Below are 113,783 nucleotides of genomic sequence, written 5' to 3' on the forward strand. Positions count from 1 at the left end.
ATCGTCATCGGCATCATCGGGTCGTTCGTCGGCGGATTCCTCGGCTACCTGCTGTTCCACAAGGACGCGTCCGACGGCTTCCTGCAGCCCGCTGGGATCATCGGGTCGATCATCGGCGCCATCATCGTGCTGCTCATCTGGATCCGCGTGGGCGGCCGCCGCTCGATCACCAGCTGACCCACCGACCGCGGGTTCCGGTCTCCACGACGGACCCGCGGTCCTCCGTGGTCGCCCGGACGGGTGAAGAGTGGGCGCCCGCCGCGCCGCCGCCGTCCGGCGCTGCCATCTTCCTGTCAGTGAAGCCGACAATCGCGGACCAGCGCTTCGAGCCTTGGCCGCGAACAGCACGACACACAGAAGCTAGAAGTGATGGCTCTGCGTTGAGGAAGAGGAAAGTCATGAGCGTGGCACAGACCCTCTGGGCCTCCATCCAGGAGGACCCGGTCTTCATGCGGAAGATCAACGGCTGGCTCACAGTCTTCTGGCTACTGAACTTCCCACCCGTGATCGCGGCCTACATCTGGGCACCGGACGCCTGGAAGCAGGCGTCGATCCTCTACCTGGCCCTGGTGTCGATCTACGCCAACGTGGCCGGTCACCTAGCAGCGTGGCAAGCATCTCGGATCGAGGTCATCCAGAACGACGACGCCAACGTGTCGGACGTGCTCGAGAAGGTGGAGGAGATCCACGCGGTCACCACCCACGGAGCGAGCAATGGGTGACGGGCTGTGGTGGGACGTCTACGCAAGCGGATGACTGACGGCAACCCCGGGTGATTCACGCTGGCGTGTCATGTAAGGCTCACTCCAGCTACCGGCGCCGTCAGCTCCGTGGCTCGAGGTAGACGGCAAGGACCGCGACGTCGTCGTCCGCCTCGCTCTCGGGGACCAGCCGCCGCAGCAGCTCGTCGACGAGGCCGTCCAGGTCGCGGCGGGCGCGGCCTGCCCCGTCGTCACGCGTGAGCTCAGCGACCTGGGCGACGAGGCGGTCCAGCCCGACGCGCAGGTGCTCGCCCCGGCGCTCGACGAGGCCATCGGTGTAGAGCAGCACCGTCGAACCGCGGGGCACACGCACGACATGGTCGGTGCGCGGCGTCCCGGGGAGCAGGCCCAGGAGGAGCTCCGCGGGGGCGGCGAGCTCGGTCACCGTGCCGTCGGGCGCGATCAGCAGCGGCGGCAGGTGGCCGGCGTTCGTCCAGCGCAGCGTCATGGCGTCGTCGACCCGGTCGCCGGGCTCCTCGAGCCGGAGAACGACGGCTGTCGCCAACGCGTCGATGCCCAGCGCGCGGGCGGCGTCCTCGAGCGACGTGAGCACCTGCGCGGGCGTCCCGCCGCCCGTGTGCGCGATGCCGCGCAGCAGGGTGCGCAACTGGCTCATCGCGGCGGCCGCGGGGGTGTCGTGCCCCATCACGTCCCCGATGACGACGACCGTCTCGTCCGACGGCTGGGTGAACGCGTCGTACCAGTCGCCGCCCACCTGCGCCGCCTCCGCCGTCGCGACGTAGCGCACGACGACGTGCAGGTCCGCGGACGGCGTCGGTGAGGAGAGCAGCGAGCGCTGCAGCGCGACCGCGATCTCGCGCTGACGCTCGAAGAGCCGCGCGTTGTCCAACGCCATGCCCGCCCGGTCCGCCAGCTGCACCAGGAGCGCGACGTCGTGCGGCGTCAGGCCGGGCTGACCCTCGTCGAGGAACACGGTGATGGCACCGACCGTGCGATCGCGCGCGCGCATCGGGATGGCGTACGCGGTGCTCGGCGCGAGCTCGCGAAGCACGTCGCGGGCGCGGCCCGACAGCACACTGCTGATCGACTCGGTCGCATTGCGGATGACGATCGGCTCGCCCGTGCGCATCGTGCGGAACAGGTACGCATCCGGTGCGAGCGCGTCGATGCGCAGCGCCGCGTACGTGTTCACCGTCTCGCGCATCGCAGGGTCGGTGTGCCAGGCGGCGATGTCGCGAAGCTGGCGGTGGTCCTCGGACATCGTCACCAGGCACCATGTGCCGAACGTCGGGACGAGGTGGGCCGCCAGGCGGCGGACCGCCTCCTCCGTCTCGAGCGTCGAGCTCAGGTCGTCACTCACCTGGGCGAGCAGACCCAGCCGCCGGGAGGAGTCCTCCGCCGCAGCGCTGGCCGTGCGCACCTCGTCCTGCGCGCGACGACGCTCCGAGATGTCGTCGAGGTAGACCGACAGGCCGTCGGGCCCCGGCCACGCCCGCACCTCGCACCAGCGGTCGACCGGCGCGGCGACGAATGCCTCGAAGATGCGCGGCGCCGCGGCCGAGACGGCCTTGCGGCACTCGCGCTCGACGTCGGTGCCGAGCCACTGCGGGTACGCGTCCCAGACGACGACGGACAGCAGCGCGTCCCTCGTGCTGCCGAGCAGGTGCTCCCCGGCGGCGTTGACGTAGGTGAACCGCCACTCGTCGTCGAGCAGGAAGAAGGCGTCCGGCATCGTCTCGAGGATGCGGTCGACCCGCGCCTCGGCATCCCGCTCGACAGTGGTGTCATACGCGGCCCCCATGAGCCGGACGGCGGTCCCGTCCGGACCGGCCAACGCCATGCCCCGCGCCTTGACCCACCGCACCGAGCCGTCGCCCCGGATCACGCGGTACTCGGCGACGTACTGCGAGCACGCGGCGATCGCGGCTTGCAGCGCCTCGCTCACCCGCGGCAGGTCGTCGGGGTCGAGCGCGGCGTTGAACGCCTCGATCGTGGACCCGAAGTCCTCCCGGGCGATGCCGAAGATCTCGAGCAGCTGGTCGTCCCAGTCGAGCCGGCCGGAAGCGAGGTCCCAGTCGAAGCTCCCGACCCCTCCGGCGCTGACGGCGAGCTGCCAGCGCATGCGGTCCGCCTCGTACCGCGCAGCGAGCTCAGCCAGTGCCGCCTCGGGATCCGCGCTCACGGAGGGAGGCAGGTCTCCGGCGTCGACGTCCGTCATCGGCCTGCCTCTCAGAGTGCTGGGATCAGCACGATACGGGCTCGGCCCGTTCCCGACGTGGACACGGCGCTGCGACAGCGGGTGAGCGTCGCGCGAATCTTCGCATCGATTCAGCCCTGAGTGTCGTGACGCAGGACAGATCGACCGACATCAAAGCGTCATACATGACTGTCCGCCGGTCATGGCCGGTACCCGGCGAAGGTATGAAGTACCCGTCGGCGATCGAGTCCCGGCCACCGCGCTGGCGGCCTGGTTGTCGGGTTCCTAGCCCCACGCCACCAGTCGGGCGGGCCCCGCAGGTGGGTCGGGCATTGTCGAGATGCGCGGCAGATGTGACGGTTCCCGTGCGAACCAGCGTGAACGGCGGTCCGCCGGGACGGGCGATCAGTCAGCGTGCCGCGCCTGCCACCCATCGTCGAGGCGGTCCCATCCCTGCTCCTCGGGTGCGGCTGGGGGGTCGGTGAGCCAGTACGTCTCGTCCGGGTTCCAGCCCGCCAGGACGGAGCTGGTGTCTCCTTGGACTGCGACTCGTCGACCGGCAGTGCTGAGGTAGCCGGCTGTGGTCAGGTGGACGGCGTCGAAATGATCGGCGACGCGTACCCAGTCAGGGACCACCCAACGGTCGGTGGCACCGGTGGTGCGGAACCAGTCGTGACGCCGTGATGCGGTCACCTCGAGGGGGAAGCGGCGGCACAGCTCGGCCCACGCCTGCGCCCCGTCCAGCTCGTAGATGTTCGACCCTGCCGGGACGACGATCGCTCGCACCGAGGCCCACTCCCAGTTCCAGGCGTCCTCGACGAACCGCAGACCGACCGGCCCGTGGCCGCCGATGCGGCGCGTGGTTCGCGTCAGATCACGCGGTGGCGTGGACCACCACGTGCCACTGAAAGCGGCTCGGGGATCAGCGGGTCGTTCCCGCTGCGCCCTGGCTTCCTCCGCAAGGGTGCGATCCCGCCAGCGAGACAGGATCACGTCGGCGGCCTGGTCAGACGGCTGCGTCTGCGGGTCGTCGAAGACCACACTCGCCTGCGCGGTTCGCTCGATCGGAGCCACCCACCACGCGGCCCGGTCGGACGACGCGACCGAGGTGGCGATCCGGTCAAGCGGAGCGTGCATCTGTGGGGTGGCCGCGAGCAGGTCCTCACCGTCAGGCTCCTGCCAGTACCGCGCGCTGTCGACAGCTGCCTGCAACGCGACGAGCAGGACGTCGGTGTCGAGGCGGTCGAGCGGCAGGGCATCCAGCAGGCGGGCCACCTCCGCGGGTGTGGGGATCGGCTCGGCATCGTCGTCCGGTCCTGCGACCGAAGCACGCAGCATCGTCCGTGACGTGCCAGCACCCGGATCGAGGTCGTACGCGCAGAGAGAGGCCGCGAACAGGTATTCCTCTCCCTCTGGGGTGCCCGCGGCGCGCGCGAGGGCAGCAGCGATCTCCAGGCACAGACGTCGCCCACGCGGTCCGACCGTCAAGTCGCCCCGTTCGATCACGAACTCACCGTAGAGCCCCCTGTCGCCGACTGGCCGTTCGCAGCGTCGACACCGCGGGAGTCCCGACGGCGAACGGCGGGAACGGGATGACCACCGACCAGTTCGCCGCCATCAACCCGACCATCACCCGCGGGGCGTTCGCGTTCGAGGTCCGGACAAGCCTGACGTCCACTCGATCGACGGTCCGCGAGGCTGCGACGAGCGGAGTCGGCGCGCGCTACTTACGATCGTCGAGGTCAAGCAGCGGCCCTCCGAACCCGCGCATCACCGTGCGTGCGGAAGCAGGCGTCTCCGCGCGACGGCGCCCGTCGGCACCCCGAGGACGTGATCATGCCGAACCGCAATCCCGGACCCAGCGTCAAGGACAAAGAGCTGTACGAGACGCTCCGCGACGAGGGCAACAGCAAGGAGAAGTCGGCGCGGATCGCCAACGCCGCTGCAGCGAAGGGCCGGGGATCGGTCTCGCACACGGGTGGCGCCTCCGGGTCGTACGACGACTGGTCGGTGCACGGCCTGCGCAAGCGCGCGGCCGAGATCGGCATCAGCGGCAGGTCCACGATGAAGAAGGCGGAACTCGTGCGCGCCCTGCGGTCTCATTGAGTGCCGTTGACGGCCGGCCGAGACCCACGAGTGCAGGCGTGACGCCCGTGCGCCTCGGCCTACCGGCCGCGACTGCCCTGTCGTTACGCATCCCTGGTTCGGTCGACGAGGCACTGCGCGACGTCGAGGAGTGGCCCGCTGGCCTGCTCCCAGGTCATGGCGCCACCGTGCAGGTGTGGGAGCTCTTGGCGACGCTCGCGGCGGCGGATCTTGCCGTCGCGCGCGCGGTGGAACCCCATCTCGACGCGCTGGCGATCCTGGACCAGGCACGCCCGGCGGGCATCGACCAGAGCGGCCACCMGTTCTCGACGTGGGGTGTGTTTGCAGCCGAGACGCCGGCGGCCCCGCTCCGTGCCACGCGCGCCCCGGGCGAGTCGTGGCGGCTGGACGGACTCAAACCGTGGTGCTCGTTGGCGGGCCGGCTCGACGGGGCCCTGGTCACCGCGGCCCTGCCCGGGGAAGGGGACGACCACGGCCTGTTCGTCGTCGACCTGCACTCCCCCGGCGTCGAACCCGTGCGTCACGCGTGGATCTCGCGCGGTCTGCGCGAGATCCCCAGCGGGCCGGTGAGGTTCGACGACGTGCCCGCCGACCTCGTCCGCGACGGCGACTGGTACGTCCAGCGCCCCGGCTTCTGGTGGGGCGGGGTCGGCGTCGCGGCCTGCTGGTACGGCGGCGCGGTCGGTATCGCTCGTCGCGTGCTGCTCGAGGCGCGACGCCGACCCGACGACCGGCTGCTCGCGATGCACCTGGGATCGATCGACGCGTGGCTCGCTTCCGCGCGGTACGCGCTCGCCCACGCGGCGGCCGCGGTCGACGCTTCGGGCAGCACCACTGACGGGGGGCGGACGGCCAGTTCGGCCGCTGAGCGCGCCGCCGGCCGCGTGCTGGCGAAGCGGGTGCGATCGGTCGTGGCGCGAACGTGCGAGGCCGTGCTCACGAGTTCCGGTCACGCGCTGGGCCCGGGCCCGCTGACCCAGGAGGAGGACCACGCCAAACGCGTCGCCGACCTCGAGATCTACCTGCGCCAGCATCACGCGGAACGCGACGACGCCTCCCTGGGCAACGCGTTGACCGTGTCCGAGGGCGACCCGTGGTGACCTTCGACGGCAGGGCTGCCGGAACACCGGCGACCGTGTGGTCCACCGACCCGCGGCTCGCCGCGCTCGAGCCGCTGGCCGTGCCCCTCGGCGGCCGGGTGGTCGTGGTGGCTGCCCATCCCGACGACGAGACGCTCGGTGCCGGCGGCCTGCTCGCCGAGCTCGCGGCCGCCGGACGACCCGCGGAGGTCATCGTCGTGACCGACGGCGCCGCATCCCATCCCGGGTCGACGACCCTGCTCCCGGCGGACCTGCGCAGGCTTCGCGTCGACGAGGTCCGCGTGGCCCTCACCGTGCTGTCGCCGGACTCTCCCGTGCGGCTGCTGGGCCAGGAGGACGGCGCCGTCCAGGACCATCGCGACGACGTCACGCGGGACCTGCGAGACCTCCTGACGACCGCGGACCCGCCCCAGGTTCTCGTCGCCCCATGGCGCGGCGACGGGCATCGCGACCACAGGGTCGTCGGCGAGATCTGCGCGGAGCTCGCGCTGGAGCTCGGCGCGCAGCTGCTCGAGTACCCCATCTGGATGTGGCACTGGGCTACACCCGACGAGCCGCTGGTGCCGTGGCCGCGGCTACGCGCGCTGACCTTGTCCGACCGGTCGGTCGTCCGCAAGCACCGGGCGACCGCCGCCCACAGCACGCAGGTGCGGGCCGCCTCGACCGCGCCGCTGGACTCCGCCCCGCTGCACGCTGACTTCCTCGCCTCCTTCGATCGCGACGTCGAGGTCTACGTGGTCGCCGATGAGCAACCGGCGACGGACCTGCCGGCGTCGTACTTCGACGCGAGCTACGCGCGTCGGGCGGACCCCTGGTACCTCGAGTCGCGCTGGTACGAGGAGCGCAAGCGCGCGGTGGCGCTCGCGGCGCTGCCCGAGCGGCGGCTGGGCACGGTCCTGGAGGTCGGGTGCTCGATCGGCACCCTGACCGCCGCGCTCGCACCTCGGTGCGACCGTTTGGTGGCGACCGACGTGTCGCCTGCCGCGCTCGCCCAGGCCAAGGAGCGCATGGCGGACCGGAGCAACGTCGAGCTGCTCCAGCACGACATCGCCGACGGGGTTCCTGGGGGCCCCTTCGACCTCATCGTCCTGTCCGAGGTCGGGTATTACCTCACCGGCACGCACCTGCGCGATCTCGCCGGCGCTCTCCGGGAGTCCCTGACCGACAACGGGAGCGTGGTGGCCTGCCACTGGCGCCACCCGGTCGCGGACTACCCGCTCGGCGGGGACGACGTGCACCGCATCCTGCGCGCCTCGCTCGCGCTGCACCGCCTCGTCGAGCACGTCGAGGACGACTTCGTGCTCGAGGTCTGGAGCCGCGACGACCGTTCGGTCGCCCGTCGGGCCGGTCTCGCGTGACCACGCGCGGACCGGTCGGCCACGTCATCGTCGTGGTGCCGGCGCGGGACGAGGAGGACCTCCTCGGACGGTGCCTCACCTCGGTGGTCGCGGCCGCCTCCCAGCTGAGCGGCCCGACCGCGCACGTCGTGGTGGTGCTGGACGACTGCCTCGACCGGACTCCCCAGATCGCGCGCTCGTTCCCGGTCGACGTCCACGAGATCGCCGCCCGATCCGTCGGCGCAGCACGCGCCTACGGGGTCGCGGTCGGGCTCGCTGCCGGGGCGGCCCCGCTCTCGCGGACCTGGATCGCGTGCACGGACGCCGACTCGGAGGTGCCCCCTCATTGGCTCACGAGTCAGCTGTCGCGCGCCGACGCCGGGGCGGACGTCGTCGTCGGCACGGTGCGGCCCGATCCGCAGGACCTGACCGAGGACCAGCTGGCCACCTGGTCTGCGACGCGCGTCCAGGGCCGGCCGAACGGCCACGTGCACGGCGCGAACCTGGGTGTGCGCGCCGACGCCTATGTGCGTGCCGGCGGATTCCCGCACCGCCCCGAGCACGAAGACGTCGACCTGGTCAGGCTGCTCGCCCAGGACCGGCGACATGTCGTCGTGGCGTCCGACGAGGCCGACGTCCTGACATCGGGCCGTCGGTACGGACGGACCCCGAGCGGCTATGCGGGCTACTTGAGAGCCGCGTTGGGCTGAGATGCGGTGCCGCCGCGACCGACGCACCATGAGTGCCGCGGTGGAGAATCGGCCGCAGGATCCGCTTCGACTACGGAACCCTGTTCTCCAAGGGCAGCACATGGGCACGGGTCAGGCACCGGTCATGCGCTACAACCGGCAACTTCGCGACTTGGTCGTGGCGGGTCGAGCGCGGCCGTCGTTCATCGTGTCCCACGAGCTCGGCCTCGACGAGGCACCTGACGCATAACCCCGTCGAGAGAGCGGGGCGGTGAGCGGGTTTGGCTCGCCCGCACAGGGCGTCCCTCTCCCGGCGGAGGCTCTCGCTGGTTCCCCTCACCGCCCCGCTATCGCGTCAGGACTGGACGGTCTCTCCCGAGGTGATCTGTGTGGTGTCTGCCCCGTGCTGGACCTCGATCCGCCGCGGCTTGGCGTCCTCGGACACGGGGATCGTCAGGGTGAGCACGCCGTCGGCATAGGTGGCCGAGATCGCGTCGAGGGCCAGCCCTCGGCCGACCGTGAGCTGGCGTGCGTAGGTCCCGACCGGGCGCTCCTTGGCCAGCCACTGGACGTCCTGCTCGGTGCTGGCGGTCCGCTGGGCGCGGATGGTCAGCGTCTGGTCTTCCACGTTCACGTCGATCGTCCCCGGGTCGGCACCCGGAAGGTCGACGTGCAGGACGTAATGATCGCCGGACCGGAACAGATCCATCGGCATCGTCGCTGCCGCGCGCTCGGCGGACACCATCTGCCCGAAGAGCCGGTCGAACTCCTGGAAGGGGTCGAATCGCGTAGCCACAGCCCTCACCTCCTCGTCGTCGAGGCGCCGGACCGCCCGGGCCTCGGAGCTCGTCCAGCGCCTCGTCGCTGGACTGGCTACAGCACAAAGAATTAGCACTCGGACGCCGCGAGTGCCAGTCATCTCTGTTCGCCAGAGGCGAACCGGGACCCGCCGTGACCCAGAAGCCGATTCGTCGTGGCGGTCAGTCAACGACAACCGGCTCACGGCGGTCCGTGCGTCGCGGGTTGCACGCCGATCCGGACTCGCTGATGGTGGATACCCCGGTACGCAGCGGCGTTACCTCGACACAAAAGGGCGAGTATGCGGTCAGTCCCCCGGTGGCTTCGCGACCTCGTGGTGCTCTGGCGCTCACAGAGCGTCCGCGCTCTTCGCTGGCGCTCCGCACCGCGACCGGAGGCGCGGCACCGGACATCGAGCCCGTGACCTCCGTGCGGCTCGGCGTCCCTGGCCCGACCGGCCGCGGTCAACGGAGCAACGACCGCACCCAGACCGCCACACCCTCGATCGCCCGCAGCCCTCGCGACGCCACCGTGGGTCCGGCCGCACGCCGTTCGAGCAGCGCAGCCAGCCGACGGGCGACCGATGCCACGATGGGAAGGAGGATCACGACGACGAGGAGGAGGCGGATCCTCCCGAACAGGAATGCCCACACGGTGGTCTCCCGGCGCCGGGGCGCGCACGGACGCCCGGTTCGGCGCCCGCTGCACGACGCCGTGGTCCATGGTGAGCGCCCGCACGCTTCGACGCACCTCAGGACGAAGAAGCGGTCAGGCAGAGTTCAGCGGGCCGTCGCGCACCGGTGGGTCCGCCGGGTCCGCGGGCGCCACCGGCACGTCCTCTCGCGGCGACGAGTCATCGTGGTCGCCGGGCCCGTCCGGCCCGCCCACGATCGGGCTGCTCACGCCTGGATGATCGGGCCGTGGGCGTCGGGGTTGCCCGGGTCCTCGATGGCAGGCGGCGAGTCCGCCGGCTGCTTGTCCGGAAGACCGTCCAGCTCGTCAGGCAGGTCCGGCGTGTCGTCGTTGTCGGGAACCGGGATGCTCATCACTGACCTCCTCGTGCAGATCTGGCCACAGTAGGCACGCCCGGTCCTCCACCGCGCGCCGGGCCGCGGCCCCACGGCCGGACCGGATGCGTCATCGGGCCGTCTGGACAACAGTGGAAGCCGTTGACCACCACGATCGGAGCCCACTGTGAGCGACCAGAACGCGAGCACGACCGGCAAGGGGGACACACCTCCCCTGCCCGACGCGACACCGGCGGAAGGCCAGCCGGACCAGGGCGACAACCAAGATGTCCCCGCACGCAAGATCTATCCGACCGACCCCACCGGGGCAGAGCCGGCGTGAGCACGCGCCGCGAGCGCGAGGACGTCACCGAGCTGATATCGATCCGGCACAGCGCGACCGTGGGCAATGTCGCCACGACCGAGGTGGAGCCACAGCCTGGTGCGGACAGTCAGCGAACGCGGCACTCCCCCACTCGCGACGGGGTTGGCGGCGTGCTGCAGGAGGTAGGACTCGTGGCATCGGCCAGACGGTTGGGCATGGGCAAGCGTCCGTCGCCCGCCTCCTGCGTGCGACCGATCGTCGCGCACCGTCCAAGGCGCGCGCCGCTATCGGCGGCGCTCTCCGTCGCCGGCCGCGACCCCGATACCTTGGCGGTCCGCCCCGAGCGCGACATCGAGATCCATCGGACGCGGCACCGACTCACGGACGGTCTCGCCGAGGAGGTCGAGCTGGCGCTCGAGAACCGGGATGCGGTCCGGCGTGGCGACCTGGGCCAGGTCGCGCAGGGCAGCGGTGAGGCGGCGGGACACCTGGGGTGACGCCGCGCCGGCGATACGGATCTCGTCGAAGGCGAGATGGACGTACGCGTCCCAGTCCATCACCGGTTCCCTCAGCCGAACGGTGCCCGCGCTGTCCCGGTAGAGCCCGTCCGACAGGGGGCGCCGGGCGATCTGTCGAAGGCAGTCGTGGAGACGGTCGATGGCCTGGACAGCGGTGGTCGGGTCCTGGAGCGGCGAGTCCGCGAGCGAACGCTGGGCGATGTCCACCAGGAGCCGCAACCCGTACGCCGCGTCCTTGTCCAACGTGCGCTCGAGGCCCATCACCACCGCCTCGTCGACCTTGCGCTCGTCCAGGCCGACCGGGTCGCCGTGGACCTGGAACAAGGGCGCACCGGCCGGGACGAACTCGCCGAGCGCCGGCAGCAGCTCCAGGACACAGTCGGACCTCGTGGCTTCCTCCACCAGGTGCTGGTAGCCGATCACGGTGACCACTCCGGACCGTGACGCTCGCAGGAGCCGTCGGCCGTCCTCCTCGAGCTCGTCACCGGGGTCGGCGTAGATCTCGTCCAGCAGCTTGCGGGTCTGCTTGCCGACGAGCTCGATGAGGCTGGAGACGCGGAGCGACTGCCCGATGTGGTGCACGTAGATGATCAGCACCGCGATGCTGATGATCACCAGGACGAAGGCCGTCAGGACCGCGGTGCCCGGCACGTTGCCCGTGCCGTCACCGTTCGACGTGACCTCGTGCAGGGCGACGATCGCGAACGCGAACGTGGCCACGAACAACCCGATGGCGCTCTGGCTCGGCTTGTCGCGCAGCAGCCGCTGGACGATGCGAGGAGAGAACTGGCCCATCGCGAGCTGCACCACGACCATCGTGATGGTCAGCACGAGGGCGGCCATGCTCACCATCGAGGCCGCGACCGTCGACAGGATCGCGATCGCCGCCTCGGGGCCGCCGACGATCGCCGTGGGGATCAGCGAATAGTCGAAGTGTCGGTCGATGGTGATGGTGACCAGGGCCAGCGCCACGCCTCCGAGAACGAACACGACCGGCACGAGCCAGAGGCTGTTCCGCACGCTCAACCACGTCTTGTAGAGCCACATGCCGATCCCCGTTTCGGAAGGGCGAGCATCGCGCGCCGAGGCCGGAGGTCGCGTGGTCCAAAGGTGCAGCCGCGACGAGGCATCGACCACGGTCGGCCGCGGTATCGCAGTGGTCGCGACCCCGGCTTGTCAGCGGTCCGGCGACCGAGGAACGGTCCGCTAGCACCCGGGGCGCCTTTGCCCACGCTCGGCGCGCACTGCATGACGTCGTGGACCCATGGTGGGTGTTCGCAGGCGACACCGCACCTCGGAGACGACGGCGACCACGCGCTCCATCGAAGAGCGCGCACCCACGTCCTCGACGCTCGGGCGACGTCCGGACGCTCGCAGCATCAGGAGGCTCACGATCGCGGCGAGGACACCGGCACCCCGACCGCCGGCACCAGCTCGCCGACCACAGCGGTGGTGGATCGAGCACGCAGCGTGGAGCGTGTCAGGGCCTAGCTGTGCGGTACCGATCGACGAGCTCGTCCATGAGCCGGTCGTACCGGGGATCGACCGCCTTTCGGACGGGGTCGGCGTCGTGCCAGGCGACGATCTCTCTGGCGCCGTCCTCGAAGGGGATCGTCGCGACAAACTCGGGCACGACACTCTTGAGCTTCGTCATGTCGAACGTCGACGAGTGTGTCTTGTCGCCGAGCAGAGATGCGCCCCACTCGGCGTCCACGGAGGCGATGGCGTCCGACGGCACGTGCACGATGCGAGCTTCTGTGCCGGCGGCCCGGGCCAGCGTGTGGGCGAGCTGGTCCCACGTGAGGACCTCGTCCGTGGTGATGTGGAACGCCTCCCCTCGGGTCAGCGGGTTGCCCAGGAGTGGGACGAACCCGCGCGCGAAGTCGGCGTGGTGCGTGAGCGTCCACAGCGAGGAGCCGTCACCGTGCACGACGATCTCCTTGCCCTGGCGCATCCGTTCGACGATGGTCCATCCACCGTCGAACGGAACAGACGTGCGGTCGTAGGTGTGCGAGGGACGCACGATCGTGACCGGAAGGTCCCTCTCGCGGTACGCCGCCACCAGCAGGTCCTCGCAGGCGATCTTGTCCCGGCTGTACTGCCAGTACGGGTTGCGCAGGGGGGTCGACTCGCGGATCGGGAGACGCGCAGCCGGAGTCTGGTACGCGGACGCGGAACTGATGAACACGTACTGCCCCGTCCGTCCTTCGAACAGGTCGAGGTCGGTACGCACGTGGTCGGGTGTGAAGGCCACCCAGTCGACGACGACGTCGAACTCCCGATCGCGCAGCACATCGCGGACCGAGCTCGGGTCGCGGATGTCAGCGACCAGCTGTTCGGCCTCGCGCGGCACCTCCCGCGGACCGGTGCCGCGGTTGAGCAGGGTGACGTCGAGTCCGCGCTCGACGGCCACGCGTGTGCTCGCGGAGCTGATGACGCCGCTGCCACCGATGAACAGGACCCGCCGACCACCCATGTTCTCCATCGCCTTCCGGGAGCACCGCCGGCGAGCTCCGGAGGTACGTCACCATCTCATCGGGCCCGCGTGGACGCTCAGTGAGACCCCGCGCGGCGCTCCAGGGCTTCGATGACGGTCTCGGCGATGTCGATGTCGTAGAGCCTCTCGACGCTCTGGAACCCGCCGGGACTCTCCGCGTTGATCTCCACCACCTTGCTGCCGATCACGTCGATGCCCACGAGGAACAAGCCGTCGGCGGCGAGCTTGTCGCCCATCGCCTCGACGACCTCGAGCTCGGCCGCACCGACCTCGAGAGGCACCGACCGACCGCCGGTGCTGATGTTGGCGCGCGGGTCGTTGCCCGTGGGCACGCGTCGGAAGGCGGCCGGCCTGCCGTCGCGCTCGAGGATGCGGCCCTCCAGCAGGAAGATTCGGGCATCGCCGTCCCTGCCTCCGTCGATGAACTCCTGGACGATGGCGTAGCCGTCCTGGAGGACCGCTTCCGTCATCTGCGCGAGGTTGGTCTCTCCCGGGCCCTCGATCATGAAGACGTTGCGGCCCTTGGCCCCGTACAGCGGTTTGACGACGCAGTGGCCGACTTCGGCGACGAACCGCTCGATCGACTCCGGATCTCGTGTCACCAGCGACCGTGGTCGGATCTTCTCGGGGAACTCCTCCAGGTAGAGCTTGCTGGTCGCTCGATGGAGGGTGTTCGGGTCGTTGACCACCGTCACACCTCGGGCCGCGAGCATCCGTCCGAACACCACGCCCATCGGGCTGGCCCACGGGCGCTCCTGCAGGTCGTCGATCGACTCGTTGCGCAGGACGAGCGCATCCAGGTCGTCCATGACGATCCGCTCGGCGTCGCGCTCCTTGATCCCCTCCATGAAGGTCGCGAGGGTGTCGTCGCTCTTCCACCTCGCGGCGCGGGCCCTGGCCGCGAACAGCCCGTCGCTGCTACCGAGCTCGAGGTCCCCGACGCCGACGTACCAGGTCTCGTGCCCGGCCCTGGCTGCGGCCCTGGCGAGTCGGGTGGTCGCGTACTCGTCCACCTCGGTGTCGACGTCGTTGACGAGAAAGGCGAGCCTCATGCCGCCACGTCTCCTTCGTACAGGTCGGTGACCGTCGCGCCCGCGCGCAGCCTCTCGAGACGCTCTTGTGCGCCGGGCACGTCGAGCCAGCGTGGCCGAACCCACGGCGCGTGGAGCACCTCACGGTCGAGCAGGTCCTGCACCAGGGGAATGTGGTCCAACGCGAGCTTGCCGACGAGCAGGACGTCGAGGCGGCTGCCCTCGGCGAGGGCGTCGAGGATGCGCGTGATCCCGCGCAGGTAGATCGCGTCCTTCACCCAACCGCCTCCGACGACGACCMGGATGGCGATGGACCACGCGGTCCGTGCCGGGATGCGGTGGTCGGCCCGCAGCGACTCGAAGATGTCCAGGAAGCCGGCGCCGTCGAGCAGCTGGCCGACCGCGACCACTCGCGCCGCGAGCACGCGCAGCCGCCGCGGGTCCAACCCGCCGGTCAGGTACTCGGCGAGCACGGCGAGCCCCTCCTGGGTCTCGTCGTAGCCGGGCAGGCCGATGGTCAGCAGCGTCAGCGGCTGCCGGGCACCGTTCTGGTAGGTCACCACGTGGGTGCCGACCTCGTGGTGCAGCAACGGCTCGACCCGGTCGGCCCGGATGGCGGCGGACTCCGGGATGAGCAGGCGGCCGAACGACACCATCAGCTCGGAGACGTCGTCCCGTACCTCGACGCGGACGGGGAAGTCCGGGTACACGGCGCGGTAGCGCTCGAACTCCGCACGGGCCGCGTCCGCGAACGCCCCGGCGGTGACGGTCCGGGTACTGGGCGCCTGCGGGGGGATGGTCTCGAGCAGCTCCGCCGCCGCCGCGGCCAGCGGAGAGGCCACCGTTCCGTAGAGCTGGAGCGACCCGTAGAGGAACCGTGACGTGTCGCGGTCCTCCAACGCGGTGATCTGCCGGGCGATCTCGTCTCTCTTCGCCCGGAAGAGCGTGTGCAGCGCCGGGTCGTCCACGTTCTCGACCTCGAGGTCGTACAGCTCACGCTGTGCCAGGTCCGGGTCGAAGTCCAACGGCCGCAGCCGCAGCGTGGGGGCCGTGCCGAAGTCACTGCGTTCGAAGTCGGCCCACGCCTCCGCCGCATTGAGTGGCGTGACGTTGACGAGCAGGTTCACGCGGCGCTCGATCTCCGTGAGCCGGGCGTCGATGTCGAGTGCAGGCGCCAGCTGCGCAGTCGGCGATGACATCTCACGAACATACGTTGTGGGCCCAACCCTCGCACGGGCCGAGCTTCTTCGTCCCGCAAGAGGACGACCGCGCCGCAGGACCGGCCGAACACCAGCGCGGTGACATCGAGCCCGGAGCAGGTTGCCGATCTGCTCGGCACCTCGGGCTGGTGGGTACGTGAGCAGGTCCGCCGCGGTCGATTCGAACATCTGCGCGTGGGCGGCGCGCGCATCAGGTTGACGTCCGAGCAGCTCGAGCAGGTCCTGGAGCACGCCACGGTGGCCCGACGACCCGTTGCCGCCGCTCACATGCCGAGGACGTAGCGAACGTGAGTCCGTCGATCAGGCACCCGACGCGGTGCTTGCCAGTTCTGGTTGTGGGTACCGCCTGGCAAGCTTGCCCGCGATGGGATGCAGCACGGCTAGACCGATGATCAACAGGGCGATGCCCGCGAGGATCTGGAACCCGCGTTCCTCAGCCTCGAACCCGACGTCCCCGGGCGAGGCCAAGAACAGCACCAACGAGAACGTGTACAGGCCGTACATCCGCCAGTACGTCGCCCGCTGCATCACCGCGAGAAGGAACGCGACGACGGCAAGCGCGGTCTGGGCCCACGGCGGCAGGCCGATGACGGCTACGACCACGGCGGCAGCCGCGCCGACAGCCGTGCCGATCGCCTTCTCCCGAATACGCTCGCGGTGTCCCATGAGCAGGTACATGACAAGGACGAGGATCGGCTCCGGTACCCAGTACGGCTCGGTCCACGACAGAGCAACCCCGAGAGCTGCAGCGCCACCCAGGGCCGCGCCGAAGCAGAGCGCGATGACCGCGGTGACCGGCAGCGAGTACCGGTCGCCCTCGACCACCGCCGGTGCACCGAAACGGCGCATGATCACGACGCCGTAGACGGTGCCGACCGCGACGATTGCGCCGAAGGTGACAGCGCTAGTAGCGGTGTGCACGGGCGTCACGAAGGTGGCGGCGTAGGGCACCATCAGCAGCGGGGCGAACCAGCCGAACCGGTACCCGACACCGGCGAGGACGCCGGTCGCCGTCAGCAGAGCAACCCACCACCAGTCGTAGGCGGTGTACGCGCCCAGCCCGGCCGCGACCCCGACCAGGGGTGTCACGTAGACCATCCGGCGTGTGCCCGCGAGCTTGGCCCCCACCGCGCCCCACACCACGCCTGTGAACAACGCCGACACGCCCAGCTCGCCCACCAACGCACCGACCAGCACGGCAGGGAGAACAACCCCGACAATCAGCGCCCCGAGGAGATGGAGCAGCCGGTGGCTACCTGACGGCTCCTGCGGCGACGGCGCCGCGAGGTCGCCCGGCTGCCTGTCTCCGGGGTCGACACCCTCGGCACCGCTCATCCCCACAACCCATCGGAAGAGTCCCCGATGACCACCCTATGCGCCGATCACCCACGCCAACCCGTGTCTTTCTGCCAAAGACGCACACCTGCTGACAGCACAAGGCTGTTGACCAGGACTGAGAGCGACGTCCGGCTGTCCCCCCGCGGGGACAACGCAAATCGATCGAGACCAACGAACGCCAACACGGAGCAACGAAGCCGAGGGACAGCGCGCGACGTCGTCACAGGTCAGACGTGCAACCCGAGTGGGATCTGGTCCTGCACCGGTCCGCTGACCCTGACTGCGCGGGACGTTCTTGCGGAGCCACGCGCGAGCTGCGAGCCCCTCGAACGGTGAAGATCCTCCACCGAGACCCCACCGACATGTGCGCTGTCAGTTGCCGGACGCGTCGAAGCCTGTGGTTCGGATCAGTCGGGCAGGGACGCCGGCCACGATGGCATCGGCCGGCACGTCTTTCGTGACGACCGCGCCGGCGCCGACGATCGCGCCGTCGCCGATCGTCACGCCCGGGAGGATGGTGACGCCCGCGCCGAGCCAGACCTTGCGTCCGATGACGACGGGTGCGGGGACCATGTCGGCACGTCGGGCTGGGTCGACCGCGTGGTTGAGGGTGACGACGGTGCTGCCGTGGCCGATGAGAGTGCCGTCACCGATAGTGATGCCTCCGGCGTCCTGGAAGGTGCAGCCCATGTTGATGAAGACGTCGTCGCCGAGCGTGAGGTTCTTGCCGAACTCGCAGTGGAACGGCGGAAAGACCGTCACCGACTCGGACACCGTTCGGCCGGTCAGCCGGGACAGCAGGGCCCGGACTTCCTGCGGGGGGTGGTAACCGCTGTTGAGCTCCGCGCTGATCCGCAGCGCGTCCTGGCTCGTCTCGTGCATGAAGTCGTGTGCCGCGGAGCCGCCCTCGATGACGGCACCTGTGCGCACGTGGTCGAGGAAGTCGTCGAGGGTCATCTCGTGGTCCTGTCGTCGAGGAGGTGTCGTCACGACGGAGCCTCAGCATGGGCGACGTCCGCCCCCCATGAGGCCAGCAGGCGCAGGCGTTCGGCCGACGGTGAGCCGGGTTCGGCGGTGTAGACCATCAGCACCTGGCCGGGCTCGGCGGTGATGGCGAGCTCCTCGTAGGCCAGGGTGAGCTCGCCGACCACCGGATGATGGAACCGCTTGGTACCCGCGCCGTGGGTGCGCACGTCGTGGGCGCCCCACAGGCGGCGGAAGGTCTCGCTGCGGGTGGAGAGCTCCCCGACGAGGTCCTGCAGGCCCTTGTCGTGCGGGTCGCGGCCGGCCTCGGCGCGCATTATCGCGACGCACATCTGGGCGAACAGGTCCCAGTCGGGGTAGAAGTCGCGGGCCGCGGGATCGAGGAACTGGAAGCGGGCCAGGTTCGGGGTGCGGCCGCCGTCCCCGACCACCGGGGAGTAGAAGGCGCGGCCGAGCGCGTTGGTCGCGAGCAGGTCCTGGCGCTGGTCGCGCACGAACGCGACCCCGTCGGTGATCGCCGACAGCGCCCACTGCAGGCTTTGCCGCGGTGCCGACGAGCGGGCCGTCCGACGACGCGCCCGGCCGGACGACGGGACCCCGTCCGCGGCGCGGGCCAGGTCGAACAGGTGCGCGCGCTCGGTGTCGTCGAGCTGCAAGGCCCGTGCCACGGCCTCCAGGACGGACGCCGAGGCCCCGGCGATCGCGCCCCGCTCGAGCTTGGCGTAGTACTCGACGCTCACCCCGGCGAGCATCGCGACCTCGCTGCGGCGCAGGCCCGGCACACGGCGGTTGGTCCCGCCGATGACACCGGCGGTGTCGGGGCTGAGCTTCGCGCGCCGCGACATGAGGAACTCGCGCACGTCCGCTCGGTTGTCCATGCTCACGACGGTAGGCCCGGTGGCGTCGGCGAGGGAGTCCATGGCGTGGGGTGCACTGCCGGTACACCCCTCGTCAGAGACTCCCCGACGCGCCCACGGTGCGGTTCCGTGGTGGGCACACCGACAGAGAGGCACCACCACCATGCGCGCAGTCGTGATGTACGCCCCGGGCGACGTCCGGGTCGACGAGACCGAGCAGCCGACGATCCTCGAGCCGACCGACGCGATCATCAAGCTGGCTGCGACCTGCATCTGCGGGTCGGACCTGTGGCCCTACCGCGGCGCAGACGACGTCGACCACCAGCCGATGGGCCACGAGTACGTCGGCGTCGTCGACGAGGTCGGCCCGGACGTCGTGAACGTGAAGGTCGGCGACTTCGTCGTGGGCTCGTTCTTCTCCTCGGACAACACCTGCGAGATCTGCCGGGCCGGCTACCAGACCCACTGCGTGCACCGCGGACCCGGTGCGGTTCCCGGGGCCCAGGCGGAGTACGCGCGGATCCCGCACGCCGACGGCACGCTCGTCGCCACCCCCGGGACGCCGGACCCCGACCTCATCCCGTCGTTGCTGGCCGCCTCCGACGTGCTGGGCACCGGCTGGTTCGCCGCCGTCGCGGCCGACGCCGGCCCGGGCAAGACCGTCGCCGTCGTCGGGGACGGCGCGGTCGGCCTGCTCGGCGTTCTCGCCGCCAAGCAGCTCGGCGCCGAGCGGATCATCGCGATGTCGCGTCACGCCGACCGGCAGGCCCTCGCCCGTGACTTCGGCGCCACCGACATCGTCGAGGAGCGCGGGGATGAGGGTGTGGCCCGCATCAAGGAGCTCACCGGCGGGCTCGGCGCGCACTCCACGATCGAGGCCGTCGGCACCCAGGAGTCGATGCTGCAGGCCATCCGCGCGACGCGGGCAGGTGGCCACGTCGGCTACGTCGGCGTCTCCCACGACGTCTCGCTGCCGGGCCAGGAGCTCTTCTTCTCCGGCGTGCACCTGCACGGTGGGCCCGCGCCCGTGCGCCGCTTCCTGCCCGAGCTCATCAAGCTCATCTGGGACCGCGCCATCGACCCGGGCAAGGTCTTCGACCTCACCCTGCCCCTCGAGCAGGCCGCCGAGGGATACCGGGCGATGGACGAGCGACGCGCCACCAAGGTCTTGCTCACCTTCTGACGAACCCCAGTCGGGCCGCCCACACGCACCGCTCCTGTGGGCGGCGTTGTTCCGACTCGCAGGAGGTAGCCAGTGCGAGCACCATCGACCCGAGCAGCCTTGACTGCGGCCGCTGCCCTGCTCGCGCTGGTCCCGACAGCCTGCTCCGGCTCCGGCACGCCGGAGTCGGTCCCGACTCTCGAGAGGACATCGACCGTGGCCCCCTCTCCGAGCACCACACCGGACTCGACCGCAGCCGTGCCAGGCACAGCCGTCACCGTCACGATCGGCGACACCACGCTGCAGGGCCAGCTGTGGGACAGCCCGGCCGCGCGCGACCTGGCCACACGCCTACCGCTGACTCTTACCTTCGTCGACTACAACGCAGTCGAGAAGACCGCCTCCATCGACCCGGCCCTCACCATGGACGGCATGCCCGCGGGCGACGACCCCAACCCTGGCGAGATCGGCTGGTACGCGCCCACCTCGGACCTGGTCCTGTACTACGGCGACGTCGGCTACTGGAACGGCATCGCCCGCCTAGGCACCTTCGACCACGCCGGAATCGACCTCCTCGCGGCAGGCCCGCGGGACGTCACCGTCACCATCACGGCCGCCGACGGCTGAGCGGGCGTCGTCGCGCGCACCTCCGATCCCACCGCGCACCACCGAACGGAAGGAGAGAACCATCATCCTCACGCAGAGCGGCGGGCAGACCGCCCCCGGACCCGACGACTGGTTCACCGGGACCGTGTACATCGACACAATCCGCAACCCCGACGCGAAGACCGCGATCGGCTGTGCCCACGTGCGATTCGCGCCCGGCGCTCGGACCGCCTGGCACACCCACCCCAAGGGCCAGACCCTCTACGTGACCGACGGCATCGGCTACGTCGCCCGGCGAGGCGGCGAGATCCACGAGATCCGTCCCGGCGATGTCGTCTACATCGAGCCCGGCGAAGAACACTGGCACGGCGCCACCACGGACCGGTTCATGGCGCACGTCGCCATGCAGGAGGCGGACCAGCAAGGCCGCGTCGTCACCTGGCTCGAGCACGTCACCGACAACGACTACAACCACGGCTGACCACCCTTGTGCACTCCAGCACACGGCGAGCTGACGATGTGACGTGGCCTGCCAGAGGCAGAGCCTTCGGATCCAGGAGGCGCTTGCCTCTCAGACGAACCCGAACCCGAACCGCGGGTCACGGCCCTGCGAGCATCAAGCGTGCGCGCGGCTGGCTGGTCTGGCGGGGTTCGAATCCCACTCGGGGCGCGCAATTCCGCAGGTGACAGGGGGCCGAACGCCATACGGCGCCGATGAGCACGGACCCGAGGCGATGCCAGGCGGTTCGCGGCTCGGGCCCTGCCGGCGCGTATCTAGCTCGACGGAAGCGGCCAGGGCGCAAACGCGTTGCGCACCCCGCGCACGGCCGGAGCGAGTTCTGGGTAGTGCCGCACGATCACGGACGACATGTCGTTGCCGTCGATCCACCCCATTCCCTCCGGTGTGTAGATCTTCGAGTTGAAGTCGACGCCGAAGAACCTGTCGCTCTTGAGACGCCGAGACGCCATGAGGACGAAGATGCGGAACGCGGTGTCACTGAATCCGAAGCCGCGCGGAAGCTTCTCCCCGAGCATTCCGACAGCGAGGTCGACGTCCTCCAGGTTGTCGTCGTAGATCTCGCGTAGCTGTGCGACGGTCTCGGGGTCGTCGCCGAGCTCGTCGAAGCTGCGCACTGGTGCCATGTGCAGCAGGCGCCGGAAGTCGTTGTAGCGGGGCACGCCACGCTCCCGCGAGCGCAGGACGTCGATCGCGGCCAGGTCGATCTTCTTGCCGTCGGCGCGATCCAGGCTGTGCATGAAGCGGGGGTTGTTGTGCAGGCGCAGGGCCCCGGGGTTGGCGACACCGAGCGAGAAGAACACGTTGGACGCGGAGGCTCGCTGCAATAGCGGCCGGGAGCTCAACCCGTGCAAGTCGGTGAACTGCAGGTTCTCGCTCACGGCGCCCGTGACTGCGTCGCGGATCTCGTAGTCGTCGGGGATCAGGGGGTGCATCCGATACACCGCGACGAACTCCTCGGTCATCGCGTACGGGACGCCGTGATGGTCCGTCGGTGACCCCGGGATGCCGCTGATGAGGTCGCTGGAGCTGAGCCGCCCGACCAGGTCATGCACCCGTTCCTCGGCCAGACCCCACCAGTTGGCGCGCATGGCGATCCGCAGCGCGGGGTGGCCGAGGATCGCGGGCGTCCACTCGACCGTGTGGATCTTGGCTATCAGGGCCGCGTTGATCAGGCGCGCCTTCTCGAACAGCTGGTCGTCGTTCCACCCGGGGTACGACGCCGCGAGCCGGTCGCAGATCGCGTTGTGCTCGCGCATGAAGAGCGTGTGCATGAGCTCCAGGCCCACCCACCACCCGTCCCGGCCGCCCGAGGTGCCCAGCAGCGCCGGGTCCACGTCGATCAGGCCGTCAGCCCCGATCCGCACGCGACCGCCCGTGCCGGTCCGGATCGCCTGCTCGAACTCCGGCACGCTCCCGTAGATCTGGGACGCGTCCCACCAGTGCGTCTCGGTGTTGATAAACGTCGCGGACCCATCAGTGGCGTGGTTGGTGGGGTCCCTGGGCGTGCTCGGCCACTCCATCGGGTCGTCCGGCCAGTCGTCGCCCGAGGGGCGCGGGACGTGGATCGGGTGCTCCATGTCGGTGCCGTGGCTGAACCAGTCGCGCGTCTCGAACTGGAGCCAGGCGGCCGCGAGGACGTTCAACGTCGTCGCGGGCTTGAACTCGTCGCGCCGGAGAAGGACTGTGCTGATGGTCCGGGGATTGGGGGTGAACAGCCTCGGTGCCACCTCTGGCTTGGTCAGCTCCAGCGGGACGTTGCGGCCGAACCGTGTCTTCGCCATGCCCATGGCCGGGTGTGACAGGTCGTTGTAGGAGCCGTCGGTGGTGCGAGCGACGAGGTGGCGTGGCGGAGCCGGGACGGGCGCCGTGACACCCGACCCCTTCGTGGTGCTGAGCAAGTTGCGGGCGCGGAGCGTATCCCGGATGCCGATGAGCGCGAGCACGCCCAGCAGCGTCGGGAACGTGTGCCACTTGTGGCGCTTGTCGAGCCACTCGACGACCTTGCCGAACGTTGATTGCTTCCGCATCGCTCCCCCGAAGTCCGTGTCGTTGACGTACGTGCTACGCAACCGGACCGCGACGCGAGCGGGCTGCGAGATACCGGAGTGCCTTCAGGCCGGGCAGGAAGAAGTAGGCGCCTCCGCGCATCTGGACGAACTGCGGGAGGTCTCGGTACCGACGCCTGACGGGGTGCCCGGGGACCGTGAACGACGACGGCCCGCTCATCCTGGAGCCGACGAGCGGATCGTCCGCGTCGTCCAGCGTCACGAACGCGTTGCCGTTCAACCAGCCGTGCTGCACGAACTCGAACTGACGGGCCAGGTTGGCGTTGAGGCAGACGAAGTACAGGCCGCGCTCGTCCTCGTCGGAGTACGACCGGCCTCGTCGGACCAGTCGGTGCGTCCGCACTCCGCGCAGCGAGGCGTCTGTCCCGGGGTTCGGTGGAAGGGAGTCACGCGGGTTGGCGCGCCGGACGTGGGCACCCACCGGGCAGCGCAGGCCGCCGGCGTCGACGTGGTGGTACCCGAAGTCGTTGGCGTCCGTGAGGGCCGGATCGTCGACCGTGGGCGCCAGGACGACGGGCGCCCCGCTGGGCCACCTGCCGACGATGCGTGCCGCGAGGTGCTCGGCCTGGGCTGCGTCCGCGTCGGCAGCCGCGTTCACGTAGCCCCAGAAACCCTCGACGTCCTGCCGGAGCTGGCGGAACACGAGGTACGTGCCGTTGYGTCCKAGGTCCGGCGCGCCGGAGCGGTCACGGCTCAGCATCCGCTCGGGGTCCGCGGACGACGGGAGAAGGGGCCGCTCAGACCGCTGGCCGTACTCGTTGCCGTACCCGAGCACGAACTCGCCCGGCTTGAGCGCCTCCGCGGGGTCGTGCCCACCGGTCACCGAGGCGATCGTCGGCTGCGAGACGCCGTCCCTGAACCCGAAGTGCTCCCGGTCGCTCAGGTCGTCGGCCCGCAGCACCCGCTGCACCCGGACGCCGTCCTGCACGGCCTGGCCGCTGACCTCCGCGACGAGCGCGGCAAGGGTCGAGGCGTCCTGGGCATACAGGAGGAGCAGGAGGTGGATGGGCTCCGCGCCCGAGCGCCCCCACAGCCAACCGCTGGGGTCGTTCGTCCCCGTGTCGCCCAGGATCCGGCTCCGGTACTCGGTGTCCATGCCCGTGCGGAACGGCTCGGAGAACCCGTCGGGAAGGTCGTCCCACTCAGTCAGGCTGCGGACCCCGTCGTGCGTCAGAGCGGTATTCATCGCCCGATCGGTCGGACTCTCGTCGCCAGTGGTGACCCGCGGCGCGACCCATCGGGCCAGCCGACGGAGCCCGTCAGGCGTCGGCGCATGCAGCAGGACGTAGGCGGCGCACGGGAGCTTTCCATAGCCGCGCACCACCAGACCCTGGACGTCCGGCAGGTCGAGCAGCTCACTCGTCGCCACGCTCACATCGCCTCGAGCCATCGCGGGTCCCGGGCGCGAAGGGCCCGACGAACATCGGCGTTCCGGTCGATGTGGATCGCAGCCAGACTCGGGTACGCCGAGTAGAACACCACGGTCGGCACCAGGTGCCTGCGCAGGTAGTGCTTGTACGCGATCTCGTCCTTGGCGCCACCGAAGAAGAGCCAGCGCGTCCGTGGGAAGCCGACACCGTTGCCGAAGACGAGATTGATGCCCCACGCCAGCCGGGAGATGAAGTCGTCCATGTAGCTCTCGAGGTTGCCGTCGTAGCTGCTGGCAAAGATGAACCGGCGTCCACCGTCGACCGGTTGCCACCGGGCGAAGTGGATCGTCCGTACCCCGGACAGGTTGTCGCGATACATGACGAGACGGAACGCCAGGTCCAGCCCGAGCAGCGCGCCCCGCATGGTGAGGCGTCGCACGACTCCGGGCTTGACGAACCCGACCCCGGTGAACGGGTTCTGGACCCCGTGGTCCTCGTGGCGGCGGACCGCGTCGATGTGCCCGACGTCGACCGCTCCGCTCTCCTGCGTGTCGCGCAGCTCCAGGAACCGCACGACGAGGACCCACGCGACGAGGAACGGTCCGACGACCGGGAGCGCGACGAGCAGGCCGACGACGAGGGCGACGAGCGTCAAGATCCGCAGCACCCCGTAGGTGAGGCCCGGACTCGAGGGTCGGCGGCTCGCCCATGACAGGTCGGGGCGCTGCTTGATCGCCCGGTACACGGCTTGCGCGACCTCGTCGACCGAGGTGTGCTGGCCAGCGACCAGCTCGTCCAGCACGACCTCGACCTGCTCGCGCAGGTACGCCTCACGCCTGATCTGCTCCACCGGGCGGTCGGCGGTGTGCCGGTAGTAGGCGGCGGGCCGCAAGGAGTGGTCGTGCAACCACACGAGGCGCGCTGCTGCGTCGGGCGCGCTCGGGAAGCCCGAGCAGTGCTCGAACAGCGCGTGGATGTCGGACGGCAGTGCCCGGAAGTGCCGGTCGGCCGAACCGTCGACATCGGCCATGTAGACGACGGACGCGGGAATCGGCTGTCCCTCGGTGTCGACCACCCGGTCGAGGACGAAGACGCGGGCGAAGTGCACCGTGCCGATCGCGTCGAAGTCATCGCCCCGGATCTGCTCCAGGAACTCCCGGGCGGCCTGTTCGCGGTCGGCGGCGAGCTCTGCCTGGACGCACACCGCTACCTGCGCCGGCACGCCACCACCCCTGTGACCATGAGCCTTCCTGTCGCGAGCCGAGCCGGTTGGTGGCGCTACCTGGACCCCCGCTGTCGGAGCGTGAACCAGCCGACGCGCCAGTGCCACAACCAGACGACGCCGAGGTAGAGCCCAGGGCCGACGAGACGGATCTCGTCACGGACCATGTGGGCGACGCGCGAGGTGCGGGAGTAGTCGATGAGGACGATCGGGTCGCCGTCGACCCAGCTCTCTGCCGTGGACAACGTCGCCTTGATCAACCGCAGCCGGAACGGGCTCACGAGATTCTTGAGGCTGGCCTGCTCGGCGTCGACGACCTTTCCCTGCCACAACAACGCGCGAGCGAACATCGCGATGGGCCTGACCGCTCGGGTCCCCGGAAACGCCAGGACTGTTCCGCGCAGCTTTCCCTCCGGGATGGGACCCGAAGGGCTGGCGCGGAACAGCTCGTCGAGAAGCACAGTGCCCAGGTGCATGAGGGGGGCCTCAGTTGCAGGCTGGGTGCTCGTCGGCTGACGTGTCGCATTCCTGCCCGACATGGTCGGACCTCCCCCTGCCCGCAGGCCTGAGATCGAGCGCGGCCTGATCGCTCTCCAGACTGCTCCCGCCACCCAGGCTTGTAAAGCACAAACTGGTCGATTCAGGACAGGGGGCGCGGGCGTTGACAGCGATCAGCGCCGGTGCCAACGTGGCAGTGGACTCGATGAGGGGGACGCCATGGCGACATCGATCGCGGCCCGCCGCTCGGGTCAGATCCTGGCCGTCGTCCGGATCGTCAACGGCACGCTCGGCCTCCTGGCTCCTCAGGTGCTCCTGCGCCGGCTGTCCCCGGACGACCAGGCGGCCCGAGCGGGGATGTATCCGTTCCGCATGTTCGGCATCCGGACGATCCTTCTGGGCATCGAGCTGCTCACGGCGGACGACGCCTCACGACGCAGGGTGACCCGCCTGGCCATCCTCATCCATGCGTCGGACACGGTGTCCGCCGCCGTCTCCGGCATCCGCGGGGACCTACCGCCACGAGCCGCGGTCGCCACCACGCTCATCTCCTCGGGCAACACGGCGCTCGCGATCCTCGCCGCCCGCGGCTGAGCGCGGCAGCCCTCGAGAGGCTCTGATGCGATCCGACGGCCCGGGCACGCGCCGGGCGAGCTTGCGAGGCTGCCGATCGTGAGCCCTCCCCACTCGCCGATCACGAGCTCCAATGCCAGCCACCCCCAGCCGCGCGCCAGAACCGGAGTGGCATGGCGTGACGTCGTCGCGGACACCACCATGGCGTTGCTTCGGATGGAGCGCCGCGTCGACCCGTTCGTCCGACCTGCCTTCGATGCGCTGCTGAAGGACCGCCTGGAGCGGCTCACCACCTCCCTCATCAACGTCAAGCGCCACGACGAGCACCTGACGCTCGCCGAAGAGCGACTGATGGTCGATGAGGAGGCCTTCACCGACTCGATCGTGCGCAGCTTCACGCAACAGATGAACGACCTGTGGAAGCCCGGCGGCTTCGAGCGCGGCGGCAACACCAAGACGCAGGGAATCTGCCGGGGCGAGTTCACCGTCCACGGCAACCTGCCCGAGCACATGCGCCGTGGAATCTATGCGAAGCCGCAGACCTTCAAGGCATGGGTGCGCTTCTCGGGGCCCGGTCCGTACATCACGCCTGACATCGACGACGTCGGCTTCATGAGCATCAGCATCAAGCTCATGGGAGTCGAAGGGCCGAAGCTGCTCGATGACGAGCTGCACACGCTCGACATGTTCGGCGTGTCGACCGCCACCTTCGTCACGCCCGACGTGAAGGCCAACACGGCGCTGCAGCTCTGGAGCGTGAAGAACGCGCAGCTGTTCTACTTCGTGAACCTGCACGCCCCGCACGTGCTCGACATGCTCATGCAGGCGCTCTACACCAAGACCCAGAGCAGCCCTTTCGAGGCGCCGTACTTCAGCTGCGTGCCCTACCTGATGGGCCAGGGCCAGGCGATGTCGTACTCCGTCTGGCCGACGTCGAGCACGAAGACACGCATCCCGCGACTGCCGTTCCGCCCGCCGGACGACTACCTGCGCGACGCGATGGTCGCGTCGCTGTCGGAAGGAGACGTGGAGCTGGAGGTGCGCGTGCAGATGCAGACCGACCCGCACCTGATGCCGATCGAGAACGCCGGCGTGCTGTGGCCCGAGAAGCTGTCGCCGCGCGTGCCCGTCGCGACTCTCCGCCTGCCGAGCCAGACTTTCGACTCGCCCGCGCAGATGGAGTTTGCGAAGCGGCTGTCCTACAACCCGTGGCACACGATTGCCGAGCATCGTCCGCTGGGCAACCAGAGCCGGGCGAGGAAGCGGATGTACTGGGAGCTGTCGCAGCTCCGGCACCGGATGAACGCGGTGCCGCACTACGAGCCGACCGGGGACGAGCGCTTTGCGTAAAACACATACCCCCTGATGGCTGACCGACCTGCCGGAGGAGCCGCGCCCGAGCACCGGACACTGTCCCCGCGGGAACGACGGACCCCGACATAGCCCGAAGACACCCGACAAGACCGCAGCTCAGCCCGCCCGGTCGGGCACGTTCCGTGTCCGATACGCCCGTCTGGTGGGGTTCGAATCCCACTCGGGGCACCAGAGAAGTGCACTCTGACCTGGGCGTGCGGACGCAGGACGGCCCTGCTTTCAGTGGGCTCACCATCTGCGACTCGACCCGCGCTGCAGTCCCCTGTTCCGGTGACGCGTCTGAGGGACGGCGGGGTCCGCTTCCTGCGACACTCAGGACAAGCAGAGGCGCGCACGGCCATCGGGACCACTGTGGCGGCGCGCGGGAGCAGGGACTGGCGCAGACGGCGTTGTCTGACCGGACGGCAGTCAGCCTCGGAAGGGTGCTCGTATGTCGTCTGTCACGCCCGGCACGAAGATCGACACGACCAGCCAGTTCAGCTCAAAGATCGCGGCGACGGCAATGATCCTCGGTCTCGTGATCGTGGCCGTCGTCCTGACGCTGGCCATCCGCGACCGGAGAGCGCAAGCCGCCTACGAGGATGCCTTCGCGACCGGTGGCGTGGATGGCGTCGTCGCGCACGCGCACGAGCGCGGCGATGACGTGTCCGAGTTCACGGGCGGGGCCTACGCGAACGGCGGGCACTGCTACCTGGTGGACGGGACGGACTTCACCGATGCGACCCTCGCCACGTGTCAGGAGGCCGCCGGAGCTGCCGTAGCGATCGCGGGAAGCTGACGAGCGGCTGCGACGTCCGCTGACCGTGCGCCCAGAGGGGTACCGACAGCCCCTCCCGGCCACGTGAGATGACGTGTTCCATAGGCCGCATGCAGCAATACGAGGGGACGGGCGCATGAGCGGCTGGACTGCGGACGAGGTGCGCCGGATCGCGCGGGTCGACGAGCTCGAGGTGGCATCCCGACGGACGGACGGCACCCTGCGCCCCTTCGTCACGATCTGGTTCGCCGTGTCCGGCGGCGACCTCTACATCCGCTCGGCTCACGGGCCGAAGAACGGATGGTTCCGTCGGGCCAAGGAGTCGGGAACCGGCCGGGTGCGCATCGGCTCCGTCGAGAAGGACGTGACTTTCGACGACGGCACCGACGCAGCGCACGACGCCATCGACGCCGCGCTGCACGCCAAGTACGACCGCTACGGGCCCGGGCCGGTCGGGGCGATCGTCGGCCCGAGCGCCGCCACAGTCACATTGCGGGTCGTGCCGACGTCCTGATCGCCCGACCGACCAATCGGCCTTGAGCTCGTCGGCGTCGCGGCGTCATCGGGGTGTGAGGACGATCCGGCCGAACACGTTGCCGGCGTCCATCCGACGATGAGCCTCGACGGCCGCGGCAAGCGGAAGGACGTCGTCGACGACGGCCGCGAGCTGTCCGCGCGCGGCCGCGGCGAAGGACTCCGTGCGGACCTGGTCGCGGGCCGCGACCGGGACGGTGTTCAGGCTGAACGTGGAGAACGAGCGCGACTGCTGGAACGCCTCCAGCAGGCGCATGCCGAAGTCCGCCGGCGGGAATCCTGCGACCATGCCGACGGCGACCAGGCGCCCGTTGGGCGCGAGCCGGTCGAGGAAGGGCGGCATCCCCATCCCGCCGACGATGTCGATGATCACGTCGAAGGACGCCGGTGCCGTCGGGTCGCCTTCCCCGGTGCGATTCAGGACGTGTGTGGCGCCGAGCGCCCGCAGCCGCGACCCGCGCTGCTGCGACGACGTCGTGACGGCGACTGCGCCGGCGCCGTCGCGCACGGCGAGCTGAACGGCGGCGATCCCGATGCTGCCCGCCGCCCCTCGGACGAGGACCGACTCACCGGGAGCGAACCGGCTGTGCGCGAGGGCGAAGTGCGCGACCGGCGCCGCGCTCCCGAGCGTGACCGCATCGACCGAGGACAGCCCGTCAGGAAGGGCGACCACATCGGCGACCGCCGCGACGGCCTGCTCGACGTACCCGCCGCCGACCCCGGTGAACGCCCAGACGCGACGCCCGATCCATGCCCGGTCGACACCGTCGCCGACACGCGTCACGGTCCCGGCCACCTCGCTGCCGGGCACCGTGCCCGCGCTGAACCCGTACCCACCGAGCGTCCCCCGGCGGATCATCGCGTCGACGCCGCCGACCCCGATCGCCTCGGTCTCGACCACGACCTGTCCGGCGGCAGCGCGCGGGGTCGGCACGTCGATGACCTGCATGCCGCTCGGGTCGCCGAACTGCTGGATCGCCACTGCTCGCACGGTTGACTGCTCCTCGTCCATCTCCTGGGTTACGGTCGGGACGCTAACGGACGCCTGCGTCCACTTCGGCGAAGTGAGAGACATGACCGAGCAACCACCTCACAAGCTGCGCGCCGACGCGCGGGACAACCGCGACAGGACGCTCGAGGCGGCGCGCGAGCTGCTCGCCGAGGTCGGACTCGGCGTGACCATGCGGGACATCGCGCGGAAGGCCGGGGTCGGGCCCGCGACCGTGTACCGACGGTTCCCCACCAAGCAGCACCTCGTCGTCGAGGTCTTCGCCGACGAGGTGCGGGCGTGCCGCGCGATTGTCGACGACGCCTGCGCCGACCCCGACCCGTGGCGGGGATTCCGCACCGTCGTCGAGGAGATGACCGCGCTGAACGTCGAGAACAGGGCGTTCGTCGAGGTGTTCCTGTCCGCGAATCCCGACCTCGAGATGCTCGCCGACCACCGCACCGATCTCCTCCAGGAGCTGGCCACGCTCGCCGCGCGCGCTCAGGCGGCCGGCGCCCTGCGCCCGGACTTCGTCATCGACGACCTCGTCCTCGTTCTCCTGGCCGCTCGCGCCCTGTCGTCCACGCCCGCGGCCGACCGGACCGCCGCCGGACGTCGACTCGCGGCTCTCGCCATCGACGCCTTTCGCACGTCCGACGCGAACACAGCCCTACCGCGCCCGCCCCGGCTCACCACGCACGTACGCCGGCTCTGAACACGGCCCACTCCGTCGCGCGGCGTGTCCCCCTCGCGAGCTACCGCGACTGTCCACCTGGCGGTGACCCCGAGGACTCCCCCTCTGCAGCGGTGCGGCGCGCGGCCACTCGCCTCGGAGGTCGTCGTCGGCGCACGCAGCGACCGACGCGGTCGGGCCTCGCCAGGACGGCGGACGTCCGGGCCCACTGCACGGCGGCCTACGGCGAGCGGTCGGGTGTCGCCGCTGCGGACGGGGACGCAGCCGTCGCGCGGGGTGCCACGAGCCAGCTGACGGATCTCGCGACGTCACTCGCCCGCAACCACTCGTGACGCTCCGAGTAGGGATCCTTCGGCGAGTCCCGCCAGGCGACCATGACGTGCGTCGATGTCCACCGCACGGCCCGCGCCGGGCGCCACTCCTCCGAACCGTCCGACCAGACGACCCGCGCGATCACCGGCACATCGCCCTGCGGGCGCACCGGCGCCGACTCGGGGACCTCACGGTTCGCCACGGAACGAGGATCTCTGCCACCACTCACAGCCGGAGCGTATCCGAACATGTGTTCGACTCGAGCCATGCGGAGCCGCGTCTCCCTACCGAGCCCTCCACAAGCGAATCGAGAGCGGCGCGGAGGTGCGGTGCATGGTCACGCCCGATGGCGACTCTCGCCGATCGAAGGCCAGCAGCGGATTGTCGCGCCGGATGGCCGGGGCTACCGTCGCGAGATGGGCGATCGAGGCATCGTTGTCGACGGTTATCGGATCGAACCGCTCAGCCCCCTGACCTGGGACGCGTTCGCGGGCCTGGCGGAACGTCACAACGGCGTCTGGGGTGGCTGCTGGTGCACCTACTTCCACCTCTACCCCGACCCCACGGAGGAGCGCCGCGCGCTCGGCCATCGCGAGTTCAAGCGACAGCTCGTCGAGGCCGGCCGCGCGCACGCGGCGTTGGTGTTCGATGGCGACGTCGCGGTGGCCTGGGCCCAGTACGGCACGGTCGACGAGCTGCAGAACATCCACCACCGCAAGGAGTGGGAGCAAGGCGTCCCGCGCAGGCCGGACTTCCGGATCACCTGCCTGTTCGTGGACCGCGACTACCGACGCAAGGGGATGGCATCGGTCGCGGTCCGCGGTGCGCTCGCCCTGATCTCCGCGGCAGGAGGTGGCCTGGTGGAGTCGTACCCGCACGACCTGCCGCCCGGGAAGAAGACCTCGGCGTCGTTCCTCTACAACGCGACGCGGACMATGTACGAGCAGCTCGGCTTCAGCTATCAGCGACCCAAGGGCAAGGGCAACTGCGTGATGACCACCCACGTCCCCGCTGCCACGCACGGCCCATAGGAAGTTGACGAACACGGTCGACCCGATCCCTGCCGATCGTCGCCCGTCAGAGGGCGGCGTGACGGGGCTGGAGGGACACGTTCGACTCCCGCACGACCAGATGAGGCGCGATCATCACGCGGTGCGGCGGCCGCCTGTCCCCCTCGGTCAACCGGGCCACCATGAGCTCGATCGCGAGGCGGCCCACCTCGTGCTTGGGCGGGCGCACTGCGGTGAGTGGCGGATCCCCGAGCTCGGCGACCTCGTCGTCGTACGCCACCAGTGCGATGTCGTCGGGGATCGCCAGCCCGCTGTCCGTCGCGTGCTGCGCCAGGCTCACCGCGAAGGGGTCCGAGTGCACCACGAGAGCGGTCGTCCGCGTGCGGGCACACTCGGCCAGGACCGCGGAGAGGCGTTCGCTGCGCCCCGGCGCGACGGCTCCGTCGCTCGTCCCCAGGAGCTGCTCGGAAGGATCCAGGCCCAGCGCCAGCAGCGCGTCGTTCCATCCGCGACGCAGGTGCGGCGCGGTGGCGCTGCCCCCCAGCACGAGCAGCCCGATCCGGCGGTGCCCGTGCTGGTGCAGGTGCCACACCGCCGTCGCCGCGCCGGACGCATGGTCGGAGGCGACCCATTCCAGGCCCTGAACAGGGCTGATGTCCGGAGGGCGCCGCTCCGCGAGCACGACCGGCAGCGGCAACGAGTCCAGCCAGCGCAGGAGGTCGGGGCCCTGGGGAGCCGTCACCTCGGGCGCGACGATCAGCCCGTCCACCCCGGCCGTCCCCGCGAACCGGCGCGACTGCTTCCAGTCCTCCTGCGGGTCGTAGGAGGTCGTGCGCAGGATGAGCCTGACCCGGGCGGCTGCGGCTGCGGCCCGGGCGCCGGCGATGATCGTCGGCCAGTAGTAGTCGAGCTGGGGGACGACCATCCCCACGGTGAACCGGGACGGCCCCTGCTGCTCGACTCCTGCAGGGGGCGCGAAGACGCCCTCGTGATCCGGGAGCGTGGCACCCCCGTGCACTCGCGTGAGCAAGCCACGTGCGGCGAGGGAGTTGAGGTCCCTGCGCACCGTCATGCGCGAAACGTCGAGCGCCTCCGCCAGAGCGTCGACGGTGACGGTAGCCGCGGTCCGCAGGTCCCGCAGGATCCGCTCCTGACGTGTCCGTGCCAGCGACCCCGCGACCGTGCTCGGCACCGGTCCTCCCGTCCAAGATCCTGTTCGAATGTGTTCGCGAACCTATCGCTGTTCGAACGCGCACCCTGTACTGGGGGACGTACGAACGACGAGAGCGAGAGCGACCGATGAACGACCCGACGACAGCACCGACGACGCCGCTCGCCTTCGACCGGACGGCGCTCGACTACACCCCGTGGGCCTTCTGGGACGACGCCGACCCGGAGGCGCAGCAGAGGCAGCTCGAGGTGCAGGCGCGGTTGTCGCACGAGCGGGGCTACCGGTTCGCCGAGCGGGTGTTCGTCTCGGAACTGGCGTCCATCACCAACGGCACCCTCGAGCTGGGTGACCGCACCTACGTGGCCGCCGGCGCCTACCTGAGCGGCTCGCTCCGGGCCGGCCGCGACTGCACCGTCAACCCGTACGCGGTCGTGCGGGGCGAGGTCGTGCTGGGTGACGCAGTCCGCATCGGTGCGCACTCCTCGGTGCTGGGTTTCAACCACACGATGGACGACCCCGAGGTCGAGGTCTTCCGGCAGCCGGTGCTCTCCCGCGGCATCACGATCGGCGACGACGTCTGGATCGGCTCCCACGTGGTCGTTCTCGACGGCGTGCACATCGGCGACCGGGCCGTGCTCGCCGCGGGTGCGGTCGTCACCAAGGACGTCCCCGCCGGCGCGGTCGTGGGCGGGAACCCTGCCCGGGTGCTCCGGTGGCGCGGGGCGTCGGGAAAGACCCCCAGCCTGGCGCGCGCAGTCGCGAGCTTCGCCGACCGGGCGCGCGACCAGGCAGCGGCTGTGCTCGCCCGGTCCTGGGACGACGAGCGCCGGCTGTTCTCCGACAAGCCGGGCGCCCCGGCGACGGTCCGTGCCCAGTGCGACGCCGTCGAGATCGCGGACCTGCTCCTGGGGACCGCTCCCCCGCAGCTGCCCGGGGACGAGCAGGCGGAGCGGCTGCGGTCCTGGCAGGACCCGTCGACCGGCATGGTCGGTGAGCTGCTGCCCGGGGGCGGGGTGGCGCCGGTGCGGCACGAGCGGTTCGACGACAGCGGGAGCTACCACGTCCTCTGCGTCGGCTACGCGCTCGACCTGCTCGGCGAACGGTTCGACCACCCGGTCGAGGTCGTGGCGGAGGCGACGGCGGCCGAGCTGGTCACCGAGCTCGACGCCCTGCCGTGGCGTGACCAGGCGTGGGCCGCGGGGCACTGGGTCGACGTGCTCGGCACCGCGCAGCTCTGGAACCTGAGGCGCGGGGCGGAGTCGCAGCCCGGCGCGGTCGACGCCGTGCTGGGCTGGCTCCTTCTGCACGTCGACCCGCAGACCGGGATGTGGGGGCGCCCGACCGCGACCGAGGGCCTGCTGCAGATGGTCAACGGCTACTACCGCGCCTCCCGCGGCACGTTCGCGCAGCTCGGGGTGCCCGTCCCCCACCCCGAGGCCGTCATCGACACCGTCCTGACGCACCTGCGGGACGTGCGCTTCTTCCGGCCGGAACGACAGACGGCCTGCAACGTCCTCGACGTGGCGCACCCGCTCTGGCTCACGCGCGCGTCCGGCCATCGCTCCGAGGAGGTCGTCCGCCGGGCCGAGCAGCTGCTCCGCGATGCCCTGCGGTACTGGACCGCTGACGCGGGGTTCGGCTTCCAAGCCCCGCACCCGACCACCGTCGGCACCACCGCGACCACACCCGGGCTGCAGGGCACGGAGATGTGGCTGGCCATCATCTGGCTGCTGGCCGACCTCGTCGGTGTCCCGGACCAGCTGGGCTATCGCCCGCGAGGCGTGCACCGACCCGAGCCTGCGCTCGACCTCGCGGACCTGCGGCGGTGGTCCCGGTGACGCGCGAGCTGCCGACGACGCTCGTCGTGATGGCCCGTGATGCCTGGGAGCTGCAGTTCGACGACCGCCGCCGCGCGCGACTCGGCCGACTGTCGCGCGATGGGCAGGTGACGTGGGCCGGCTCCCTCGACGATCCCGCCGCCGCCGACCGGCTGGCCGCGGTCGAGGTCCTGCTGACTGGCTGGGGCGCCCCGCTCATCGGTGACGCCGAGCTGTCCCGCCTGACCTCCCTGCGCGCCGTGCTGCATTGCGCCGGAACCGTGCGCGGCATCGTCGCCCCGGCGGTGTGGGACCGCGGCGTCCTGGTCTCCAGCAGCGCCGACCTCAACGCCGAACCCGTCGCGGAGTTCACGATGGCAGCGATGGTGATGGCGGGCAAGAAGGCACCATTCCTCGCCGCCGACGCCCGCCGGTACCGACAGGACTGGTCGTACAGGACGGGCCGCGGCCCGCTGAGCAACACCGGCCGGACCATCGGCATCGTCGGGTTCTCCCGGATCGGTCGACGCGTCGTCCGGCTGGCCGTGGACCGGCTCCCGGACGTCACGTGCCTGGTGGTCGACCCGTACGCCGACCACGACGAGGTCGCCGACGCCGGTGCGCAGCTCGTCGGTCTCGCCGAGGCGCTCCCCCGCCTGGACATCCTGTCGATCCACGCCCCGGAGCTGCCCGAGACGCACCACCTGATCGGGGCACCCCAGCTGGCCGCCCTGCCCGACGGTGCGACGCTCATCAACACCGCGCGCGGGTCCTTGGTGGACACGGGCGCGCTCGAGGCCGAATGCGTGGCCGGTCGGCTGCACGCGATCCTCGACGTCACCGACCCCGAACCCCTGCCCGCGTCGAGCCCCCTCTACGACCTGCCCAACGTCATGCTCACGCCGCACGTCGCGGGATCACTGGGCTCCGAGACGTTGGCCATGACGGACGGGGCCCTCGACGAGCTGGAGCGCCTCGTCGACGGTCGGCCGCTCGCACGCCGCCTTCGCGTCGAGGACCTCGCACGCATCGCCTGATGCGTCCTGCCACCGCGACCGCGGGTCCAGCCCGTGCGGCGAAGTCCGGCGTCCTGCGCCGGAGTCGCGGTCATGGCGACCCCGTGCGCTGCAGCCGCGCGGCCCGTTCGTCGGAGCGCATGCCGGTACGGGCGACCGCGCATCACGGCGCGGGTAGTCCCACGACCATCGCTTCGTCCATGCACCCGCGGCAGACGGCTCTAGGTCACCGTGACGGGCGTGGCTACAGTCGGCGCGTGCCACGCAGCGTCGCGAGTCCCCCGCCGTCCGAGACCTCCCGCTCGGCGACCGGCGCCGTGTCCCTCGTGCGGTCGTCCGCGGGCACGCGAACGACCGCACAGATCGATCTGCTCGGTGGCGGCCTGCGGGCACTCGTCGCCGACGACGTCCCACTCGTGGAGACCTACGCGGACGGAGCCGCGGCGCCCTTCGCCGCGGGCGCCGTCCTCTTCCCCTGGCCCAACCGGGTGCGGGGTGCGCGATGGGTCCACCGTGGCGTGGAGCAGCAGCTGGTCGTGAACGAGGCCGAGCTCGGGAACGCGAACCACGGTCTGGTCCGCGACAAGCGCTTCACCGTGGTCGACCAGGGCGCGGACCACGTGACGATCTGCGCCACGGTCGACCGTGAGCCCGGCTACCCGTTCACGGTCACCCTCCAGATCACGTATCGGTTGACCGACAGCGGGATCACGGTCGACTCGCTCGTGTCGAACGGCTCGGCCGAGCCCGCACCGGTCGCGCTGGGCGCTCACCCGTACGTGCGCATCGGGGACGTGCCCGTCGAGGACCTCACGCTGCGCGTCCCGGCGGACGTCTCTCTGCCCGTGGACGCACAACTCATACCCGGCGCTCCCGCCCGAGTCGACGGGACCGCGCTGGACTGGCGGACGGCCCGGCGGATCGGGGATGCCGAGCTCAACACGTGCTTCGCACTCACCGAGGGCGCAGGACCCGCACGACGCGCGGTCTCGGTCGCGGCGCCGGACGGGCGCGTCCTCGACGTATGGGTGGACCACGACTTCGGCTACGCGCAGATCTACACCTGCCCGGCGTACCCCGATCCAGCCGGGACGCGTCGCGCGTTGGCCGTGGAACCGATGTCGGCCCCCGGCGACGCCCTCAACTCCGGCACCGGGCTGCGCTGGCTCTCGCCCGGCGCCGAATGGCGCCTCGCCTGGGGTATCACGGCAATGTGGCTGCCCACCTCGATCGTCGCGGGCCACCCCGGACGCTGACCTCCGGCCCCGGCTCACGACCCGGTCGGGCGTTCCCGGTATGCCCGCGGCGACAACCCGTGGACCCGCGTGAACTGGCGGGAGAAGTAGAGGGGGTCGTCGTAGCCCGCACGTCGCGCGAGAGCGGCGATCGACATCGTGGTGCTGTCGAGCAGCTCGCGTGCCCGCGCCATGCGCAGCTGTGTCTGGTACTCGAGCGGCGACGCGCCGAGCTGCCGGCGGAACAGCGCGTTGAGCTGGGAAGGGCTCAACCCGACCATGCCGGCGAGCACGTCGGTCGAGGTGCGGCGGGGGGACGTCGCACGGAGGTGCTCGACGGCGCGCTCGACCGGGCTGAGCCCTGGCCCGGGGCTGCGTCGGCCGGTCGCCGCGACGAGGGCGAGGGCGTGCCACGCGGGACCCGCGGCTCGGACGAACGCGGTCGAGGTCATGCCGGCGTCCAGCGCGTCGATGACCTGGGAGACGAGGCTGGCGATCGGCGCCGCGTCGCGCAGGTGCGTGACGGGACCACCCGCCGCTGCGTATGCGGTGTCGACCAGGTCGACCGCGTCCGCACCCGTGACGTGGAGCCACCACAGCGTCCACGGGTCGGCGTCCGAGGCCCCGTACGCGTGCGGGCGTCTGGCAGGCAGCACGACCGCGTCGCCACGGTCGATCACGAACGAGCCCTCGGGCGTCCGGCACCACCCGGCGCCGCCGGTGCACACCAGCAGGACGCTCTCGGCGGCGCCGTTGGCACGGGATCGCCCATGCCTGGACGCGTGCGGGAAGAATCCCGCGTCCGTGACGAACAGTTTGCTGCTGACGGGCAGCGTCAGTGCGCGTTCGACAGCAGGCCGCGGGACGACGAGCATGCGCTGGCCGGTGAAGCCCTCGTGGACGAAGTCGCCGGTCGGTGTCGGCGCTTCGTCCATATCGCTCAGTGGATCGTGTATCGGCTCACCATGTCAACCGCCGGTATGTTCATGTCATGCTCAGCGAAGAGTCCAGGCTCGCCCTCCCGGACACACCCCCCGCGTTGTCCGACCGATCCGTTCGCGCATGGCGTGCCGGCGTATCCATCGACACGTATGAGCCCGGCTCCCCCGACCGCTACCCCGCGTACCTCGACCAGCGCGTCTACCAGGGCTCGTCGGGCGCCGTGTACCCGCTGCCGTTCATCGAGAGCGTCGCCCGGACCAAGACGCCGCGCCTGTGGGACGCCATCCACCTCGAGAACGAGTACGTGCGCCTGATGATCCTGCCGGAGCTCGGCGGGCGGATCCACGTCGGTCTCGACAAGACCCGCGGGTACGACTTCTTCTACCGCAACGACGTGATCAAACCCGCTCTCGTCGGCCTCGCCGGTCCGTGGATCTCCGGGGGCGTCGAGTTCAACTGGCCCCAGCACCACCGTCCCGCGACGTACCTCCCGTGCGAGGTGACGATCGAGGAGGAGCCCGACGGCTCGGTGACCGTGTGGTGCTCCGACCACGACCCGTTCGCCCGCATGCAAGGCATGCACGGGATCCGTCTGCGCCCGGGCAGCGCGCTGATCGAGGTGCGCGGGCACCTCGTGAACCGCACCGACGACGTGCAGACGTTCCTGTGGTGGGCCAACGTCGCGGCCGCGGTCAACGACAGCTACCAGTCGTACTTCCCCACCGACGTGCACGTCGTCGCCGATCACGCCAAGCGTGCGATCACGACGTTCCCTGCGTCGCGCGGCCACTACTACGGCGTCGACTACCCGGCGCGTCGGACGCCGGAGAGGCCGGACGGCGACCGGCTCGACTGGTACCGGAACATTCCCGTGCCGACGTCGTACATGTGCCTCGGCACTCAGGACGACTTCTTCGGCGGCTACGACCACGGCGTCGGGGCCGGGTTCGTGCACTGGGCGGATCACCGGACAGCCCCGGGCAAGAAGCAGTGGACCTGGGGCAACGACCAGTTCGGCTGGGCCTGGGACGCGCAGCTCACCGACACCAACGGGCCCTACGTCGAGCTCATGGCCGGCGTCTTCACCGACAACCAGCCCGACTTCGCCTTCCTCAAGCCGGGCGAGACGAGGACGTTCAGCCAGTTCTGGTACCCGATCCAGGACACCGGCCCGGTCCACCAGGCCACCCGCGAGGCTGCGGTGCGGCTCGACGTCACCGTGGTCGACGACCGCACGACGATTCGCGCGGCCGTCGCCGTCACGTCGGCACGCCCCGGAAGCCGGGTCGTCGTGCGTGCGGGGTCGACGGTGGTTCTGGACGAACGGGTCGACATCGCACCGGGCGCTCCGTTCGTGCGCGAGCTCACCGTCGACGGCGCCATCGCCCCGACCGAGTGCGAGCTGGTCGTGGAGCACGACGGAGACCAGCTCGTGACCTGGAGCCCGCGCCCCGCCGAGGAGACCGCACTGGCCCAGGAGGCGACCGAGCCTCCGGGGCCCTCCCAGATCGACTCGGTCGACGAGCTGTACCTGACCGGCGTCCACCTCGCGCAGTATCGGCACGCGACGCGCTCGCCCGAGCCCTACTGGGCCGAGGCGCTGCGACGGGACCCGGGCGACTCACGCTCGCACGTGGCGATGGCGGCCCGCCGTCAGCACGACGGGCGCCTCGACGACGCAGAGCGGCACCTGCGCGCCGCGGTGGATCGCGTCACCCGACGCAACCCGAACCCCCGCGACTGCGAGGCGCACTACCGCCTCGGCGTCGTCCTGGCCCGTCAGGGCCGTGCTGCCGACGCTCGGCGGGCGTTCGGTGTCGCCCTGTGGGACCGCACCTGGCTCGACGCGGCCACCGTGGCATCGGCCCGCCTCGACCTCGCGGAGGGCCGTGACCGGCAGGCGTTGACCGACCTGCTCCCACTGGTCCGGCGGAGCCCGCTGCACGCCCAGGCCCGCAACCTCGCGGCCGTCGCGACCCATCGCACGGGCAACACGGAGGGCGCCCTCGAGCTGCTCCGAGGAACGCTCGCGACCAACCCCCTGGACGCGTGGGCGCGAGACCTGGCGGCCCGACTGGGCGCGGCCACCACGACCACGCCGGACCCGACGATCGCCCTCGACGTCGCTCGGGAGTACCTCAGCATCGGCGATCACGACGCGGCGATCGATGCGCTCGAACGCACCGCGCGCCTGCCGCTCACGCCAGGTCAGACCAACGTCGCACCGCTCGCGCTGCTGTACCGCGCCGACCTCGAGCTGAGGCGGGGCAACAGGGCAGCGGCCATCGCGACCCTGTCCCGGGCGCGCGTCCTGGACCGCACGTGGTGCTTCCCGTCGGCGCACGACAACGACGTGCTCGCGCGGTTGCGTGGCGCGCTGCCCGACGACGACATGCTCGCTGAGCTCCAGGGGCACTGGCTCTACGCCGCCGGTCGCCGCGACGAGGCGATCCGCGCGTGGGAGGTTGCCGCTGCCCACGAACCGGCCAGCCCGGTCGTGCTCCGCAACCTCGGCATCGCCGCCCACAACGTCCTCGCCGAGCCGGCGCTCGCCGCCTCGTTCTACGAGCGCGCGCGCCTTCTCGCCCCCGACGACGAGCGGCTCCTCTTCGAAGCGGACCAGCTCGCCGGACGTCGGGGAGTCGATCCGGCGCAGCGGATCGCGACCCTGCTCGAGCGGCGCGACCTCGTGCACGCGCGCGACGACCTCTCGGTGCAGCTCGCCGAGCTGTTCACGGCCGAGGGTCGGGCACCCGAGGCACTGGAGGTGCTCCTCGACCGTCCGTTCCAGCCGTGGGAGGGCGGCGAGGGCCGTGTCCTGGCGGCCTGGGAGGAGGCGCACCTCAGCGTGGCACGCCTCAGCCTCGCCGCAGGAGACGCCGCCACTGCCGTCGAGCATGCGACCGCGGCGCTTCGTCCCGTCGCCACCCTGGGAGAAGCCCGGCACGCGCTGGCCAACACCGCCGACCTGCACCTCGTCCTCGGCGACGCCCTCGACGCGGCCGGTGAGACTGACGCTGCACGACGCGAGTGGGAGCGTGCTGCCGCTCAGCAGGGCGACTTCCAGGGGATGCAGGTCCAGCTCTACTCCGAGCGGACGGCCGCGGCCATTACGGCCCTGCGGAGGCTCGGCCGACTCGAGGACGCATCGCTGCTCCGCGACGGCCTCGCGGCCTACGTCACCGAGCAGGCGGGGGTCCGTGCGGTGATCGACTACTTCGCGACCTCGCTGCCGACGACCCTCTTGTTCACCCACGACATCCAGCACGCCCACGACCAACGCGTGCGGGTCCTCGTCGCCCAGCTGGCCGTCCTCGACGGGCGCGAACCCGAGGCGGTTGCGGTCGCCCACGAGGTCCTCTCCGACGATCCGCTCAACCCCTTCGCCCGCGCCATCGCCGCCGAGCCCGCGCTTCGCCGGTGACGGCGTCCGCTTCCAGGAGAGACATGACCAACGACGCTCGCCCGACCACGCTCGCCGCACCGCACCACCTCACCGTCACCCCGCCGGCGGCCCCGCGCCGAGGCCACCTCGACGTGGGCGAGTCCCCGAGAGGCGACGACCGGATCGAGGTGACCAGCGCGTGGATCGAGCGCGGGGGCAACCCGTGGTTCCCCATCACGGGCGAGATCCACTACTCGCGGATCCCACGCGACCGTTGGCGTGACGTCCTCGGCCACGCTCGGGCGGGCGGCCTGACGTCCGTCGCGACGTATGTCTTCTGGCAGGCGCACGAGCCCGAGCCTGGACAGTTCCGCTGGGACGGGCAGCTCGAACTGCGCGCATTCATCGAGGAGGCGGCGACGCACGGCCTCGACGTCGTCGTGCGGCTGGGCCCGTGGGCCCACGGCGAAGCACGGTACGGCGGCTTCCCGGACTGGCTCGTCGAGCGGAAGCTCCACACCCGCACCAACGACCCCGAGTACCTCGAGCTGGTGCGCGCCTTCTATGCCGAGACGATCTCGCAGCTCGTGGGCCTGTCGCACGCGGACGGAGGGCCGGTGATCGGCGCCCAGATCGAGAACGAGCTCTACGACCAGCCGCAGCACCTGGCCCACTTGCGCGAGCTCGCCCAAGAGCTCGGGCTCCACGTCCCGATCTGGACGGCCACGGGCTGGGGCGGCGCGGAGGTTCCCGAGTCGCTCCTGCCCGTGTACAGCGCGTACTCGGACGGCTTCTGGGACGACGAGCTGACCGAGTGGCCAGAGTTCTCCGCGTTCCACTTCCGCTACAGCCCCGTCCGCGACGACCTGTCCGTCGGGGCCGACCTGCGCGAGGCGCTCGACGGCATCACCCTCGACCCGCGTGCCGTGCCGCTCAAGGACGACGACGCAGTGCCGTTCGCGACGTGCGAGCTCGGTGGCGGGATGCACGTGGCGTACCACCGCCGGCCGATCGTGGCGCCTGCCGACGTTGCCGCACTCGCCCTCGCGAAGGTCGGCAGCGGATCGATCTGGCAGGGCTACTACATGTACGCCGGCGGGACGCAGCGGACCGGCCCGCACGGGTCGGAGCAGGAGTCGCACGCGACCGGCTACCCCAACGACGTGCCACGGGTGACCTACGACTTCGCAGCCCCGATCGGCGAGCACGGTCAGATCCGCCCCCACCACCACTACCTGCGGGCCCAGCACCTGTGGCTCCAGCAGGACGGGCACCGCATCGCGGCCATGGCCACGACGGTCGGCGGCGGCAGCGCTGACCCGGAGGTCCTGCGGTGGGCCGTGCGGTCCGACGGTCGCAGCGGCTACCTGTTCGCGTCGACGTACCAGCCCGCGAAGGCGGCCCTGCCGGCGCAGCACGACGTGCAGTTCACCGTGACTCTCGACGACGGAGACGTCACCGTCCCGACGCAGCCGCTCACGATCCCCGCCGGCGTCTCGCTGGTGTGGCCACTTCGCTACCCGCTCGCGCCGGGGGTCAGCCTTCGGAGTGCGACCGCCCGGGTGCTCGCTCGCGTGACCGTCGATGACCGCGAGGTCGTCGTACTGGGCGCCTACGACGGCATCCCCGTCGAGCTCGTGCTGGACGGCCACCACGAGGTCGGCGGAGCGGGTGTCGCCGTCCACCGCGACGGTGCGACGGTCGTCTCGCTGTCGGCACCCGCCGGCCCGACCTGCATCGTCGAGCTGACGGATGCGCGGATCATCGTCCTCGACCAGGAGAGCATCGGCCGGCTGTACCTGCTCGAGGTCGACGGCCGGGAGCGTCTGGTGCTCTCGACAGCACCCGTCTACGCGCTGGACGGCGAGCTCGTCGTCCAGACCGAGAGCCMGCACGTCAGCGTTTCCGTGCTCCCTGCGCCCCGCTCGCTCCAGGCCGAGGGCGCCGAGCTGAGCGAACCGTTCGACGACGGCCCCTGGCGGACGTGGCCGATGCGCGCCGAGCACGCGGGCCGTCACACCCTCATCTCCGGGCTCCACCCCGACGCGACGTCGGTGCCACGTCCCGAGCGCGGTGGTCCGCTGAACCGGCTCAGCGCGCCGACGGACTTCTCCGGCGCCGCCCTCGTGCAGGTCGAGGTCACCCCCGACCACATCGGCGGCGCCGACCGCACGCTGCTCCGGATGCGGTGGACCGGCGACGTCGGTCGTGCGTACGTGGGCGACGAGCTGATCAGCGACCACTTCTGGCACGGTCGGGACTGGGACGTCGACCTGACGCCGTGGGCAGCCGCGATCGCTCGTCACGGCGTGCGGTTCGAGCTCTTGCCCTGGAAGCGCAGCACCGGAGTCTGGGTCGACCCGGCCGTGCGGGACGTCCCTGACGGGCTGCACGTCGCTGCAGTGGATGTGGTCAGCGTCGGCCGCATCCGTCTCGCGGTGCGCGAGCGGTGACGAACCAGCGACCTGTTCTAGACAGGAGGCAGATGAGTTCCGGGACACTCCGCGACGTTCCCCTGGAGAACGTCGAGATCCTCGACGAGTACGGGGCCAACGCGTTCGCGCGCACGGTCGACTACCTCCTGCGGCTCGAGCCCGAGCGGTTCCTGCACGGCTTCTACGTCGTCGCGGGGATCGCGCCGACGACGACCGAGGGCTACGGCGGCTGGGAAGGAGCGACCGGCCCCCGCTTCCAGGGCCACTTCTTCGGCCACTACATCTCTGGTCTCGCGCAGGCCTACGCCTCGAGCACGGGCGAGCTCGCAGCGTCGTTGCTTGCTCGCCTCGAGAGCGCGGTGCACGGCCTCCGCGCGTGCCAGGCGGCGTACGCCGCCACGCATCCGGTCGACGCCGGGTACGTCTCTGCCTTCTCGGTCGACGTCCTGCCGGCGGGCGCCGACGACCTGATCGTGCCGTTCTACAACCTGCACAAGGTCCTCGCCGGGCTGCTTCACGCACACCGGTACGCGCCACCGGCGCTGTCGGCCGTGGCGCTCGACGTCGCCGCACGATTCGGGAGCTGGATCGCCGCGTGGGCGGGGCGTCAGGACGATCCCGCCGCCATTCTCGCGACCGAGTACGGCGGCATGAACGATGCCCTCTACGACCTCTACGCCATCACCGGCGACCCGGTTCATCGCCGTGCCGCCGAGTTCTTCGACGAGACGACGCTGTTCGAGCATCTGGCCGCGAACGAGGACGTGCTCGACGGTCTGCACGCCAACACGACGATCCCGAAGCTCATCGGCGCCCTCAAGCGCTACACCGTGCTCACCGATGCGCACAGCGCCGACGAAGGTGCCTACCGCGCCGCGGCGGAGAACTTCTGGTCGATCGTCACGGAGCACCACACGTACGCGAACGGCGGCAACAGCCAGGCGGAGCACTTCCACCAGCCCGGGACCCTGCATGCCTTCGCGACGAACGGCGAGACGCAGGGATACGGCGAGAACTCCACGAGCGAGGGCTGCAACGAGTACAACCTGCTCAAGCTCACGCGCGAGCTCTTCAAGCTGACCGGCGACGTGCGCTACGCCGATTTCTACGAGTCGACGCTCATCAACACGATCCTCGCCTCCCAGAACCCGCAGACCGGGATGGTGACGTATTTCCAGCCGATGGCGGCCGGATACGCCAAGGTCTTCGGCGCGGAGCTCGACGAGTTCTGGTGCGACCAGGGCACGGCGCTGGAGAGCTTCACCAAGCTCGGCGACTCGATCTACTTCGCCGACGCCGACGGGTTGTGGGTCTCCCAGTTCCGGTCGTCGGTCGTCGTCGACCCGGAGCACAACCTCCGGATCACCCAGCACGCGCGCGTGCCGGAAAGCGACAAGGTCACGTTCACCGTCGACGCGATCGACGGTCGGGAGGCCGCCGAGGGACTGCTCCGTCTCCGCGTCCCCAGCTGGGCGACGGGGGCTCCGGGCCTCACCGTGAACGGGAACGTTGCTCCCATCGTGGCGGGCGGCTGGCTCGTCGTTCCCGTCACCGCTGGAGACGTCATCGACTACCGCCTGAGTGCCCGGATCGAGGTCGTCGACGGGACCGAGGACCCGAACTGGGTCGCCTTCCGCTACGGCCCGGTGCTGCTCGCTGCCGAGCTGAGCCGCGAGCAGGTCGACGCGACCTATGAGGCGGGCGTGCTGGTGCGCCTCAGCACCGCGGTCGGACTCGATGCCGACGTCTTGGTCGCGGACCCGGAAGCGTGGAAGGCCGAGGCGTCCGCCCACGTCGTGCGCGTGAGCGACGGTCCGAACGGCAACGGACTGACGACGATGCGGTTCGCCCTTCGGGAGACCGACGAACACTGGGAGCACCGCATCCTCGAGCCGTACTACAGCCTCTTCGGCGCCCGGTACGCGGTCTACGTCAGCCTCCTGGCACGGGACTAGGCGCGACCGACGGTCGGGCGCGGGCCCGGGGACGGTCCTGGAGATCGTCACCTGCCCGTCGTCGCTGGCGCTTTCATGTCCGGTTCCGGGGACTTTCGACCCTGGCCCGGGCCGGTGGGGACCGGTGGACTAGGAGGTAGGGCGGTCGAGTGCGGACACGGTGAGGAGGCCCAGCCCATGGTCATCGACGTAGCTGGCTGTACGGAGCTCTCGGCTCGTGGCGCCTCGGTGGCGACGCGGTGCGACGACGGGCTGCGCGGACGGATGGAGGTCCGCACGCAGGAAGGGCTGCACGCCGCCCACGCCGGTGCCCGACTGGTCCGGCAGGCGGTACTGGACGCCTCGGCGCAAGGGCTCGGCACCGTGGAGATGACGCTCGACGTCGCTTCGCCGCTGAGCGGCGCGGTCTTGAGCCAGCTGCGATCCCTGGTCGACCACGGCGTCTCCCACCTCCAGGTTCGCCGCGCCGGCGGGAGCGTGCTCGTGGACGCCCGACTGGCCGCATTCCCGACGGCGACGGAACGCACCGAGTCGAGTCATCCCGGCACCCACAGCGGACGGCCCGACCTCGAGGCCGTGCGGCAGGCGCACCGCCGGCTTCAGGCAGCGCTCGCGGGTCGAGCCGGGGTGTCCGGCGTGGGACTGGCGCGGTCGGGGGACGGGTACGTGCTGAGGGTCGAGGTCGCCGATGCGGGCGTCGAGGTGCCCAGCCGCGTCGACGGGGTGTGCGTCGAGGTGCACACCGCCGGACCAGTGACCGCCGTGGGATGTTCCCCGCGCTAGATCGCCGACGCTGGAGGGACCTCCTGCCCTGTCGCGACGAAGGCGCGCGCGGGGCTCGACGTGGAGGGACGGATCGGGGCGGTTGCAGCTCAGCGGCCGAGCAGTGGCCGCGGGTTCACTGTCGAGCCGTTCACGTAGACCTCGAAGTGCAGGTGGCAGGCACCGGACAGGCCCGTGTTGCCCGAGTAGCCGATGAGCTGCCCCTTGGCGACGCCCTGTCCCGCCCTCACGATCGAGCGGGTCAGGTGGTTGGAGCTGCTCATCAGAGAGTTTCCGTCGACCGTCCCGTAGTCGAGCATGACCTGGTTGCCGAAGCCGTTGCGCCACTGCGACCAGAGCACAGTCGCGTCGCGCGGTGCGTACAGGGGCGTGTTGCACCCGGTGCGCAGGTCGATGCCGGCGTGCAGGCGGACGTAGCCCAGGATCGGGTGCATCCGCATGCCGTACTCCGAGGTCACGTACATCGGGTTGATCGAGGTCGGGTTGGCGAACAGCGCTCGAGACACCGATCCCGACGGGGGTTGCACAGGGGCCGGCGGGGGCGGAGCTGGTGGGGGTGGTGGCTCCCGACCGGCCGCCTCCGCGGCAGCACGCGCTGCGGCTTCGGCTGCCGCACGCGCAGCCGCTTCGGCCGCCCGAGCTGCCGCCTCCGCGGCCTCGCGGGCAGCTCGTTGCTCGGCGATGATCGCGACGAGCTCGCGCTCGATGGTCGCTCGTTCGGCGTCGATCTCGGCCGCCTCGGCCTCGGCCTGTGCCTTGAGCGAGGCGATCGCGTCCTGCCTGGCGCTCTGCTCAGCAATGAGTCGGGTGATCTCTTCCTCGCGCGACTGGGCGACCCTCCGGGCCTCGTCGGCCGCGACGACGTTGGCTTCGGCCTGCTGCTTGAGCTCGGCGACGCGGTCGGTGACGGCGCTCAGGCGCGCCTCGCTGTTGCGGTTGGTGGCGCCGACCTCGCGCAGTTCGTCCAGGATGCGCGACTGGCTGCGGAGGGCCGTGTCGACGAGCTGAGCGTGGTCGAGGAACTCCGTGGCGTCGTGGGCGTCGAGCATCACGTCCAGGGCGGACACGCCCGGTGCACCCCGGTAGGCCTCCCGCGCCATGACTCCCACGGCGGCCCGGAGCTTCTTCTCGTCGGCACGACCGGTGGTCATCGTCGCGGTGAGGCTGCCTCGCAGGTCGGTCGCGTCCTGGAGCCGGCTGGCGACGATCGCCGCCTCGCGCTGGGTGGCCTCCAGAGCAGCGCGGGCGTCGTCGAGCTCGGCCTGCGCCGCGGGCAGGCGCGCCTGAGTGACCTGGAGGTCCTGGGCGGCCTGGCTCAGCTCCGTGCTGAGACCCTCGATGGAGGACTGCAGCTCCTCGGCGCGTCGGTCGGCCTCGTTGCTGCGGCGCTCCGTCTCGGCGCGGCGGTCGTCGATGCTGTCGGCGTAGCTCGCCACTCCGGTGCCCATCAGCGCTATCGCCGCGGCGACGAGAACAGCGCCCACCCGGCGACGCAGGCGACGGGTGGACACGGCTGACGAGGGCGACGGCCGGAGCCGGGCCCGTGTACCGCGAGAGTCCGTCGACATGTACGTGGTGGCCGGGATCGGGGGTGGGAGGGTACGCGCGGCCGCCCGCAGGCTACGTGCGCGTCGCCGTCCGGGGCGGTCGTGACACGCGACCGCGCCCGCTGAACCGGACGACCGGTCGACCGCTGGCACCGAAACGGGCATGAACCGGACGCCCGTGGCCGCGGTGGCGAGCCCGGTGCCCACGGCAGCTCACGCTGCTCCTGCCGGTCGCGATCACTCGGATCTCGTCGCGCGCTGGTCTGCTCGCCGGTGCTGGGATGGGTCCATGGAACGCGCAACTGTCGTGACCGGCGGGGGCCGCGGTGTCKGGCGGGCCGTCGTAGAGCGCCTGCTCGCCCACGGTGAGGCGGTCGTCGTCCTCGAGGTCGACCCCGACGCGGTGTCATGGCTGCCGGTCGATCTGCCCCTCACGGCGGTCGTGGGCAGCGCCGGTGACCCCAGGGTCGCTGAGGCCGCGGCCGACGCGGCCGAGCGCCTCGGGACGCTCACGGGGTGGGTGAACAACGCCGCCATCTTCCGCGATCCCGACTCCGACGCCGGTCCCGACGAGCTGCTCGCGCTCGTCATGGCGAACCTCGCGCCCGCACTCGTCGGCACGGCCGTGGCAGCAAGGCGGTTCCGCGGTCCGGGCTCCGTGGTCAACGTGTCGTCCCACCAGGCGCAGCGGCCCGTGCGCGGATCGCTGCCCTACGCGACCGCGAAGGCGGCGATCGAAGGTCTCACCCGCGCCGCCGCCGTCGAGCACGGAGCGCGGCAGATCCGGGTGAACGCCGTCGCGCTCGGCTCGATCTCGACGGCCCGGTACGACGCGTTCCTCTCAGCGCAGGATCCCGGGCAGGCACGCCGCGTCGAGGACGAGATGCGTCGCCTCCATCCCCTCGGTCGGGTCGGGCGCGTGGAGGAGGTCGCGGCGACCGTGGCCTACCTGCTCTCCGACGCCGCGTCGTTCGTGACCGGCGCGATCCTCCCCGTCGACGGCGGGCGCGCCGCACTCGGCCTGGACCCCGAGGCCACCTGAAGCATTCTCGGGACCGAGGGTGCTAGAAGCGGAACGGGATCGGGATCGGCCCGCAGCAACACACGCCGCGCACGTCCGTGGTGCTCAGGAGCTGCGCGGCCTGGTAGCAGGCGAGGAACCGGGCCATCGTCGGGACCGCACCCCTGACGAGCCCCGATCGCGTGAGGATCTCCCGTACTGCGGCGGAGCACGACGCACCGCCATGGGCGACGCGGTGGGCACACGCCCATCCCTTGCGCGGCGAGAGATGCCGCTGATAGAGCCCGATCAGCGTGCCGGCCAGGCGTGCACCAGGTGTCATCAGGTCACAGTACGTAGGCCTTTCTGAACCTGCTGCCCGGCGGTAGCGGCAGCGCAACTCGTCGAATCCGCGACGGTCGACGCGCGCCCCTGCGCCGGTCGTGGAAGCGCCCGGCCGCCGGCGCTGATCAAGGGGGCCCGTGGCCGCCCTGCGGCTCGAGCGCTCCCTGATCACCGGCGGACTCCTCGTTCTTGCGCGGTGAACCCGAGAGCAGCCCGATCCCGACCAGCGCGAGCACGGTGATGACGCCGGGGATCGCCACGCTCGGCTGGTCCGCCAGACGGATCACCTGCCCGGCCCGGGGAATCGTGACCATCGGCACCAGCGCCGTCCGCACCTCATAGGACCGCGCGTCCTCCGCCTTGTTGGCATCGCCCTTCATCCGGACCACCATCGTGCCCGGGGCTCCGGCCGGTGCCGGCTCGACCGAGACGACGCGGTGGGTGACCACGACACCGTCCCCGCGCGGCAGGCTCGCGACATCACCGACCTCGAGCGTGGACGCGGGCACCGACCGGGCGAGGACCACGTCGTCCACCTGGTAGAGCGGCACCATCGACCCGGAGATGACCACCAGGCTCTGCACCTTGCCCGTCCGCGCTCCGACGAACAGCACGAGGCCGAGGACGCCGATCAACGCCGCCACCGTCAGCAGCGCGTCCCCGGCCACGCCCAGCGCCCGGCGCATCCGGGAGTGGCGTGGTTCCCCGCCTGCGCGACCTGATCGCGTCATCCTGTCCACGTATCCGTCATGGGGATCTGTGGGCGGAGCACGCTCGTCGGATTCGTTCCCGTGGCCTGCTCGCCCGAGAATCCGGAGCCCCAGCAGTAGACCTTCCTGTCGGAGCCGCGCGCGCACACGTGGGTGGTCCCGGCGTCGATGTCGGCGAACCTGACGCCGGCCGGGAGCTGGGTCATGTCGACCGCGACAGGGACCAGGGAGTTGGTCGTGGCGTTGTTGCCGAGCTGCCCGTTCGAGTTCCGGCCCCAGCAATAGGCTCGTCCCGCGGTCGAGAGCGCGCACGAGAAGTGGTCGCCGGCGACGACCTGGCTGAGGGTCACACCCGCGAGTACCCCGGTGGCGGTGACCGCGACCGGCTGGTCGGCGGTGCCGGCCTGCGATCCGTCACCCAGTGCACCTTCGGAACGGAGGCCTGAGCAGTACGCCGCGCCACCGGACAGGAAGCACAGATGGAACCTGCCCATCGCCGCAAAGGTGATCGGACCGGTTCCACTGCTCGCACCTCGAGGCAGAGCCCTGGGCGACATCACAGGCGTGGCAGCCGGCGGGCCCAGCTGTCCCTGGGTGTTCTGCCCCCAGCAGTACAGCGCGCCGATCGCGCTTAGCGCGCACGTGTTCTGGAACTCGGAGGTCATGCTCTCGATGACTGTCCCCGCCGGCATCTGGCTGGCCGGGTCCTCGACGATGGTCGGAACGAGGATGGGGGCTGACGCCCACTGCCGGGGATCGCCGCCGCCGCGCTGGGGTCTGGCGAGATACGTGTACAGGCCCCAGCACGCGGCACGTCCGGTGTCCATCACCGCGCAGCCGACCTGTTCGCCGGTGAACACGTCCCTGACCACCTGGTGGTAGAGCGGCGAGAGGTACCCCCAGAACGAACCGTCGTCGGCACCCGCGTAGACGGCGACGGGGTCGACCGAGGAAGGTGCGTCCCACGGCGCGGCAGAGTTGTAGTTGCCCAGCGCTCCCCCGCCGACCCCCCAGCAGTAGGCGGCCCCACCTGCCACGACACAGGTTTGGTTGAGTCCGGTGTCGAGCTGCGTGATCGCGGTCGTGCCCCGGGCGCCGGGCTGCACGAGCGTCATCGTGTTGATGTTCCCGGTCTGCCCCGTCTTCGGAGCGTCACTGGTGGCCTCCCCGGAGCACCAGGCCTGGCCGTCGATCCGCAGGCACGTGTAGTGGCCGCCCGCCGAGACCGCGTCCACGGGCGTCGACCACGTACCGATCAGGACATCTCCGCGAGCGTAGACCGGGTCCGTCCATTCCGCGGACGTCGGGCGCAGCGCGCTGAGCGCCGTCGTGGTGCCGGCGACGAGGCAGAGCAGCGCCACGACGGCGGCGCACCACCGCCACCGCGCCTGAGTGGCCCGCGCCGTCATGTGGCCTCCCTCCGTCGCCGGACGCTTGCCCGGGCAGCGGCCCCGAGGCCGATCAACGACAGCGCGGCGATCAGCAGGGCCAGACTGTCGGCCCCGGTGCTCGACAAGCCCCCGGGAGGGGTCGCCCCGCCCGAGGATGGCGGTGCCGTCGGCGACGGAGGAACCTCATCGGCCCCCTCCAGGGACACCACATAGGTCAGCTGCCCGCTCGCGCCCTGGGGGACGTCGTCCGAGACCCCCACCGCCACCTCGAGGTAGAGCGTGTCCCGCGCCCCGACCGGCACAGTTAGACCCTGCGAGGCGGGCACCGCCCCGAACGGCAGCAACGTCTGCTCGCCCGAGGGACACTCGCCCGCCTGCCACGCCACGTCGCACGACCGCAACCCGGTCAGCACGAACGGGAGCAGCCCCGCCGACCCGTCGACCTCGGCCCGGACCACCTTGCCCGGGCCTGGTTCGGCCACGGACAGCACCAGGTAGCGCTTGACCGTCTCGCCGGGCAGCAGACCGGTGAAGCTCAGCACCTCCTGGTCCACGCTGGACGCCGTCCCGGGAACGACCGTCTCCCGCGCCGCGGCGCCGGCGGGCGCGACGATGCCGGCGCTGCCGAACACGGCGAGCAGCAGCACCAGCAACCATCGCGCGGCACCGGGACCCACGCGGGAGCCTTGGGTCATCGACCGAGGATCATCTCGACCGGGTCAGGGGATGTCCGTCGCTCTGCTCACGGTGTCGTCACGGGAGAACCGACAACCTCGATCACGACCGTGCCGGACTCTCCCATCAACGTCGTGGGGGCATCGTCGGCCAGCCTCACCGTCACCGTGAACGGGACCTCAGCCGCCGGCGCGACGTTCGTGGCGTTCGCGGGCGTGTCGTAGGCGACCGTGACGGTCAACTCGGCGGCCAGCGCCGCAGGCAGCAGGGACGTGTCCGCGGTGATGGCCGAGACGTCCGCGTTCACCGTGCTGGTCGGGTCGTTGCGGATGATTCCCTGCCACGTGTCCGACTGGCCGGCCACCAGCGGGCCAAGGTCCGCGAAAGCCAGCTCGATCGTTGGCAGACCCGCCGCCGTCTCGTCCCAGGTATCGGACTCCAACCAGGTGGTCGGCGCCTCCGAGGTCGCGCCTTGGATGTTGAACTTCGCGACCGAGACGTCGCCCTGGAAGAACACCTGGTCGCTCCAGAGCGCGCTGGTTGCGACCGCCCCGACGCCGAGAACCGCCACGGCAGCCAAGACGATCTTTGCCTTCCTGCGTGCGATCGCATCCATCCGAGTTCCCCCGTCTGCTTGGGCGTGCACGGATCGCGCTCGCCGATGAACGCCATTCAAGCCTGAATTCGCAATCCGGCATAGGGCGCAGATCGCCCGTGGACGAAGTTCATCAGTCGCATGCATCTGAGATGCCATGACCAGTGCCTCGCGAGACGCCAGGATCAGGGATGGCCTCGGTAGTGTCGTTGACCTGCCGAAAGGCGAGCCTCGCGGCGGCTTCGCTCGCTCGCACGTGCGCTTGGTGGTTAGCGCTGGCGAGTTCGGTTCGTGATTCCGCTGGTGCAAACAGCGCGAACAGGCGCATTTTTACGCCGTTCTCGGCAGCCATTTTGCGAAGTGATCTCACGTCATGGTGCTCGCAACCACGATCCTGATACAGACCGCTGTCCCGGCAGCAAAAGGTCAGGGTCTCCGACGTTTCTTCGCGACGAGGGCGATACCGCGCGCTCGCTCTGGCGAGCGGGCCGTCGTCTGGTCGGGCTCCCGCGCTCTCGAGCGCTCCAGGTCGAGGATGCCGCCCCACGCTCGGCCCGGTGACCTCCCGCAATGCCGAGCGAAGGCGACTGGCGCAGTGCGTCGCCATCGCTGTTGCCGCCGCCCCGTGCGCGACGGCGTGCGCTTCGAGGCCGACGTCGGCCGCGGCGGAGACCACAGCCGCGGACTTCTGCGACGCCATCGCGCGGTCCGACGGTGCCGCCGCGTGCGACCTCCTGGCGCCGGTCGGCGTCGCGCTCTTCAACCAGGAGCAGCTCGCCGCCGGGTTCGGCCTGATCACCCTCGGGGAGTACGTGACGACCTCGGCGTTCGCCGTCGACGTCACCGAGAACTGGCAGTCGGAGTTCCTGCAGTTCCTGCTCTACATCGTCGCGACCGTGTTCTTCCTGCAACGGGGGTCACCCGAGTCCAAGCCGCTGGACCAGGCGGGGCGGGAGAGCGACACGGACCAGACGGTCGCCGAGTTCTCGACGCCCGACTCCCCAGGCTGGGCGAGGGTTCGTGGGTGGCGCCTGCGCGTCTACTCGCGGTCCTTGAGCCTCGTGATGGGCACGATCTTCTTCCTGTCGTGGCTGAGCCAGTCCATCACCGGGGCTGTGGCCTACAGCGAGGAGCAGATGCGGGACCTGCAGGACCCGGTCACGTGGACCGAGTACCTGCGTCTACCCGACTTCTGGAGCCGCACCGCGGAGGCCGGGCGCTCATGCGAGCGCCCGGAGCCCCGGCCTACTCGGGCTTGTACTTGAACGACAGCTGGATGCGCGTGCGGAAGAGCAGCTCCCCGGCGTCGCCGACGACGACGTCCTGCTTGGTCACCTCGGCCACCCGAAGGTCGTGCAACGACCCGCCGGCCGTGCTGATCGCCTCCTTGGCCGCGTCCTCCCAGGACGACGTGCTCGTCCCGATGACGTCGATCACTCGATACACGCTCATGGTCATGGCCCTCTCGTAGCCCGGAACGGACGACTCCATAGTGGCCGCGGCCGCGCGCCACCACCACGGTCTTGGGCGGACGGGATCGAGGTCGCCGTCGCCTTTGTCGTGGGGGGCACGAGCGCCGAGGCGAGCAGCCCGGTCCGCGGCGGCATCTCACGCCACCGCGGACCGGCCGACCTCATTCCTCGGTGCCGGTCACGGCGATGAAGACCTTCGCGTTGCCGCGGGGGTTGAGCATCACCACCGGGGCGATGCACCGCTGCGGCAGGGTGACCGTGGCGCGGATCTTGGCGTCACCCGTCGACGAGAACGGCACGACGGCCGTCGTCGCGACCACGGCCCCGTTGCACGCCACGCTCGCCGCGAGCTCCGTGATGGGGTTCGCGAGTGTCGACGTCAGGACGAGGCCCTCGACCCGGACGTCCAGCCGACCGTCGCGGCGCAGGCGGGCCTCGCCGTTCCCGATCACCCAGTCGGCGCCGCCGGGAGCCGCCCCGAACACCGGCAGATCCTTGACCAGGCTGCCCGCCAGCTCCGCACTCAGGATGGTCCGCCCGCCACCGCCGCCGTGGTCGTCGCCACTGGCGAAAGCCGCCGGAGAACCGACCAACCCAGCGGTCGCCACGACCGCCGCCGCCACTGCCACGCGCCTCAGGATCGTCTTCATCGTCAACCCTTTCCTCCGCGAGCCCACGACGGGCCCGACACGAGTTGATACGAGACGGCGGTACGGCGGGTTCACCAGGACGGTGGCCACGTCGCGGGCTTCCTGCGATCACCTGCGTGCGCCGACCCGGCTGAGCGGGCGACCCGTCGGGTCCGAATCGCCGGCGTCATTTCCCTTGGCAGACCCACGCGGGAGCCGGAAGAGTCGTGACATGCCTACGGCCGGAGCGCTGCCCGCCAGGTTCAAGGGTGAGGTCCTCGTCCCGGACTCACCCGGGTACGACGCCGCGCGTGCCGTCTGGAACGGCGCCGTCGACCGCCGCCCGGCGTACGTCGTCCGCTGCGCCGGCACCGGCGACGTGCGCTCGGCGGTCCGGGTCGCGCGCGAGCTGGGCCTGCCGCTCGGCGTGCGAGGCGGCGGGCACAGCGCGGCGGGATGGGCGGTRCCCGAGGGCGGACTGATGATCGACCTCTCCCCGATGCGGGGCGTCGCCGTCGACCCGGGCGCCCGCACGGCGCAGGTCCAGGGCGGTGCGCTGCTCGGGTCGCTCGATGCCGCCACGCAGCCGCACGGGCTCGCGACGACGGCGGGGATCGTGTCGCACACCGGCATCGGCGGGCTGGCACTCGGTGGTGGCGTCGGCTGGCTGGGCCGGCAGCACGGCCTGACCTGCGACAACGCGCTCGGGTACGAGATCGTGACCGCTGACGGCGAGCTCGTCCAGGCGACGGCCGACGAGCACCCCGACCTCTTCTGGGGTCTGCGCGGCGGCGGCGGGAACTTCGGCGTCGTCCCACGTTTCGACCTCGCGTTGCACGACGTCGGCACGCAGGCGTTCGTCGCCGAGGTGGACCTCGACCCGGCGAGTGGCCTTGACGCGCTCCGGTCGTGGCTGGCGATGGCGGACGACGCACCGAGGCGCGCGACCCTGTTCGCGCAGGTGCGCGCCGGGGCTTCGCTCACGCTCGGGTTCGTCTGGGTCGGCGCGCCCGACGACGCCGCACCGACGGTCGCGCGGCTCGACGGCCTCGGCACCCCGCTGGCCAGACGCGTGGCGCCGATCAGCTACCTCGACCTGCAGCGGCAGTCCGACGTCGGCTCCGCGCATGGTTTCCGGCGCTACGCGAAGAGCCACTACGTCCGCGACCTGCCCGACGCGGCGCTCGAGGCGTTCCTCGCCCACACCGAGTCGGACGTGGGGGCGGCGAGCCTCGTCTCCTACGGGGGCGCCATCGCCGACGTCGACCCGGGGGCGACCGCCTTCGCGCACCGCGACACGCGGTTCGAGTACGACGTCGGCGCCAAGTGGGCGGACCCCGCCGACGACGAGCGGCACGCGGCGGCGTGCCGACGCCTCGCCGCGACGATCGAGCCGTGGAGCGTCGGCGTGTACGTCAACGCGCTGGGCGCCGAGGGTGTCGCGGGCGTGCACCGGGCGTACGGAGCCGCCACGTACGCGAGGCTCCAGGAGCTCAAGTCGGCCTGGGACCCAGACAACGTCTTCCGGCTCAACCAGAACATCCCCCCGGCCTGACGCACCCGCCGCGGGCGGAGCCGACGGCGTCGGACCGGGCGCTGTCGGCCCGCGTTCGTCTGCGGGGACATCGACGGGCAATCGACCACTGCCGTTTGACGCGCGGCCACCGCACCGTCACTCTCGTCGGGTGACTGAGGGCGCACCCGGGGCGGTCGACGCGGTCGTCGACTCCGAGGACGGAGCGGACCACCATGCCTAAGGATCGCTACCGCGTCATCTCCGACTCCGGGGACCAGCTCGGCGAGGTCTTCAAGAGCCGCGAGTACTCCGACGCGATCCTGGAGCTCGCCGCCCGGATCAAGGAGCAGCCGTCCGAGGGCGTGAAGGCCGGCCTCGAGCGGCTCCAGGACGACGGGTCCTGGCTCGACGTCGGACCGTGGATCGCCAAGCGCGAGCTCCTCTGACACAAGGCTCGTGGGCGGGCGCGTCGCTCCCCGGTGAACGTTGTCCCACCTCAGGGCCCCGGCCCCAGTAGCCTCGTCTGCGACCGTCCACCCGGCGGCGCGCTGCGCGCGCGGCGCCGTCGATGTGCCCAGGAGGCTCGATGGCCGTGAGGCCGGTTCGGTCAGGCTCGAACGCGGGCGGTTTCGTCCGCGTCTGGTCGTCGGCGGCCGATGCCCCGCGGCTGCGCCGGCCGACGGACGTCCTCCTGCTGGTGGTCTCGGTCGTCGTCCTCGGGCTGCTGGCCCTGGCCGCGCCGGGGCCGACCGGCGCCGACCGGGCGCTCGACACGCTGCTGGCGTGGCTCGAGCCCGTGCTCGGCTGGCTCTGGAACATCGCTTACGCCGTCCTGACGCTGTGGGCCGTCGGCGTCGTGCTGCTCGCCCTGGCCAGTCGGGGTCGGCGGCGGCTCCTCGTCGACCAGGTGACCGCGTCGGCCGTGGCCTTCGGTGCGGCGTTGGGCGTCGGAGCCCTCGCCGGGACCGACCCCTCCACCACCGTCGCCGCGCTCGTGTCGTCCGGTCCCCCGGTGGTCTACGTCGCCACCCGGGTTGCAGTCCTCACGGCCGTCGTCGTCACGGCCTCGCCGCACCTCGCCCGGCCCTGGAGGTACGCGAGCCGGTTCGTCATCGCACTCGGTGCCGTGGCCGCGATCGGCCTCCACGCCACGAACCTGATCGGCGCGGCCGGCGCGATCGCCGTCGGGATCGCGGCCGCCGCGATCGCGCACCTGGTGTTCGGGTCACCCCCCGGACGCCTGACCGATGTGCAGGTACGGGTCGCGCTCCAGGACCTCGGCGTGCCGACGACGCTGGGGGTGTCGACGGCCACGCGGGAGGGCGCGGACAACGTGCTCGTCGCACGCGGAGGCGACGGCTCGTCCCTGCTGGTCACGGTCTACGGTCGCGACGCGTGGGACAGCCAGGTCGTCGGATCGCTGTGGACCGCGCTGACCCGACGGGGCGAGCGGGCGCACGTGTGGGGCACCCGGCGGTCGCGGGTCGAGCACGAGGCCCTCTACACCCTGCTGGCGGCGCAGGCGGGCGTGCCGACGCTCGACGTCGTCGCGGTGGGCATCGCGGAGCAGGGGGACGCCCTGCTGGTGACCAGCGCCCCGCGCGCGCCGCTGGGCGAGCTCGAGGCCGAGGCGTTGAGCGACGAGCTGCTCGGCGACATGTGGCGCGCGGTGGTCGCGCTGAACGAGGCGGGTGTCGCGCACGGACGGATCGACGGCAGCCGGGTCGTCGTGCGGGCCGACGGCGTCGCCGCGCTGGCGGACTTCGACGCCGCGTCGCACACCGCGGACGAGAGCGACCTGCACACGGACCGCGCCCGGCTCCTCGTCGCGACGGCCATCGCCGTCGGTCCCGACCGTGCGCTCGCGGCAGCGGTCGCCGCCATCGGCACCGAGGGTCTCGCGGAGGTGCTGCCCTACCTGCAACCGGCCGCGCTCGGGCGCAGCACGCGTGCCGACGTGCGCGCCGCGAGCTGGACGCTCGACGACCTGCGCGCAGCCGCCGTCGAGGCTGCCGGCGTCGAGGAGCCGCCGCTGGAGCGCCTGCGACGAGTGACGCCGAGGTCGATCGGCACCCTGCTCGTCGTCGGCTTCCTCGCGTACGTGCTGATCACGCTGCTGGCCGGCATCGACCTGGCGAGCGTGGCGGCCGCGCTGGCCTCCGCCGACGCGGCGTGGCTCCTCGCCGCGCTCGTGGTCTCCCCCTGGATCCAGGCGTCGCTCGCCGGGGCGACCCTGGGCGCGGCAACCGCGCGGGTGCGGTACATCCCGGTCCTGATGCTGCAATACGCGATCCAGTTCATCTCGCTCGTGCTTCCGGCGACCGCCGCCCGGCTCGCGCTCGAGGTCCGGTTCTTCCAGAAGTTCGGGATCCCCGCCGCGACCGCGCTCTCGTTCGGACTGATCGACAGCGTCAGCGGGTTCGTCGTCCAGATCACGCTGATCCTGGTGATCTTCGTGAGCGGGTTGCCCGGCTTCACCTCGGCCCTCCTGACCGGGTCGAGCACGACGAGCGACGACTCCTCGAGCCTCTCGCTCGTCGCCCTGCTCGTGGCCCTCATCGTGATCGGCGCCGCCATCACGCTGGTGGTTCCTCGGCTGCGCCACCGCCTCACCGCCCTGATCCCGCGGGTTCGCACCGCGCTGGCCGGGCAGGCACGCTCGGCACACTCCGCGCTCAGCGTCCTGAAGCGGCCGGGGAAGGTGGCCGCCATGCTCGGCGGCAACCTCGGCGCCCAGCTCCTCCAGGCCACCGTCCTCGCCCTGTGCCTGCACGCGTTCGGGCAGACCGCGCACTTCTCGCAGCTCATCCTCATCAACACCGCGGTGAGCCTGTTCGCCGGCCTGATGCCCGTCCCCGGCGGCATGGGAGTGGCCGAGGCCGGGCTCACGGTGGGCCTGCAGGCCATCGGGGTGCCCAGCGCGATCGCGGTCTCGACGGCCATCACGTTCCGCCTGGTGACCTTCTACCTGCCGCCGATCTGGGGGGCCGCCGCGATGCGCTGGCTGCGCCGCAACGAGTACGTGTGAGGTCGTAGGAGCGACGAGCCGCGGGAAGGGCTGATGCCCCGCTCTCAGGCGATCGCAAGGTTCCGGCGACGAGCATGTCGGTCGTGACGACCCGTGAGCCCACCGCCACCCCCGCGACCGACGCGCCCGTCGAGGCAGCCAGCAAGGTCCCGGAGGTCGCGGCGATCTTCTGGGTGACCAAGCTGCTGACGACCGCGATGGGCGAGTCCAGCTCCGACTTCCTCGTCCGGGCCATGCCGCCCGAGCTCGCCGTCCTGCTGGGCGCCGCGGGCCTGACCGTGGCGCTGGTGATCCAGCTGAGGGCGCCGCGGTACGTGCCGTGGCGGTACTGGCTGGCCGTGGCGATGGTGGGCGTGTTCGGCACGATGGCCGCCGACGTGGTCCACGTCGGGCTCGGCATCCCGTACACGGTCTCGACGGTCGCGTTCGCCGTCGCGCTCGGCGCGACGCTGTGGCTGTGGCACCGCACCGAGGGGACGCTGTCGATCCACAGCATCCGCACCCCGCGGCGCGAGTGGTTCTACTGGGCGACGGTGATGGCGACGTTCGCGCTGGGCACGGCGGCCGGTGACCTCGTGGCGGTGCGGCTGCACCTGGGCTACCTGGCTGCCGGCCTGTTCTTCACGGCGCTGCTGCTGATCCCGGCGATCGGCTACCGCTGGTTCGGTCTTGGCGCGATCACGGCGTTCTGGTCCGCCTACATCCTGACCCGACCGGTCGGCGCGTCGTTCGCCGACTGGCTCGGCGTCTCCCCGGCGAGAGGCGGGCTGGGCCTGGGTTCCGGCCCGGTCGCGCTCGTCCTGACCGCGGGGATCGTGGCGCTCGTCGTGCGGATGACGGCCACCGACCGCACCAGCAGGGAACCCGTCCGCTGACGGCTACGGTGACCGACATGACGGGGCACCGGCGGCTCTCGGTCCGCGCGCGCTCGGCGCTCGCGGCGATGGGGGCCGTGACCATCGCGCTCGTCCTGGCCTCGCTGGCGCTGCTCGTCGTCCTGCACGACTCGGTCGAGCGCAACGCCGCCGCGACCGCGAGCACCCGCGCCCACGACGTCGCCGCCGAGCTGACTACGGACGGCCAGGTCACCTCCGGCATCAACCTGACTCCCGGGCCCGGTGACGACGCCTACATCCAGATCCTCGACGCCGGCGCCGTGGTCGCCTCCAGCCCCGAGGTGGCGGGGCAGCCGGCGTTGGCGAGCGCTCCCGCGGCACCAGACATTGCCGAGGTCGTGCCGCCCGACGCCGTCGGCCCCGGTGAAGGCCCGTTCGTCACCGTCGTGCTGGGGGTCAGCGGCGTCGAGGGTGCCGACACCGTCGTCGTCCAGCAGTCCTACGCCGAGGGCAACGACACGGTGACGGACGCGGCCCAGGCGCTGCTCGTGGCCGTCCCCGCGCTCGTCCTCGTCGTCGGTGCGATGACGTACGTTCTGACGGGGCGCGCGCTGCGCCCGGTCGAGCAGATCCGGCGACGGACCTCCCAGATCAGCGACGCGGACCTGGACACCCGGATCGACGTCCCGCCGACCGGCGACGAGGTCGCCGAGCTGGCCCGCACGCTCAACGGAATGCTGGACCGCTTGCACGCCGCGTCGCAGGCGCAAGCCCGGTTCGTCGCCGACGCGAGCCACGAGCTGCGCACGCCGCTGGCCGCCGTGCGCGCCGAGCTCGACATCACCGCCCGCCAGGGGGCGTCCGCCGACTGGGCACGCGCTGCCGCCCTCATCGGTGCGTCGAACGACCGGATGCAGCACCTGGTGGACGACCTGCTGGTCCTGGCACGGACCTCGGAGCCGTCCGTCGACCGACGGGACGGGGAGGTCGACGTGGACGACGTCGTCGAGGGGGTCGGCTTCCGGCTGCGCCCGCCACCGGCGATCACGGTCCGGGTGAGCACGACGCCGGCACGGGTGCGGGGCAACCGGCACGACCTGGAACGGGCGGTGCAGAACCTCGCGGACAACGCGCTGCGCCACGCGACCGGCGAGGTGCGGCTCTCCGTCGGCCTCCGGGGCGACACCGCCGAGATCAGCGTCGACGACGACGGCACCGGGATCCCCGAGTCGGCTCGGGAGATCGTGTTCGACAGGTTCGTCCGGCTCGACGAGGGCCGGGCGCGGGCCGAGGGCGGCAGCGGCCTGGGCCTGGCGATCGTGCGCGGCATCGTGGTGTCCCACGGCGGCAGCGTCGTCGCGACCACCTCCCAGCTCGGTGGCGCGCGGTTTGTCGTGCGCCTGCCCGTCTCGCAGGCTCAGTCCTCGGCCGCGACCCGGTAGCCCATCCCGCGGACCGTCAGGATGGACGCCCGACCGAACGGGGCGTCGACCTTGCGTCGCAGATAGCTGATGTACACCTCGACGACGTTCGGGTCCCCCTCGAAGGCCGAGTCCCAGACGTTGTCCAGGATCTCCCGCTTCGTGACCACGTCGCCGCCGCGCCGCAGGAGCAGCTCGAGCACGCCGTACTCGCGCGGGGTCAGCGCGATCTCGACGCCCCCGCGGGTCACCCGCCGCCGCGACGGCTCCAGGCGCAGGTCTCCCGACGCCAGCACCACGGGGCGCTCGGGCGCGCCGCGCCGGACCAGCGCGCGCAGCCGCGCCAGCAGCACGTCGAACGAGAACGGCTTGGCCAGGAAGTCGTCCGCCCCCCGGTCGAACAGGCTCACCTGCACGTCGTCCCCGTCCCGCGCCGTGAGGACGAGCACCGGCGTCCAGATCTCGCGCTCGCGCAGACTGACCAGGACCTCACGACCGCTCAGGCCCGGAAGCATGAGGTCGAGGACGATGACGTCGTACGTCCCCTCGGTGGCCGCCCACAACCCGTCGACGCCGTCGCCCATGACGTCGACGGCGATCCCCTCGGCCTCGAGCCCGCGCCGCACGACGTCGGCGAGCTGAGGCTCGTCCTCGACCACGAGCACCTTCACGCGCACCCCTTCCGTGGATCCCTATCGAACACTGGATCGTCAGTGCGCTCGAACGGTCGGTCGCACGGAGCCGACCCGACCCGCGAGCGACCACGCACTGACCACGGACGCGACCGACTCCGCCGCGAGGAGCCCGACCAGGACGAGCAGCTGCACCTGCGCCGCCTCGTACGGTGACGCCCCGCCGAGCAGGAGGCCGACGAAGGCGCCCGGCAGGACCACGAGCCCGGCGTTGCGCGTCTGGTCGATGGCCGGCACCAGCGACCGGGCCACGGCACGCCGCACCTGCGCGGTCACCGCGGCGCGCGGGGATGCCCCCAGGGACAACCACCCCTCGACGGTCTCCCACTCCGTCGCCACGTCGTCGCGCAGCCTCCCGCCGGTCAACGACACGGCCGTCATCGAGCCGCCGATGATCTGCGCGACGAACGGCAGCACCGTCTGCGCGCGCAGGGGCAGGGCACCGCTGAGCAGGACGGGCACCGTCGCGGCGACGGCGCCGGCGGCGATAGCGAGGCCAAGGTGCGGAAACGTCGCGCGGCCCAGCCCGACGCGCGCCGTCGACGTCCAGGTCGCCGCCGCGAGCATCACCGCCAGGTACAGCACCACCGCGCCGGGATGCGCAAACACCCAGGCGATGAGCAGCGCGACGACGGTGAGCTGCCCGGCGGCGCGCGCGACGGCGATGGCTGTGTCGCGCCGGACGTGGACGCGGGCGATCGACAGCGTGACCAGGGTGATCGCGAGGAGCGCAGCCACCGCGACGGCCACCGGCACGAGGGATCCGGGGCTCACGGGCGGCTCCGGTCGGCAGGCGTGTGCATCGCTGAACCGTACGGCCCGCGCGACCTCCTCAGGGGTTCTTCAGGGTCCACCCCGGAGGCTTCGGGCATGAGCAACCAGCTACCGACCACCGGCACCGCGCGGCGCGTGCTGAACAAGGTCCCCGAGATCACGATCTACTTCTGGGTGATCAAGGTCCTCGCGACCACCGTGGGCGAGACCTTCGCCGACTGGCTCACCGAGACGCTCGGCATGACCCTGACGACCGCGACGCTCGTGGTCGGAGCGATCCTCGTGGCGACGCTGGTCGCGCAGTTCCGGGCGACCCGGTACGTCGCGCCGATCTACTGGCTCGCGGTCGTGCTCATCAGCGTGGTCGGCACCCTCATCACCGACAACCTCGTGGACGTCATGGGCGTCCCGCTGTGGGTGACCACCGTCGTGTTCGCCGTCGCCCTCGGCATCACGTTCGCCGTCTGGTACCGGGTCGAGCACACGCTGTCGATCCACTCGATCACGAGCACCCGCCGCGAGGCGTTCTACTGGCTCGCGATCCTGTTCACGTTCGCTCTCGGCACCGCCGCCGGCGACCTGCTCGCGGAAGGCCTGGCGCTCGGCTACCTCGCCTCGGCGCTGCTGTTCGCCGCCGCCATCGGCGTGGTCGCCGCCGCGCACCGCTGGTTCGGGCTGGGCGCCGTGCTCTCGTTCTGGATCGCGTACATCCTCACGCGCCCGCTCGGAGCGTCCATCGGTGACCTGCTCTCGCAGAGCACGGCCGACGGCGGGCTCGGCCTCGGCACGACGACCACGAGCATCATCTTCCTGGCCGCGATCGCGATCACCGTCGCCTTCCTCACCATCACCCAGCGCGACGTCGAGACCGCACCGGCCGACGACCTTGACGAGCTGGACGAGCTCGCCGACGAGTCCGCCCGATGAGCGTGCTCGCCGCGGCGTCCGACCCGAGCACCCTGACCGGCGTCGCCGGCTGGGCGGTCCACCTGATGGAGACGCTCGGCGTGGTCGGAGCGGCCATCGCCATCGCGCTGGAGAACGTGTTCCCGCCCCTGCCCAGCGAGATCATCCTGCCGCTGGCCGGGTTCACCGCGAGCCAGGGGTCGTTCGGCCTGATCGAGGCCATCGTCTGGACGACGGTCGGGTCCGTCGTCGGCGCCGCCGTGCTCTACCTCGTCGGCGCCCTCATCGGGCGGGAGCGCACCCGTGCGCTGGTCTCCCGGATCCCCCTGGTGAACCTGTCCGACGTCGACCGCTCCGAGGCGTTCTTCAACCGGCACGCGCGCACCGCGGTGTTCGTCGGCCGCATGGTGCCGGTGTTCCGCAGCCTGATCTCGATCCCCGCGGGCGTCKAGCGGATGCCCGTCGGGACCTTCCTGCTGCTCACCGCCGCGGGCAGCGCGATCTGGAACTCGATCTTCGTCTGCGCCGGCTACCTGCTGGGCGAGAACTGGGACCTCGTCGACCAGTACGCCGGGATCTTCCAGTGGATCGTCGTCGCCGTCGTCGCCGGGCTGATCCTGTGGTTCGTGATCACGCGCACCCGGGCACGGGCGCGGCCGGCCACCGAGAGCAGCTGAGCGGACACTCAGGCGATCCTCAGGCGGGGTGAGCACGCTGGCCCCATGGGACAGCGCAGCGGGCGCGAGCCCGCACCGGCCGGCCGCGAGCGCGCCATCGGCTGGGCCGTCGCCTGCGCTGCCGGGCTCCTCGCGCTCGCCGTCCGCTGGCACCTCGTCGGCGGGTTCGCGGGGCTGCGCGGCTACCACGGCTACGACGACGGCGTGTACTACTCGTCGGCGGTCGCCTTCGTGCACGGCAGGATGCCCTACCGGGACTTCCTGCTGCTCCACCCGCCCGGGATCATGCTGGCGCTGACACCGTTCGCGGCCCTCGCGCGGTGGACCGGCGACTCCACGGCGCTCGCGGCCGCGCGGCTCGGCTTCATCGTCGTCGGGGCCCTGAACACCGTGCTCGTCGCACGTCTGGCGCGACGCTGGGGCATCGCCGCGGCGGTCGTCGCCGGCACCCTCTACGCCGTCTCCTCCGCGGCGGCCTACGCCGAGCGGCTCACGTTGCTCGAACCGGTGGGCACGCTCACCCTGCTGGCCGCCGTGTCCCTGCTGCTCCGAGCACGCACGTCGGACTCACCTCGCTGGTGGCTCTACGCGGGAGGAGCCGTGCTCGGGCTCGGCCCGGTCGTGAAGATCTGGAACGTCGTCCCGGCCCTCGTCGTCATCGCGTGGCAGGCCTACCCGCACCGGCTCCGGTCGGCGCTGCACGTCGCCGGCGCGGCGACGGCGTCCGCGCTCCTCGTGGTGCTGCCCTTCGGTCTGCGCGCACCGACCACCATGTTCCRTCTGGTCGTCCTCGACCAGCTGGGCCGAGCCCGCACGCCCGGCACGATCGCCACCCGGCTCGAGGGCATCATGGGCGTGGCGGCGACCCTGCCGACGGTCTCGGCGACGGCGCGCGGCGCGCTGATGGCGAGCGTCTGCGCGACGGTCGCCGCGGCCGCGGTCGTGGCCTGGCGGCGGGACCGCGGGCGGCTGTGGGTGGTCCTGCTCGCGGTGGAGACGGCCGTCATCCTCGCCTCGCCGTCGTACTACCAGCACTACGCGGAGTACTCGGCGGCGGCCGTGCCCCTCGTCCTGGCCGCGGCGGTGTCGCTGATCCCCGCCCGGCAGCGGGCGTGGAGCGCCGCGCTGGTGTGCCTCGCGCTCGGGTTCGTCACCGGCGCCGCCCGTGCGCCCACGCTGCCGGCCTTCCCCGTGGCGCAGGTGCGCGAGCTGCTCCCGGTCTCGGGCTGCATCGAGTCGGACTCCCCCGGCGCGTTGGCGGTCCTCGGCGTCCTGTCGAGGGACGAGTCGCGCGGCTGCGACACGCGCGTCGACGTCTCGGGGCAGACCTACGACATCGGGAACCGCGACCGTCGCGGCCGACCCGTGCCCCGGATCCGCAACGAGCGCTGGCAGCACGACGCCGCGGCGTACCTGACCTCGGGATCGGCGGCCGTCATCGCCCGGACCACCGGTGACGCCTTCGACGCCGCGACCCTCGAGCGCCTGCGCACGCGGTCGACGCTCGTGCAGGTGCACGGCGTGGAGGTGCTGCTCCCGAAGTTCGTTCCTGTGCCGCCGCCGCAGTGAGCTCAGCCGACGGCCGCCCTGGCAAGGAAGCGGTGGGTCCCGCCGTCGACGTGGCGCGTCGTGCCGTCGGGGAGGACGACGTCCGTCGGCACGCCGGCGGGAACCGTGAGGTCGAGGGTGAACCCGTCGGCGTCCGTGCGCCAGGCGACCGCGATGCGGCCCACCGGGGAGTCGTGGGCGGCGGTCACGTGGGAGATGCCGGGGCCGGGGACGGCCTGGATCAGGATGCGGCGGTAGCCCGGTTCGGCGGGCCGGATGCCGGCGACGACCTGGTAGACCCAGTCGACGACGGCCCCCAGGGCGTAGTGGTTGAAGCTCGTCATCTCGCCGGGGTTGATCGAGCCGTCGGGGAGCATGGAGTCCCAGCGCTCCCAGATCGTCGTCGCGCCCATCGTCACGGGGTACAGCCACGACGGGCACTCGCGCTCGAGCAGCAGCCGGTAGGCGGCCTCGACGTGCCCGGTCTCCGAGAGCGCCCACGTGACGAACGGCGTGCCGGCGAACCCGGTGGTGACGCGGTACCCGGCCGCGCGGACGATCTCCTCGAGCCGGTTGCCGGCGAGCTCGCGATCGGCGTCGTCGAGCAGGCCGAAGCAGATCGCGAGCGCGTAGACCGTGGCGCAGTCGGAGCGGATCCGTCCTCCGTCGACGTAGTGCTTCTGGAAGGCCGCACGGGTGCGTCGGGCGAGCTCCGACCACCGGTGCGCGTCGTCGGACCTGCCGAGCAACCCCGCCGCGTCCGACGCGAAGGATGCGCTGCGGTACAGGCAGGCCGTCGCGACGACTTCCGGGTCGGCCTTGGCGCGCGCGGGGTCGTCCGGCGGGGCGTCGGGATCGAGCCAGTCGCCGAACTGGAAGCCCCGGTCCCACAGGCCGGTCGGCGACAGCGCGCGCTCGACGGACTCCAGGTGCATGACCATCCCCGGGTAGTGCTCGGCCAGCCGCCCGAGGTCGCCGTAGGCGTTCCACAGGGCCTGCGGGACCCAGACCGCCGCGTCGCCCCAGACGGCCGTCGCGCCGGCGGCCGGGAACCCGACGCCGTCGGGGAACGTCGCGTACTTCAGCACGTCCGGGACGATGGTGGGGACGACGCCGTCGGCCCGGTGGCGGGTCTCCTCCGCCAGGTCGAGCAGCCACTTGTGCAAGACGTCGGCGACGTCGAGCTGGAAGCACGCCGACGCGGCGAACGCGGCGAGGTCGCCGGTCCAGCCGAGCCGTTCGTCCCGCTGCGGGCAGTCCGTCGGGACGTCCAGGAAGTTCCCCTTCTGCGACCGGACGGCGTTGCGCACGAGCTGGTCGACCAGCGGCTCGGAACAGGTGAACTCGCTGGTGGGCCGCAGGGCGGAATGGACGACGACGGCGACGACGGAGTCGTCGGTGAGCACGCCCGGCCACCCGGTGATCTCGGCGTACCGGAAGCCGTGGAACGTGAACGTCGGCTCGAACGCGTCGGTCCCGCCGGAGAGCACGAAGGTGTCGGTCGCCCGCGCGGCGCGCAGCGGTCGCGTGCCCAGCTCGCCGTCCTCGAGCACCTCGGCGTGCCGGACGACGATCTCCTGGCCCGCCGTGCCGCGGACCTCGAACCGCAGCCAGCCGACCACGTTCTCGCCGAAGTCGACGAGGGTTCGCCCCGACGGGGAGGTCCAGATGCGCTGCGGTCGCAGGACCTCGTGGCGCACGACCGGCGGCCCGACCTGCGCGACCAGCCGGCTCCGGTCGAAGGCGAGCTCGCGGACCGCGAGCCGGTCCCCGCCCGAGCGGAGGCGGGCATCGATCCGCTGGCCGTCGTACAGCGAGTTCTCGGTCGTGTCCGAGGTGAGCCCGACCCAGTCGGCCGACGTGCCGACGCGCTGCACGGTCCCGTCGCGGTAGGTGATCACCACCAGCGCGCAGAGCCCGACGTCCTCACCGTAGTTCGCGTGTGCGCCCTCGAAGCCGAGGTCGCCGCGGTACCACCCGTTGCCGACGCGCGCCTCGACCCGGAGCTCGTCGGCGCCCGCGGGCACGAGGTGCGTGATGTCGAGCTCCTGGTACTGCAGCCGCCACTCGTACGACGTCCACCCGGGGGTCAGCACGGAGCTGGACGCCGGGCGGCCGTCGACGCTCAGCTCGTAGACGCCGTGCGCCGTCGCGACCAGGCGGGCCGCGGCCACCGGGCCGGCGAGCCGGATCGTCGTGCCCAGCCTCATCACGGCGCCGCGCGGGGCGTCCGCCGTGATCAGGGCGGCGCCGTGCAGCGGGTCGGTGCTCGCTCCCGTCATCGGGCGGCGCCCTCCAGCAGGTCGCTCATCGCCTGGATCGTCGTCAGCGCCGCGGGCAGTCCGGGGACGTTGAGGTGCCCGTGCGGTGCGCCGACGACGACGTCCTCGACGACGGCGACGCCCTGCGCGCGCAGGTCGGTCACCAGCCGCTCCCCCGACGGCAGCAGGTCGTCGTACTCGCAGAGGGACACGAGGGTCGGCGGCAGGCCCCCGAGGCGACCCAGCCCCGGGAAGGCGTACGGGACGGTCGGCGGGTTCGGGCCGAGGTAGTTGGCGTTGAGGAACCTCGTCGACTCCGCGGTGAACCGCAGGACGGGCGGCAGGCCCGCCATCCGCTCCACCTGCTCCGGCGATCCGGTCGGGACCGGGTCGTGGGCCACCGGGTACGCGAGCAGCACGGCGCTCGCCGTCGGACCGTCCTCGTCGCGGAGCCGTTGGGCCACCCCCAGCGCCAGGTTCGCGCCCGCGCTGGCGCCGCCGATCGCCCACGGCGCACCGTCGGGGAGGAGGGCGCCGCTCGCCGCCCACACGAACGCGGCGTGCACGTCGTCGTGCGGCACGGGGAAGTGGACGCCGCCGTGGCAGAGGCGGTAGTCGACGGAGACCACCGTCGCACCCGTCCGGGAGGCCAGCTCGCGCGCGACGACGTCGGCCTCCGGCATGTCCAGGTGCCCCGAGACGAACGCACCGCCGTGCATCCAGACGAGGCCGCGGGGCTCGGCGGGCCGGCCGACGGGCCGGTAGACGCGCACGGGCACCGGACCGTGCGGACCGGGCGCCTCGCGGTCCTCGACGGCGGCCTCCGGCGCGCGGTAGCCGCCGACCGCCGCGAAGAACCTGTCGAAGGTGGCGATGTCCTCCGGCGTCGGCGGCGCGGCGCCCAGGTCGGGCACCCCGTCGAGGAGAGGGAGCCGGTCGGCGAGCTCGGTGACCAGCGCCATCAGACCTCCAGGGCGTTCGCGCGTGCGATCGTCGAGTAGACGCCGGCGCTGGGCTTCGGGGTGCGGACGAACGTCTCGCGGTCGACGGAGTGCAGGCCCAGCTGCTGGCCGTAGCCGAAGATCCACTCGAAGTTGTCCATGAGCGTCCAGTGCGTGTAGCCCAGGACGGGGACGCCGTCGTCGATGGCGTCGAGCAGCCCGGCGAGCGACGGGGCGACGAACGCCGCGCGGTAGGCGTCGTCGCGGGTGGACATGCCGTGCTCGGTGACCAGCACCGGCACGCCCGCGACCTCGTGGGCGTACCGGACGGCGCCGGCCAGGGACAGCGGCTCGACGGCGGAGCCCATGTCGTTGGTGGGCGTGCCCTCGGGGACGGGCGCGGCTCCCGTGCCGTCGTACGCGACGCGCTCGTAGTTCTGCACGCCGACGAAGTCGTCCTCGCGCGCGAGCTCGAGCCACCGCGTGTACACCTCGGCCCGCTTGCGATCGCGGACCGACGCGTCGTCGCCGACGACGATGTCGTCGACGATCGCGAGGCTCAACCCCACCGGCAGGTCCGCGCGGGCGGTCTTGATGGCATCCCGGGCCGCCCGGTGGCCGGCGGTCATGGCGTCGGCCATCGCGTCCATCTCCTCGGCGAGCATGACGTTGCCCAACCGGTAGCGCGGAACACCCGCGGCCGCGCTCGCGGCCTCGAGCGTGGCGCGCTCCTTCTGGCGGATGCTCTCCGGGAACCCGATCCACGTGAGCAGGCGGGCGAGGTTCGGCTCGTTCATGGTCACCGCGTACGCGATGCGGTCGCCAAACGCCTCCATCACGCGCGAGCAGTACCGCGCGAACACGGCAGGCGCCTCCGGGTCGAGCCACCCTCCGCGCGCGGCGAACCAGTGGGGCGACGTGAAGTGGTTGAACGTCACCACCGGCTCGAGGCCGAGCTCGAGGCAGCGGTCGACGATGTCCTCGTAGTGCGCCAGCGCTTTCTCGTCGAACTCGCCCTCGACAGGCTCGACGCGCGCCCACTCGACGGAGAACCGGTAGGCGTTGAGGCCCATCGCGGCGACGAGGTCGAGGTCCTCGCGCCACAGCTCGTAGGCGTTGCACGCCTTGCCCGACGGCTCGCGGAAGACCGTGGGGCTCACGTTCTCGGCGAACCACGTGTCGCTGGTCGTGTTGTCGCCCTCGTTCTGGTGGCCGGCCGTGGCCACCGCCCAGACGAAGCCGGCCGGGAACTCGCGCGTGGTCATGGGGTTCTCCTCGTGTCGGACGGGTGGGGATCGAGTCGCTCGGGCGCGGGGCGCCGGAGCAGGTGCAGGAGCAGGGGGCCGGCCAGCGCGCTGACGGCGACGACGGCGACCAGCGACCACGGCGAGCCGCCCACGCCGGCCAACGGGGCGGCGACGGCGCCGACGGTGAACTGGCAGATGCCGAGGACGCCCGACGCGGAGCCGGCGCGGCCGGTGGCCGCCGCCATGCCGAGCGTCGTGGCGCCCGGGATCACCAGACCGAGGCTGGCGACGGCGAGGAACAGGCCGATCATGACGAGCGGCAGGCTGTGCAGGCCGACGCCCACGCCGAGCACGACCGCGCCCGCGCCGGAGGTGAGGTGCCCGCTAGCGAGCAGGCGGGCGGAGCCCGACCGGCCGACCAGGTGCCGGCTGAGGTTGGACGCGACGAAGATGCCGACGGCGTTCAGGGCGAACACCAGGCTGTACTGCTGCGGGGACAGCCCGAACGAGTCCTGCAGCACGAACGACGACGCGCCGATGTAGCCGAACAGGATCCCGCCGAACGCCGCGGTCGCCGCGAGGTAGGCGAGGAACGTGCGGATCCGCAGCACGGACCCGAGCCCGGCGACGACGGCACCGAGGTGCGGCGGGATCCGGCGCTCGCGGGGCAGCGTCTCCGGCAGGGCGCGCCAGCTGACCGCCGTGAGGACGGTGGCCGCGACGGCCAGCACGACGAACATGCCCCGCCAGGTCATCACGTGCGCGAGGAGACCGCCCGCGACCGGCGCGACCACCGGCGCGATCGCCGTGACCGCGCTCAGCGTGGCGAAGGCCCTGGCAGCGGCGGCCCCGGGGTACGCGTCCGCGACGACTGCGCGCGTGACCACGAGGCAGGCGGCCGTCGCCAGGCCCGCGACCACCCGCAGCCCGAGCAGCACGCCGATCGACGGCGCGAGCGCGCTGAGCAGGTGCGCGACGGCGTACCCCACGCCGCCGAGCAGCAGCGGGACCCGGCGGCCGACCGCGTCGCTCAGGGGGCCGATGACGACCTGCCCGACGGCGATCCCGACCAGGACGGCCGAGACCGTCGCCGCGGCGGCCGCGCTGGTGGTGCCCAGGTCCGTCCCCAGCTGCGGCAGGACGGGCAGGTACACGTCGGTGGTGAAGACGACCAGCGACGTGAACGCTGCCAGCAGCGGGACCAGGTGTTTCGGCACGGCCACCGTCTCGGACGTCACTCGGTCCCGCCCGACCGGTCGAGCAGCTCGACCAGGTTCCCCTCGKGGTCGGCGACGAACGCCATGCGGACCCCGGGCTCCGGCGACGGCTGCGGGGCCATCACCGGGCGACCCCCGAGGGCCACCAGCCGGTCGAACGTGACGTCGAGCCCGACGACGTCGAACGCGACGTGACCGAAGCCCTCGGTCAGCGCCGCCTCGCCCGGGTCGGCGGCGCGCAGCCCGGGACGCGACCCCGCGCGGTGCAGCAGCTCGAGGCGGTCGCCGTGCTCGGGGTGGACGAGCATGACGATGTCGAGGTCGACCGTGTCCACGCGTGCCGCGACCTCCGTGTCGTAGCCGAAGGCCGCGCAGTACCAGGCTTGCGCCGCGGGCAGGTCCGCGACATTGAGTCCGACGTGGTCGAGGCGCTCAGGCACGGACGTTCAGCCCCGCGTGGTCGGCCGTGAGGTAGGACGCGATGCGCCCGGTCGGGTCGCGCTCGGCGCGGACGGCCTCGAGCCGCGCGAGGTTCTCGGGCGCGAGGAACCGGTCCTGCCGCCGCGTGAAGTCGGTGTCGCCGAGGTACACGCCGACGCCGCCCTGACTGGCGATCGCGGCCGTCTGCTCGTGCACCCGCGTGCGGTACAGCTCGTCGTCGGCCTCGTCCGTGTAGATCAGATAGGTCGCCACGTACACCTGGCCCTCGACGGAGAACGCCATGTCCGGCAGTGCGCGCGTCGGGGCCCAGCCGTACCAGATCGAGAACGAGTGCTCCGTGTCGAGCCCGCGCCAGATGTCCTGCAGCAGCGGGGCGAGCACATCGGCGGGCGCGTCGGTCCAGGCGCAGTCGACCGCGTACCGGTGGCCCTCCGGGTTCTGGCCCGTCTGCCCGATGCTCTCGTCGGCGACCGAGGTGGGTCCGGTGACGTGGCCGAGCTCGCGGCCGAGCACCGGGCAGTCCCCCAGCGCCGACAGCAGCGCGAGCGCCTCGTCGTCGGAGTCCGCCATGCAGGTCGTGTGCAGGAGCAGCAGCGTCCCGCCGGGGTGCGTCACGCCGTCGTACAGCGGCACGTCGGGCAGCCGGGTCGCCGCCATCACCGGTTCGACGCGCCGGTCGAGGCCCGGCAGGACGGCGTGCAGCCAGTGCACCACCGCCTCCGCGTCGTCGAGCCGGAAGGTCCAGGTGTCCTGCCACATCACCGGAGGCTCGGGGTAGGTCTGCAGGTGGAAGCGGGTGACGATGCCGGGGAAGCCCGGCCCGGCGCCGCGCGCGGCCCAGTACAGGTCGGTGTTCTGGTCGGCGTCGGCGCGGACCAGCGACCCGTCGGCGATGACGACCTCGACGGCGACGATGCCTTCGCACGCCCAGCCGCGGGCCCGACCGTTCCAGCCCTGGCCGCCCTGGAGCAGGAAGCCGCCGATGCCCACGGTCGCGCAGTGGCCCACCGGGAACGCGCGCCCACGCTCGGCGAGGAACGGCGCCAGCTCGAGCGCCCCGGTGGTCGCCGGGCCGGCCGCGACGACACCCGTCGCCTCGTCGTACTCGATGGACCGCAGCGCGCCGAGGTCGAGCAGCAGGACGTCGTCGCGCACGCTCCACGCGGCCCACGAGTGGCCGCCCGAGCGGATGCTGATCCCCCAGCCGCGTTCGATCGCGAGCCGCACGCCGGCCACCACGTCGTCCTCGTCGGCCGCCTCGAGGACCGCCGCCGGGTACCGGTCGGGCCGCCGCGCGTTGAACACCCGACCGACGCGCGCCTCCTCGTACCCCTCCTGACCCCGCAGGAGGAGCCGGCCCCTCATCCGACGACCGCCGCACCGCCGTCGACCGGGATGTTCGCCCCGGACACGTGCGACGACTCGTCGCTGGCGAGGAAGAGCACCGCGTTCGCGACGTCCTCGGGCTGCCCCCACTTGCGCAGCGGCACGCGGGACAGGATCTGCTCCGCCGGGCCGTCCGGGTCCCGCAGCATCGCGTCGGTCTGCGGCGTCTGCGTCATGGCGGGGCTGACGGCATTCACGCGGATGCCGTGCGGGCCGCCCTCGACCACGAGCTGGGAGGTCAGGGCCAGCACCCCTCCCTTGGCGGCGCCGTGCGCGTTCTGCGGCTCGAACCACGCGCCGCGCGACCCGCTGATCGAGCCGATGTTGACGATCGAGCCGCCGCCGCGGGCGACGAGGTGCGGCCACGCCGCCCGGGTCACCAGGAAGACGATGTCGAGCTCATTGCGCATGGTGAACGACCAGTCGGCGTAGGACAGCTGGTCGATCGCGCCGAACCGGATCGCCGACGCGTTGTTCACCAGCACGTCGATGCCCCCGGCCAGCGCGACGGCTGCCTCGATCCACGCCTGCGCGCCGTCCTCGGTGGCCAGGTCGACGGGCGCGACCGCGTCCATCCGCCCGCCGGCCGCCCGGACGAGGTCCACGGTCTCCTGCGACGGCCCCGGGTGCAGGTCGCAGCCGACCACGTGGGCACCCTCCCGGGCGCACAGCAGCGCCGTGGCGCGGCCGATCCCGCCGCCCGTGCCGGTGACGAGGACCGACCGGCCGGCGAGCCGCCCGGTCACCCCGCCTGCCGATCCCCGGTCGCCTCGGCCAGCGCGCCGCCGCCGAAGTTCTTGTCGTGGTCCACGGTCATGCGCAGGATCGGGTACGCCGTCGCGCGCATCGTCGCCTCGTAGTCGCCGACCGCCTCGGTCAGCGACGCCTCGCCGCGTGCGACGCGGTCGAGCTGCTCGACGAGGACCGCGGCGTCGTTCAGCGCGAGGTTCGCCCCCATGCCGAGCGTCGGGAGCATGCCGTGCGCCGCGTCGCCGATGATCGTCACCCGCGACGGCTCCCAGCTCTCCGCCGGCTCGAGGAACCCGAACGGGATCGCGAACATCGACCCCGGGTCCATCCCCGCAACCAGCGCCGCGGCCGCGGGGTGCCAGCCGTCGATCGCGGCCAGCATGGAGTCGCGCAGGTCGAGCGCCGTCTGCTCGGTCCACTCGCCGGCAGGCGGGACGTCCGTGCCCGGGGTGAGGCTGCAGCTCACCATGGCGTAGGAGGGCACCGGGTCGAGCGTGATGTCCGGGGCGAGCTCGGCGGCCGCCTCGTCGGCTGCGCGCCGGGGCCGGAAGTTGGCGACGAGCAGGCGGGAGCCCTTGCGGTCCACGGCGATGAGGACGCCCTGGTCGAGGATGGTCGGCAGGGCCGCGTCGAGCTCCGGGGTGAGGAGCGTCCGGCCGTAGACCCCGATGCCCCGGATGCCCGTCGGGATGACCGGGACCTCGGGCAGGAGCTGGCGGCGGACCGCGGAGCGGATGCCGTCGGCGCCGATGAGGACGTCGCCGCGCGCGGTGCTGCCGTCGGCGAGCGTCACCGTGACGCCGTCGGCGTCCTCGACGTAGGACACCACGGGGGAACCCGTGCGCATCGAGTCGCCGAGGCGGCCCGACAGGATCTGCCGGAGCGTCCGACGGTGCACCCCGGTGTGCGGGACAGGACCGTCGTTCGGGGGGCCCATGTGCGGCTGGGAGCTCAGCTCGTTCAGCTGGTTGTCGAGCACGATCGACTCGGGCCGGTCGTAGCTGCGGCGCGAGGTCTGCTGGTAGAGCGCGAACAGGTCGTCGGGCAGGCACCGGCGCAGCGCCTCGCCGCCGATCGCGTTGAAGTGCAGGTAGTAGCCCTGCTTACGGTCGAGGTCGGCATCCCGCTCGAACACCTCGACGGTGTGGCCGGACTTGAGCAGACCCTGAGCGGTGGCGAGGCCCGCGAGGCCTCCACCGGCGATCAGGACGTGCAACGGTCGGGGATCGGTCACGGCGGCACTCCCTTGTGCAAGCGAAACTTTCGTCCTGTGAAAGCGACTTTCGCGTCAAGGATATAGCGCCGACCGCCAGGAATCCAGCACCGTCACCCCTGGATCGGGCGACGGGTGTCGCGGCCGTCCCAGCCGTCGGCCAGGGCCGTCAGGCGAGCATGCATGCCGAGGATCGGCGGGCCGGCGCGGTGCACCTCGATCGGGTGCGGGAAGAGCGGTCCCCCGTCATGCCATGCGACGGCGACCGCCCCGGAGCTCGCCGTGTGGATCAGCCGGCAGCCCTCGTTCTCCAGCCGTGCCGACTCCACCTCGAGGTCGTCGACCACCCAGCTGACGTGCCCGAGCCCCGGCGACCCGAGCCCGTAGGCGGTCGCCAGCCACGGGTCGACCGAGTGCACCACGGCGAGCTCCAGGACGACGGAGCCCCACGAGGCGAACGCCGCGGAGTGGTCGAAGTACGCGGGATCGTCCACCGCCGTGCCGTCTGCCAGGGTGAACGCCTCGAACCGGACGTGCTCGTGCACCAAGAAGGGTCCGACGCCGAGGGTCCGGATCGCGCGGTCGATGCCCTCGTCGAGGTCGTCGACCCAGTAGCCGAGATGATGCAGCGGACGCACGGTCTCTCCCGTTCTGTGGAAGTGATGTTCTGACAGTGAGAGTATTGGCTCATGCAGCTCACTCACCTCGGCCACGCCTGCCTCCTCGTCGAGACCGACGGAGCGCGGCTCCTGATCGACCCGGGCACGATGTCGACCTTCGAGGACCTGCGCGACCTGGATGCCGTGCTGGTCACGCACCAGCACCCGGACCACGTCGACACCGCCCGACTGGGCGCGCTGCTCGCGGCTAACCCGGGCGCCACGCTCGCCGTCGACGCCGACACGGAGGGCGCCGTGTCCGAGCTCGGGGCGACGGTCGTCGTCGCCCGGCCCGGCGACCGCCTGACGTTCGGCGGCTCCACGGTCGACGTGCTGGGCGACCTGCACGCGCCCGTGTACGCGGACGTGCCCGGCTGCACCAACGCGGCGTACCTCGTCGACGACGGCGCCCTCCTGCACCCCGGCGACTCGTTCACGCTGCCGGGCCGCGCCGTCGACGTGCTCGCCGTCGCGATCGACGGGCCGTGGCTCAAGCTCGCCGAGGCCGTCGAGTACGTCCGCGCGGTCGGCCCGCGGGTGGCCGTGCCGATCCACGAGGGCGAGACGACCGACCCTGGCAAGTACGCCGGCATGCTCGCCGCGTTCAGCCCCGAGGGCGTCGTGCGCCGGCTCGTCACGGGCGAGGCCACGACCCTGTGACCCGCCGGTGGTGCGTGCCGGGGCCGACCTGCTCGGCCGTCCCGTCGGGCAGCACCACCTCGGCAACCGTCCCCGGCGGCACCTGCACGTCGAGCGCGAAGGCCCCGCCGTCGTCGACCCGCCAGGCCACCTCGATCGGGCCGAACGGGCTGTCGTGCCGCAGCGTCGCCCACGTCAGCCCGCCGCCCGGCGCCGGCCGGACCCGGAACGTGCGGTAGCCGGGCGCGGTCGGTTGCAGGCCGGCCACGTGGCGGTGCAGGAACGACGCCACCGCGCCCTTGCTGTAGTGGTTGAGCGACGCGTGGGCGTCACCGCGCGCATCGACGCCGTCCCACCGCTCCCAGACGGTCGTCGCGCCGCGGTCGATCATCGTCAGCCAGGACGGCTCGGTGTCCTGGAGCAGCAGCTGGTACGCGGTGTCGGCGTGCCCCGACTCGGCGAGGGTCGGCAGCAGCAGGCCGGTCGACAGGAAGCCGGTGGCCAGGTGACCGCCCGCCTCCGCGACGAGCCGCACGAGCCGGTCGGCCACGACGGGGCGCAGGCGTTCCGGCACCAGGTCGAACGCGAGCGCGCGGACGTGCGACGCCTGGGTCTGCACCCGCAGCGTCCCGTCACGCTCGAGGAACTCGGCCTGCCAGGCCTCGCGTGCGCCGTCGGCGACCACCCGGTACCGGGTGACGTCCTCGCCGAGCAGCTCCCCGACACGCACCATCGTCGCGGCGGAGCGGTGCAGGTACGCCGTTGCCACCTCGGACTTGTCGGCGCCGACGAACGCCCGGAAGTCGCCGACCTCGACGCCCGGCTCGAGCCACTCGCCCCAGTGGAACCCCGTGTCCCAGAGGAACTCCTCGTGCGCAGCGGCGACAGGTCGTCGGGCGGCGCGGTCCGGGTGCCACCCACCCGCCGCGCCCCGGATCGCGAAGTCCAGCCAGCGCGCGGCCGTGGTCCACGACTCGCGGAGCAGCGAGGCGTCGCCGTAGGCCTGGTAGAGGTCCCACGGCGTCGCGACGACGACGTCGCCCCAGCCGGTCGAGCCGTTGAGGAACCCGATCGGTCCGTCGAAGCCCTCGGCCGGCGGGCACGGCGACATGTTCGCCACGCACCCGTCGGCGCGCTGGTCGAGCGCCACGTCCCGTAGCCACTTCCGGCTGAAGCCGAGCACGTCGTAGAGGGCGGCGGCGGTCGGTGCGAAGACCTGCCAGTCCCCCGTCCACCCCGCGCGCTCGCGCTGCGGGCAGTCGGTCGGGATGTCGCACACGTTCCCGCGCAGCGACCAGACGACCGCGTCGTGCAGGCGTTGCACCCGCTCGTCGCTGCACGCGAACCAGCCCGTGCGGCGCAGGTCGGAGTGCACGACCACGCCGGTCACGTCGTCGGGGCCGAGCGGTCCGGGGTGGCCCTCGACGCGGACGTACCGGAACCCGTGGGTGGTGAAGCGCGGCTCGAACGCGTCGCCGGGCGTCCCGGCCGACGTCACGACGTCCACCTGCCCGAGCGGCAGCGGCTCCGGGACGACCGGCAGCTCGACGTCGAGGTGCGCGGTGGTCAGGTCGCCGTCCGCGTCGAGGTGCTCGCCGTGCCGCAGGACCAGCGTGGTGCCGGCGGGCCCGAGGTCGGTGACCCGGGTCCAGCCGTTGATGTTCTGCCCGAGGTCGACGATCGACGCGCCGTCCTGCAGTCGGGTCACGGACACCGGCCGGATCTCCTCGACGCGGCGGACCGGCGGGGCGACCATGCCCACGATCGCGACGTCGACGTCCCGGACCGCCGCGAAGGCCCAGCCCGGCAGCGCCTCGTCGGCGCGGTGGACCGCGGGGTCCAGCAGCCGCCGGTCCTCCTGCTGGCCGCCGATCAGGTCGGCGGCGAGCACGTGGGAGGCGGCAGTCCGCCAGCGCTCCCCCGTCGCCAGCGCGACGGTCCATCCCTCGCCCCCGCGCACCTCGAGCTGCAGGCGCAGCGCGGGGTCGGTGCCGAACTGGTCCGCGGCGCGGGGCATCCCGACCTGACCGCGGTACCAGCCGTCGGCGAGCAGCACCGCCACGACGTTCGGCCCCGGGCGCAGCAGCGCGGTCACGTCGAACGACTGGCGCTGCACACGCAGCGCGTACTGCGTGTACCCGGGGGCCAGCTCGACGTCCCCGACGCGGGTGCCGTTGACGAACACCTCGTAGACGCCGAGCGCAGTGACGTGCAGGCGCGCGTCGAGCGAGGCGGGCACGTCGGCGACGGCGCGGAACCACCGGGCCGGTCGGTGCCCCTTCGCTGGTCGCTCCGCCTCGGTCGCGCCGATCCAGTCGGCCGACCAGTCGGCCTCGTCGAGCAGGCCGCTCTCCAGCAGCACGGGCTCGCTCCAGCCGCTCTCGCCGAGGTCCGTCCACACCGCGACCCGCGCCCGACAGCTGCGGCGCGAGCCCGTGACGGGGACCTGGACGAACGACTGCCGCTCGCCCTCGACGCGGCCCGAGTCGTAGCCGTCGTCCGTGACGATGCGGTACGCCGACTGCCGTGCCGAGCCCTCGGGCAGCCACCACGACAGCGCGGGCCGGTCGCCGCGCCCGAACGCGTCGCCGCCGACGAGGTCGACGCGGACCGCTCGCGGTGCCGCGGGCACGTCAGACGAACATCGAGGCGCGAGCCCCGGTGATCCACCCGACGAGCTGGTCGTTGTCCGTCTCGGCCGTCGGCAGGTCCGCCACCTTGCGCCCGCGGTTGAGCACCGCGATCCGGTCGCAGACCGACGTCGCGAGCGGCAGGTTGTGCGTGACCAGGACGATCGCGATCCCCTGCTTGGCCATGCGCCGGATGAGCGCCTCGACCACCTGCGTCTGCTCGTAGCCGAGGGCGGCCGTCGGCTCGTCGAGCAGCAGGATGCCGTTCTGCTCGCCGGACACGCGCGTGGCGCTGCGGGCGAGGGCGACGACCTGGCGCTGACCGCCGGAAAGCATCTCGACCGGTCGCGTCATCGCGGCCGTCCGCACGCCCAGGCGGTCGAGCTCGGCCTCCGACCGACGCCGCTGCGCCTTGTGGTCCACGAAGCCGATCTTGCCGAGCAGACCCTTGCGCAGGATCTCGCGGCCGATGTTGAGGTTGGTCGCGATGTCCAGCGGTTCCACCAGGGCGAGGTCCTGGTAGACCATCTGGATCCCGGCCTGCGTCGCGTCGCTCGGGGCATGGAACTCGACCTCCGCGCCGTGCACCCGGAGCGTGCCGCCCGAGGGCCGGTGCGCACCCGACATCACCTTGAGCAGCGACGACTTGCCGGCTCCGTTGTCGCCGAGCAGGCCGACGACCTCACCCTGTCCGACGCGGAAGTCGATCGAGTCGAGGGCCCGGACGTAGCCGTAGTGCATGTCGACGCCCTCGAGCTCGAGGGCGGGGGTCTGGTCCGACCGGTTGTTCATCGCAGTCACCGAGTTCCCGTGTGGACGGATGCCTGCGCCGTGGCCATGAGTCGGCGCGAGACCGTCATGGAGATCCAGCGCTCAAGGCCGAGCGAGCCGAGCAGCAGCAGGCCGGTGACCCCCGTCGCCCAGTACGGCTGGACGCCCTTGATGGTCAGGCCGTTGGAGATCGTCGCGAGCACCAGGGCGCCGACGAGGACGCGGGGCAGGCTGCCCCGGCCGCCGACGAGCGAGACGCCGGCCAGGGCGACGGCGGTCAGCGCCGTGAAGATGATGCCGGGGCTGGCCGACGGGTTGGCCTCGGTGACCGTGGCCGCGGTGACGAGGCCGCCGAGCGCGGCGCACCCGCTGCTGATCATGAAAGCCAGGACGCGGTACCGGTTGCTGTGGATGCCCGACCGGCGCACGGCCTCGGCGCTGCCACCGACCGCCATGAGGCGGATGCCGTCCCGGGTCCGGGTCAGGAAGACGGTGCCGACGAGGAAGAGCACGGCGACGATCCAGACCGGCGCGGGCACGCCCAGGTAGCGCTGAGTGCCCATGAAGTCGAGGGCGTTCAGGCCAGGGATCGTGTAGCCACCGGCGATGATCGCGGCCGCGGCCGACGTCAACGAGAGCGTCGCGATGGTGACGATGATCGGGTTGAATCCGCGCAGCGAGACGAGCCCGTTGGCCAGGCCCACCAGCGGCCCGACCACCAGACCGGCCACGAGCGCGAGCCACACCGGCGCCCCGTTGACCAGCAGCCAGCCGGTCAGGCAGCTCGCCAGCGCGGCGACCCCGGGGATCGACAGGTCGAGCGCCCCGCAGATGATCCCGACGGCGACGCCCGCCGCGAAGATCGCGCTGATCGCGGCCGCGTTGGCGACGAGGATCGCGTTGTTCCAGCTGGCGAAGTAGGGGCTGCACCAGATGCTGAACGCCACGATCAGCAGGCCCCAGAGCACGAAGATGCCCCGGTCGCGCAGGAAGATCAGGCCGCGCACGCCGGCGCTGTCGCGCACCGGCGCCGGTCCGGCGAGCGGTGGGGTGGTTTCTGTCACGGGCTCGGTGGCCCCCGAGGTCTCGGGGGCCACCTGACCGTGCGCCTCTGCAGGCAGGCTCATCGTCACGCTTCTCTCCTCGACGTCCGGTCAGCTGCCGGCCGTGATGACCTTCTGCGGCACCGTGAGCAGGGGGCCCTCGGCCGTCGGGTCTGCCTGCATCGCGACGAGGGTGTCGAACGACTGCGTCATGTCGTCACCGAACTGCAGCGCGACGGACGCGAAGATGGTGCCGTCCTTGACCAGGGCGAGGACCTCGTCGTTGCCGCCGAACTCGGCGATGCACGGCAGCTCCTTGCCGGCCGCCTTGAACGCGCCGATCGCACCGAGCGCTCCCTCGTCGTTGGCCGACGCGACGGCATTGACGTCCGGGTTGCCCTGCAGGATGTTGCCGACGTCGGTCTGCGAGGCCGCACGGTCGGAGATCGTCCAGTTCTGCACGATCTTCGCGTCGGGCGCGGCCTTCTTCAGGGCCGCGACGAAGGAGTCGTCAGACTCCTTCTTGCCCGCGGTGCCGGCGGCCGACTCGCCGTAGATGACGTTGGCCGTGCCGCCCATCTTCTCGTTGATGCACTTACCCAGCTGCTCGCCGAGCGCGGTACCGCCGGCGGCGTAGTCGATGGTGTCGAACGAGATGCCGGGCTGCGCGCCGTCGAACCCGTAGTCGGCGGGCACGCCGTTGATGAGCACCGGGATGCCCTTGTCCTGCGCCTTGCGCAGGACGTCGCTCATCGACGGCGGGGCGATCGCGATGATCCACGCCGCGCCGGCGCGCCCGGAGTCGAGCACCTCGGTGACCTGCTGGACCTGCTTGGTCGGGTCGAGGCTCGGGTCCTGGACGATGACCTCCCAGCCCTGCGACCCGCCGTAGCCCTGGACTCCCTCGGAGAGGCCCTTCATGGCTGGGACCTGCAGGCCGATGGGCGAGAACACCAGAGTCTTGGCGAGGCTGGAACCGGACGTCGCCGTGTCGGAGGTGCCGGCGGTGGCGGTGTCGTCGCTGCCGGAGCCGCTGCACGCCGCAAGCAGCGTGACGGCGACGCCGAGCGCGAGGCCGGACATCGTGCGGGTGTAGTGCCGACGGGACAAGCTCACGGGGATCTCCTTTGATGTCCGCGGTGTTGAATCGCTCTCACATCGTGAAAGTGACTTTCCAACTAGCAACAACGGTAGAGCGGTGATCGCGCGTTGTCTACGTCCCGCGCGGTCGTGACTGAACTGTGACCGCGCTCAGGCGCCCGGACGGGTGACGGGGAACCCCGCGTAGGCCCGCGCGCGCTCGTCGATCAGGTCCCGCTGGGCCGCGTGCCGCTGGGCGGTCTCGACGATCTCGACGTAGTGCGCGCGCTTCTCCTCCAGGGAGATCACGGACGTGGTGAGGTCGGTCCACTCGACGGCGAAGTCCTCCCCGAGCCGACCCCGGGCCCCGCACGTCGCGCACTCGACGTCCCGGCCGGCGAGCACCACGACGTCGAGCCGGCACATCGGACAGGCGCCGGGCGTGCCGAGGTACTCCGCCTCCGGCCACGGACGGCCCAGCTGGCTCGCCACGTGACGGCCCAGGTCGGCGGCCCGACGAACGGCGTCGTCGTCGAGGAGGACGGACTGTGGCGTGCCGGCGCCGTCGACCACCATCTGGTCGACGACCTTGATGTGCATCGAGAACGCGAGCGTGTGCATGACCGGCAGCGCGAGGGCTTTCCACTGCGTGGTCAACGAGCCGCCGCAGGCGATGAACCCCGCGACCCGGGGCTTGAGCACGCGCTCGTCGACGCGGAACGGCACCACAGGCTCGGCGCCGGAACGGCGCGCCTCGAGCAGCCCCTCGATGATCGCCGCGTCGGCGTTGGGGCCCAGGAGCAGGTCGGCGAGCACCTTGAGCCGGCCCGGCACCGTGCGGCTGATGATCGGCGCGCTGATCACCCACGCGTCGCACGCGACCAGCCGCTCCCAGAACCAGTCCGAGTCCTCGGGCAGCAGCAGCTCGTCGAGCCGGACGAGCTCGACGGACGCCCCGTCGGACTGCGCGGCGCGCAGCGCCTCGATGAGCAGGATCTCGGCGCTGCCCCCCGGCACGCCGCTGGACAGGCCGAGCACTCGACCAGGCATGGCGGTGGTCCTTCCCGGGATCAGTGCGGCGACTGCGCCGTCCACGAGCCCTCGAGCCCGTGGACCAGCGCGACCATGGCGTCGTGCAGGGGCGTCGCGACGCCGACCCGCGCGCCCTCGAGCGCGATGCCGCCGTTGAGAACGTCGACCTCGGTCGCCCGGTGCGCCAGCACGTCCTGCAGCATCGACGGCTTGTGCCAGAACGCCTCGTCGATCGCCTCGACCACCGACTCGGCCGGCTCGCGCAGCAGCACGATGCCGGCCGCCCTGCAGACGTCGAGGGCCTCGGCGATGAGCGCGTCGACCTGCGCCCGCAGCCCCGGGTCGGTGCACACCTGACCGACCGTCAGACCGGTCAGCGCCGCGAGCGGGCTGGTCGCCGCGTTGAACACGACCTTGGTCCACTGCGGTCCTCGGGCGTCGGCCATCGCGTGCGTGCGCAGCCCGCCCTCGGTGAGCAGCGCCGCCAGCTGCGCGACCTCGTCGGCCCTCGCCGGGCTCGGCTCGAACGGCCCGAACCACGAGTCGCCGGGGGCGTCGTACCGCACGGTCCCGGGTTCGGTCACAGCGCCCGCCGTGATGATGCTGCCGCGGATCACGCGCGGGACGAGCTCCGCCACGACCTCCTCGTTCCCGATCCCGTTCTGGACGCTGACCACCGCGGCATCCCGCAGCGCGTGCCGCGCGGCCTCGACGGCGGGGCGGGTGTGCAACGCCTTGGTGGAGACGATCCCGAACGCGCAGTCGGGCAGCTGCGCCGCGTCGCCCACCGCGCGCACCGGCGCGACGAAGTCGGCGTTGCCGGTGACCCGCAGCCCGTCGCGCTCGATGGCCGCGACGTGCTCGGCCCAGGGGTCGACCGCCCAGACCTCGACGTCCGGGACCCGGGCGAGGTGGGCCGCGTAGAGGCTGCCGATGGCACCGCAGCCGAGGACAGCGACGCGCACGGTCACGAGGCCGCCACCTCGGTGGCGATCTCGGCGCACGTCACCGGGTCCGCGCCGCCCACGCCGAGCGCGCCGACGACGCGGCCGGCCACGACGAGCGGCACTCCCCCGGGCGCGGCGAGGAACGGCGAGGGCGACAGCGCGCCCAGCGCGTTCGCGGCCGCTCCGAAGTCCGTCGCGAGCTGGCCGCTGGGGCGCCCGAAGCGCGCGGCCGCCGACGCCGTGGCGAGCGCGACGTCGACCCCGCCGGCCACGGCGTCGTCCATCCGGTCCTGCTGCACGGGGTCCCCGCCGCGGTCGACCACGGCGACCGAGATGAGCACATCCCGCGCGCGGGCGCGGTCCATCACGGCGTCACAGAACGCGACGGCCCAGGTCAGCTCGTCCTGCGTGCTCGCGCGCGGCGCGTCCTTCATCCCGAGGCTCGCCTCGGGCAGCACGACGAGGTCGCCGAACCGGGCCTCCCAGCGCGCCTTGTCGTCCCCGTGCTGGCCGACGTAGCCGCCGCCCAGCGCGTACGCGATGAGCAGGTCCTCGGGGTTGGCGGGCTCCCCGTCCGCGCTGACCACCTCGGGCGCGACGCCGGTCGGCAGGAACGGGCTGACCGTCGCGCCGGACGCCGCGACCCCGCCGACGACGACACCGTCGCGGAGCACGGGCATGCCGCCGGCGCCCGGGAACACCGCCTCGGGGGACGCGGCGACGAAACCGGTCGAGATCGGCGCGGGCAGGTGCGTCATGCGCTGGAGGTGCTCGGCGCTCGGGATCTGCTGGGTGGCCGAGATCCACGCCTTCGACCGCGCCCGCGCCATACCGCCCGGACCGCCGTGGTCGAGCCGCGATGCCGTGATCAGGGCACCGCTGGCACCGACGACGGCGATGCCGCCGCGCAGGCCCAGCTGCTCGGCCTTGTCGACCGCGCGCTGCACGAGCGCGCGGGCCTCGGCCAGCGGGAGGTCGCGCGGGTGGGTGCTCACGCGCCGACCATGTTGTAGCCGCCGTCGGCGACCATGTAGGTCCCGGTGATGTGCGCCGCGTCGTCGGTGGCGAGGAACAGTGCCGCCCCAGCCACCTCCGCCGGGCCCGGGATGTGCCCCATCGGCGTCAGCGCACGCAGCTGGTCGCCGCGGCCCGACTGCCAGTCCTTGCGGCCCAGCGTCGCCTCGGTCTCCATGAACCCGGGCGCGAAGATGTTGACGCGGACGGTCGGGGCGAACGCGTGGGCGTACGACTTGGTGGCGCCGAGCAGTCCGTACTTGGCCGCCGCGTACTGCGGGGCGCGCGCGCTGCCGCGGACGATGACCGTGGACCCGATGTTGACGATCGCGCCGTGGCCCTGGTCGAGCATCCGCTGCCCGAACTCGTGGATGCACGCCATGGTCCCCTTGATGTCGACGGCCAGGACGTGGTCGATCGACTCTTCGGTGATGTCGCGCCACGACATCTGCTCGCGCGCGACGTCGCCAACGTTGTTGATCAGCACGTCCACCTGGCCCAGCGCCTCGAACGCGGCGTCGGCCATCGCGGCGACCTGCGCCCATTCGACGATGTCGGCCTGGAGCAGCACGGCCTCGGCGCCCTCGGCGCGCACGCGCTCGGCGGTCGCCTCCGCGCCGGCGGCGGAGCTGCGGTAGTGGATGCCGACGATGCGGGCACCCTCCTGGGCGGCGCGGACCGCGATCTCGGTGCCGAAGCCGGTGCCGGCTCCGGTGACGACGACGGAGCGGCCCTCGAAGCGCCGCGGGACGGGGACGGGAGCGAGAGGCACGGCGGTGTGTCCTTTGCGGTTCGGTGGATCGGTCGGTGTGGCGGTCAGACCAGCGTGCGGCCGCCGTCGATGTACAGGCACTGCCCGGTGATGAACTCGGCCCGCTCGGAGAGCAGGAAGGTGACAGCGTCGGCGACCTCGTCAGGGCGCCCGAGTCGGCGCGCCGGGACCAGGGCCTCCAGCTCCTCGCGGTGGCCGTCGCGCTCGAGGTACGTCCGGGTCAGGTCGGTCTCGACGTACCCGGGACCGACCGCGTTCACGCTGACACCGTGCGGAGCCCACTCGCGGGCCATGACCCGCATCATCTGGTTGATCCCGCCCTTGGTGGCGGCGTACGGGGCGTGGTTCGCGTGCGCCAGGAGGGCCGAGACCGACGACACGAAGACCATCCGCCCGGAGCCGGCCCCGACCATCCGGCGACCGACCTCCTGGCCGAGCCACCAGGCGGTGGAGAGGTTGAGCGTGAGGATCGACTGCCAGTCCTCGTCGCCGAGCTCCAGGATCGGGCGACGGTCGTTGCGGCCCACCGCGTGCAGGAACACCTGCGGGGTCCCGACGAGGGACTCGGCCTCCTCGACCAGGGCCCTGCTGGCCTCCGGCGTCGCCACGTCGGCGACGACCGTCGTGACCTCGGCGCCCTCGTCCTTGGCCGCGCGGGCGACGGACTCGAGCGCGCCCTCGTCCCGGTCGGCGACGACGACGCGCGCACCCTGGACGGCCAGGCTCACCGCGCTCGCCCCGCCGAGCCCCCCCGCACCGACGACGAGTGCCGGCCTGCCTCTGAGCCCCAGCCAATCCCCCATGGACTCCGGTGTCCCTTCAATCTCATATCGCTCTCACATCGTGAAAGTCGCTTTCCGATAGACTATGGTAGACACCGCGAGCCTGTCCAGGCACCGCGCACGTTCCCCCTAGGCTGACGCCGGTCGGGACGACGAGCAGACGAGCAGACCAGCTGATGAGCACGGAGGACGCCGATGCCCCCCAAGACGAAGGCCGCCAGCGCCGACCCCGCCGAGACCGGTGAGAAGCGCGAGTACCGCGTCGAGGCGCTCGCCAAGGGTCTGCGGATCCTCAGCCTGTTCGACGAGCAGCGGCCCGCGTGGCGCGTGACCGACCTCGCGGCAGCGGCGGGCCTCCCGATGCCGACGGTCTACCGCGTGGTGCAGACGCTGGCGTCCGAGGGCTACCTCGACCACCTGCCCAACGGCGACTACCGGCCCGGCATCCGCACGCTGACGCTGGGCTCGGCGGCGCTGCGGAGCCTCGACCTCGTCGGCGTCGCGACGCCCAAGCTGCAGCGCCTGGGCGAGAGCACCGGCGAGACCGTGAACCTCGCGGTGCTCACCGGCGACCACGTGCTCTACCTCGTCCGCCTGCGCAACTCCGACCTGGTGACCGCGAACATCCAGGTGGGCTCGACGCTGCCCGCCGTGACCACGTCGATCGGCAAGCTCCTCCTCGCCCACCTGGACGAGGACGACCTGGCCTCGCGCATCACGCCGGAGTCGTTCGCCGCGCAGCACGGACCGAACGCGAAGGTGTCGCTGGACGAGCTGCGGACCGAGCTCGACCAGATCCGGCAGCAGGGCTGGGCCATGCAGGACGAGGAGCTCGCCTACGGCCTGCGCTCGGTCGCCGGGCCGGTCACCGGCGCCGGCGGGCGGGTGGTCGCGGGCATCAACCTGGCGGTCCAGGCGCGCGACTGGTCCACGCAGCGCATCGTGCGCGAGCTGCGGCCCACGCTGCTGGACACCTGCGCGGAGATCTCCGCGCTGCTGTCCGGCGGCCACGCGTGACCCGGGCCCCCCGCCTCGACCCGGCCTCTCTCGACGAGGCGCAGCGCGCCGTGTACGACGCGGTCACGGGTGGCCCGCGCGCGCAGGGGCCCGCTCTCTTCCGGCTGGTCGACGACGACGGCGCGCTCGAGGGACCGTTCAACGCCTTCCTCCTGCAGCCCGGCGTCGGGATGGCGCTGCAGGAGCTCGGTGCGGCCGTGCGGTACCGGACGACGTTCTCGGACCGGGCGCGCGAGATCGCCATCCTCGTGGTCGCGGTGCACCGTGAGTCCGACTTCGAGTGGTACGCCCACGAGGCCGTCGGGCGGCACGCGGGGCTCACGGACGCCGAGCTCCAGGCCCTGCGGGACCACGACTACGAGGTGTTCACCGCCGAGGCGGAGCGCGTCGTGGCCCGCGCGACCCACCAGCTCCTCGAGGCCGGCGACCTCGACGATGACGCGTTCGCGCAGGCCACGGACGTGCTCGGCCTCGCCCAGGTGTTCGAGCTGCTCACGCTCGTCGGCTACTACGACACGCTCGCCCTGCAGCTGCGCGTGCTGCGCGTCGCCGCTCCCCCGCACTGACCGCCGCGTCGCTTGACACGCGGCCCACCGCGTCGTCAGAATTGTGAAACTAACTTTCGTAGAGTGAAAGAGGGTCGAGCGATGAAGCTCGTGACGTTCAACGAGGGCCTCGTGGGGTACCTCGACGGTGACGAGGTCGTGGAGCTCGGTGTCGGCTCGACCCGGGAGTACTTCGAGCGGGGAGGCACCGCGGGCGACGTCGGCGAGACGGGCCGCCGGTTCGCGCTCGACGCGGTCCAGCTGCGGGCGCCGATCGTGCCGAAGAAGTTCTTCCACACGGCGGGCAACTTCGCGGCCCACCACGAGGAGCTCGCGGCGGTGAACTGGTCGCACCCGGTGCACAAGGGCATCGTGTTCTTCCAGAACGTCGACGCGATCATCGGTCCCGACGACGCGATCGTGTACCCCGAGGGCCTCACGCGGGAGATGGACTACGAGCTCGAGCTCGGCGTGATCATCGGCAAGAGCGGCAAGTTCTTCGGGCCCGAGGAGGCCGAGGACTACATCGCCGGCTACCTGGTCTTCAACGACATCACCGCGCGCGACATCCAGCGCCGCGAGATGCAGTCCGGCGTCTTCTCCTTCTCCAAGGGGATCGACACGTTCTGCCCGATCGGGCCGTGGATCGTCACCAAGGACGAGATCCCGGACGCGCAGAACCTGCGCATGGAGCTGCGGGTCAACGGTGACGTCCGGCAGCAGGGCAACACCTCCGACATGATCATCTCGCTGCCCCACCTGGTCGCGTACCACTCGGCACAGGGCTACAGCGCGGGCGACATCATCACCACKGGCACGATCTCGGGCGTCGCCGCGATCCAGCCCAACCCGTTCGACTTCTACCTGCAGCCGGGCGACCGGATCGAGGCGGAGATCGAGGGCGTCGGCGTGCTGCGCAACCACGTCGTGCCGTGGAGCGCCGCGCACGACACGGAGCCGTACACGACCGACCTCTACTCCCCCACCAACGGCTGACGCGATGAGGTTCGGCACCCTCGACGGACGGTTCGTCCTCGTCCGCGGTGACCAGGCCCTCGACGTCGCGACCGCGTCCGGCGGCGACCTGCCGACGGACGCGGTCGCCGCGCTCGAGCGCTGGTCCGACCTGGTCGCCTGGGCGCCGGGCGCGGACTGGTCCGCCGCGGTGACCGTGACCCCCGACCAGCTCGGGGCGCCGGTGCCGGCGCCCCGGCAGGTGTTCGCGATCGCGCTGAACTACCGGCCGCACGCCGCCGAGGCCGGGTTCGTCGCCCCCGACGAGCCGCTGGTGTTCACCAAGTTCCCGACCAGCATCACGGGACCGGTAGCCACCGTCGAGCTGCCCGAGGGCCACGTCGACTGGGAGATCGAGGTCGTCGCCGTCATCGGGCGCGGCGGCTACCGCATCCCGCGGGCCGAGGCGTGGGACGCGGTCGCCGGCCTCACCGTCGGCCAGGACCTCTCGGAGCGCGTGCAGCAGCTGCGGGGCACGCCGCCGCAGTTCTCGCTGGCCAAGTCCCACCCCGGGTTCGGGCCGATCGGACCCGTCGTGGTCACGCCGGACGAGCTGCCCGACCGCGACGATGTGGGCTTCGAGTCCCGCATCGGCGACGAGGCGATCCAGCACGGACGCACGAGCGAGCTCATCTTCCCGGTCGACGACCTGGTCGCCCGCCTGTCGGCCGTGTGCCGCCTGCTGCCGGGCGACCTGATCTTCACGGGGACGCCCGCCGGCGTCGGCAACCGGCGCACGCCGCAGCGCTTCCTGCAGCCGGGCGAGACGCTGGTGAGCACCGTGGACGGCATCGGGGAGATCCGCCAGACCTTCGTCGCCGGCTCGTGAGCGCGAGCGTGCAGGAGAGGACCAGCGTCGCCATCGTCGGCGCCGGTCCTGCCGGCMTGACGCTCGGCCACATCCTCGCCCAGGCCGGCGTGCCGTTCCGGATCCTCGAGGCCACCACGCGCGAGCACCTGCTGGGGCGCGTGCGCGCCGGCGTGCTCGAGCAGGGCACGGTCGACCTGCTCGCCTCGCTCGGGCTGGACGAGGACCTGCGCCGTCGGGGCCTGACGCACCACGGGATCTACCTGCAGTACGAGGGCGAGCGGCACCACCTCGACTTCCCCGAGCTCGTCGGCCGGACCGTGACCGTCTACGGGCAGCAGGCGCTGGTCGCGCACCTGCTCGCCGAGCACGAGCGCATCGGATCCGACATCGTGTTCGAGGCGGCCGACGTCCAGGTGCGCGGCGTGACCGGGAGCAGCCCGGGCGTGCGCTACCGCGACGACCGCGGGGAGGTCGAGCTCTCGTGCGACGTCGTCGTCGGTGCGGACGGCTACCACGGCGTGTGCCGGCGGTCGCTGCCGGCCGACGTGCTGACCACGTGGGAGCGGTCGTACCCGTACGCCTGGCTGGGCATCCTGGCCGAGGTCGAGCCCTCGACGGACGACCTCATCTACGCGCTGCACCGCGACGGCTTCGCGATGCACTCCATGCGATCGCGCCAGGTCTCGCGGCTGTACCTGCAGGTGGGTCCCGACGAGTCGATCGACAGCTGGAGCGACGCGCGGATCTGGGAGGCGCTGCAGACGCGCCTCGGCGTCGACGGGTGGACCCTGGCGCAGGGCGCGGTCACCGAGAAGTCGATCACCCCGATGCGCAGCTTCGTCGCCTCGACCCTGTCGTACGGGCGGCTCTTCCTCGCCGGCGACGCGGGCCACATCGTGCCGCCGACCGGCGCCAAGGGACTGAACTCGGCCGTCGCGGACGTTGCGCTGCTGGGCCAGGCGCTGCTCGACCACCGGGCCGGCGACGACTCGGGCCTCGCGAGGTACAGCGAGCGCGCCCTCGCCCGGCAGTGGAAGGTGCAGCAGTTCTCGCAGTGGATGACCGAGATGCTGCACGTGCACCACGACGAGCCGGACGCGTCCGCGCGCGGGTTCCGCTACCGCAGCCAGGTCGGCCAGCTGGAGTACGTCACCCGGTCCCTCGCGGCCCGGCAGAGTCTCGCCGAGCAGTACGCCGGCCTGCCCTTCAGGGAGTGAGCATGTCCGAGCTGAGCCAGGAGACGATCTCGGCCGAGATCKCCGACCGCCACGCGCGCGAGCAGGGCGGCACGGCCGTGCACCCGCACCGAGACTTCGCGCCGTACCGCTCGACGCTGCTGCGCCACCCCACCCACGAGCTGGTCCGCGCCGACCCGGAGGAGATCGAGCTGGTCTCCCCCGCGTTCGGGCACACCGACGTGGCCCCCTACGAGGCGGACCTGACCATCCAGCACGCGGGCGAGCCTGTAGGCGAGCGGATCATCGTCACCGGGCGCGTGCTCGACGGCGACGGGCGGCCGGTCCGCAACCAGCTCATCGAGGTCTGGCAGGCCAACGCCTCGGGGCGGTACGTGCACAAGCGCGACCAGCACCCGGCCCCGCTCGACCCGAACTTCACGGGCGTCGGCCGGGTGATCACCGGCGACGACGGCTCTTACCGGCTGACCACGATCAAGCCCGGTGCGTACCCGTGGCGCAACCACCGCAACGCGTGGCGTCCCGCGCACATCCACTTCTCGTTCTTCGGCACCGCGTTCACGCAGCGCCTGATCACGCAGATGTACTTCCCCGGCGACCCACTGTTCGGGCTCGACCCGATCTACCAGTCGATCACCGACCCTGCGGCGCAGGCCCGGCTGGTCGCGGCCTACGACCACGACGTCAGCGAGCCGGAGTGGGCGCTGGGCTACCGGTGGGACGTCGTGCTGACCGGCCCGCGGGCGACCTGGACCGAGCCGGAGGACGCCGACCATGCCTGAGCAGACCCCGAGCCAGACCGTCGGCCCGTTCTTCGGCTACGCGCTGCCCTACGCCGGCGGCCCGGACGTGCGGGCGCCCTGGCAGCCCGACGCGGTGCGGCTGCACGGCGTCGTCCTCGACGGTGCCGGGGCTCCGGTCCCCGACGCGGTGCTCGAGGTCTGGGGGGCCGACGCCGACGGCCGGCCCTCGACCGAGCGCGGCTCGTTCGACCGGGACCCCCACGGATTCACCGGCTTCGGGCGCGCCGCGACCTCCGACGACGGCCGCTACGCGTTCAGCACGGTCAAGCCCGGTCCGACGCGCCCCGGCTCCGCGCCCTACGTCGTGGTGGCCGTGTTCGCCCGCGGCCTGCTGCACCACCTGCTGACCCGGGCGTACTTCGGCGACGAGCCGGACGCGAACTCGACGGACCCGCTGCTCAGGCGCGTCGACGCCGACCGCCGGGGCACCCTGGTCGCCGCCGTCGACGGGCCGCGGTCCTACCGGTTCGACGTCCGGTTGCAGGGTCCCGACGAGACCGTGTTCCTCGACTACGGCACCCCGCGATGACGGCGGGCGACTGGGGCCTGCTGCAGCCGGCCACCGCCGGCACCCCCGACGCGGCCGGCGACGACCAGGTGCTCGCCGCCATGGTGCAGGTGGAAGCGGCGCTGCTGCGCGCGTGGGCAACAGTGGACGGCACGACCGACGACGCCGCCGCGCGCGCCCTCGACGCCATCGCCGCGGACCCGACCGCCCTGGACCGCGAGGCGCTCGTCGCCGGGGTCGCCCGGGACGGGGTCGCCGTCGTCGCCCTGGTCCAGCAGCTCCGGGAGCTGCTCGACGCCGCGGGGCTGCCCACCGACCGGCTGCACGCGGGCGCGACGAGCCAGGACGTCCTCGACACCGCGCTGATGCGGGTCGCCAGGTCGACGTTCGCGCAGCTCCGGGGGCGTCTCGTCGCCGCCGGGACGGCGCTCGCGGTGCTCGCGGACGACGAGCGGCACGCCCCGCGGGTCGGGCGCACGCTCGGGCGCAACGCCGCGCCGACGACGCTCGGCGCGCAGATCGCCGGCTGGCTGGACGGGATCAGCTCGGCCGTCGCCGTGGTCGACGCCACCCGCTTTCCCGTCCAGCTGGGCGGCGCCGTCGGCACCGGCGAGCAGGCCGACCGCACGGCGGGGAGCGCCGGGGCGATCATGCTCCTGCGCGCGGCCCTCGCCACTGAGCTGGACCTCGACGACCCCGGTCGGTCGTGGCACACCGAACGGACGCCGGCCCTCGCCGTGGCGACCGCCGCGGCGACCGTCACCGCGGCCCTCGGGCGCATCGGCCGCGACCTCGTCACGGGCTCGCGCGAGGGCGTCGACGAGCTCGCGCTCGCCGGCGGCGGCGCCTCGTCGGCGATGCCACACAAGCGGAACCCGGTCGGTCCCGTGGCGATGAGCGCGGCTGCGCTGCAGGCACCGGGACTGCTGTCCACGGTCGCTCGCGCGGCCGTGTCGGTGGACGAGCGCCCGGTCGGCGAGTGGCACGCGGAGTGGTCCGCCTTGAGGGATCTTCTCCGGCTCGCCGGCGGCTCCGCGGACATCGCCGCCCGGACGGTGTCGGGCCTGACCGTCCGCCGCGACGCCGCTGCCCGGAACCTGCACGACGCCGACGTGGGACCGGCCGACGACGTCACCCTGGCCGCCTGCGGCGGGGTCGTGGACGCCGCGATCGCGCGGTTCCGGCGCACGCTGGACGGGGGGCGTCGATGAACGCCCCCCGGCTCCGCGGTGCGTTCGTCCCGGGCGCCGTCCCGGCGGATCACCAGGACCTGCTCGTGCTGCTGCCCTCCCTCGGCACCACCACGGCGCTGTGGGACGGCGTCGTCGCGCACCTGCGCGCGGACCCGGCCACGGCGTCGCTGCGCCTCCTCCGGATCGACCTGCCCGGCCACGGCTCGAGCCCAGCCACGCACGACCCGTTCACGGTCGCCGACCTGGCCGACGGCGTGCTCGCGGTCGTCGACGAGGCCGGCGGCGGGTCGTTCCACATGGCCGGCGTCTCGCTGGGCGGCGTCGTCGCGCTCGAGCTCGCGGCCACGCACCCCGACCGGGTGCGCACGCTGACGATGTGCTGCAGCGGCGCACGGATCGGCACCCCGCAGGGCTGGGCCGACCGGGCCGCCGCGGTCCGCAGGAGCGGCACGGCATCGCTCGTCGCCGGCAGTGCCGCGCGCTGGTTCGCCCCCGGCTTCCTCGGGCGGGACGGCGGCGTCGGCGCGCGAGCCCTGGACGCGTTGCTGGACGTGGACGACGAGTCCTACGCGCGGTGCGCGGAGGCGCTCGCCGGCTTCGACCGGTCCGCCGGGACCGCGGACGTCGCCGTCCCGACGCTGCTGGTCAGCGGCGCCCACGACGAGGTGACCACACCGGCGTCGATGCAGGACCTGGCCGACGCCCTCCCCCAGGCCGTGCACGCCACCATCGACTCGGCCGGCCACCTGGCCGCCCTCGAGGCCCCGTCCACCGTGGCGGCGCTCGTCCGCGACCACCTCGGCACCTCCGGCGACGCGTACGCGCGGGGCATGACGGTCCGCCGGGCGGTGCTGGGCGACGCGCACGTCGACGCCGCGATCGCCGCGACGACCCCGCTGACCGCGCCGTTCCAGGACTTCGCCACCCGGTACGCCTGGGGCGAGATCTGGTCCCGGCCGGGGCTGAGCCGCCGGGACCGGTCGATCGCGACGCTCGCCAGCCTGGTCACCGGCGGCCACGAGACCGAGCTGCGGATGCATGTCCGTGCCGCGCTGCGCAACGGCCTGACGCCGGACGAGATCGGCGAGGTCATCCTGCACACGGCGCTCTACGCCGGGCTGCCGGCCGCGAACGCCGCCCTGGCGGTCGCCCGCGACGTCGTCGCCGGTCTGCCCCCCACCCAAGGAGAAGGTCATGGACAAGACGGTCGCGACGGCTGACGAGGCCGTCGCCGACATCCCGTCCGGCTCGTCGCTGGCCGTGGGCGGCTTCGGGCTCTCGGGGGTGCCGATCGCGCTCATCCGCGCGCTGCTCGCCCGCGGGGTGGACGACCTCGAGGTGGTCTCGAACAACTGCGGCGTCGACGGGTGGGGGCTGGGCGAGCTGCTCGCCGCCGGCCGGATCCGCCGCGTCGTGGCCAGCTACATCGGCGAGAACAAGGAGTTCGCGCGGCAGTACCTCGGCGGCGAGGTCGAGGTCGAGCTCACGCCGCAGGGCACGCTCGCCGAGCGGCTGCGCGCGGGCGGCGTCGGCATCCCCGCGTTCTACACCGCCGCGGGAGCCGGTACGGCCGTGTCCGACGGCGGGATGCCGCTGCGGTACGCGCCCGACGGGACCGTGGCCCTGGCCAGCGCCCCGAAGGAGCTCCGGCCGTTCGACGCCTTCGGCCGCAGCCGCGAGTACGTGCTCGAGCAGGCCATCCGCACGGACTACGGACTGGTCCGCGCGGCGGTCGGGGACCGGCACGGCAACCTGCGGTTCGAGAAGTCGACCCGCAACTTCAACCCGCTCGCGGGCATGGCGGGCCGGCTCACGATCGCCGAGGTCGACGAGCTGGTCGAACCCGGCGAGCTGGGCCCGGACGACATCCACCTGCCCGGCATCTACGTCGACCGGGTCATACTGCTCACGCCCGAGCAGTCGGCCGACCTGCCGATCGAGAAGACCACCGTCCGGCCGCGCCCACCCGTGGAGATCTGATGCCGCTCACCCGTGACGAGATGGCCGCCCGCGCCGCCCACGAGCTGCGCGACGGCTCCTACGTGAACCTCGGCATCGGCCTGCCGACCCTCATCCCGAACCACCTGCCGCCGGGCGTCGAGGTCGTGCTGCACTCCGAGAACGGCATCCTCGGCGTCGGCCCCTACCCGTGGGAGGGCGAGGCCGACCCCAAGCTCATCAACGCGGGCAAGGAGACCGTCACGGTCCTGCCCGGCGCCGCGTACTTCGACTCGGCCGCCAGCTTCGGCATGATCCGCGGCGGCCGCGTCACGCACGCCGTGCTCGGGGCGATGCAGGTCTCCGCCGGCGGGGACATCGCCAACTGGGCCGTGCCGGGCAAGATGGTCAAGGGCATGGGCGGGGCGATGGACCTGGTCAACGGCGCGGAGCACGTGCTCGTCGTCATGGAGCACGTGGCCAAGGACGGCTCGGCCAAGATCGTCGAGCAGTGCACCCTGCCCCTGACCGGGCGGGCCTGCGTCGACCGGATCATCACGGACCTGGCCGTCCTCGACGTGACCCCCGACGGGCTGCGGCTGATCGAGCTCGCGCCGGGCGTCACCCTCGAGCAGGTGCGGGCCGCCACGGGCGCGCCCTTCGCCGTCGCGCTGGCGGACGGCTGATGGCCGAGCTGCGCGAGGTCGTGATCTGCGCGCCGCTTCGCACGCCCGTCGGGCGCCTCGGCGGCGCTCTCGCCCCTCTCGATGCCCGCGCGCTCGCGGTCACCGTGCTGCGCGCCCTGCTGAGGCGGACCGGCCTGGACCCTTCGGCCGTCGACTCCGTGATCGCGGCGCAGGGCTACCCGACGATGGAGTCGCCCGCGTTCGGCCGCGTGGCCGCGCTCGACGCCGGCTTCCCGATCACCACCACGGGCTACCAGCTGGACCGGCGCTGCGGCTCGGGCCTGCAGGCCGTCCTCAACGCCGCGATGGAGGTGCAGACCGGCGTCGCCGACGTCGTCGTGGCCCTCGGCGTGGAGTCCATGTCGAACGCCCCGCTCTACACCGAGCAGGGCCGCCGTGGCCTCCCGCCCGGCGGCCTGCTGCTCCACGACGCACTCGCCCGCGGCCGCGAGACCGTCGGGGGGACCGACTACCCCACCCCCGACGGCAACGTGGGCACCGCGGAGGCCCTGCGGGCGGAGTACGGCATCAGCCGCGAGGACCAGGACGCCCTGGCGCTGCGCTCGCACCAGCGCGCCGTCGCCGCGCAGACCTCCGGCGCGTTCGACGCCGAGATCGTGCCCGTCACCGTGCCGGGCCGCCGCGGGAGCGTCGTCGTCGACCGCGACGAGCACCCCCGCGCCGACTCCTCCCTCGAGGCGCTYGCCGCCCTCCGTCCCGTTCTGCGCGGATCGGACCCGGCGGCCACGGTCACCGCGGGGAACTCCAGCGGCCAGAACGATGCGGCCGCCGCGTGCGTCGTCACGACCCCCGAGCACGCCCGTCGGCTCGGCCTGACGCCGATGCTCCGCCTGCGCTCCTGGGCCGTCGCCGGGGTCGACCCCCGGCGGTTCGGCATCGCCCCGGTCCCGGCCACGCAGCGCGCGCTCGCCCGGGCCGGCGCCACGCTCGACGACGTCGACGTGCTCGAGCTCAACGAGGCGTTCGCCGTGCAGGTGCTCGCGTGCCTGGCCGACTGGCGCGTCGACCCCGAGGACCCGCGCGTGAACCCGCGCGGCAGCGGCATCTCGCTCGGGCATCCCATCGGCGCGACCGGCGGCCGCATGCTCGCGACCCTGGCACACGAGCTGCCCGCCCTGGACGGGACCCTGGCCGTCGAGACGATGTGCATCGGCGGCGGCCAGGCCCTCGCGGCGGTCCTCGAACGCGTCTGAGTCCGCACGCCGCCGCCTTCACCAGTACCGAGGAACTCGGCACCGGTGAAGGCGGTCATCGTGATGGGTCCCGGAGGGTCAGGCCAACAGCTGGGCCATCTTCTTGGCGACGAGCTCGGTGGCGCGCCGAGGGGCGAGCCGCGACATGCGGTCGAGCATGCGGGCGTCGCTGCCGATGCAGACCCGGTACGGCCCGGTGCGGACGGCGTCGACGATCTTCGCCGCCGCGACGGTGGGCTTGGTGAGCGACGACTCCATCGCCGACGTGTCGGCGCCGGCCCCGGGGATAGCCGAACCGGAGTTCTCCGCGATCCCGGTGGCCACTCCGCCCGGGAACACGACGGTCACTGCGACCGACGTCCCGCGCAGCTCGGCGTACAGGGCCTCGGTGAACAGCTTCACCGCCGCCTTCGACGCGCCGTAGGCGGCCTGGCCGGGCACGGGCGCGAGCGCGCCCATGCTCGAGACGTTCACCAGGGACGCCGCGGGCCGGGCCTGCAGCTGAGGCAGGAACGCGGTCGTCATGTGGACGACGCCCCAGAAGTTGACCGACATGACCTTCTCGATCTCGGCGTGCGTCAGGTCCGCCACCTTGACGAACTTCTGGATGATGCCGGCCACGTTGATCAGCCCGTCGACCTGCCCGTGCGCGGCCACGACGTCACCGACCAGCGCCGACACCGCGGCCTCGTCGCTGACGTCGACGGTGTGCAACGTGAGCCGGTCGGTCGCGCCGGCCAGCCGTGCGGTCTCGGCGAGGGCGTTCTCGCGCAGGTCGACCGCGGCGACGCGACCGCCCTGGTTCAGCAGAGCGAGGACGACCTCCCGGCCGATGCCGTTCCCGCCACCTGTGACGACGAAGACGCGTCCCTGGATCTCCACGGCCGTCAGCCCTTGGCCATGTGGCGGGCGGCGCGCAGCCCGAAGACGGCGGCCGGTCCGATGGTCGAGCCCGGGCCCGGGTAGGTGCGACCCATGACCGACGCCGAGTTGTTCCCGGCGGCGTACAGGCCGGGCACGACGGTGCCGTCCTCGCGCAGGGCGCGTCCGTCCGGGTCGGTGACGACCCCGCCCTTGGTGCCGAGGTCGCCGAGGACGACCTTGTAGGCGACGAAGGGGCCCTTCTCGATCGGGCCGAGGTTGGCGTTGGGGTGGACCGTCGGGTCGCCGTAGTAGCGGTCGTAGGCCGAGTTGCCGCGGCCGAAGTCGCCGTCGACGCCCGACCGGGCGAAGCCGTTGAACCGCTTCGTCGTGGCCGCGAGGCGGTCGGGCTCGACGCCGATCTTGCGGGCCAGGGCGGCGATGCTGTCCGCCTTGACCTCGATGCCCGCCGCGCGCATCGCCTTGACCGCGCGGGGGTCCATGGCGAACGTGCGGAAGTAGCGCCGGATGTTGCGCGCCTCGAGGATCAGCCAGTACGGGCCGGCGCCCCCGTCGCGCTCGAGCATGTCGTGGCCGAGGTCGACGTAGGACTCGGACTCGTTGGCGAACCGGTCGCCGAGCGAGTCGACCATGATCGAGTACGGCATCGACCGCTCGCCCACGATGAACGACGGCCGACCCTCGGGCGGCGCGGCCAGCGACGCACCCCACCACGCCTCGTCCATGAGCTCGACGGCCACGCCGATCTCCTGGGCGGCCGCGATCGGGACCCCGACGTTGCCGAGGTTGCCCGAGGGGGCGCCGTCGATGCCGTGGTACTTCTGGCGCCAGTCCGTGTTCCCCTCGAACCCGCCGCCCGCCAGCATGACGCCGCGGTTCGCGCGGATCGTCACGGGGCCGCCGTCGCGCTGCACGCGAATGCCGACCACGCGGCCGTCCTCGACCAGCAGCTCCTCGAGCGGCGAGCTCAGCCACAGCGGCACGCCGCGCTTGACGACCAGCGCGTGGCCGAACGCGGTCGCCCACGCATTGCCGATACCGACCAGCCGCTTGCCGGTGACGACGCCGCCGAGGATCCGCGAGACCACCTTGACACCGCGGACCATGCCCGACGGGGTCGACCAGGAGCGGCTCAGCAGCCAGACGTCGTCCGTCTTCGCCGGCAGCGGGACGGCGCCGCGCAGGGTCTGCCACCACGAACCGAGGATCTTGGAGTCGAGCGGCTTGACCTCGATCGAGCGGCCGATCTTGCCGCCGGGCAGCTCGGGGTAGTAGTCGGGGTAGTCCGTCGCACGGGCGAACGTCACGCCGAGCTTCTCCGCCGTGGTCACGAAGTCGTCGACGCCGTCGACGAACGCCTCCTTGCGGGCGCGCGTCGAGGCCAGCCCGACCTCGCCGACGCACGCCTCCAAGTAGGTCAGCGCCTCCTCGCGGGAGTCGCCGACGCCGTCGCGGTGCATGAGCGGGTTGTCGGGCATCCACATGCCTCCCCCGGACATGGCGGTCGAGCCACCCCACTTGTCGGTCGACTCGACCATGAGCACCGACAGGCCCTCGTCGACGGCGCCCATGGCCGTGGCCAGACCAGCCGCTCCGGTCCCGACGACGACGACGTCGTAGATGTGCTCCTGCGCGCTCTTCGGTGCCATTTCGTGCTCCCAGCTCGACAAACCGGACAACGTTGTCCGGATCTAGGATGCAGCATGCCTCCCGCCCGACGCGCAGTCAACCGTGGCCCCGCCGCCGCGCCCGAGAACCGTTCCGCGATCCTCGAAGCGGCGCGACGCCTGTTCGCCGAGCGCGGCTTCCTGGTGCCACTCAGCACGATCGCGAAGGAGGCCGGCGTCGGGCAGGGCGTGCTCTACCGGCACTTCCCCACCCGGTTCGACCTGGCGTTCGCCGTGTTCGAGGACAACTTCGTCGAGCTCGAGAGCGCGGCCTCCGCGGGCGGCCCGGACGCTTTCGGTGCGCTGTGGGCGACGCTGCTCGAGCAGACCGTGCGCGAGGCCGCGTTCGTCGAGATGGTGGTCGAGGCCCGCCGGTCCCAGCCGGCCTACGACGGCGACGCCCGCCTCCGCGCCCTCATCGAGCGCACCCTGCCGGAGGCGCGGGCCGCCGGGCGGGTCCCGGCGGGCGTGGGGGTCGACGACGTCCTGCTGGCGTGGCGGATGGTCTTCGGCGTCGTCGCGACGGCCGAGTCCGCCGATGACGCGCGCGCGGACGTCGGTCGCGTCGTCGCGTTCTTCGACCCGAGCCGCTGACCGTCAGAAGCGTGGGGGATGCATCTCCCACGCTTCTGGCGTAGAACGGATCGCATGTTCGACGAAGGACAGCTGTACGCCCCCGTCACCGCGGACGAGGACGGCAAGGCCACGGTGCACCTCGCCGACGACCACCCCGGTGCGAACGACCAGGAGTACCGCCGCCGCCGGAACGAGATCGCCGCGCCGGCGCTCGCGTGGCAGCCCGGGGACCCGGTGCCGCGCGTCGAGTACACGGACTCCGAGAACGAGATCTGGCGGACCGTGTGCCGTGAGCTGGCGCCCAAGCACGAGCGGCTCGCGATCCGCGGCTATCTCGAGGGCAAGGAGGCCCTCGCCCTGCCCGCCGACCACGTGCCCCAGCTCGACGAGGTCAGCGCGGGTCTGGACCCGCTGAGCGGGTTCCGACTCCACCCGGCGGCTGGGCTCGTGCCGCTCGACGTCTTCTACGGGTCGCTCGCGGACGGGGTGTTCCACTCCACGCAGTACCTGCGCCACCCGTCGCAGCCCCTGTACACGCCGGAGCCGGACATCCTCCACGAGGTCGTGGGGCACTGCAATCTGCTCGCGAACCCGGCGATCGCCGAGGTCAAGCGCCGCGCCGGCGAGGCCGCTCGGCGGTGCGAGACCCCCGCGGGCCTGCAGTACGTGGCCGACGTCTTCTGGTTCACCATCGAGTTCGGCGTGATGTACGAGGACGGCGAGCTGCGGGCGTACGGCGCCGGCCTGCTCTCCTCCTACGGCGAGATCGAGGAGTTCCGCGGGGCCGACATCCGTCCCGTCGACTTCGACCAGATGGCCACGCTGGCGTACGACATCAGCCACTACCAGCCGATCCTGTTCGCCTGCGACGGCATGGGCGAGCTCACCGACCGGGTGGCCGGGTTCTTCGCCGACTTCGACGACGACGTGGCGGCCCGGCTCGCCCGCAAGACCGCGCTGACCCGCTGACGCGCGGATGGACGAGCGTGGCGCCGACCACTGGGTGGTCCACCGCGACCGGTACGACCGGATGTACGAGCCGTTCCAGGCCGCCCTGCTGTCCGCCGCCGGGATCCGCAGCGGCGAGCACGTGCTCGACGTGGGCTGCGGGTACGGGACGACGACGCTGGCCGCCGCCGCGCTCGCCCGACCCGGCACGGTCACCGGCATCGACGTCTCGCCCACCATGCTCGCCCTGGCCCGAAGGAGCATGGCGGGCACAGCGGGCACGAGCACCGTCTCGTTCGTCGAGGACGACGCCCAGACCCATTCCTTCCCGCCGTCGACGTTCGACGTCGTGGTCTCGAGGTTCGGCGTGATGTTCTTCGACGACCCGGTCGCGGCGTTCACCAGCCTCCGGCGCGCGACCCGACCCGGCGGGCGCCTCGCCTTCGTGTCCTGGCGGTCGCCGGCGCACCAGCCCTGGTTATGCGTCCCCGGAGCGGCCGTCGCGCGCTACGTCGAGCTCCCGGACCTGACCAACGGCGGCGGACCGGGCATGTTCGGCCTCGCCGACCCCGAGCGCGTGCGTGCCCTGCTCCAGGCCGCAGGGTGGACGGCCGTCGAGCTGGAGCCCGTGACCATCCCGCTCCGCGTCGGGAGCTCGCCCGAGGACACCGTGTCGTTCCTCCGGAGCGGCTCCCTCGGTCGCCGGGCCCTGGACGGCGCCGACGAGGACACCGAGGCGCACGCACTGGCCGCGGTCCGGGCGGCGCTGGCTCCGTACACCCGACCCGACGGGGTCCGGCTCGACGCCGGCGTCTGGCTCGTGCAGGCGCGGGCGTGACCGATCGCGGTGTCAGACCGGCTGCCGGTCCCGGACGAGCATGTGCTGCCGGAAGAACGCCGCCAGCTCCTCGGTGGCGTCGAGCGGCAGGACGGCCGCGACGTACTGGTCGGGCCGGACGACCACGACGCACCCGCCGCGGTCCACGCCCCGCCGCTCGAAGATGTCGTCGTCCGGGCGCGTCGCGAAGACCTTCTCGTAGTCGACGAGCCGGAACGGCCCGGTGCGCGGGCGGAACAGCTCCGGCACGGTCGAGACGTCCACGTCGGTATGGCGCTGCTGGTAGACGGCAATGACGTCGACGACGCCGTCGAGGTCCTCCCCCGCGTGCCGGTGTGCGCGCACCGGGGAGTCCGGCGACCCGGCCATCCAGTCGGCCCACGCGGTCAGCGCGGCGGCGTCGGCGTCGGCGAACGCGTACACGCGCCAGCGGCCGTCGGCGACGTGCTGGTGCCCGAGGTGCAGCGGGTTCGCGTCGGCCACCCGGACCACGGGGGCGGCCTTGAACCGCTTCCCGACGGGGAAGCCCGTGGCGAACTCCTGGTGGTCCGGCTCGGCGACGAGCATCGACGGCGGGTACTGCGTCATGAACCCGAACAGGAACTCCGTCGTCCGCACGTAGAAGTCGGCGAGCTCGGCCGGGTCGGTGACGTCCTCCGGCTTCTTCGCCATGAGCGACGACCACTGTTTGTCGAAGTCGATGAGGTTCTGGGCGATGACCTGGCGCTCGGCGGAGTAGGTCGCCAGCAGGCTCTCCGGGCTGCGCCCGGACAGGACGTAGCCGAGCTTCCAGCCGAGGTTGAACCCGTCCTGCATCGACACGTTCATGCCCTGGCCGGCCTTGGCGCTGTGGGTGTGGCAGGCGTCGCCCGCGATGAAGACGCGCGGGGTGCGCGTGCCGATCTGTTCGAGCGGGACGTCGTCGAACCGGTCGGTGACCCGGTGGCCGACCTCGTAGACGCTGTGCCAGGCGACGTCTTTCACGTCGAGGGTGTACGGGCGCAGGATCGCGTTCGCGTGGCCGACGATCTGCTCGACGGTCGTGCTGCGCAGCGCGTCGTGGTTCTCCGGCCGGACCTCGCCCAGGTCCACGTACATGCGGAACAGCTGGCCGCCCTCCCGCGGGATGAGCAGGATGCTGCCGCCGGAGCCGGACTGGATCGCGCACTTCTTGCGGATGTCGGGGAAGTCGGTCACGGCGAGGACGTCCATGACCCCCCACGCGTGGGCGGCGCTGCCACCCTGCGGCGTGCAGCCGATGGCCCGCCGGACGCCGCTGTGCGCACCGTCCGCGCCGACGACGTACCTCGCCCGGACGACCTTCTCCTGCCCGGCGTCCGCGCCGGACGTGCGCACCAGGCGGACGGTGACCGGGCGCTCGCCGCCGTCGGCGATCTCGAGGTCCCGGAACTCGTACCCGTAGTCGGGCGTCATCCGCGTCGGGGCGTTCGCCATGAACTCGGCGAAGTAGTCGAGCACGCGGGCCTGGTTGACGTACAGGTGGGGGAACTCGCTGATCCCCGACGGGTCGTCGGGCGTCCGCTCCCCGCGGACGATGCGCGTGGGGTCGGCCGGGTCCGGGTGCCAGAAGCAGACCTCCATGACGCGGTAGGACTCCTCGGCGATCCGCCCCGCGAAGCCGAAGGCCTGGAACGTCTCGACGCTGCGCGGCTGGATCCCGTCCGCCTGGCCGATCGCCAGCCGCCCCTCGCGGCGGTCGACGATCCGCGTCGTGATGTGCGGGAACTGCGACAGCTGCGCGGCGGTGATCATCCCGGCCGGGCCCGTGCCCACGACGAGGACGTCCACCTCGTCGGGAAGCTCGTCCGGCCGGTCGAGTCCGACGCCTGCCGCGGGCTGGACCCGCGGGTCGCCGGAGACGTAGCCGTGATGGTGGAACTGCATGGGACGGACTCCCCTGACGCCGATGTCGAGGTGTGACGGATCGTATACTATCGCCCCGAGCCGCAACGACGCCGCTGCGGTCTACCTGGTCCGGGAGGCCCTGCTCCATGCCGACGGTTTCCGCGCACGTCGCCGTCACGCTCGCCGCCCACGTCGACCACGTCTTCGGGGTCATGGGCAACGGCAACGCGTACTTCCTCGACGCCCTCACGTGCCAGACCGACGCCCGCTACGTCCCCGTGCGGCACGAGGCGGGTGCCGTGGTCGCCGCCGACGCCTTCCACCGGTCCTCCGGCCGGCTCGCCGCGGCGACGACGACGTACGGCGCCGGGTTCACCAACACCCTCACGGCCCTCGCCGAGGCCGTGCAGGCCCACGTGCCGCTCATCCTCGTCGTCGGCGACGAGCCGACGTCGGGGCCGCGACCCTGGGACGTCGACCAGATCGCCATGGCCTCGGCCGTCGGCGCCCGCACCTACACCGTGGGCCGCGCCGACGCCGCCGCCACGACCGTCATCGCCGTCGAGCACGCGCTGACCTACCGGGTGCCCACCGTGCTCGCGATCCCCTACGACGTCGCGACCCTCGACACCGGCCCGGTGCCCGAGACACCGACCCCGCGCCTGCCCCCGCCGCTCGCGGTGCGCGGCGCGTTCGCCGACGGCGTCGTCCGGGAGATCGCCTCGGCCCTCGCGGCCGCGCGCCGCCCGCTGCTCCTGGCTGGGCGCGGCGCCTGGGTGGCCGACGCGGGCAAGGCGCTCGGCGCGATCGCCGACGCCACCGGCGCGCTGACGGCGACCACTGCGCTCGGCCGCGGCGTCTTCCCCCGGCCCGAGTACGACCTCGGCGTCGCCGGCGGGTTCGGCGCCGAGGGGGCCATGGCGCTCGTCCGCGAGGCCGACGTCGCGGTCGTCGTGGGCGCATCGCTCAACCAGTTCACCATGCGGTTCGGCGACCTCTTCGCCCCCGGGTGCCGGATCTTCCAGGTCGACGTCGCACCCGCGGCGACCCACCCGCACGTCGGCGGGTTCGTCCGCGGGGACGCCGCGGTCGTCGCGGAGGCGATCCTCGGCCGGCTCGAGGGCGCCGCACCGAGCGGGTGGCGCGAGTCCGTCGACCTGACGACCGCACGACGGCACGAGCCCGGGGACGGGACCGCTCCGGACGGGCGGCTCGACCCGCGCTCGGCCGCCGCCCGGCTGGCGGAGCTGCTGCCCGAGGACCGCGTGGTCGTCTCGGACGGCGGCCACTTCCTCGGCTGGTCGAACATGTACTGGCCGGTGACCGCACCGGACCGGATGGTGATGGTCGGCACCGCGTTCCAGGCGATCGGGCTCGGCTTCCCCAGCGTGGTGGGGGCGGCGCTCGCCCGGCCCGAGGCCACGGTAGTTCTGACGACCGGCGACGGCGGCGGGCTCATGGCCCTGTCCGACCTCGAGTCGGCGGTGCGGGTCGCGGGCGGCCGCGGGATCGCGGTCGTGTGGAACGACGGTGCGTACAGCGCGGAGGTGCACCTCTACGCGCGCAAGGGTCTGGCCCGGGAGCCGATGCTCATCCCGGACGTCGACTTCGCCGGTGTGGCCACGGCGCTCGGCGCGCAGGGCGTCGCCGTCCGGTCGGTCGAGGATCTCGACGTGCTGGCTCAGTGGTGCGCCCGCCCGGCGACCGAGCGCCCGTTCCTGCTCCTCGACCTGCGGATCTCCGGCGCCGTGGTCGCACCGTTCTGGGAGGAGATCTCCCAGGCGAGCGCCTGACCCTGCCGACGAGAGCTGTTCACGAGACGAGGGAGCTCATGACCCCCAGCCACCTGCCCGCCGACCTGCCCGAGCGCATCCAGCACTACATCGACGGCGACCACGTCGACTCGGCGGACGGCGCGACGTTCGAGGTCCTCGACCCCGTCTCGAACGAGACCTACGTGGCCGCGGCGGCCGGCAAGGCGGCGGACGTCGACCGTGCCGTCACCGCCGCGCGACGCGCCTTCGAGGAGGGCCCGTGGCCGCGGATGCTGCCGCGCGAGCGGTCGCGGATCCTGCACCGCGTCGCCGACATCGTCGAGTCGCGCGACGCCCGGCTCGCCGAGCTCGAGAGCTTCGACTCCGGCCTGCCGATCACCCAGGCCCTCGGCCAGGCCCGCCGGGCGGCCGAGAACTTCCGGTTCTTCGCCGACCTGGTGGTCGCCCAGACCGACGACGCCTTCAAGGTGCCGGGACGGCAGCTCAACTACGTCAACCGCAAGCCGATCGGCGTCGCCGGGCTCATCACGCCGTGGAACACGCCGTTCATGCTCGAGTCGTGGAAGCTCGGCCCCGCGCTGGCCACCGGCAACACCGTCGTGCTCAAGCCGGCGGAGTTCACGCCGCTGTCGGCGTCCCTGTGGGCCGGGATCTTCGAGGAGGCCGGCGTGCCGACGGGCGTGTTCAACCTCGTGCACGGCCTCGGCGAGGAGGCGGGCGACGCGCTGGTCAAGCACCCGGACGTCCCGCTTGTCTCCTTCACGGGCGAGAGCCGGACCGGGCAGCTCATCTTCTCCAACGCGGCTCCGCACCTGAAGGGCCTGTCGATGGAGCTCGGGGGCAAGTCCCCCGCCGTCGTCTTCGCCGACGCCGACCTCGAGGCCGCGATCGACGCGACGATCTTCGGGGTGTTCTCGCTCAACGGCGAGCGGTGCACGGCGGGCAGCCGGATCCTCGTCCAGCGCGAGATCTACGACGAGTTCGTCGAGCGCTACGCCGCCCAGGCGAAGCGTGTCGTCGTCGGCCCGCCGCACGAGGCGAGCACCGAGGTCGGCGCGCTCGTGCACCCCGAGCACTACGACAAGGTCATGAGCTACATCGAGATCGGCCGGACCGAGGGTCGGCTCGTTGCCGGTGGCGGCCGGCCCGACGGCTTCCCGACCGGCAACTACGTGGCGCCGACCGTCTTCGCCGACGTGCCGGCGGACGCCCGGATCTTCCAGGAGGAGATCTTCGGCCCGGTCGTCGCGATCACGCCGTTCGACACCGACGAGGAGGCGCTCGCGCTGGCCAATGGCGTGTTGTACGGGCTCGCGGCCTACGTGTGGACGAACGACCTGCGGCGGGCGCACACMTTCGCCCAGGCGGTCGAGGCGGGCATGGTCTGGCTCAACAGCAACAACGTCCGCGACCTGCGCACCCCGTTCGGCGGGGTCAAGGCCTCGGGCCTCGGGCACGAGGGCGGGTACCGCTCGATCGACTTCTACACCCACCAGCAGGCCGTGCACGTGACGCTCGGCGCGGCGCACAACCCGACCTTCGGCAAAGGACACTGACGTGAGCACGACCACCGACCCCATCCCGACGCCGACGTCCCCGCCGCCGGACATCCTGCGCGCCGCGTCGATGGAGCTCGTCGTCACCGACCTCGCCGCGTCGCGGAACTTCTACGTCGACGTCCTCGGCCTGGTGGTCACCGAGGAGGACGACGAGTCCGTCTACCTGCGCAGCCACGAGGAGTTCATCCACCACAACCTCGTCCTGCGTAGGGGCCCCATCGCGGCGGTCGCGGCGTTGTCCTACCGGGTCCGCGCCCCGGAGGACCTCGACAGGGCGGTCGCGTTCTACGCCGAGCTCGGGTGCCGGGTCGAGCGGCGGGCGGGCGGCTTCGCCCGGGGCCTCGGCGACTCGGTCCGCGTCCAGGACCCGCTCGGGTTCCCCTACGAGTTCTTCCACGACGTCCAGCACGTCGAGCGGCTCGCGTGGCGCTACGACCTGTACACGCCAGGCACCCTCGTGCGCATCGACCACTTCAACCAGGTGACCCCCGACGTGCCGCGGGCCGTGAGGTACCTGGAGGACCTCGGGTTCCGGGTGACCGAGGACATCCAGGACGAGGCGGGCACCACCTACGCCGCGTGGATGCGCCGCAAGCCGACCGTCCACGACACGGCGATGACGGGTGGGAACGGCCCGCGCCTGCACCACGTCGCGTTCGCCACGCACGAGAAGCACAACATCCTGGCCATCTGCGACAAGCTCGGCGCGCTGCGGATGTCGGACCGGATCGAGCGGGGTCCCGGTCGCCACGGCGTGTCCAACGCGTTCTACCTCTACCTGCGCGACCCCGACGGGCACCGCATCGAGATCTATACGCAGGACTACTACACCGGCGACCCGGACAACCCCGTGGTCACGTGGGACGTGCACGACAACCAGCGTCGCGACTGGTGGGGCAACCCGGTCGTCCCCTCCTGGTACACGGAGGCGTCGCTCGTCCTCGACCTCGACGGCACCCCGATGCCGGTCGTCGCGCGCACCGACTCCAGCGAGATGGAGGTGACGATCGGGGCGGACGGGTTCTCGTACACCCGCCGGGGAGACGCTCCCGACGAGCTTCCCAGCTGGAAGCAGGGCGAGTACAAGCTCGGGCACCAGCTCTGAGCGTGCGGCGGTCGGCTCAGGCGTCGTCGGGTGCGCTCTCGGCCTGGCGACGCGCGACGCCGGTGTGGACGGCTGCCGTGAGCAACCGGACCCCCGCCCCGATCAGGACCAGGTTGAGCACCATCTGCACCATGACCGTGATCCGCGCAACCTGGCTCGCGGCGGTGATGTCGCCGAACCCGACGGTGCTGAAGATCGTGAGCGTGAAGTACAGGCTGTCCGTCCGAGTCAGGCCCTCGACGTTGAAGTTGGCCGGGTCTGCCTGAGCCATGAGGTAGTAGCCGGCGGCGAAGAGCACCAGGAACACCGGCACGAACTCGGAGAGCGACTCGATGGCGCGGATGGTCGGCGTCCTGGAGTTCGTGATGGACCGGATCTCCCAGGCGCCCCACGCCGCGAGCAGGACCAGCCCGACCGCCAACGGCAGCCAGAGCGGAAGATGCGCCAGAAGGTCCATCGGGAGGACGTAGTACACGGCGATCACGAGCGCGGCGGACGCCAGCACCCGCAGCACGACGCGGAGAAGGAGTCGGCGTCGCTGCCGCGCCGTCTGGACCTGCTCCTGACCCATACCCATCCTCCGGATGCTTTCGCGCGATCGCTTGCCGAGCACCATTTCATGTGGTCTGCGTGATGTCTGCCGATTGGTCCCCACCTAGCGTCGACGGAAGAACGTCATCTCATGAATTCGTCGAGGGGATCTGAAGCATGAGCGAGAACCGCAGCGATCTGGCAGTGGGGCTGAGCGTCTTCGCCGGCGTGATGCTGATCATGATCGGCGTGCTGCACGCGATCCAGGGTCTGGTGGCGCTGTTCAACGACACGTTCTACGTGGTCGGCAAGGAGTGGGTGTTCGAGTTCGACGTCACCACGTGGGGATGGATCCACCTCCTGGTCGGCATCCTCGTCGCGTTCGCCGGCTTCTTCGTGTTCCGGGGCGCCGTGTGGGCACGCACCATCGGCGTCATCGTGGCCGTGGCGAGCGTGGTGCTGAACTTCGCGTGGCTGCCGTACTACCCGGTCTGGAGCCTGATCATCATCGCCCTGGACGTCTTCGTCATCTGGGCACTCACCGCTCACGGGCGCGACGTCGCCGCCTGACGCTTCACTGAGCTCCCCGCACGTCCCGCGTCATCCATGACCCCGAGGGGTCGAGATCGAAAGAAGGTCCCATGAACACGTTCGGACAGTGGCTCTGGCTCTTGATCTGGTGGTTCTTGTTCTTCGCCTACCTGGTCATCTTCTTCCAGATCCTCAGCGACCTGTTCCGCGACAAGGCGCTGGGCGGCTGGGCGAAGGCCGGGTGGATCATCGCGCTGGTGTTCGTGCCGTTCCTGTCGGCGCTGATCTACATCATCGCCCGCGGCGAAGGCATGAGCCGTCGGCACGCCGAGGCGCTCGGCCAGGCCAAGGCACAGACCGACGCGTACATCCGGCAGACGGCCTCGACGTCGTCGCCGGCCGCGGACATCGCCGCCGCCAAGGCCCTGCACGACTCGGGTGCCATCGACGACGCGGAGTTCGCGGCGCTGAAGGCCAAGGCGCTCGCCTGACCCGGGTCTAGCCCTTCCCGGCGAATCGTCGAGACCTGGGCAGGACTGGTGAGTCCTAGAGCTGCGGCTCTCGGAGATCGAGATCGCGGCCACGGCGCACCCCCTGGACCGATGCCAGGGATCCGACACGACACAGGCGGGGCAACAGCCTTGGACTACACCGATCGACTGCTCCACCTCGCGCTCAACGACACGAGCGCGGGCGAGCACGGCTTCGAACCCGAGGTGCTCGACGCGAAGGTGGTCGCCCTCGTCCGCCTCGCGGCCCTGATCGCCATCGGTGGTGCCGTCCCCACCTACGGCGCCGAGGTGGACAACGCCGTGAGCGCCGGCGCGACGACCGCGGAGATCGTCGACGTCCTGGCGGCGGCGATCCCGATCGTCGGTCTGCCGAGCGTCGTGGCCGCCGCACCTAAGGTCGCGCTCGGGCTGGGCTACGACCCGTTCGACCCGGAGCTCACGGCGGGGTCGTGACCCCTACTGCCCGAGCAGCCGCATCGCCACGGCCCGCTCGACCGCCGTGCTCCGCGAGCTGACGCCGAGCTTGCGGTAGATCGAGCCGATCTGGGAGCTCGCCGTGTTCCGGGAGACGTGGAGCCGGTCGCCGATCTCCGCGATCGTCAGGTGCGTCTGCAGGTAGGGCAGGATCCGCAGCTCGGCCGGGGTCAGCGGGGACGTGCCCGGCGCGCCCGCGCCCGCGCCGACGCTGGGAGCGAGGACCGTGCGCAGACCGGCCACCTCGCGGAGCAGGTCCCCCAGGTCCGGCCGACGCATCAGGACGTCGTCGATCTCGCGCAGCAGGTGGCGCGCGGCCACGCGGTCCCCCGTCGCCACACAGGCCAGGGCCATGTGCACCCGGGCCCGCACGGCCAGGAACGGGATCGCGTAGGTGCAGATCGGTCGGGCGCGCATCGCCCTCGTGAGCTGTCGACCTGCCTCCTCGACGTCTCCGCGGTGCACCTGCAGGCGCGCCGCCGCGGCGAAGCCCAGGACGGCCACCACGTAGTCGTCGATCCGGTACGCGGCGACCAGCGCGAGGACGCGGTTCACGCGGTCGGCCGCGTCGTCCCACCGCCCGCCGTCCATGTCGAGCAGCGCGAGCTCGGACTCGATGAGGACGACCCGCACGACGTTGCCGTCCCGCGTGGCGGCCGCGGACGCCTCGGCGAACAGCCGGACCGCCTGCGTGCGATCACCCCCCAGGAGGCTCGCCTCGCCCTGCAACATCAGGGCCTGCGACCGCCAGACGCTCCACTCGGGCTCGGCCGCCGCCGCGAACGCGCTGTCCGTCCGCATCTGCTCGGGCCCGCCGGCGCACATCAGCGCCCGGACCATGGCCCGCCCCGAGTCGAACGAGGCGGTGCCGTCCTCCGGCAGCAGGTCGAACGTGGCCTCGTCGAGGACCGCCGACCACCGCTCCGCCTCACCGCCTCGTCCCGTGAGCACGGCGGCCTGGGTGGCGAGCACCGCGAGCGGCGGGTAGCCCGCGATCGCTTCGTCTCCCAGGGTGGCCAACCAGCGCTCGGTCGTCGACATCTGGCCGGCCTGGTACGCCGGCATGCTCAGCGCGGTGACCAGGTGGACGGACCGCTCCCGCTCGGTCGTGCTGAGCAGGTGCTCGAGGGCGCGCGCGGGCGCCCCATGGGCCTCGTACCAGTCCGCCGCGCGCAGGTGCAGCTTCATCACGACGTCGGGCTCGACCCGGGCGAGCTCGCCCTGCAGGAACTCACGGAACAGGGCGTGGTACCGGTACCAGCCCCGGTGGCGGTCGAGCGGGACCAGGAACACGCTCGAGGCCTCGAGAGCGCGCAGCGTCTCCTGCGCCCCGGCCTCGCCCGAGCCGCCCGGGGCACCGACCACCGCGTCGCACAGCGAGGCACTCATCTGGTCCAGCACCGAGGTCCGGCGCAGGAACTGCAGGGTCTCCTCGGGCAGGTGCAGCAGCGCCTCACGCTGCAGGTAGTCGGCGACGAACCGATCGTCCCCGGTGACCGCGGCGGCGGCCTGCCGGCCGCCGTCCCGGGCTATCAACGACGCGAGGTAGATGCCGACGGGCCACCCCTCGGTCCGCTGCGCGACGAGGTCGGCCTCCTCGGGCGAGACGTCGACGTCCGCCGCGGCGAAGATCTGCTCGGCCCCCGCCGCGTCGAGCGCGAGATCCTCCGCGAGGATCTCGACCACGTCTGCCTCGGTCCGCAGCAGCGGGACGAACGGCGGCGCGGCGCGGCTGGCCACGGCGATCTGCGAGCCGGGCGGCACGCCGGCGATGAGGATGCCGAGCACGTCGTGGCAGATCGGCGACCGGAGCTCGTGCAGGTCGTCGAGCACCAGCAGGAACGGCTCCTCGCTCG

109 protein-coding genes (2 of these 109 cut by a window edge) are annotated in these 113,783 nt (G+C 72.0%); 55 read left to right on the plus strand and 54 right to left on the minus strand.

Features of this window, described 5'->3' with window-relative positions:
* Both AC1DYZ_RS05915 and AC1DYZ_RS05920 read left to right on the plus strand, forming a co-directional pair.
* Positions 1-177, plus strand: partial view of a GlsB/YeaQ/YmgE family stress response membrane protein gene (locus tag AC1DYZ_RS05915; RefSeq protein ID WP_477064272.1) — the 3' portion only. The gene continues 102 nt to the left of window position 1, outside the view; 177 of the gene's 279 nt are visible here — the last part of the coding sequence; the start codon falls outside the window, past its left edge; the stop codon is at positions 175-177.
* A gap of 221 nt (positions 178-398) precedes the next feature.
* Positions 399-722: a hypothetical protein gene (locus AC1DYZ_RS05920; protein WP_477064273.1), complete on the plus strand. Its 324-nt coding sequence runs from the start codon at positions 399-401 to the stop codon at positions 720-722.
* Between the two features lie 100 nt (positions 723-822).
* Here the strand turns inward: AC1DYZ_RS05920 and AC1DYZ_RS05925 are convergent, their stop codons facing one another.
* Both AC1DYZ_RS05925 and AC1DYZ_RS05930 read right to left on the minus strand, forming a co-directional pair.
* Positions 823-2,940 (minus strand): SpoIIE family protein phosphatase, encoded by a 2,118-nt coding sequence (locus AC1DYZ_RS05925; RefSeq protein WP_477064274.1) that lies wholly within the window; start codon positions 2,938-2,940, stop codon positions 823-825.
* A gap of 384 nt (positions 2,941-3,324) precedes the next feature.
* Positions 3,325-4,257, minus strand: coding sequence for a hypothetical protein (locus tag AC1DYZ_RS05930; protein WP_477064275.1), 933 nt, complete (start codon positions 4,255-4,257; stop codon positions 3,325-3,327).
* Between the two features lie 498 nt (positions 4,258-4,755).
* Between AC1DYZ_RS05930 and AC1DYZ_RS05935 the strand changes: the two genes are divergently transcribed.
* The 4 genes from AC1DYZ_RS05935 to AC1DYZ_RS05950 are packed head-to-tail and all read left to right on the plus strand — an operon-like array spanning position 4,756 to position 8,172.
* Positions 4,756-5,025 carry a DUF7218 family protein gene (locus AC1DYZ_RS05935; RefSeq protein WP_477064276.1) on the plus strand — a complete coding sequence of 90 codons (270 nt, stop codon included), beginning with the start codon at positions 4,756-4,758 and terminating at the stop codon, positions 5,023-5,025.
* A gap of 38 nt (positions 5,026-5,063) precedes the next feature.
* The gene (locus AC1DYZ_RS05940) at positions 5,064-6,125 is read left to right on the plus strand and encodes an acyl-CoA dehydrogenase family protein (RefSeq protein ID WP_477064277.1); all 1,062 of its coding nucleotides are present in this window, start codon (positions 5,064-5,066) and stop codon (positions 6,123-6,125) included.
* On the plus strand, positions 6,119-7,483 hold the full coding sequence (locus tag AC1DYZ_RS05945; RefSeq protein ID WP_477064278.1) for a PIG-L family deacetylase: 1,365 nt from the start codon (positions 6,119-6,121) through the stop codon (positions 7,481-7,483). Before AC1DYZ_RS05940 ends, AC1DYZ_RS05945 begins: the two co-directional genes overlap by 7 nt.
* Positions 7,480-8,172: a glycosyltransferase family 2 protein gene (locus AC1DYZ_RS05950; protein ID WP_477064279.1), complete on the plus strand. Its 693-nt coding sequence runs from the start codon at positions 7,480-7,482 to the stop codon at positions 8,170-8,172. The genes AC1DYZ_RS05945 and AC1DYZ_RS05950 overlap by 4 nt, the downstream gene beginning before the upstream one ends.
* Before the next feature lie 334 nt (positions 8,173-8,506).
* On the opposite strand, the gene AC1DYZ_RS05955 is transcribed toward AC1DYZ_RS05950, so the two are convergent.
* The 4 genes from AC1DYZ_RS05955 to AC1DYZ_RS05970 all read right to left on the minus strand — a co-directional run bounded on the left by AC1DYZ_RS05955 (position 8,507) and on the right by AC1DYZ_RS05970 (position 9,995).
* A complete protein-coding gene (locus AC1DYZ_RS05955) occupies positions 8,507-8,947 on the minus strand; it encodes an Hsp20/alpha crystallin family protein (protein ID WP_477064280.1) in 441 nt (146 codons plus the stop codon).
* Positions 8,948-9,413: 466 nt separating this feature from the next.
* Positions 9,414-9,602, minus strand: a complete 189-nt coding sequence (locus AC1DYZ_RS05960) for a hypothetical protein (RefSeq protein ID WP_477064281.1) — start codon at positions 9,600-9,602, stop codon at positions 9,414-9,416.
* Between the two features lie 115 nt (positions 9,603-9,717).
* Positions 9,718-9,852: a hypothetical protein gene (locus tag AC1DYZ_RS05965; protein WP_477064282.1), complete on the minus strand. Its 135-nt coding sequence runs from the start codon at positions 9,850-9,852 to the stop codon at positions 9,718-9,720.
* Positions 9,849-9,995: a hypothetical protein gene (locus AC1DYZ_RS05970; protein WP_477064283.1), complete on the minus strand. Its 147-nt coding sequence runs from the start codon at positions 9,993-9,995 to the stop codon at positions 9,849-9,851. Before AC1DYZ_RS05970 ends, AC1DYZ_RS05965 begins: the two co-directional genes overlap by 4 nt.
* Positions 9,996-10,143: 148 nt before the next feature.
* On the opposite strand from AC1DYZ_RS05970, the gene AC1DYZ_RS05975 reads away from it, so the two are divergent.
* Complete coding sequence (locus AC1DYZ_RS05975; RefSeq protein ID WP_477064284.1) at positions 10,144-10,299, plus strand: hypothetical protein; 156 nt, start codon at positions 10,144-10,146, stop codon at positions 10,297-10,299.
* A 266-nt stretch (positions 10,300-10,565) separates the two neighbouring features.
* On the opposite strand, the gene AC1DYZ_RS05980 is transcribed toward AC1DYZ_RS05975, so the two are convergent.
* The 7 genes from AC1DYZ_RS05980 to AC1DYZ_RS06010 all read right to left on the minus strand — a co-directional run bounded on the left by AC1DYZ_RS05980 (position 10,566) and on the right by AC1DYZ_RS06010 (position 18,747).
* Positions 10,566-11,846: a DUF2254 domain-containing protein gene (locus AC1DYZ_RS05980; RefSeq protein ID WP_477064285.1), complete on the minus strand. Its 1,281-nt coding sequence runs from the start codon at positions 11,844-11,846 to the stop codon at positions 10,566-10,568.
* 433 nt (positions 11,847-12,279) lie between these two features.
* Complete coding sequence (locus AC1DYZ_RS05985) at positions 12,280-13,275, minus strand: SDR family oxidoreductase (protein ID WP_477064286.1); 996 nt, start codon at positions 13,273-13,275, stop codon at positions 12,280-12,282.
* A gap of 77 nt (positions 13,276-13,352) precedes the next feature.
* Positions 13,353-14,348: an ATP-grasp domain-containing protein gene (locus AC1DYZ_RS05990; RefSeq protein WP_477064287.1), complete on the minus strand. Its 996-nt coding sequence runs from the start codon at positions 14,346-14,348 to the stop codon at positions 13,353-13,355.
* Positions 14,345-15,526: a flavohemoglobin expression-modulating QEGLA motif protein gene (locus AC1DYZ_RS05995; protein WP_477064288.1), complete on the minus strand. Its 1,182-nt coding sequence runs from the start codon at positions 15,524-15,526 to the stop codon at positions 14,345-14,347. The genes AC1DYZ_RS05990 and AC1DYZ_RS05995 overlap by 4 nt, the downstream gene beginning before the upstream one ends.
* Before the next feature lie 321 nt (positions 15,527-15,847).
* Positions 15,848-16,882, minus strand: coding sequence for an FUSC family protein (locus AC1DYZ_RS06000; RefSeq protein WP_477064289.1), 1,035 nt, complete (start codon positions 16,880-16,882; stop codon positions 15,848-15,850).
* Positions 16,883-17,257: 375 nt separating this feature from the next.
* Positions 17,258-17,842 (minus strand): sugar O-acetyltransferase, encoded by a 585-nt coding sequence (locus AC1DYZ_RS06005; RefSeq protein WP_477064290.1) that lies wholly within the window; start codon positions 17,840-17,842, stop codon positions 17,258-17,260.
* A 29-nt stretch (positions 17,843-17,871) separates the two neighbouring features.
* The gene (locus AC1DYZ_RS06010) at positions 17,872-18,747 is read right to left on the minus strand and encodes a helix-turn-helix transcriptional regulator (RefSeq protein WP_477064291.1); all 876 of its coding nucleotides are present in this window, start codon (positions 18,745-18,747) and stop codon (positions 17,872-17,874) included.
* 142 nt (positions 18,748-18,889) lie between these two features.
* Between AC1DYZ_RS06010 and AC1DYZ_RS06015 the strand changes: the two genes are divergently transcribed.
* The 3 genes from AC1DYZ_RS06015 (at position 18,890) to AC1DYZ_RS06025 (ending at position 20,975) form a co-directional block, all read left to right on the plus strand.
* A complete protein-coding gene (locus AC1DYZ_RS06015; protein WP_477064292.1) occupies positions 18,890-19,909 on the plus strand; it encodes a zinc-dependent alcohol dehydrogenase family protein in 1,020 nt (339 codons plus the stop codon).
* A 195-nt stretch (positions 19,910-20,104) separates the two neighbouring features.
* On the plus strand, positions 20,105-20,515 hold the full coding sequence (locus AC1DYZ_RS06020) for a cyclophilin-like fold protein (protein WP_477064293.1): 411 nt from the start codon (positions 20,105-20,107) through the stop codon (positions 20,513-20,515).
* Between the two features lie 64 nt (positions 20,516-20,579).
* Complete coding sequence (locus AC1DYZ_RS06025) at positions 20,580-20,975, plus strand: (R)-mandelonitrile lyase (RefSeq protein ID WP_477064417.1); 396 nt, start codon at positions 20,580-20,582, stop codon at positions 20,973-20,975.
* Between the two features lie 293 nt (positions 20,976-21,268).
* Here the strand turns inward: AC1DYZ_RS06025 and AC1DYZ_RS06030 are convergent, their stop codons facing one another.
* From AC1DYZ_RS06030 to AC1DYZ_RS06045, 4 genes are read right to left on the minus strand one after another with little or no spacing between them, the layout of a single operon-like run.
* Complete coding sequence (locus AC1DYZ_RS06030; RefSeq protein WP_477064294.1) at positions 21,269-23,041, minus strand: peroxidase family protein; 1,773 nt, start codon at positions 23,039-23,041, stop codon at positions 21,269-21,271.
* Positions 23,042-23,075: 34 nt separating this feature from the next.
* Positions 23,076-24,449: a Dyp-type peroxidase gene (locus AC1DYZ_RS06035; protein ID WP_477064295.1), complete on the minus strand. Its 1,374-nt coding sequence runs from the start codon at positions 24,447-24,449 to the stop codon at positions 23,076-23,078.
* Positions 24,450-24,451: 2 nt separating this feature from the next.
* Positions 24,452-25,672 carry a hypothetical protein gene (locus AC1DYZ_RS06040; protein ID WP_477064296.1) on the minus strand — a complete coding sequence of 407 codons (1,221 nt, stop codon included), beginning with the start codon at positions 25,670-25,672 and terminating at the stop codon, positions 24,452-24,454.
* A 56-nt stretch (positions 25,673-25,728) separates the two neighbouring features.
* Complete coding sequence (locus AC1DYZ_RS06045) at positions 25,729-26,148, minus strand: hypothetical protein (RefSeq protein WP_477064297.1); 420 nt, start codon at positions 26,146-26,148, stop codon at positions 25,729-25,731.
* A 241-nt stretch (positions 26,149-26,389) separates the two neighbouring features.
* Between AC1DYZ_RS06045 and AC1DYZ_RS06050 the strand changes: the two genes are divergently transcribed.
* The 4 genes from AC1DYZ_RS06050 (at position 26,390) to AC1DYZ_RS06065 (ending at position 29,388) form a co-directional block, all read left to right on the plus strand.
* Positions 26,390-26,764, plus strand: coding sequence for a hypothetical protein (locus AC1DYZ_RS06050; RefSeq protein ID WP_477064298.1), 375 nt, complete (start codon positions 26,390-26,392; stop codon positions 26,762-26,764).
* 78 nt (positions 26,765-26,842) lie between these two features.
* Positions 26,843-28,093 carry a catalase family protein gene (locus tag AC1DYZ_RS06055; RefSeq protein WP_477064299.1) on the plus strand — a complete coding sequence of 417 codons (1,251 nt, stop codon included), beginning with the start codon at positions 26,843-26,845 and terminating at the stop codon, positions 28,091-28,093.
* A 454-nt stretch (positions 28,094-28,547) separates the two neighbouring features.
* Entirely contained in the window at positions 28,548-28,895 is a 348-nt protein-coding gene (locus tag AC1DYZ_RS06060; protein ID WP_477064300.1) for a hypothetical protein, read from the plus strand.
* A gap of 115 nt (positions 28,896-29,010) precedes the next feature.
* On the plus strand, positions 29,011-29,388 hold the full coding sequence (locus tag AC1DYZ_RS06065) for a DUF2255 family protein (RefSeq protein WP_477064301.1): 378 nt from the start codon (positions 29,011-29,013) through the stop codon (positions 29,386-29,388).
* A gap of 45 nt (positions 29,389-29,433) precedes the next feature.
* On the opposite strand, the gene AC1DYZ_RS06070 is transcribed toward AC1DYZ_RS06065, so the two are convergent.
* Positions 29,434-30,399 (minus strand): zinc-binding dehydrogenase, encoded by a 966-nt coding sequence (locus AC1DYZ_RS06070; protein ID WP_477064302.1) that lies wholly within the window; start codon positions 30,397-30,399, stop codon positions 29,434-29,436.
* Between the two features lie 82 nt (positions 30,400-30,481).
* Between AC1DYZ_RS06070 and AC1DYZ_RS06075 the strand changes: the two genes are divergently transcribed.
* Positions 30,482-31,111: a TetR/AcrR family transcriptional regulator gene (locus AC1DYZ_RS06075; protein ID WP_477064303.1), complete on the plus strand. Its 630-nt coding sequence runs from the start codon at positions 30,482-30,484 to the stop codon at positions 31,109-31,111.
* Between the two features lie 199 nt (positions 31,112-31,310).
* On the opposite strand, the gene AC1DYZ_RS06080 is transcribed toward AC1DYZ_RS06075, so the two are convergent.
* A complete protein-coding gene (locus AC1DYZ_RS06080) occupies positions 31,311-31,604 on the minus strand; it encodes a hypothetical protein (RefSeq protein ID WP_477064304.1) in 294 nt (97 codons plus the stop codon).
* A 214-nt stretch (positions 31,605-31,818) separates the two neighbouring features.
* Between AC1DYZ_RS06080 and AC1DYZ_RS06085 the strand changes: the two genes are divergently transcribed.
* Positions 31,819-32,433, plus strand: coding sequence for a GNAT family N-acetyltransferase (locus tag AC1DYZ_RS06085; protein WP_477064305.1), 615 nt, complete (start codon positions 31,819-31,821; stop codon positions 32,431-32,433).
* A gap of 46 nt (positions 32,434-32,479) precedes the next feature.
* On the opposite strand, the gene AC1DYZ_RS06090 is transcribed toward AC1DYZ_RS06085, so the two are convergent.
* Entirely contained in the window at positions 32,480-33,604 is a 1,125-nt protein-coding gene (locus AC1DYZ_RS06090) for a LacI family DNA-binding transcriptional regulator (protein ID WP_477064306.1), read from the minus strand.
* Positions 33,605-33,711: 107 nt separating this feature from the next.
* Here AC1DYZ_RS06090 and AC1DYZ_RS06095 point away from each other — a divergent pair, with 107 nt between their 5' ends.
* From AC1DYZ_RS06095 to AC1DYZ_RS06105, 3 genes are all read left to right on the plus strand, one after another.
* Positions 33,712-35,421 carry an acyltransferase gene (locus tag AC1DYZ_RS06095; protein WP_477064307.1) on the plus strand — a complete coding sequence of 570 codons (1,710 nt, stop codon included), beginning with the start codon at positions 33,712-33,714 and terminating at the stop codon, positions 35,419-35,421.
* The gene (locus AC1DYZ_RS06100) at positions 35,418-36,437 is read left to right on the plus strand and encodes a hydroxyacid dehydrogenase (RefSeq protein WP_477064308.1); all 1,020 of its coding nucleotides are present in this window, start codon (positions 35,418-35,420) and stop codon (positions 36,435-36,437) included. Before AC1DYZ_RS06095 ends, AC1DYZ_RS06100 begins: the two co-directional genes overlap by 4 nt.
* A gap of 236 nt (positions 36,438-36,673) precedes the next feature.
* A complete protein-coding gene (locus tag AC1DYZ_RS06105) occupies positions 36,674-37,672 on the plus strand; it encodes an aldose 1-epimerase family protein (RefSeq protein ID WP_477064309.1) in 999 nt (332 codons plus the stop codon).
* Between the two features lie 14 nt (positions 37,673-37,686).
* On the opposite strand, the gene AC1DYZ_RS06110 is transcribed toward AC1DYZ_RS06105, so the two are convergent.
* Positions 37,687-38,586, minus strand: coding sequence for a helix-turn-helix domain-containing protein (locus AC1DYZ_RS06110; protein WP_477064310.1), 900 nt, complete (start codon positions 38,584-38,586; stop codon positions 37,687-37,689).
* Positions 38,587-38,642: 56 nt separating this feature from the next.
* Here AC1DYZ_RS06110 and AC1DYZ_RS06115 point away from each other — a divergent pair, with 56 nt between their 5' ends.
* From AC1DYZ_RS06115 to AC1DYZ_RS06130, 4 genes are all read left to right on the plus strand, one after another.
* On the plus strand, positions 38,643-42,017 hold the full coding sequence (locus tag AC1DYZ_RS06115; RefSeq protein WP_477064311.1) for a DUF5107 domain-containing protein: 3,375 nt from the start codon (positions 38,643-38,645) through the stop codon (positions 42,015-42,017).
* A gap of 23 nt (positions 42,018-42,040) precedes the next feature.
* Positions 42,041-44,431, plus strand: a complete 2,391-nt coding sequence (locus tag AC1DYZ_RS06120; RefSeq protein ID WP_477064312.1) for a beta-galactosidase — start codon at positions 42,041-42,043, stop codon at positions 44,429-44,431.
* Positions 44,432-44,463: 32 nt separating this feature from the next.
* Positions 44,464-46,368, plus strand: a complete 1,905-nt coding sequence (locus AC1DYZ_RS06125) for a glycoside hydrolase family 127 protein (RefSeq protein WP_477064313.1) — start codon at positions 44,464-44,466, stop codon at positions 46,366-46,368.
* A 177-nt stretch (positions 46,369-46,545) separates the two neighbouring features.
* Entirely contained in the window at positions 46,546-47,151 is a 606-nt protein-coding gene (locus AC1DYZ_RS06130; protein ID WP_477064314.1) for a hypothetical protein, read from the plus strand.
* 89 nt (positions 47,152-47,240) lie between these two features.
* Here AC1DYZ_RS06130 and AC1DYZ_RS06135 read toward each other — a convergent pair whose 3' ends face one another.
* Entirely contained in the window at positions 47,241-48,662 is a 1,422-nt protein-coding gene (locus AC1DYZ_RS06135) for a peptidoglycan DD-metalloendopeptidase family protein (protein ID WP_477064315.1), read from the minus strand.
* A gap of 325 nt (positions 48,663-48,987) precedes the next feature.
* Here AC1DYZ_RS06135 and AC1DYZ_RS06140 point away from each other — a divergent pair, with 325 nt between their 5' ends.
* Entirely contained in the window at positions 48,988-49,740 is a 753-nt protein-coding gene (locus tag AC1DYZ_RS06140) for an SDR family NAD(P)-dependent oxidoreductase (protein WP_477064316.1), read from the plus strand.
* A gap of 22 nt (positions 49,741-49,762) precedes the next feature.
* Here the strand turns inward: AC1DYZ_RS06140 and yidD are convergent, their stop codons facing one another.
* The 5 genes from yidD to AC1DYZ_RS06165 all read right to left on the minus strand — a co-directional run bounded on the left by yidD (position 49,763) and on the right by AC1DYZ_RS06165 (position 53,435).
* The gene (gene yidD, locus AC1DYZ_RS06145; protein WP_477064317.1) at positions 49,763-50,041 is read right to left on the minus strand and encodes a membrane protein insertion efficiency factor YidD; all 279 of its coding nucleotides are present in this window, start codon (positions 50,039-50,041) and stop codon (positions 49,763-49,765) included.
* 127 nt (positions 50,042-50,168) lie between these two features.
* Positions 50,169-50,729: a signal peptidase I gene (locus tag AC1DYZ_RS06150; protein ID WP_477064318.1), complete on the minus strand. Its 561-nt coding sequence runs from the start codon at positions 50,727-50,729 to the stop codon at positions 50,169-50,171.
* Between the two features lie 41 nt (positions 50,730-50,770).
* Complete coding sequence (locus AC1DYZ_RS06155; RefSeq protein ID WP_477064319.1) at positions 50,771-52,162, minus strand: RCC1 domain-containing protein; 1,392 nt, start codon at positions 52,160-52,162, stop codon at positions 50,771-50,773.
* Positions 52,159-52,839, minus strand: a complete 681-nt coding sequence (locus tag AC1DYZ_RS06160) for a hypothetical protein (protein WP_477064320.1) — start codon at positions 52,837-52,839, stop codon at positions 52,159-52,161. Before AC1DYZ_RS06160 ends, AC1DYZ_RS06155 begins: the two co-directional genes overlap by 4 nt.
* Positions 52,840-52,886: 47 nt before the next feature.
* Positions 52,887-53,435, minus strand: a complete 549-nt coding sequence (locus AC1DYZ_RS06165; RefSeq protein ID WP_477064321.1) for a SipW-dependent-type signal peptide-containing protein — start codon at positions 53,433-53,435, stop codon at positions 52,887-52,889.
* 536 nt (positions 53,436-53,971) lie between these two features.
* Here AC1DYZ_RS06165 and AC1DYZ_RS06170 point away from each other — a divergent pair.
* Complete coding sequence (locus AC1DYZ_RS06170; protein WP_477064322.1) at positions 53,972-54,679, plus strand: DUF6766 family protein; 708 nt, start codon at positions 53,972-53,974, stop codon at positions 54,677-54,679.
* Here AC1DYZ_RS06170 and AC1DYZ_RS06175 read toward each other — a convergent pair.
* Positions 54,660-54,872 carry a dodecin family protein gene (locus tag AC1DYZ_RS06175; protein ID WP_456824478.1) on the minus strand — a complete coding sequence of 71 codons (213 nt, stop codon included), beginning with the start codon at positions 54,870-54,872 and terminating at the stop codon, positions 54,660-54,662. The two genes, AC1DYZ_RS06170 and AC1DYZ_RS06175, sit on opposite strands and share 20 nt — an antisense overlap.
* A 175-nt stretch (positions 54,873-55,047) precedes the next feature.
* Positions 55,048-55,536: a hypothetical protein gene (locus AC1DYZ_RS06180; RefSeq protein ID WP_477064323.1), complete on the minus strand. Its 489-nt coding sequence runs from the start codon at positions 55,534-55,536 to the stop codon at positions 55,048-55,050.
* A 211-nt stretch (positions 55,537-55,747) separates the two neighbouring features.
* Here AC1DYZ_RS06180 and AC1DYZ_RS06185 point away from each other — a divergent pair, with 211 nt between their 5' ends.
* From AC1DYZ_RS06185 to AC1DYZ_RS06205, 5 genes are all read left to right on the plus strand, one after another.
* Positions 55,748-57,070, plus strand: a complete 1,323-nt coding sequence (locus AC1DYZ_RS06185; protein WP_477064324.1) for an FAD-binding oxidoreductase — start codon at positions 55,748-55,750, stop codon at positions 57,068-57,070.
* A 194-nt stretch (positions 57,071-57,264) separates the two neighbouring features.
* Complete coding sequence (locus AC1DYZ_RS06190) at positions 57,265-57,477, plus strand: hypothetical protein (protein ID WP_477064325.1); 213 nt, start codon at positions 57,265-57,267, stop codon at positions 57,475-57,477.
* Positions 57,478-57,617: 140 nt separating this feature from the next.
* On the plus strand, positions 57,618-60,059 hold the full coding sequence (locus AC1DYZ_RS06195) for a lysylphosphatidylglycerol synthase domain-containing protein (RefSeq protein ID WP_477064326.1): 2,442 nt from the start codon (positions 57,618-57,620) through the stop codon (positions 60,057-60,059).
* A gap of 83 nt (positions 60,060-60,142) precedes the next feature.
* Positions 60,143-60,934 (plus strand): COG4705 family protein, encoded by a 792-nt coding sequence (locus AC1DYZ_RS06200; protein ID WP_477064327.1) that lies wholly within the window; start codon positions 60,143-60,145, stop codon positions 60,932-60,934.
* Positions 60,935-60,951: 17 nt separating this feature from the next.
* Positions 60,952-62,337 carry a HAMP domain-containing sensor histidine kinase gene (locus AC1DYZ_RS06205; RefSeq protein ID WP_477064328.1) on the plus strand — a complete coding sequence of 462 codons (1,386 nt, stop codon included), beginning with the start codon at positions 60,952-60,954 and terminating at the stop codon, positions 62,335-62,337.
* Here the strand turns inward: AC1DYZ_RS06205 and AC1DYZ_RS06210 are convergent.
* The gene (locus AC1DYZ_RS06210; RefSeq protein ID WP_477064329.1) at positions 62,313-62,987 is read right to left on the minus strand and encodes a response regulator transcription factor; all 675 of its coding nucleotides are present in this window, start codon (positions 62,985-62,987) and stop codon (positions 62,313-62,315) included. The two genes, AC1DYZ_RS06205 and AC1DYZ_RS06210, sit on opposite strands and share 25 nt — an antisense overlap.
* 39 nt (positions 62,988-63,026) lie before the next feature.
* Positions 63,027-63,782: an ABC transporter permease gene (locus AC1DYZ_RS06215; protein WP_477064330.1), complete on the minus strand. Its 756-nt coding sequence runs from the start codon at positions 63,780-63,782 to the stop codon at positions 63,027-63,029.
* 96 nt (positions 63,783-63,878) lie between these two features.
* On the opposite strand from AC1DYZ_RS06215, the gene AC1DYZ_RS06220 reads away from it, so the two are divergent.
* The 3 genes from AC1DYZ_RS06220 to AC1DYZ_RS06230 are packed head-to-tail and all read left to right on the plus strand — an operon-like array spanning position 63,879 to position 66,934.
* On the plus strand, positions 63,879-64,709 hold the full coding sequence (locus AC1DYZ_RS06220; RefSeq protein WP_477064331.1) for a COG4705 family protein: 831 nt from the start codon (positions 63,879-63,881) through the stop codon (positions 64,707-64,709).
* Positions 64,706-65,365, plus strand: coding sequence for a DedA family protein (locus AC1DYZ_RS06225; RefSeq protein WP_477064332.1), 660 nt, complete (start codon positions 64,706-64,708; stop codon positions 65,363-65,365). Before AC1DYZ_RS06220 ends, AC1DYZ_RS06225 begins: the two co-directional genes overlap by 4 nt.
* A gap of 45 nt (positions 65,366-65,410) precedes the next feature.
* Positions 65,411-66,934 (plus strand): glycosyltransferase family 39 protein, encoded by a 1,524-nt coding sequence (locus AC1DYZ_RS06230; protein WP_477064333.1) that lies wholly within the window; start codon positions 65,411-65,413, stop codon positions 66,932-66,934.
* 2 nt (positions 66,935-66,936) lie between these two features.
* Here the strand turns inward: AC1DYZ_RS06230 and AC1DYZ_RS06235 are convergent, their stop codons facing one another.
* The 9 genes from AC1DYZ_RS06235 to AC1DYZ_RS06275 form a co-directional block, all read right to left on the minus strand.
* On the minus strand, positions 66,937-69,195 hold the full coding sequence (locus AC1DYZ_RS06235; protein WP_477064334.1) for an alpha-L-rhamnosidase: 2,259 nt from the start codon (positions 69,193-69,195) through the stop codon (positions 66,937-66,939).
* On the minus strand, positions 69,192-70,136 hold the full coding sequence (locus AC1DYZ_RS06240; RefSeq protein WP_477064335.1) for an alpha/beta hydrolase fold domain-containing protein: 945 nt from the start codon (positions 70,134-70,136) through the stop codon (positions 69,192-69,194). The genes AC1DYZ_RS06235 and AC1DYZ_RS06240 overlap by 4 nt, the downstream gene beginning before the upstream one ends.
* Positions 70,136-71,380, minus strand: coding sequence for a glycoside hydrolase family 1 protein (locus AC1DYZ_RS06245; RefSeq protein ID WP_477064336.1), 1,245 nt, complete (start codon positions 71,378-71,380; stop codon positions 70,136-70,138). The genes AC1DYZ_RS06240 and AC1DYZ_RS06245 overlap by 1 nt, the downstream gene beginning before the upstream one ends.
* Positions 71,377-72,579, minus strand: a complete 1,203-nt coding sequence (locus tag AC1DYZ_RS06250; protein ID WP_477064337.1) for a multidrug effflux MFS transporter — start codon at positions 72,577-72,579, stop codon at positions 71,377-71,379. The genes AC1DYZ_RS06245 and AC1DYZ_RS06250 overlap by 4 nt, the downstream gene beginning before the upstream one ends.
* Before the next feature lie 17 nt (positions 72,580-72,596).
* Complete coding sequence (locus AC1DYZ_RS06255; RefSeq protein WP_477064338.1) at positions 72,597-73,019, minus strand: VOC family protein; 423 nt, start codon at positions 73,017-73,019, stop codon at positions 72,597-72,599.
* Entirely contained in the window at positions 73,012-74,385 is a 1,374-nt protein-coding gene (locus tag AC1DYZ_RS06260; RefSeq protein ID WP_477064339.1) for an FAD-binding oxidoreductase, read from the minus strand. Before AC1DYZ_RS06260 ends, AC1DYZ_RS06255 begins: the two co-directional genes overlap by 8 nt.
* Entirely contained in the window at positions 74,382-75,152 is a 771-nt protein-coding gene (locus AC1DYZ_RS06265; protein WP_477064340.1) for an SDR family NAD(P)-dependent oxidoreductase, read from the minus strand. Before AC1DYZ_RS06265 ends, AC1DYZ_RS06260 begins: the two co-directional genes overlap by 4 nt.
* A complete protein-coding gene (locus tag AC1DYZ_RS06270) occupies positions 75,149-76,390 on the minus strand; it encodes an FAD-dependent oxidoreductase (protein WP_477064341.1) in 1,242 nt (413 codons plus the stop codon). The genes AC1DYZ_RS06265 and AC1DYZ_RS06270 overlap by 4 nt, the downstream gene beginning before the upstream one ends.
* A 92-nt stretch (positions 76,391-76,482) precedes the next feature.
* Positions 76,483-77,007: a VOC family protein gene (locus tag AC1DYZ_RS06275; protein ID WP_477064342.1), complete on the minus strand. Its 525-nt coding sequence runs from the start codon at positions 77,005-77,007 to the stop codon at positions 76,483-76,485.
* Between the two features lie 51 nt (positions 77,008-77,058).
* Here AC1DYZ_RS06275 and AC1DYZ_RS06280 point away from each other — a divergent pair, with 51 nt between their 5' ends.
* Positions 77,059-77,688, plus strand: coding sequence for an MBL fold metallo-hydrolase (locus AC1DYZ_RS06280; protein ID WP_477064343.1), 630 nt, complete (start codon positions 77,059-77,061; stop codon positions 77,686-77,688).
* Here the strand turns inward: AC1DYZ_RS06280 and AC1DYZ_RS06285 are convergent.
* The 9 genes from AC1DYZ_RS06285 to AC1DYZ_RS06325 form a co-directional block, all read right to left on the minus strand.
* The gene (locus AC1DYZ_RS06285) at positions 77,663-80,299 is read right to left on the minus strand and encodes a family 78 glycoside hydrolase catalytic domain (RefSeq protein WP_477064344.1); all 2,637 of its coding nucleotides are present in this window, start codon (positions 80,297-80,299) and stop codon (positions 77,663-77,665) included. The two genes, AC1DYZ_RS06280 and AC1DYZ_RS06285, sit on opposite strands and share 26 nt — an antisense overlap.
* Position 80,300: 1 nt before the next feature.
* Positions 80,301-81,089 carry an ATP-binding cassette domain-containing protein gene (locus AC1DYZ_RS06290; protein WP_477064345.1) on the minus strand — a complete coding sequence of 263 codons (789 nt, stop codon included), beginning with the start codon at positions 81,087-81,089 and terminating at the stop codon, positions 80,301-80,303.
* Between the two features lie 5 nt (positions 81,090-81,094).
* On the minus strand, positions 81,095-82,195 hold the full coding sequence (locus AC1DYZ_RS06295) for an ABC transporter permease (protein ID WP_477064346.1): 1,101 nt from the start codon (positions 82,193-82,195) through the stop codon (positions 81,095-81,097).
* 27 nt (positions 82,196-82,222) lie between these two features.
* A complete protein-coding gene (locus AC1DYZ_RS06300) occupies positions 82,223-83,227 on the minus strand; it encodes a sugar ABC transporter substrate-binding protein (protein ID WP_477064347.1) in 1,005 nt (334 codons plus the stop codon).
* A 135-nt stretch (positions 83,228-83,362) separates the two neighbouring features.
* Entirely contained in the window at positions 83,363-84,241 is an 879-nt protein-coding gene (locus AC1DYZ_RS06305; RefSeq protein ID WP_477064348.1) for a flavodoxin family protein, read from the minus strand.
* Positions 84,242-84,261: 20 nt separating this feature from the next.
* The gene (locus AC1DYZ_RS06310) at positions 84,262-85,194 is read right to left on the minus strand and encodes a ketopantoate reductase family protein (RefSeq protein ID WP_477064349.1); all 933 of its coding nucleotides are present in this window, start codon (positions 85,192-85,194) and stop codon (positions 84,262-84,264) included.
* A complete protein-coding gene (locus tag AC1DYZ_RS06315) occupies positions 85,191-86,165 on the minus strand; it encodes a heme-binding protein (RefSeq protein ID WP_477064350.1) in 975 nt (324 codons plus the stop codon). The genes AC1DYZ_RS06310 and AC1DYZ_RS06315 overlap by 4 nt, the downstream gene beginning before the upstream one ends.
* Positions 86,162-86,956 (minus strand): SDR family NAD(P)-dependent oxidoreductase, encoded by a 795-nt coding sequence (locus AC1DYZ_RS06320; protein ID WP_477064351.1) that lies wholly within the window; start codon positions 86,954-86,956, stop codon positions 86,162-86,164. The genes AC1DYZ_RS06315 and AC1DYZ_RS06320 overlap by 4 nt, the downstream gene beginning before the upstream one ends.
* 44 nt (positions 86,957-87,000) lie before the next feature.
* Positions 87,001-87,759 (minus strand): SDR family NAD(P)-dependent oxidoreductase, encoded by a 759-nt coding sequence (locus AC1DYZ_RS06325; protein WP_477064352.1) that lies wholly within the window; start codon positions 87,757-87,759, stop codon positions 87,001-87,003.
* A gap of 174 nt (positions 87,760-87,933) precedes the next feature.
* On the opposite strand from AC1DYZ_RS06325, the gene AC1DYZ_RS06330 reads away from it, so the two are divergent.
* The 12 genes from AC1DYZ_RS06330 (at position 87,934) to AC1DYZ_RS06385 (ending at position 98,663) form a co-directional block, all read left to right on the plus strand.
* Positions 87,934-88,755, plus strand: coding sequence for an IclR family transcriptional regulator (locus AC1DYZ_RS06330; RefSeq protein ID WP_477064353.1), 822 nt, complete (start codon positions 87,934-87,936; stop codon positions 88,753-88,755).
* Positions 88,752-89,321, plus strand: a complete 570-nt coding sequence (locus AC1DYZ_RS06335) for a carboxymuconolactone decarboxylase family protein (RefSeq protein WP_477064354.1) — start codon at positions 88,752-88,754, stop codon at positions 89,319-89,321. Before AC1DYZ_RS06330 ends, AC1DYZ_RS06335 begins: the two co-directional genes overlap by 4 nt.
* Positions 89,322-89,402: 81 nt before the next feature.
* Positions 89,403-90,296, plus strand: a complete 894-nt coding sequence (locus tag AC1DYZ_RS06340) for a fumarylacetoacetate hydrolase family protein (RefSeq protein WP_477064355.1) — start codon at positions 89,403-89,405, stop codon at positions 90,294-90,296.
* Between the two features lie 4 nt (positions 90,297-90,300).
* The gene (locus AC1DYZ_RS06345; protein WP_477064356.1) at positions 90,301-91,143 is read left to right on the plus strand and encodes a fumarylacetoacetate hydrolase family protein; all 843 of its coding nucleotides are present in this window, start codon (positions 90,301-90,303) and stop codon (positions 91,141-91,143) included.
* Positions 91,140-92,342 carry a 4-hydroxybenzoate 3-monooxygenase gene (locus tag AC1DYZ_RS06350; protein WP_477064357.1) on the plus strand — a complete coding sequence of 401 codons (1,203 nt, stop codon included), beginning with the start codon at positions 91,140-91,142 and terminating at the stop codon, positions 92,340-92,342. The genes AC1DYZ_RS06345 and AC1DYZ_RS06350 overlap by 4 nt, the downstream gene beginning before the upstream one ends.
* Before the next feature lie 2 nt (positions 92,343-92,344).
* On the plus strand, positions 92,345-93,103 hold the full coding sequence (gene pcaH, locus AC1DYZ_RS06355; RefSeq protein WP_477064358.1) for a protocatechuate 3,4-dioxygenase subunit beta: 759 nt from the start codon (positions 92,345-92,347) through the stop codon (positions 93,101-93,103).
* Positions 93,096-93,653: a protocatechuate 3,4-dioxygenase subunit alpha gene (pcaG, locus tag AC1DYZ_RS06360; RefSeq protein ID WP_477064359.1), complete on the plus strand. Its 558-nt coding sequence runs from the start codon at positions 93,096-93,098 to the stop codon at positions 93,651-93,653. Before pcaH ends, pcaG begins: the two co-directional genes overlap by 8 nt.
* On the plus strand, positions 93,650-94,843 hold the full coding sequence (locus tag AC1DYZ_RS06365) for a lyase family protein (RefSeq protein ID WP_477064360.1): 1,194 nt from the start codon (positions 93,650-93,652) through the stop codon (positions 94,841-94,843). Before pcaG ends, AC1DYZ_RS06365 begins: the two co-directional genes overlap by 4 nt.
* Entirely contained in the window at positions 94,840-96,045 is a 1,206-nt protein-coding gene (gene pcaDC / locus AC1DYZ_RS06370; RefSeq protein ID WP_477064361.1) for a bifunctional 3-oxoadipate enol-lactonase/4-carboxymuconolactone decarboxylase PcaDC, read from the plus strand. The genes AC1DYZ_RS06365 and pcaDC overlap by 4 nt, the downstream gene beginning before the upstream one ends.
* Positions 96,020-96,805 (plus strand): CoA transferase subunit A, encoded by a 786-nt coding sequence (locus tag AC1DYZ_RS06375; RefSeq protein WP_477064362.1) that lies wholly within the window; start codon positions 96,020-96,022, stop codon positions 96,803-96,805. Before pcaDC ends, AC1DYZ_RS06375 begins: the two co-directional genes overlap by 26 nt.
* On the plus strand, positions 96,805-97,449 hold the full coding sequence (locus AC1DYZ_RS06380; RefSeq protein ID WP_477064363.1) for a CoA transferase subunit B: 645 nt from the start codon (positions 96,805-96,807) through the stop codon (positions 97,447-97,449). The genes AC1DYZ_RS06375 and AC1DYZ_RS06380 overlap by 1 nt, the downstream gene beginning before the upstream one ends.
* On the plus strand, positions 97,449-98,663 hold the full coding sequence (locus AC1DYZ_RS06385; RefSeq protein WP_477064364.1) for an acetyl-CoA C-acetyltransferase: 1,215 nt from the start codon (positions 97,449-97,451) through the stop codon (positions 98,661-98,663). Before AC1DYZ_RS06380 ends, AC1DYZ_RS06385 begins: the two co-directional genes overlap by 1 nt.
* 78 nt (positions 98,664-98,741) lie before the next feature.
* On the opposite strand, the gene AC1DYZ_RS06390 is transcribed toward AC1DYZ_RS06385, so the two are convergent.
* Positions 98,742-99,545, minus strand: coding sequence for an SDR family NAD(P)-dependent oxidoreductase (locus AC1DYZ_RS06390; protein WP_477064365.1), 804 nt, complete (start codon positions 99,543-99,545; stop codon positions 98,742-98,744).
* Between the two features lie 5 nt (positions 99,546-99,550).
* A complete protein-coding gene (locus AC1DYZ_RS06395; RefSeq protein WP_477064366.1) occupies positions 99,551-101,194 on the minus strand; it encodes an FAD-binding protein in 1,644 nt (547 codons plus the stop codon).
* Positions 101,195-101,248: 54 nt separating this feature from the next.
* Here AC1DYZ_RS06395 and AC1DYZ_RS06400 point away from each other — a divergent pair, with 54 nt between their 5' ends.
* From AC1DYZ_RS06400 to AC1DYZ_RS06410, 3 genes are read left to right on the plus strand one after another with little or no spacing between them, the layout of a single operon-like run.
* On the plus strand, positions 101,249-101,806 hold the full coding sequence (locus AC1DYZ_RS06400) for a TetR/AcrR family transcriptional regulator (RefSeq protein ID WP_477064367.1): 558 nt from the start codon (positions 101,249-101,251) through the stop codon (positions 101,804-101,806).
* A gap of 54 nt (positions 101,807-101,860) precedes the next feature.
* On the plus strand, positions 101,861-102,757 hold the full coding sequence (locus tag AC1DYZ_RS06405; RefSeq protein WP_477064368.1) for a phenylalanine 4-monooxygenase: 897 nt from the start codon (positions 101,861-101,863) through the stop codon (positions 102,755-102,757).
* A gap of 7 nt (positions 102,758-102,764) precedes the next feature.
* The gene (locus AC1DYZ_RS06410) at positions 102,765-103,574 is read left to right on the plus strand and encodes a class I SAM-dependent methyltransferase (protein WP_477064369.1); all 810 of its coding nucleotides are present in this window, start codon (positions 102,765-102,767) and stop codon (positions 103,572-103,574) included.
* Positions 103,575-103,586: 12 nt separating this feature from the next.
* Here the strand turns inward: AC1DYZ_RS06410 and AC1DYZ_RS06415 are convergent, their stop codons facing one another.
* The gene (locus AC1DYZ_RS06415) at positions 103,587-105,479 is read right to left on the minus strand and encodes an FAD-binding monooxygenase (protein WP_477064370.1); all 1,893 of its coding nucleotides are present in this window, start codon (positions 105,477-105,479) and stop codon (positions 103,587-103,589) included.
* 107 nt (positions 105,480-105,586) lie between these two features.
* On the opposite strand from AC1DYZ_RS06415, the gene AC1DYZ_RS06420 reads away from it, so the two are divergent.
* The 3 genes from AC1DYZ_RS06420 to hpaD are packed head-to-tail and all read left to right on the plus strand — an operon-like array spanning position 105,587 to position 109,879.
* A complete protein-coding gene (locus AC1DYZ_RS06420; RefSeq protein ID WP_477064371.1) occupies positions 105,587-107,233 on the plus strand; it encodes a thiamine pyrophosphate-binding protein in 1,647 nt (548 codons plus the stop codon).
* A 38-nt stretch (positions 107,234-107,271) separates the two neighbouring features.
* The gene (hpaE, locus tag AC1DYZ_RS06425) at positions 107,272-108,771 is read left to right on the plus strand and encodes a 5-carboxymethyl-2-hydroxymuconate semialdehyde dehydrogenase (protein WP_477064372.1); all 1,500 of its coding nucleotides are present in this window, start codon (positions 107,272-107,274) and stop codon (positions 108,769-108,771) included.
* Between the two features lies 1 nt (position 108,772).
* The gene (gene hpaD, locus AC1DYZ_RS06430) at positions 108,773-109,879 is read left to right on the plus strand and encodes a 3,4-dihydroxyphenylacetate 2,3-dioxygenase (protein WP_477064373.1); all 1,107 of its coding nucleotides are present in this window, start codon (positions 108,773-108,775) and stop codon (positions 109,877-109,879) included.
* Positions 109,880-109,895: 16 nt separating this feature from the next.
* On the opposite strand, the gene AC1DYZ_RS06435 is transcribed toward hpaD, so the two are convergent.
* On the minus strand, positions 109,896-110,456 hold the full coding sequence (locus AC1DYZ_RS06435) for a potassium channel family protein (RefSeq protein WP_477064374.1): 561 nt from the start codon (positions 110,454-110,456) through the stop codon (positions 109,896-109,898).
* Positions 110,457-110,587: 131 nt separating this feature from the next.
* Between AC1DYZ_RS06435 and AC1DYZ_RS06440 the strand changes: the two genes are divergently transcribed.
* From AC1DYZ_RS06440 to AC1DYZ_RS06450, 3 genes are all read left to right on the plus strand, one after another.
* On the plus strand, positions 110,588-110,980 hold the full coding sequence (locus AC1DYZ_RS06440) for a DUF7144 family membrane protein (RefSeq protein WP_477064375.1): 393 nt from the start codon (positions 110,588-110,590) through the stop codon (positions 110,978-110,980).
* Positions 110,981-111,051: 71 nt separating this feature from the next.
* Positions 111,052-111,432, plus strand: coding sequence for an SHOCT domain-containing protein (locus tag AC1DYZ_RS06445; protein ID WP_477064376.1), 381 nt, complete (start codon positions 111,052-111,054; stop codon positions 111,430-111,432).
* Positions 111,433-111,582: 150 nt separating this feature from the next.
* The gene (locus AC1DYZ_RS06450; RefSeq protein WP_477064377.1) at positions 111,583-111,906 is read left to right on the plus strand and encodes a carboxymuconolactone decarboxylase family protein; all 324 of its coding nucleotides are present in this window, start codon (positions 111,583-111,585) and stop codon (positions 111,904-111,906) included.
* A 3-nt stretch (positions 111,907-111,909) separates the two neighbouring features.
* On the opposite strand, the gene AC1DYZ_RS06455 is transcribed toward AC1DYZ_RS06450, so the two are convergent.
* A protein-coding gene (locus AC1DYZ_RS06455; RefSeq protein WP_477064378.1) for a winged helix-turn-helix domain-containing protein crosses the window boundary here: on the minus strand, positions 111,910-113,783 show its 3' portion. Its footprint extends 397 nt past the window's final position; the window shows 1,874 of its 2,271 coding nt (coding positions 398-2,271); the start codon falls outside the window, past its right edge; its stop codon occupies positions 111,910-111,912.

It is taken from the genome of Cellulomonas sp. P1_C4 (genome assembly GCF_056406355.1).

Coding starts and splice junctions, on each gene's coding strand:
- AC1DYZ_RS05920 (WP_477064273.1), top strand. CDS start 399: ATGAGCGTGGCACAGACCCTCTGGGCCTCCATCCAGGAGGACCCGGTC.
- AC1DYZ_RS05925 (WP_477064274.1), bottom strand. CDS start 2,940: ATGACGGACGTCGACGCCGGAGACCTGCCTCCCTCCGTGAGCGCGGAT.
- AC1DYZ_RS05930 (WP_477064275.1), bottom strand. CDS start 4,257: ATGCTGCGTGCTTCGGTCGCAGGACCGGACGACGATGCCGAGCCGATC.
- AC1DYZ_RS05935 (WP_477064276.1), top strand. CDS start 4,756: ATGCCGAACCGCAATCCCGGACCCAGCGTCAAGGACAAAGAGCTGTAC.
- AC1DYZ_RS05970 (WP_477064283.1), bottom strand. CDS start 9,995: ATGAGCATCCCGGTTCCCGACAACGACGACACGCCGGACCTGCCTGAC.
- AC1DYZ_RS05980 (WP_477064285.1), bottom strand. CDS start 11,846: ATGTGGCTCTACAAGACGTGGTTGAGCGTGCGGAACAGCCTCTGGCTC.
- AC1DYZ_RS05985 (WP_477064286.1), bottom strand. CDS start 13,275: ATGGGTGGTCGGCGGGTCCTGTTCATCGGTGGCAGCGGCGTCATCAGC.
- AC1DYZ_RS05990 (WP_477064287.1), bottom strand. CDS start 14,348: ATGAGGCTCGCCTTTCTCGTCAACGACGTCGACACCGAGGTGGACGAG.
- AC1DYZ_RS06000 (WP_477064289.1), bottom strand. CDS start 16,882: ATGAGCGGTGCCGAGGGTGTCGACCCCGGAGACAGGCAGCCGGGCGAC.
- AC1DYZ_RS06005 (WP_477064290.1), bottom strand. CDS start 17,842: ATGACCCTCGACGACTTCCTCGACCACGTGCGCACAGGTGCCGTCATC.
- AC1DYZ_RS06010 (WP_477064291.1), bottom strand. CDS start 18,747: ATGGACAACCGAGCGGACGTGCGCGAGTTCCTCATGTCGCGGCGCGCG.
- AC1DYZ_RS06015 (WP_477064292.1), top strand. CDS start 18,890: ATGCGCGCAGTCGTGATGTACGCCCCGGGCGACGTCCGGGTCGACGAG.
- AC1DYZ_RS06030 (WP_477064294.1), bottom strand. CDS start 23,041: ATGCGGAAGCAATCAACGTTCGGCAAGGTCGTCGAGTGGCTCGACAAG.
- AC1DYZ_RS06045 (WP_477064297.1), bottom strand. CDS start 26,148: ATGCACCTGGGCACTGTGCTTCTCGACGAGCTGTTCCGCGCCAGCCCT.
- AC1DYZ_RS06050 (WP_477064298.1), top strand. CDS start 26,390: ATGGCGACATCGATCGCGGCCCGCCGCTCGGGTCAGATCCTGGCCGTC.
- AC1DYZ_RS06060 (WP_477064300.1), top strand. CDS start 28,548: ATGTCGTCTGTCACGCCCGGCACGAAGATCGACACGACCAGCCAGTTC.
- AC1DYZ_RS06065 (WP_477064301.1), top strand. CDS start 29,011: ATGAGCGGCTGGACTGCGGACGAGGTGCGCCGGATCGCGCGGGTCGAC.
- AC1DYZ_RS06075 (WP_477064303.1), top strand. CDS start 30,482: ATGACCGAGCAACCACCTCACAAGCTGCGCGCCGACGCGCGGGACAAC.
- AC1DYZ_RS06095 (WP_477064307.1), top strand. CDS start 33,712: ATGAACGACCCGACGACAGCACCGACGACGCCGCTCGCCTTCGACCGG.
- AC1DYZ_RS06110 (WP_477064310.1), bottom strand. CDS start 38,586: ATGGACGAAGCGCCGACACCGACCGGCGACTTCGTCCACGAGGGCTTC.
- AC1DYZ_RS06115 (WP_477064311.1), top strand. CDS start 38,643: ATGCTCAGCGAAGAGTCCAGGCTCGCCCTCCCGGACACACCCCCCGCG.
- AC1DYZ_RS06125 (WP_477064313.1), top strand. CDS start 44,464: ATGAGTTCCGGGACACTCCGCGACGTTCCCCTGGAGAACGTCGAGATC.
- AC1DYZ_RS06130 (WP_477064314.1), top strand. CDS start 46,546: ATGGTCATCGACGTAGCTGGCTGTACGGAGCTCTCGGCTCGTGGCGCC.
- yidD (WP_477064317.1), bottom strand. CDS start 50,041: ATGACACCTGGTGCACGCCTGGCCGGCACGCTGATCGGGCTCTATCAG.
- AC1DYZ_RS06150 (WP_477064318.1), bottom strand. CDS start 50,729: ATGCGCCGGGCGCTGGGCGTGGCCGGGGACGCGCTGCTGACGGTGGCG.
- AC1DYZ_RS06155 (WP_477064319.1), bottom strand. CDS start 52,162: ATGACGGCGCGGGCCACTCAGGCGCGGTGGCGGTGGTGCGCCGCCGTC.
- AC1DYZ_RS06160 (WP_477064320.1), bottom strand. CDS start 52,839: ATGACCCAAGGCTCCCGCGTGGGTCCCGGTGCCGCGCGATGGTTGCTG.
- AC1DYZ_RS06165 (WP_477064321.1), bottom strand. CDS start 53,435: ATGGATGCGATCGCACGCAGGAAGGCAAAGATCGTCTTGGCTGCCGTG.
- AC1DYZ_RS06175 (WP_456824478.1), bottom strand. CDS start 54,872: ATGACCATGAGCGTGTATCGAGTGATCGACGTCATCGGGACGAGCACG.
- AC1DYZ_RS06180 (WP_477064323.1), bottom strand. CDS start 55,536: ATGAAGACGATCCTGAGGCGCGTGGCAGTGGCGGCGGCGGTCGTGGCG.
- AC1DYZ_RS06190 (WP_477064325.1), top strand. CDS start 57,265: ATGCCTAAGGATCGCTACCGCGTCATCTCCGACTCCGGGGACCAGCTC.
- AC1DYZ_RS06195 (WP_477064326.1), top strand. CDS start 57,618: ATGGCCGTGAGGCCGGTTCGGTCAGGCTCGAACGCGGGCGGTTTCGTC.
- AC1DYZ_RS06205 (WP_477064328.1), top strand. CDS start 60,952: ATGACGGGGCACCGGCGGCTCTCGGTCCGCGCGCGCTCGGCGCTCGCG.
- AC1DYZ_RS06220 (WP_477064331.1), top strand. CDS start 63,879: ATGAGCAACCAGCTACCGACCACCGGCACCGCGCGGCGCGTGCTGAAC.
- AC1DYZ_RS06235 (WP_477064334.1), bottom strand. CDS start 69,195: ATGACGGGAGCGAGCACCGACCCGCTGCACGGCGCCGCCCTGATCACG.
- AC1DYZ_RS06240 (WP_477064335.1), bottom strand. CDS start 70,136: ATGGCGCTGGTCACCGAGCTCGCCGACCGGCTCCCTCTCCTCGACGGG.
- AC1DYZ_RS06245 (WP_477064336.1), bottom strand. CDS start 71,380: ATGACCACGCGCGAGTTCCCGGCCGGCTTCGTCTGGGCGGTGGCCACG.
- AC1DYZ_RS06260 (WP_477064339.1), bottom strand. CDS start 74,385: ATGAGGGGCCGGCTCCTCCTGCGGGGTCAGGAGGGGTACGAGGAGGCG.
- AC1DYZ_RS06280 (WP_477064343.1), top strand. CDS start 77,059: ATGCAGCTCACTCACCTCGGCCACGCCTGCCTCCTCGTCGAGACCGAC.
- AC1DYZ_RS06290 (WP_477064345.1), bottom strand. CDS start 81,089: ATGAACAACCGGTCGGACCAGACCCCCGCCCTCGAGCTCGAGGGCGTC.
- AC1DYZ_RS06295 (WP_477064346.1), bottom strand. CDS start 82,195: ATGAGCCTGCCTGCAGAGGCGCACGGTCAGGTGGCCCCCGAGACCTCG.
- AC1DYZ_RS06305 (WP_477064348.1), bottom strand. CDS start 84,241: ATGCCTGGTCGAGTGCTCGGCCTGTCCAGCGGCGTGCCGGGGGGCAGC.
- AC1DYZ_RS06325 (WP_477064352.1), bottom strand. CDS start 87,759: ATGGGGGATTGGCTGGGGCTCAGAGGCAGGCCGGCACTCGTCGTCGGT.
- AC1DYZ_RS06330 (WP_477064353.1), top strand. CDS start 87,934: ATGCCCCCCAAGACGAAGGCCGCCAGCGCCGACCCCGCCGAGACCGGT.
- AC1DYZ_RS06345 (WP_477064356.1), top strand. CDS start 90,301: ATGAGGTTCGGCACCCTCGACGGACGGTTCGTCCTCGTCCGCGGTGAC.
- pcaG (WP_477064359.1), top strand. CDS start 93,096: ATGCCTGAGCAGACCCCGAGCCAGACCGTCGGCCCGTTCTTCGGCTAC.
- AC1DYZ_RS06365 (WP_477064360.1), top strand. CDS start 93,650: ATGACGGCGGGCGACTGGGGCCTGCTGCAGCCGGCCACCGCCGGCACC.
- pcaDC (WP_477064361.1), top strand. CDS start 94,840: ATGAACGCCCCCCGGCTCCGCGGTGCGTTCGTCCCGGGCGCCGTCCCG.
- AC1DYZ_RS06375 (WP_477064362.1), top strand. CDS start 96,020: ATGGACAAGACGGTCGCGACGGCTGACGAGGCCGTCGCCGACATCCCG.
- AC1DYZ_RS06380 (WP_477064363.1), top strand. CDS start 96,805: ATGCCGCTCACCCGTGACGAGATGGCCGCCCGCGCCGCCCACGAGCTG.
- AC1DYZ_RS06395 (WP_477064366.1), bottom strand. CDS start 101,194: ATGGCACCGAAGAGCGCGCAGGAGCACATCTACGACGTCGTCGTCGTC.
- AC1DYZ_RS06400 (WP_477064367.1), top strand. CDS start 101,249: ATGCCTCCCGCCCGACGCGCAGTCAACCGTGGCCCCGCCGCCGCGCCC.
- AC1DYZ_RS06405 (WP_477064368.1), top strand. CDS start 101,861: ATGTTCGACGAAGGACAGCTGTACGCCCCCGTCACCGCGGACGAGGAC.
- AC1DYZ_RS06410 (WP_477064369.1), top strand. CDS start 102,765: ATGGACGAGCGTGGCGCCGACCACTGGGTGGTCCACCGCGACCGGTAC.
- AC1DYZ_RS06415 (WP_477064370.1), bottom strand. CDS start 105,479: ATGCAGTTCCACCATCACGGCTACGTCTCCGGCGACCCGCGGGTCCAG.
- AC1DYZ_RS06420 (WP_477064371.1), top strand. CDS start 105,587: ATGCCGACGGTTTCCGCGCACGTCGCCGTCACGCTCGCCGCCCACGTC.
- AC1DYZ_RS06435 (WP_477064374.1), bottom strand. CDS start 110,456: ATGGGTATGGGTCAGGAGCAGGTCCAGACGGCGCGGCAGCGACGCCGA.
- AC1DYZ_RS06440 (WP_477064375.1), top strand. CDS start 110,588: ATGAGCGAGAACCGCAGCGATCTGGCAGTGGGGCTGAGCGTCTTCGCC.
- AC1DYZ_RS06445 (WP_477064376.1), top strand. CDS start 111,052: ATGAACACGTTCGGACAGTGGCTCTGGCTCTTGATCTGGTGGTTCTTG.